The organism is Streptomyces sp. NPDC031670, assembly GCF_055580545.1.
The window spans coordinates 300,869-412,942 of sequence record NZ_JBVILC010000004.1; the positions used below are offsets into that span (position 1 = coordinate 300,869).

Annotated in this window: 101 protein-coding genes and 1 pseudogene (2 of these 102 only partly in view); 51 read left to right on the forward strand and 51 right to left on the reverse strand. The window is 73.0% G+C overall.

Annotation, left to right across the window (positions count from 1 at the left end):
- The 5 genes in view from ACZ5ID_RS10860 to ACZ5ID_RS10880 are tightly spaced (at most 14 nt apart) and all read left to right on the forward strand, a layout consistent with a single transcriptional unit that may run on beyond the window.
- On the forward strand, positions 1 to 661 hold the 3' portion of the coding sequence (locus ACZ5ID_RS10860; protein ID WP_468895812.1) for an ABC transporter substrate-binding protein. It extends 1,088 nt beyond the left edge of the window; 661 of the gene's 1,749 nt are visible here — the last part of the coding sequence; the start codon falls outside the window, past its left edge; it ends in the stop codon at positions 659 to 661.
- Positions 662 to 675: 14 nt separating this feature from the next.
- Positions 676 to 1,614, forward strand: coding sequence for an ABC transporter permease (locus tag ACZ5ID_RS10865; protein WP_468895814.1), 939 nt, complete (start codon positions 676 to 678; stop codon positions 1,612 to 1,614).
- Complete coding sequence (locus ACZ5ID_RS10870) at positions 1,611 to 2,597, forward strand: ABC transporter permease (RefSeq protein ID WP_468895817.1); 987 nt, start codon at positions 1,611 to 1,613, stop codon at positions 2,595 to 2,597. Before ACZ5ID_RS10865 ends, ACZ5ID_RS10870 begins: the two co-directional genes overlap by 4 nt.
- Positions 2,597 to 3,655, forward strand: coding sequence for an ABC transporter ATP-binding protein (locus tag ACZ5ID_RS10875; RefSeq protein WP_468895820.1), 1,059 nt, complete (start codon positions 2,597 to 2,599; stop codon positions 3,653 to 3,655). The genes ACZ5ID_RS10870 and ACZ5ID_RS10875 overlap by 1 nt, the downstream gene beginning before the upstream one ends.
- Positions 3,652 to 4,632, forward strand: a complete 981-nt coding sequence (locus ACZ5ID_RS10880) for an ABC transporter ATP-binding protein (RefSeq protein WP_468895823.1) — start codon at positions 3,652 to 3,654, stop codon at positions 4,630 to 4,632. Before ACZ5ID_RS10875 ends, ACZ5ID_RS10880 begins: the two co-directional genes overlap by 4 nt.
- A gap of 92 nt (positions 4,633 to 4,724) precedes the next feature.
- Here ACZ5ID_RS10880 and ACZ5ID_RS10885 read toward each other — a convergent pair whose 3' ends face one another.
- The gene (locus ACZ5ID_RS10885; RefSeq protein ID WP_468896180.1) at positions 4,725 to 5,369 is read right to left on the reverse strand and encodes a L,D-transpeptidase family protein; all 645 of its coding nucleotides are present in this window, start codon (positions 5,367 to 5,369) and stop codon (positions 4,725 to 4,727) included.
- Between the two features lie 493 nt (positions 5,370 to 5,862).
- Between ACZ5ID_RS10885 and ACZ5ID_RS10890 the strand changes: the two genes are divergently transcribed.
- Positions 5,863 to 6,999, forward strand: coding sequence for a Dyp-type peroxidase (locus ACZ5ID_RS10890; RefSeq protein WP_468895826.1), 1,137 nt, complete (start codon positions 5,863 to 5,865; stop codon positions 6,997 to 6,999).
- Between the two features lie 56 nt (positions 7,000 to 7,055).
- On the opposite strand, the gene ACZ5ID_RS10895 is transcribed toward ACZ5ID_RS10890, so the two are convergent.
- Together ACZ5ID_RS10895 and ACZ5ID_RS10900 are read right to left on the reverse strand one after the other, a co-directional pair.
- Entirely contained in the window at positions 7,056 to 7,694 is a 639-nt protein-coding gene (locus ACZ5ID_RS10895; protein WP_468895828.1) for an isochorismatase family protein, read from the reverse strand.
- Positions 7,695 to 7,793: 99 nt separating this feature from the next.
- Entirely contained in the window at positions 7,794 to 8,780 is a 987-nt protein-coding gene (locus ACZ5ID_RS10900; RefSeq protein ID WP_468895831.1) for a GlxA family transcriptional regulator, read from the reverse strand.
- 237 nt (positions 8,781 to 9,017) lie between these two features.
- Between ACZ5ID_RS10900 and ACZ5ID_RS10905 the strand changes: the two genes are divergently transcribed.
- Together ACZ5ID_RS10905 and ACZ5ID_RS10910 are read left to right on the forward strand one after the other, a co-directional pair.
- Positions 9,018 to 10,616 (forward strand): alpha/beta hydrolase, encoded by a 1,599-nt coding sequence (locus ACZ5ID_RS10905; protein ID WP_468895834.1) that lies wholly within the window; start codon positions 9,018 to 9,020, stop codon positions 10,614 to 10,616.
- 145 nt (positions 10,617 to 10,761) lie between these two features.
- The gene (locus ACZ5ID_RS10910; protein ID WP_468895837.1) at positions 10,762 to 11,769 is read left to right on the forward strand and encodes a serine/threonine dehydratase; all 1,008 of its coding nucleotides are present in this window, start codon (positions 10,762 to 10,764) and stop codon (positions 11,767 to 11,769) included.
- A gap of 128 nt (positions 11,770 to 11,897) precedes the next feature.
- Here the strand turns inward: ACZ5ID_RS10910 and ACZ5ID_RS10915 are convergent, their stop codons facing one another.
- The gene (locus tag ACZ5ID_RS10915; protein WP_406555915.1) at positions 11,898 to 12,233 is read right to left on the reverse strand and encodes a helix-turn-helix transcriptional regulator; all 336 of its coding nucleotides are present in this window, start codon (positions 12,231 to 12,233) and stop codon (positions 11,898 to 11,900) included.
- A gap of 138 nt (positions 12,234 to 12,371) precedes the next feature.
- On the opposite strand from ACZ5ID_RS10915, the gene ACZ5ID_RS10920 reads away from it, so the two are divergent.
- A complete protein-coding gene (locus tag ACZ5ID_RS10920) occupies positions 12,372 to 12,839 on the forward strand; it encodes an STAS domain-containing protein (RefSeq protein ID WP_468895840.1) in 468 nt (155 codons plus the stop codon).
- A 34-nt stretch (positions 12,840 to 12,873) separates the two neighbouring features.
- Here ACZ5ID_RS10920 and ACZ5ID_RS10925 read toward each other — a convergent pair whose 3' ends face one another.
- The 4 genes from ACZ5ID_RS10925 to ACZ5ID_RS10940 form a co-directional block, all read right to left on the reverse strand.
- Positions 12,874 to 13,422 (reverse strand): YciI family protein, encoded by a 549-nt coding sequence (locus tag ACZ5ID_RS10925; protein WP_468896183.1) that lies wholly within the window; start codon positions 13,420 to 13,422, stop codon positions 12,874 to 12,876.
- Positions 13,423 to 13,589: 167 nt separating this feature from the next.
- Positions 13,590 to 14,663, reverse strand: coding sequence for a M20 family metallopeptidase (locus ACZ5ID_RS10930; protein WP_468896186.1), 1,074 nt, complete (start codon positions 14,661 to 14,663; stop codon positions 13,590 to 13,592).
- A 197-nt stretch (positions 14,664 to 14,860) separates the two neighbouring features.
- Positions 14,861 to 15,691, reverse strand: a complete 831-nt coding sequence (gene nadE / locus ACZ5ID_RS10935; protein ID WP_468895843.1) for an ammonia-dependent NAD(+) synthetase — start codon at positions 15,689 to 15,691, stop codon at positions 14,861 to 14,863.
- 174 nt (positions 15,692 to 15,865) lie between these two features.
- Positions 15,866 to 16,486, reverse strand: coding sequence for an SMI1/KNR4 family protein (locus ACZ5ID_RS10940; RefSeq protein WP_468895846.1), 621 nt, complete (start codon positions 16,484 to 16,486; stop codon positions 15,866 to 15,868).
- Positions 16,487 to 16,869: 383 nt separating this feature from the next.
- Between ACZ5ID_RS10940 and ACZ5ID_RS10945 the strand changes: the two genes are divergently transcribed.
- Positions 16,870 to 18,087: a serine hydrolase domain-containing protein gene (locus tag ACZ5ID_RS10945; protein ID WP_468895849.1), complete on the forward strand. Its 1,218-nt coding sequence runs from the start codon at positions 16,870 to 16,872 to the stop codon at positions 18,085 to 18,087.
- A 71-nt stretch (positions 18,088 to 18,158) separates the two neighbouring features.
- On the opposite strand, the gene ACZ5ID_RS10950 is transcribed toward ACZ5ID_RS10945, so the two are convergent.
- The gene (locus tag ACZ5ID_RS10950) at positions 18,159 to 18,923 is read right to left on the reverse strand and encodes a MerR family transcriptional regulator (protein ID WP_468896189.1); all 765 of its coding nucleotides are present in this window, start codon (positions 18,921 to 18,923) and stop codon (positions 18,159 to 18,161) included.
- Between the two features lie 346 nt (positions 18,924 to 19,269).
- On the opposite strand from ACZ5ID_RS10950, the gene ACZ5ID_RS10955 reads away from it, so the two are divergent.
- The 4 genes and pseudogenes from ACZ5ID_RS10955 (at position 19,270) to ACZ5ID_RS10970 (ending at position 21,651) form a co-directional block, all read left to right on the forward strand.
- Positions 19,270 to 20,634 carry a cytochrome P450 gene (locus ACZ5ID_RS10955; RefSeq protein ID WP_468895852.1) on the forward strand — a complete coding sequence of 455 codons (1,365 nt, stop codon included), beginning with the start codon at positions 19,270 to 19,272 and terminating at the stop codon, positions 20,632 to 20,634.
- 22 nt (positions 20,635 to 20,656) lie between these two features.
- A pseudogene (locus ACZ5ID_RS10960) lies at positions 20,657 to 20,890 on the forward strand (hypothetical protein); the annotation flags it as partial.
- 53 nt (positions 20,891 to 20,943) lie between these two features.
- A complete protein-coding gene (locus tag ACZ5ID_RS10965; protein ID WP_468895855.1) occupies positions 20,944 to 21,486 on the forward strand; it encodes a heme-binding beta-barrel domain-containing protein in 543 nt (180 codons plus the stop codon).
- A 33-nt stretch (positions 21,487 to 21,519) separates the two neighbouring features.
- Positions 21,520 to 21,651 (forward strand): hypothetical protein, encoded by a 132-nt coding sequence (locus ACZ5ID_RS10970; RefSeq protein ID WP_468895858.1) that lies wholly within the window; start codon positions 21,520 to 21,522, stop codon positions 21,649 to 21,651.
- Between the two features lie 63 nt (positions 21,652 to 21,714).
- Here ACZ5ID_RS10970 and ACZ5ID_RS10975 read toward each other — a convergent pair whose 3' ends face one another.
- The gene (locus ACZ5ID_RS10975; protein ID WP_468895861.1) at positions 21,715 to 22,134 is read right to left on the reverse strand and encodes an ester cyclase; all 420 of its coding nucleotides are present in this window, start codon (positions 22,132 to 22,134) and stop codon (positions 21,715 to 21,717) included.
- 118 nt (positions 22,135 to 22,252) lie between these two features.
- Positions 22,253 to 22,423: a hypothetical protein gene (locus ACZ5ID_RS10980; protein ID WP_468895864.1), complete on the reverse strand. Its 171-nt coding sequence runs from the start codon at positions 22,421 to 22,423 to the stop codon at positions 22,253 to 22,255.
- Between the two features lie 511 nt (positions 22,424 to 22,934).
- Between ACZ5ID_RS10980 and ACZ5ID_RS10985 the strand changes: the two genes are divergently transcribed.
- The 3 genes from ACZ5ID_RS10985 to ACZ5ID_RS10995 are packed head-to-tail and all read left to right on the forward strand — an operon-like array spanning position 22,935 to position 26,717.
- Positions 22,935 to 24,707 (forward strand): AMP-binding protein, encoded by a 1,773-nt coding sequence (locus ACZ5ID_RS10985; RefSeq protein ID WP_468895867.1) that lies wholly within the window; start codon positions 22,935 to 22,937, stop codon positions 24,705 to 24,707.
- Positions 24,688 to 25,128 carry an acyl-CoA thioesterase gene (locus ACZ5ID_RS10990; RefSeq protein WP_468895869.1) on the forward strand — a complete coding sequence of 147 codons (441 nt, stop codon included), beginning with the start codon at positions 24,688 to 24,690 and terminating at the stop codon, positions 25,126 to 25,128. Before ACZ5ID_RS10985 ends, ACZ5ID_RS10990 begins: the two co-directional genes overlap by 20 nt.
- Positions 25,125 to 26,717: a class I adenylate-forming enzyme family protein gene (locus ACZ5ID_RS10995; RefSeq protein ID WP_468895872.1), complete on the forward strand. Its 1,593-nt coding sequence runs from the start codon at positions 25,125 to 25,127 to the stop codon at positions 26,715 to 26,717. Before ACZ5ID_RS10990 ends, ACZ5ID_RS10995 begins: the two co-directional genes overlap by 4 nt.
- Positions 26,718 to 26,796: 79 nt before the next feature.
- On the opposite strand, the gene ACZ5ID_RS11000 is transcribed toward ACZ5ID_RS10995, so the two are convergent.
- The 3 genes from ACZ5ID_RS11000 to ACZ5ID_RS11010 all read right to left on the reverse strand — a co-directional run bounded on the left by ACZ5ID_RS11000 (position 26,797) and on the right by ACZ5ID_RS11010 (position 28,194).
- Positions 26,797 to 27,636, reverse strand: coding sequence for a carboxymuconolactone decarboxylase family protein (locus ACZ5ID_RS11000; RefSeq protein WP_468895875.1), 840 nt, complete (start codon positions 27,634 to 27,636; stop codon positions 26,797 to 26,799).
- A gap of 62 nt (positions 27,637 to 27,698) precedes the next feature.
- Entirely contained in the window at positions 27,699 to 27,821 is a 123-nt protein-coding gene (locus ACZ5ID_RS11005; protein WP_468895878.1) for a hypothetical protein, read from the reverse strand.
- Positions 27,822 to 28,005: 184 nt separating this feature from the next.
- Positions 28,006 to 28,194, reverse strand: coding sequence for a DUF6381 family protein (locus ACZ5ID_RS11010; protein ID WP_406554515.1), 189 nt, complete (start codon positions 28,192 to 28,194; stop codon positions 28,006 to 28,008).
- Positions 28,195 to 28,417: 223 nt separating this feature from the next.
- Here ACZ5ID_RS11010 and ACZ5ID_RS11015 point away from each other — a divergent pair, with 223 nt between their 5' ends.
- Positions 28,418 to 28,705 (forward strand): hypothetical protein, encoded by a 288-nt coding sequence (locus ACZ5ID_RS11015; protein ID WP_468895881.1) that lies wholly within the window; start codon positions 28,418 to 28,420, stop codon positions 28,703 to 28,705.
- 28 nt (positions 28,706 to 28,733) lie between these two features.
- Here ACZ5ID_RS11015 and ACZ5ID_RS11020 read toward each other — a convergent pair whose 3' ends face one another.
- From ACZ5ID_RS11020 to ACZ5ID_RS11035, 4 genes are all read right to left on the reverse strand, one after another.
- Entirely contained in the window at positions 28,734 to 29,663 is a 930-nt protein-coding gene (locus ACZ5ID_RS11020) for an ATP-grasp domain-containing protein (RefSeq protein ID WP_468895884.1), read from the reverse strand.
- Positions 29,664 to 29,809: 146 nt separating this feature from the next.
- A complete protein-coding gene (locus ACZ5ID_RS11025) occupies positions 29,810 to 31,060 on the reverse strand; it encodes a 4-hydroxybenzoate 3-monooxygenase (protein WP_468895887.1) in 1,251 nt (416 codons plus the stop codon).
- A 125-nt stretch (positions 31,061 to 31,185) separates the two neighbouring features.
- Positions 31,186 to 31,737 carry an AAA family ATPase gene (locus tag ACZ5ID_RS11030; protein ID WP_468895889.1) on the reverse strand — a complete coding sequence of 184 codons (552 nt, stop codon included), beginning with the start codon at positions 31,735 to 31,737 and terminating at the stop codon, positions 31,186 to 31,188.
- 128 nt (positions 31,738 to 31,865) lie between these two features.
- Entirely contained in the window at positions 31,866 to 32,660 is a 795-nt protein-coding gene (locus ACZ5ID_RS11035) for an MIP/aquaporin family protein (protein WP_468895893.1), read from the reverse strand.
- 337 nt (positions 32,661 to 32,997) lie between these two features.
- Here ACZ5ID_RS11035 and ACZ5ID_RS11040 point away from each other — a divergent pair, with 337 nt between their 5' ends.
- Together ACZ5ID_RS11040 and ACZ5ID_RS11045 are read left to right on the forward strand one after the other, a co-directional pair.
- Complete coding sequence (locus tag ACZ5ID_RS11040) at positions 32,998 to 33,789, forward strand: polysaccharide lyase family 7 protein (RefSeq protein WP_468895896.1); 792 nt, start codon at positions 32,998 to 33,000, stop codon at positions 33,787 to 33,789.
- A gap of 36 nt (positions 33,790 to 33,825) precedes the next feature.
- A complete protein-coding gene (locus ACZ5ID_RS11045; RefSeq protein ID WP_468895899.1) occupies positions 33,826 to 36,162 on the forward strand; it encodes a protein kinase domain-containing protein in 2,337 nt (778 codons plus the stop codon).
- 3 nt (positions 36,163 to 36,165) lie between these two features.
- Here ACZ5ID_RS11045 and ACZ5ID_RS11050 read toward each other — a convergent pair whose 3' ends face one another.
- From ACZ5ID_RS11050 to ACZ5ID_RS11080, 7 genes are all read right to left on the reverse strand, one after another.
- On the reverse strand, positions 36,166 to 37,155 hold the full coding sequence (locus ACZ5ID_RS11050) for a TolB family protein (RefSeq protein ID WP_468895903.1): 990 nt from the start codon (positions 37,153 to 37,155) through the stop codon (positions 36,166 to 36,168).
- Positions 37,152 to 38,399, reverse strand: coding sequence for an MFS transporter (locus ACZ5ID_RS11055; RefSeq protein ID WP_468895906.1), 1,248 nt, complete (start codon positions 38,397 to 38,399; stop codon positions 37,152 to 37,154). Before ACZ5ID_RS11055 ends, ACZ5ID_RS11050 begins: the two co-directional genes overlap by 4 nt.
- Positions 38,399 to 39,748, reverse strand: coding sequence for a discoidin domain-containing protein (locus ACZ5ID_RS11060; RefSeq protein ID WP_468895909.1), 1,350 nt, complete (start codon positions 39,746 to 39,748; stop codon positions 38,399 to 38,401). The genes ACZ5ID_RS11055 and ACZ5ID_RS11060 overlap by 1 nt, the downstream gene beginning before the upstream one ends.
- A gap of 231 nt (positions 39,749 to 39,979) precedes the next feature.
- Positions 39,980 to 40,729 (reverse strand): hypothetical protein, encoded by a 750-nt coding sequence (locus ACZ5ID_RS11065; RefSeq protein WP_468895912.1) that lies wholly within the window; start codon positions 40,727 to 40,729, stop codon positions 39,980 to 39,982.
- 257 nt (positions 40,730 to 40,986) lie between these two features.
- Entirely contained in the window at positions 40,987 to 42,873 is a 1,887-nt protein-coding gene (locus tag ACZ5ID_RS11070) for an ABC transporter ATP-binding protein (RefSeq protein WP_468895914.1), read from the reverse strand.
- A gap of 73 nt (positions 42,874 to 42,946) precedes the next feature.
- Positions 42,947 to 45,385 carry an RICIN domain-containing protein gene (locus tag ACZ5ID_RS11075; RefSeq protein ID WP_468895916.1) on the reverse strand — a complete coding sequence of 813 codons (2,439 nt, stop codon included), beginning with the start codon at positions 45,383 to 45,385 and terminating at the stop codon, positions 42,947 to 42,949.
- Between the two features lie 224 nt (positions 45,386 to 45,609).
- Positions 45,610 to 46,149: a GNAT family N-acetyltransferase gene (locus ACZ5ID_RS11080; protein ID WP_468896192.1), complete on the reverse strand. Its 540-nt coding sequence runs from the start codon at positions 46,147 to 46,149 to the stop codon at positions 45,610 to 45,612.
- A 266-nt stretch (positions 46,150 to 46,415) separates the two neighbouring features.
- On the opposite strand from ACZ5ID_RS11080, the gene ACZ5ID_RS11085 reads away from it, so the two are divergent.
- From ACZ5ID_RS11085 to ACZ5ID_RS11120, 8 genes are all read left to right on the forward strand, one after another.
- On the forward strand, positions 46,416 to 47,111 hold the full coding sequence (locus tag ACZ5ID_RS11085; RefSeq protein ID WP_468895918.1) for a response regulator transcription factor: 696 nt from the start codon (positions 46,416 to 46,418) through the stop codon (positions 47,109 to 47,111).
- Positions 47,108 to 48,571, forward strand: a complete 1,464-nt coding sequence (locus tag ACZ5ID_RS11090) for a sensor histidine kinase (protein ID WP_468895920.1) — start codon at positions 47,108 to 47,110, stop codon at positions 48,569 to 48,571. Before ACZ5ID_RS11085 ends, ACZ5ID_RS11090 begins: the two co-directional genes overlap by 4 nt.
- 44 nt (positions 48,572 to 48,615) lie before the next feature.
- Complete coding sequence (locus ACZ5ID_RS11095) at positions 48,616 to 49,038, forward strand: hypothetical protein (RefSeq protein WP_468895922.1); 423 nt, start codon at positions 48,616 to 48,618, stop codon at positions 49,036 to 49,038.
- Positions 49,038 to 49,226: a hypothetical protein gene (locus ACZ5ID_RS11100; RefSeq protein WP_468895924.1), complete on the forward strand. Its 189-nt coding sequence runs from the start codon at positions 49,038 to 49,040 to the stop codon at positions 49,224 to 49,226. Before ACZ5ID_RS11095 ends, ACZ5ID_RS11100 begins: the two co-directional genes overlap by 1 nt.
- A 100-nt stretch (positions 49,227 to 49,326) precedes the next feature.
- Positions 49,327 to 50,169, forward strand: a complete 843-nt coding sequence (locus ACZ5ID_RS11105) for an alpha/beta fold hydrolase (RefSeq protein WP_468895926.1) — start codon at positions 49,327 to 49,329, stop codon at positions 50,167 to 50,169.
- Between the two features lie 338 nt (positions 50,170 to 50,507).
- Positions 50,508 to 50,771, forward strand: a complete 264-nt coding sequence (locus tag ACZ5ID_RS11110) for a hypothetical protein (RefSeq protein WP_468895929.1) — start codon at positions 50,508 to 50,510, stop codon at positions 50,769 to 50,771.
- A 149-nt stretch (positions 50,772 to 50,920) separates the two neighbouring features.
- Positions 50,921 to 51,472 (forward strand): GNAT family N-acetyltransferase, encoded by a 552-nt coding sequence (locus ACZ5ID_RS11115; protein WP_468895932.1) that lies wholly within the window; start codon positions 50,921 to 50,923, stop codon positions 51,470 to 51,472.
- 89 nt (positions 51,473 to 51,561) lie between these two features.
- The gene (locus tag ACZ5ID_RS11120) at positions 51,562 to 52,758 is read left to right on the forward strand and encodes an alcohol dehydrogenase catalytic domain-containing protein (protein WP_468895935.1); all 1,197 of its coding nucleotides are present in this window, start codon (positions 51,562 to 51,564) and stop codon (positions 52,756 to 52,758) included.
- Positions 52,759 to 52,785: 27 nt separating this feature from the next.
- Here the strand turns inward: ACZ5ID_RS11120 and ACZ5ID_RS11125 are convergent, their stop codons facing one another.
- The 5 genes from ACZ5ID_RS11125 to ACZ5ID_RS11145 form a co-directional block, all read right to left on the reverse strand.
- On the reverse strand, positions 52,786 to 53,232 hold the full coding sequence (locus ACZ5ID_RS11125) for a hypothetical protein (RefSeq protein ID WP_468895938.1): 447 nt from the start codon (positions 53,230 to 53,232) through the stop codon (positions 52,786 to 52,788).
- Positions 53,233 to 53,266: 34 nt separating this feature from the next.
- Positions 53,267 to 56,242 (reverse strand): hypothetical protein, encoded by a 2,976-nt coding sequence (locus ACZ5ID_RS11130; RefSeq protein WP_468895941.1) that lies wholly within the window; start codon positions 56,240 to 56,242, stop codon positions 53,267 to 53,269.
- A gap of 89 nt (positions 56,243 to 56,331) precedes the next feature.
- Positions 56,332 to 56,562, reverse strand: coding sequence for a hypothetical protein (locus ACZ5ID_RS11135; RefSeq protein ID WP_468895944.1), 231 nt, complete (start codon positions 56,560 to 56,562; stop codon positions 56,332 to 56,334).
- Entirely contained in the window at positions 56,555 to 57,439 is an 885-nt protein-coding gene (locus ACZ5ID_RS11140; RefSeq protein ID WP_468895947.1) for a hypothetical protein, read from the reverse strand. Before ACZ5ID_RS11140 ends, ACZ5ID_RS11135 begins: the two co-directional genes overlap by 8 nt.
- A gap of 24 nt (positions 57,440 to 57,463) precedes the next feature.
- Positions 57,464 to 59,095, reverse strand: a complete 1,632-nt coding sequence (locus ACZ5ID_RS11145; protein ID WP_468895950.1) for an amidohydrolase family protein — start codon at positions 59,093 to 59,095, stop codon at positions 57,464 to 57,466.
- Positions 59,096 to 59,239: 144 nt separating this feature from the next.
- On the opposite strand from ACZ5ID_RS11145, the gene ACZ5ID_RS11150 reads away from it, so the two are divergent.
- Positions 59,240 to 60,055, forward strand: coding sequence for a uracil-DNA glycosylase family protein (locus ACZ5ID_RS11150; protein ID WP_468895953.1), 816 nt, complete (start codon positions 59,240 to 59,242; stop codon positions 60,053 to 60,055).
- On the opposite strand, the gene ACZ5ID_RS11155 is transcribed toward ACZ5ID_RS11150, so the two are convergent.
- Positions 60,048 to 61,001 (reverse strand): pentapeptide repeat-containing protein, encoded by a 954-nt coding sequence (locus tag ACZ5ID_RS11155; RefSeq protein WP_468895956.1) that lies wholly within the window; start codon positions 60,999 to 61,001, stop codon positions 60,048 to 60,050. The two genes, ACZ5ID_RS11150 and ACZ5ID_RS11155, sit on opposite strands and share 8 nt — an antisense overlap.
- Before the next feature lie 114 nt (positions 61,002 to 61,115).
- Between ACZ5ID_RS11155 and ACZ5ID_RS11160 the strand changes: the two genes are divergently transcribed.
- Positions 61,116 to 61,463 (forward strand): VOC family protein, encoded by a 348-nt coding sequence (locus ACZ5ID_RS11160; RefSeq protein ID WP_468895959.1) that lies wholly within the window; start codon positions 61,116 to 61,118, stop codon positions 61,461 to 61,463.
- Positions 61,464 to 61,516: 53 nt separating this feature from the next.
- On the opposite strand, the gene ACZ5ID_RS11165 is transcribed toward ACZ5ID_RS11160, so the two are convergent.
- From ACZ5ID_RS11165 to ACZ5ID_RS11185, 5 genes are read right to left on the reverse strand one after another with little or no spacing between them, the layout of a single operon-like run.
- On the reverse strand, positions 61,517 to 64,051 hold the full coding sequence (locus ACZ5ID_RS11165) for an acyl-CoA reductase (RefSeq protein ID WP_468895962.1): 2,535 nt from the start codon (positions 64,049 to 64,051) through the stop codon (positions 61,517 to 61,519).
- Positions 64,048 to 65,196, reverse strand: coding sequence for a LuxE/PaaK family acyltransferase (locus ACZ5ID_RS11170; protein ID WP_468895965.1), 1,149 nt, complete (start codon positions 65,194 to 65,196; stop codon positions 64,048 to 64,050). The genes ACZ5ID_RS11165 and ACZ5ID_RS11170 overlap by 4 nt, the downstream gene beginning before the upstream one ends.
- A complete protein-coding gene (locus ACZ5ID_RS11175) occupies positions 65,193 to 66,329 on the reverse strand; it encodes a GNAT family N-acetyltransferase (RefSeq protein WP_468895967.1) in 1,137 nt (378 codons plus the stop codon). The genes ACZ5ID_RS11170 and ACZ5ID_RS11175 overlap by 4 nt, the downstream gene beginning before the upstream one ends.
- Positions 66,326 to 67,624: an MFS transporter gene (locus ACZ5ID_RS11180; protein ID WP_468895970.1), complete on the reverse strand. Its 1,299-nt coding sequence runs from the start codon at positions 67,622 to 67,624 to the stop codon at positions 66,326 to 66,328. The genes ACZ5ID_RS11175 and ACZ5ID_RS11180 overlap by 4 nt, the downstream gene beginning before the upstream one ends.
- Positions 67,621 to 68,892, reverse strand: a complete 1,272-nt coding sequence (locus ACZ5ID_RS11185; RefSeq protein ID WP_468895973.1) for a phenylacetate--CoA ligase family protein — start codon at positions 68,890 to 68,892, stop codon at positions 67,621 to 67,623. The genes ACZ5ID_RS11180 and ACZ5ID_RS11185 overlap by 4 nt, the downstream gene beginning before the upstream one ends.
- Positions 68,893 to 69,195: 303 nt before the next feature.
- Between ACZ5ID_RS11185 and ACZ5ID_RS11190 the strand changes: the two genes are divergently transcribed.
- On the forward strand, positions 69,196 to 70,140 hold the full coding sequence (locus tag ACZ5ID_RS11190; RefSeq protein WP_468895976.1) for a GlxA family transcriptional regulator: 945 nt from the start codon (positions 69,196 to 69,198) through the stop codon (positions 70,138 to 70,140).
- A 107-nt stretch (positions 70,141 to 70,247) separates the two neighbouring features.
- Here the strand turns inward: ACZ5ID_RS11190 and ACZ5ID_RS11195 are convergent, their stop codons facing one another.
- The 3 genes from ACZ5ID_RS11195 to ACZ5ID_RS11205 form a co-directional block, all read right to left on the reverse strand.
- Positions 70,248 to 70,631 carry a hypothetical protein gene (locus ACZ5ID_RS11195; RefSeq protein ID WP_468895979.1) on the reverse strand — a complete coding sequence of 128 codons (384 nt, stop codon included), beginning with the start codon at positions 70,629 to 70,631 and terminating at the stop codon, positions 70,248 to 70,250.
- A gap of 208 nt (positions 70,632 to 70,839) precedes the next feature.
- On the reverse strand, positions 70,840 to 74,661 hold the full coding sequence (locus tag ACZ5ID_RS11200) for an nSTAND1 domain-containing NTPase (protein ID WP_468895982.1): 3,822 nt from the start codon (positions 74,659 to 74,661) through the stop codon (positions 70,840 to 70,842).
- A gap of 190 nt (positions 74,662 to 74,851) precedes the next feature.
- Positions 74,852 to 75,688 (reverse strand): MurR/RpiR family transcriptional regulator, encoded by an 837-nt coding sequence (locus tag ACZ5ID_RS11205; RefSeq protein WP_468895984.1) that lies wholly within the window; start codon positions 75,686 to 75,688, stop codon positions 74,852 to 74,854.
- Between the two features lie 84 nt (positions 75,689 to 75,772).
- Here ACZ5ID_RS11205 and thrC point away from each other — a divergent pair, with 84 nt between their 5' ends.
- Both thrC and ACZ5ID_RS11215 read left to right on the forward strand, forming a co-directional pair.
- The gene (thrC, locus tag ACZ5ID_RS11210) at positions 75,773 to 76,867 is read left to right on the forward strand and encodes a threonine synthase (RefSeq protein WP_468896195.1); all 1,095 of its coding nucleotides are present in this window, start codon (positions 75,773 to 75,775) and stop codon (positions 76,865 to 76,867) included.
- A gap of 102 nt (positions 76,868 to 76,969) precedes the next feature.
- On the forward strand, positions 76,970 to 77,590 hold the full coding sequence (locus ACZ5ID_RS11215; RefSeq protein WP_468895987.1) for an L-threonylcarbamoyladenylate synthase: 621 nt from the start codon (positions 76,970 to 76,972) through the stop codon (positions 77,588 to 77,590).
- A gap of 5 nt (positions 77,591 to 77,595) precedes the next feature.
- Here ACZ5ID_RS11215 and ACZ5ID_RS11220 read toward each other — a convergent pair whose 3' ends face one another.
- Genes ACZ5ID_RS11220 through ACZ5ID_RS11230 form a run of 3 tightly spaced genes read right to left on the reverse strand, consistent with a single transcriptional unit; the run spans position 77,596 to position 80,199 of the window.
- On the reverse strand, positions 77,596 to 77,847 hold the full coding sequence (locus ACZ5ID_RS11220; protein WP_406553491.1) for a DUF6225 family protein: 252 nt from the start codon (positions 77,845 to 77,847) through the stop codon (positions 77,596 to 77,598).
- Positions 77,840 to 78,472, reverse strand: coding sequence for a superoxide dismutase family protein (locus ACZ5ID_RS11225; RefSeq protein ID WP_468895991.1), 633 nt, complete (start codon positions 78,470 to 78,472; stop codon positions 77,840 to 77,842). Before ACZ5ID_RS11225 ends, ACZ5ID_RS11220 begins: the two co-directional genes overlap by 8 nt.
- Positions 78,473 to 78,483: 11 nt before the next feature.
- Positions 78,484 to 80,199 carry a reprolysin-like metallopeptidase gene (locus ACZ5ID_RS11230; protein ID WP_468895994.1) on the reverse strand — a complete coding sequence of 572 codons (1,716 nt, stop codon included), beginning with the start codon at positions 80,197 to 80,199 and terminating at the stop codon, positions 78,484 to 78,486.
- 279 nt (positions 80,200 to 80,478) lie between these two features.
- Here ACZ5ID_RS11230 and ACZ5ID_RS11235 point away from each other — a divergent pair, with 279 nt between their 5' ends.
- The 7 genes from ACZ5ID_RS11235 (at position 80,479) to ACZ5ID_RS11265 (ending at position 88,704) form a co-directional block, all read left to right on the forward strand.
- Positions 80,479 to 80,778, forward strand: a complete 300-nt coding sequence (locus ACZ5ID_RS11235; RefSeq protein ID WP_468895996.1) for a hypothetical protein — start codon at positions 80,479 to 80,481, stop codon at positions 80,776 to 80,778.
- A gap of 61 nt (positions 80,779 to 80,839) precedes the next feature.
- A complete protein-coding gene (locus ACZ5ID_RS11240; RefSeq protein ID WP_468895999.1) occupies positions 80,840 to 82,816 on the forward strand; it encodes an outer membrane protein assembly factor BamB family protein in 1,977 nt (658 codons plus the stop codon).
- Positions 82,817 to 82,941: 125 nt separating this feature from the next.
- The gene (locus ACZ5ID_RS11245; RefSeq protein ID WP_468896002.1) at positions 82,942 to 84,690 is read left to right on the forward strand and encodes a glycosyltransferase family 2 protein; all 1,749 of its coding nucleotides are present in this window, start codon (positions 82,942 to 82,944) and stop codon (positions 84,688 to 84,690) included.
- On the forward strand, positions 84,687 to 85,805 hold the full coding sequence (locus ACZ5ID_RS11250) for a glycoside hydrolase family 26 protein (protein ID WP_468896004.1): 1,119 nt from the start codon (positions 84,687 to 84,689) through the stop codon (positions 85,803 to 85,805). The genes ACZ5ID_RS11245 and ACZ5ID_RS11250 overlap by 4 nt, the downstream gene beginning before the upstream one ends.
- A gap of 139 nt (positions 85,806 to 85,944) precedes the next feature.
- Positions 85,945 to 86,868 (forward strand): NADP-dependent oxidoreductase, encoded by a 924-nt coding sequence (locus ACZ5ID_RS11255; RefSeq protein ID WP_468896007.1) that lies wholly within the window; start codon positions 85,945 to 85,947, stop codon positions 86,866 to 86,868.
- Positions 86,869 to 86,903: 35 nt separating this feature from the next.
- Entirely contained in the window at positions 86,904 to 87,845 is a 942-nt protein-coding gene (locus ACZ5ID_RS11260) for an AraC family transcriptional regulator (protein ID WP_468896009.1), read from the forward strand.
- 205 nt (positions 87,846 to 88,050) lie between these two features.
- Positions 88,051 to 88,704, forward strand: a complete 654-nt coding sequence (locus ACZ5ID_RS11265) for a peptidylprolyl isomerase (RefSeq protein ID WP_468896012.1) — start codon at positions 88,051 to 88,053, stop codon at positions 88,702 to 88,704.
- A gap of 82 nt (positions 88,705 to 88,786) precedes the next feature.
- On the opposite strand, the gene fusA is transcribed toward ACZ5ID_RS11265, so the two are convergent.
- Positions 88,787 to 90,886: an elongation factor G gene (fusA, locus tag ACZ5ID_RS11270; RefSeq protein WP_468896015.1), complete on the reverse strand. Its 2,100-nt coding sequence runs from the start codon at positions 90,884 to 90,886 to the stop codon at positions 88,787 to 88,789.
- Positions 90,887 to 91,314: 428 nt separating this feature from the next.
- Complete coding sequence (locus tag ACZ5ID_RS11275) at positions 91,315 to 92,541, reverse strand: FUSC family protein (protein ID WP_468896018.1); 1,227 nt, start codon at positions 92,539 to 92,541, stop codon at positions 91,315 to 91,317.
- Between the two features lie 282 nt (positions 92,542 to 92,823).
- On the opposite strand from ACZ5ID_RS11275, the gene ACZ5ID_RS11280 reads away from it, so the two are divergent.
- Positions 92,824 to 93,330: a GNAT family N-acetyltransferase gene (locus tag ACZ5ID_RS11280; RefSeq protein ID WP_468896020.1), complete on the forward strand. Its 507-nt coding sequence runs from the start codon at positions 92,824 to 92,826 to the stop codon at positions 93,328 to 93,330.
- A gap of 12 nt (positions 93,331 to 93,342) precedes the next feature.
- Here ACZ5ID_RS11280 and ACZ5ID_RS11285 read toward each other — a convergent pair whose 3' ends face one another.
- Positions 93,343 to 94,143, reverse strand: coding sequence for a LysR substrate-binding domain-containing protein (locus ACZ5ID_RS11285; RefSeq protein ID WP_468896023.1), 801 nt, complete (start codon positions 94,141 to 94,143; stop codon positions 93,343 to 93,345).
- A gap of 58 nt (positions 94,144 to 94,201) precedes the next feature.
- Here ACZ5ID_RS11285 and ACZ5ID_RS11290 point away from each other — a divergent pair, with 58 nt between their 5' ends.
- Positions 94,202 to 94,606 (forward strand): DUF5997 family protein, encoded by a 405-nt coding sequence (locus ACZ5ID_RS11290; RefSeq protein WP_468896026.1) that lies wholly within the window; start codon positions 94,202 to 94,204, stop codon positions 94,604 to 94,606.
- Between the two features lie 136 nt (positions 94,607 to 94,742).
- Here the strand turns inward: ACZ5ID_RS11290 and ACZ5ID_RS11295 are convergent, their stop codons facing one another.
- On the reverse strand, positions 94,743 to 95,633 hold the full coding sequence (locus tag ACZ5ID_RS11295; RefSeq protein WP_468896029.1) for an arylamine N-acetyltransferase family protein: 891 nt from the start codon (positions 95,631 to 95,633) through the stop codon (positions 94,743 to 94,745).
- A gap of 279 nt (positions 95,634 to 95,912) precedes the next feature.
- Here ACZ5ID_RS11295 and ACZ5ID_RS11300 point away from each other — a divergent pair, with 279 nt between their 5' ends.
- Complete coding sequence (locus tag ACZ5ID_RS11300; protein WP_468896198.1) at positions 95,913 to 96,419, forward strand: mycothiol transferase; 507 nt, start codon at positions 95,913 to 95,915, stop codon at positions 96,417 to 96,419.
- A 62-nt stretch (positions 96,420 to 96,481) separates the two neighbouring features.
- Here the strand turns inward: ACZ5ID_RS11300 and ACZ5ID_RS11305 are convergent, their stop codons facing one another.
- Positions 96,482 to 96,778, reverse strand: a complete 297-nt coding sequence (locus ACZ5ID_RS11305) for a DUF4031 domain-containing protein (protein ID WP_406553824.1) — start codon at positions 96,776 to 96,778, stop codon at positions 96,482 to 96,484.
- Positions 96,779 to 97,013: 235 nt separating this feature from the next.
- Between ACZ5ID_RS11305 and ACZ5ID_RS11310 the strand changes: the two genes are divergently transcribed.
- On the forward strand, positions 97,014 to 98,375 hold the full coding sequence (locus ACZ5ID_RS11310; RefSeq protein WP_468896033.1) for an FAD-dependent oxidoreductase: 1,362 nt from the start codon (positions 97,014 to 97,016) through the stop codon (positions 98,373 to 98,375).
- An 83-nt stretch (positions 98,376 to 98,458) separates the two neighbouring features.
- On the opposite strand, the gene ACZ5ID_RS11315 is transcribed toward ACZ5ID_RS11310, so the two are convergent.
- Positions 98,459 to 101,938, reverse strand: coding sequence for a M28 family peptidase (locus ACZ5ID_RS11315; RefSeq protein WP_468896036.1), 3,480 nt, complete (start codon positions 101,936 to 101,938; stop codon positions 98,459 to 98,461).
- 157 nt (positions 101,939 to 102,095) lie between these two features.
- Here ACZ5ID_RS11315 and ACZ5ID_RS11320 point away from each other — a divergent pair, with 157 nt between their 5' ends.
- Together ACZ5ID_RS11320 and ACZ5ID_RS11325 are read left to right on the forward strand one after the other, a co-directional pair.
- Positions 102,096 to 103,082, forward strand: coding sequence for a LysR family transcriptional regulator (locus ACZ5ID_RS11320; RefSeq protein ID WP_468896039.1), 987 nt, complete (start codon positions 102,096 to 102,098; stop codon positions 103,080 to 103,082).
- A 148-nt stretch (positions 103,083 to 103,230) separates the two neighbouring features.
- The gene (locus tag ACZ5ID_RS11325) at positions 103,231 to 104,607 is read left to right on the forward strand and encodes a cytochrome P450 (RefSeq protein ID WP_468896041.1); all 1,377 of its coding nucleotides are present in this window, start codon (positions 103,231 to 103,233) and stop codon (positions 104,605 to 104,607) included.
- On the opposite strand, the gene tgmB is transcribed toward ACZ5ID_RS11325, so the two are convergent.
- Both tgmB and tgmA read right to left on the reverse strand, forming a co-directional pair.
- Positions 104,601 to 105,527: an ATP-grasp ribosomal peptide maturase gene (gene tgmB, locus ACZ5ID_RS11330; RefSeq protein ID WP_468896044.1), complete on the reverse strand. Its 927-nt coding sequence runs from the start codon at positions 105,525 to 105,527 to the stop codon at positions 104,601 to 104,603. The genes ACZ5ID_RS11325 and tgmB overlap by 7 nt on opposite strands.
- Before the next feature lie 15 nt (positions 105,528 to 105,542).
- Entirely contained in the window at positions 105,543 to 105,734 is a 192-nt protein-coding gene (gene tgmA, locus ACZ5ID_RS11335; RefSeq protein WP_406555183.1) for a putative ATP-grasp-modified RiPP, read from the reverse strand.
- 201 nt (positions 105,735 to 105,935) lie between these two features.
- Here tgmA and ACZ5ID_RS11340 point away from each other — a divergent pair, with 201 nt between their 5' ends.
- The gene (locus ACZ5ID_RS11340) at positions 105,936 to 106,361 is read left to right on the forward strand and encodes a hypothetical protein (RefSeq protein ID WP_468896048.1); all 426 of its coding nucleotides are present in this window, start codon (positions 105,936 to 105,938) and stop codon (positions 106,359 to 106,361) included.
- A gap of 68 nt (positions 106,362 to 106,429) precedes the next feature.
- On the opposite strand, the gene ACZ5ID_RS11345 is transcribed toward ACZ5ID_RS11340, so the two are convergent.
- Positions 106,430 to 107,365 (reverse strand): DUF389 domain-containing protein, encoded by a 936-nt coding sequence (locus ACZ5ID_RS11345; RefSeq protein ID WP_468896051.1) that lies wholly within the window; start codon positions 107,363 to 107,365, stop codon positions 106,430 to 106,432.
- A 441-nt stretch (positions 107,366 to 107,806) separates the two neighbouring features.
- Between ACZ5ID_RS11345 and ACZ5ID_RS11350 the strand changes: the two genes are divergently transcribed.
- The 4 genes from ACZ5ID_RS11350 to ACZ5ID_RS11365 form a co-directional block, all read left to right on the forward strand.
- Positions 107,807 to 108,763, forward strand: a complete 957-nt coding sequence (locus ACZ5ID_RS11350) for a hypothetical protein (protein ID WP_468896054.1) — start codon at positions 107,807 to 107,809, stop codon at positions 108,761 to 108,763.
- A gap of 167 nt (positions 108,764 to 108,930) precedes the next feature.
- Positions 108,931 to 110,382 carry an amino acid permease gene (locus tag ACZ5ID_RS11355; protein WP_468896201.1) on the forward strand — a complete coding sequence of 484 codons (1,452 nt, stop codon included), beginning with the start codon at positions 108,931 to 108,933 and terminating at the stop codon, positions 110,380 to 110,382.
- A 365-nt stretch (positions 110,383 to 110,747) separates the two neighbouring features.
- Positions 110,748 to 111,800, forward strand: a complete 1,053-nt coding sequence (locus ACZ5ID_RS11360; protein ID WP_468896057.1) for an SIS domain-containing protein — start codon at positions 110,748 to 110,750, stop codon at positions 111,798 to 111,800.
- A 55-nt stretch (positions 111,801 to 111,855) separates the two neighbouring features.
- Positions 111,856 to 112,074: the beginning of an alpha/beta hydrolase gene (locus ACZ5ID_RS11365; RefSeq protein WP_468896060.1), read on the forward strand. 1,341 nt of this gene lie beyond the right edge of the window; the window shows 219 of its 1,560 coding nt (coding positions 1–219); the start codon lies at positions 111,856 to 111,858; its stop codon lies off the right edge, out of view.

Below are 112,074 nucleotides of genomic sequence, written 5' to 3' on the forward strand. Positions count from 1 at the left end.
AGGCCCCGCCTTCAACGACCCCTCCACCGCGTACATGCCCGCCTCCCTCTTCGGCGGCAAGCAGCCCGACACCGCGAAGGTGCCCGTGGCCGGTGACGTGGCGAAGGCCAAGGAGCTTCTGAAGGAGGCGGGCAAGCCGGACGGCTTCAGCACCAAGATGACCGTCTCCACCGGTGACAAGGGGCGCGGCGAGGCCATCCAGCAGGCGCTCGGCAAGGCCGGGATCAAGGTCACCATCGAGACCGTCGACCCGTCCGCGTTCTACGCGACCATCGGTGACACCAAGAACCGGACCGACATCGTCTACACGGGCTGGTGTCCCGACTACCCCTCGGGCTCCACGTTCCTGCCCTTCGTCTTCGACGGCCGCTACATCAAGGAGAAGGGCAACTCCGGCAACCACTCGCTCTTCCGCGACGACGCGACCATGAAGAGGATGGACGAGATCTCCGCCATGACGGACGCCAAGCAGGCCAACGCCGCCTGGCAGCAGCTCGACGGCGAGATCCTCGCCAAGGCCCCGGCCGTCCCCGTCCTGGTGCGCCGCTGGCCGCTGGTGCTCGGCACCAACATCGCGGGCGCCTACGGCCAGACCTCCTTCGGCGGTCAGCTCGACTACGCCACGGTCGGCCTCAAGGACCCCTCGAAGAGCCAGGGCTGAGGACCCGTCCGACCATGACCACGACCACGACCCTCGTACCCGAGGCCGCTCCGGCCGGCCACGGCCCCTGGCAGCTGGCCCGCGCGGAACTGCGCCGCCGTATCTCCGTCAAGATCTCCCTCGCCGTCGTCGCGCTCTTCGTCGTCATGGCAGCCGCCGCCCCGCTGCTGAGCAGGCTGGGCGGCTGGTCGCCCGAGGAGTTCGACAAGACGGCCATCGACCCCTACCTAGGCGGCCAGCCGCTCGGAACCCTCGGCGGGATCTCCGCCGACCACTGGCTGGGCGTGGAGCCCGTCACCGGCCGCGACCTGTTCGCCCGGGTGGTGCACGGCGCCCAGGTCTCCCTGCTGATCGCCTTCACCGCGACCGCGATCGTCGTCGTCGCGGGCACGGCCGCCGGGATCGCGGCCGGTTACTTCGGCGGGCGCACCGACACGGTCCTCAGCAGGCTCATGGACCTGACCATGTCCTTTCCCTCCCTCATCTTCATGATCGCGATGATGTCGGTGGCCAAGGACGTCAACCGCATCGTCCTGATGACCGCGGTGATCGGGCTGTTCGGCTGGCCCGGCATCGCCCGCGTCGTCCGCGGCCAGACCCTCTCGCTCAAGCACCGCGAGTACGTCGACGCGGCGCAGGTCAACGGAGCGGGCCCCTGGCGGATCCTCACCCGCGACATCCTGCCGGGCGTCGCGGGGCCCGTCATCGCGTACACCACCCTCATCATCCCGGGCATGATCGCCACCGAGGCGGCCCTGAGCTACCTCGGTGTCGGCGTCCGCCCGCCCACGCCGTCCTGGGGCCAGATGATCGCCGAGAGCGTCGCCTTCTACGACACGGACCCCATGTACTTCGTCATCCCGAGCACCTGCCTCTTCCTCACGGTGCTCGCCTTCACCCTGCTCGGCGACGCGCTGCGCGACATCCTCGACCCGAGGGGAAGCCGCTCATGATCTTCTACATCGGCCGCCGGCTCCTCGGGGTGAGCGGTGTCCTGATCGCGATCGCCGCCGTCACCTTCACCATCTTCTACGTCCTGCCCTCCGACCCGGCCGCCGCGGCCTGCGGCAAGTCGTGCAGCGTCGAGCGCCTGGCCGCGATCCGCGCCCACATGGGGCTGGACCAGCCGCTGTGGCAGCAGTTCTGGCACTTCGCCTCCGGTATCTTCACCGGCCGCACCATGGGCAGCGGCCAGTACGCGCTGCACTGCGACTTCCCCTGCCTGGGCTACTCGTACGAGAACAGCGAGTCGGTGTGGGGCCTGCTGATGGACCGGCTCCCCGTCTCCGCCTCCCTGGCGCTCGGCGCGGCCGTCCTGTGGCTGGTGCTCGGGCTGACCGCCGGGGTGACCGCGGCCCTGCGCAAGGACACCCTGACGGACAAGGTCCTGATGGTCGGCGCGGTCGCCGCCGCCTCGCTGCCCGTCTACTTCACCTCGATCATGCTGATCTACGGCCTGATCAGGACCGCGGGCCTGCTGCCCTACCCGCAGTACGTGGCGTTCGGCTCGGACCCCCTGCACTGGGCCTCCAACCTGCTGCTGCCATGGCTGGCGCTGGCCGTGCTGTACGCGGCCATGTACGCGCGCCAGAGCCGCAGTTCGATGATCGAGACCATGGCGGAGCCGTACATCCGCACCGCCCGCGCCAAGGGCCTGCCCCGCCGCACGGTCGTCGTCAAGCACGGTCTGCGGGCGGGCATGACCCCGATCCTGACCATCTTCGGGATGGACCTGGGCGGCCTGCTGGCCGGCGCGGTCATCACCGAGTCCATCTTCGGGCTGCCCGGCATCGGACGGCTCTTCTACGGCGCCCTGTCCAGCGGCGACCAGCCCGTCATCCTCGGCGTCACCCTGCTCGCCGCCGCCTTCATCGTCGTCGCCAACCTGGCCGTCGACCTGCTCTACGCCGTCGTCGACCCGCGAGTGAGGTACTGATGGACGCGACCCGCCCCACCGCGCCCGCGCCGACCGCTCACCCCGCCCCGCCCCCGGACGCGGACGAGCCCCTGCTGTCCGTACGGAACCTGAGCGTGACCTTCCCGACACAGCGCGGCCCCGTACGGGCCGTCGACTCGCTCGACTTCGACGTCCACCGGGGCCGCACCCTCGGCATCGTGGGCGAGTCCGGCTCGGGGAAGTCCGTCACCTCCATGGCGGTCCTGGGACTGCACACCGGCGCCCGGGTCACCGGCTCCATCGCGCTCGCCGGCCGCGAGCTGGTGGGCCTGACGGAACGCGAGCTGAACGGGCTGCGCGGGCGACGGATGGCGATGATCTTCCAGGACCCGCTCTCCAGCCTCCACCCCTACTACACGGTCGGTGAGCAGATAGCCGAACACCACCGCGTCCACTTCCGCTCCGGCCGCGCGGCGGCCCGCAGACGGGCCGTGGAGATGCTCGCCGAAGTCGGCATCCCGGAGCCCGGGCGCCGGGCGGGCGAGTACCCGCACCAGTTCTCCGGCGGTATGCGCCAGCGCGTGATGATCGCGATGGCGCTGGCCTGCGAGCCCGAGCTGCTGATCGCGGACGAGCCGACCACCGCGCTCGACGTCACCGTGCAGGCCCAGATCCTGGAACTGATCGCCCGGATTCAGCAGGAGCACGGACTCGCCGTCGTCATGATCACCCACGATCTGGGGGTGGTCGCGCGCGTCGCCCACGAGGTCCTGGTGATGTACGGCGGCCGGGCCGTCGAACAGGCCCCGGTGGACACCCTCTTCGCCGCCCCGGCCCACCCCTACACCCGCGGTCTGCTCGACTCCCTGCCCCGCCTCGACGACCCCGACGACGCCCCGCTGAGGGCCATCCCCGGCAGCCCGCCGTCGCTGCTCACCCCGGCTCCCGGGTGTGCCTTCGCACCCCGCTGCGCCCGGGCCGCGTCCGCCGCGGCGAGCGAGCGGCTGCGCTGCGAGACCGAGGCGCCCCTGCTGTCCGGGCCCGCCGGCCACGCGTCCGCCTGCCACCTCCCGACGTACGAAGGCGCTCCTTCATGACCACAGCCACCCCGCCCCTGCTGTCCGTACGGGACATGACCAAGGTCTACCCGGCCCGGCGGCGCCGCTCGGCCCCCGTACGGGCGGTCGACGGCATCAGCTTCGACGTGGCGCCCGGTGAGACGCTCGGCCTGGTCGGCGAGTCCGGCTGCGGCAAGTCCACCACCGGCCGCACGATCGTGCGTCTGCTCGAACCCTCCAGCGGCTCGATCTCCTACGACGGCCAGGACATCAGCCATCTCTCGCAGCGGGAGCTCAAACCGTTGCGCCGCGAGATCCAGATGGTCTTCCAGGACCCGCACTCCTCGCTCAACCCGCGCCAGACCGTCGCGCGGATCATCTCCGATCCCCTGCTGGTTCAGGGGAGTCCGGCGGCGGACGCGCGGCGGCGGGCCGCCGAACTGATGGAGCTGGTCGGGCTCATCCCCGAGCAGATCGACCGCTTCCCGCACGAGTTCTCCGGCGGCCAGGCCCAGCGCATCGGCATCGCCCGCGCCCTGGCCACCGGGCCGCGCCTCGTCATCGCGGACGAGCCGGTCTCCGCCCTGGACGTCTCCGTGCAGGCCCAGATCGTCAACCTGATGGAGCGTCTGCAACGCGAACTCGGCCTCGCCTACCTCTTCATCGCCCACGACCTGTCGGTCGTCAAACGGGTCTGCGACCGGGTCGCCGTGATGTACCTGGGCCGGATCGTCGAGATCGGTGCGAAGGAGCGGGTCTACACGGCCCCGGCCCACCCCTACACGCGCGCCCTGCTCTCCGCGGTGCCGCTCCCCGACCCGGCCGCAGAGCGTGCCCGCGAACGCATCACGCTCCTGGGCGACCCACCGAGCCCGGCCGCTCCCCCGCCGGGCTGCTCCTTCCATCCCCGGTGCCCCAAGGCGCGGGACCGGTGCCGCGGTGAGGCGCCGGTGCTGCGGATCGCCGCGCCGGGCGAGGCGCGCCAGGTCGCCTGCCACTTCCCCGAGGCGGCCTGACGGGGGCGTGGTCCCGCGCACCGACGCGCTCCGGGCCGATGGGCCTGACCGGCCCGGAGCGGGTCACCGTTCACGAGGCCGGCGGCGGTCCCTCATGTCGCGGGTTTGCGGCCCCAGATGAAGACGGGGTCGCCGATGGCGGTGGTGTTCCACAGCAGCTCGGCGTCGCGCAGCCGCAGGTTGATGCAGCCCGCCGAGCCACCGCCGTTGAAGAGGTCGCCGTAGACACCGTGGAAGGCCTGTCCACCGGAGAAGTACTGGGCGTAGGGCATCGGCGCGTTGTCGTACAGCTCGGAGTGGTCGTCGATGCGGCGCTCGGTGATCTCGTGCCAGCCGTTGCGGGTCTGCTGGCCCCAGCGCCCGGTGCGGACGGCGACCGCCGGATAGACGACCTTTCCGGCCCGCTGCACCCACAGGAGCTGGCGCGCGAGGTCCACGCAGACGAGCCGCTCCTGCCGCTGGGGGCAGTTCCCGCTCTTGTTGGGGGCGCGGCGTTCTTCGATGACCAGGGTGGTGCGGTAGGTGGCGAGATTCGCGTACCCGTCGGCGGGGACGATGCCGTTGCGGTACTGGAAGGCCCGGATCGCCACGCAGTCGGCCTCGGACTGCCGTCCGTCGGCGGGCAGGCCCAGATACCGCTCCAGCTCCCACTGGTACGGGCCGGTGTCCGCGGTGCACGCGGGATCGGGAGCGGGGGGCACCGCGGTGGCGGAGGCGGCCGGGGCGCTCACCCCCATCACCAGGGCGGCGAGGGCGCCGACGAGTATCGGCACACGCGGGCGGCGGCGTAGGGACCTCGTCACGGCGGCTCCTGCTGGCTGCAGCGACGGCATCGGGCACCGCCGCCCTCGCCGCCATTCGAGCACGACGGGCCCGCCACCACCGCCGCGGACGAGCCATCCGGGTGCCCCGCCACCACGACGGCCACGCCCGGGGGCCCCACCCGGCCGGATCACGACCGCCCCACGCCCCCGGCCGGTGGTGTGTCGACCGGATGGCGGGGCCCACGGTCCGCCGGGCGCTGCGCCCCCTCGGCCCGGCGCGGCACCGGGCCTCTCGGGCAGGGCCACGGCCGCCCGCACGGGCGCGGAGGGCGCCTGCGACAACCGGCCGGGGAGACGAGAAACGACTGGGAACACGGCGCCAGGTGTATCGTGCGGAACGCCGCGTATGCGAACTACACCCCTTATATAACTACTTGTGCCGGTGAGGGCGGGAAAGGGGGACGGAATGAAGAGCGAGCCTGACCGTGCCGGTCGCGCGGGCGACGACACGGCACGGGTGCCGCGTGGAGCCGGGCCGGCCCGGCGCGGACTGGTCGGTGGACTGGCCGCCCTCGGTACGGCCAGCGCCCTGGCCGCCTGTCTGCGCTCCCGTACCCCCGCGCCCACCTCGTCGTCCGGCCCCGGCCGGCAGCCAGGTGTGACGGACCGACAGCCGCCCCGGGCGCTGCTGCTGTCGTACGACCTGAGCCACCGTACCCACGGTCCGGCGGGCCGGGAGGCCGTGCGCCGGATGTTCGCCGCCTGGACGCCCGTACTCACCGCACGCGACGGCCCGACCGTGACGGTCGGACTGGGCCCCGCCCTCTTCCGCCGCCTGGGGGTGCGGGCCCCTGAGGCGCTTCGCGACCTGCCCGCCTTCGCGGGTGACCGGCTGCGCCCCGAGGCCGGGGGCGGCCAGGTGTTCCTGCAGATCTGCGCGGCCACCCCCACCGCCTGCACCGACCTGGCGCGGCGGCTGGAGCAGGCCGTGCCGGGCGTACTGCGTCCGCGCTGGCGCCAGGCGGGCTTCCTGCCCGCCGCGCCACCCGGGGAGACCCCGCGCAATCTGCTGGGCTTCAAGGACGGCACCGCCAATCCGACCCCGAAGCAGGCCGAACGGTGGGTGTGGCTCGGGCCCGGCCCGCACCACAACGCCACCTATCTGGTGGTGCGCCGGATCCGTCTCGCCACGGCCGAGTTCGGCTCGCTGCCCGTCGAGCGCCAGGAGCGCGTCATGGGCCGCCGCAAGCCGCACGGCGGCCCCCTCCAGGGCGGCCCCGAACACGCCGAGCCCGACCTCCTCGCCAAGACTCCGCAGGGCGGTTACCTGCTCCCCGCCGACGCCCACGTCCGGCTCGCCCAGCCCCGGTTCGACGGCGGCGCCCGGATACTGCGCCGCGGCTACTCCTACGACAACACCCCCGACGACCAGGGCCTGCTGTTCCTCGCGTACATGAGGGACCCCGGCCTCTTCACCCGCGTCCAGCGCCGTCTCGCGGGCCATGACGCGCTGGGCCCGTTCATCGAGCACTACGGCTCCGCGGTGTTCTTCGTCCCTCCGGCGGCGGGACCGGGTGGGCCGTTGGGGAGCGGAGTGCTGTAGGCGGGCGGGGGCCCGCGGGTCGGTGCCCGCGTGCCGCCTCCACCCGCCCGGCCGGGTCAGGCGGGAAGGGCCTCGACCGTGGGCACCACCGTGCCGAACAGGTCCGTGATGGTGGTCAGGGCCGCCGCTCGCAGGGTGGCGGCGGGCAGGAGCGTGCCGTCGGGGGCGGTGAGCGGGCGGGTCGCGGTGGTGTCGGCGACGACCGTGGGGCGATAGCCGAGGTTGAAGGCGCCCTGGGCCGTGCAGTGGACGCACATGTGCGTCATGAACCCGGCCAGGATCAGGTCCCTGCCGCTGCCGGGCGCGGCGCCCAGGCCGGTCAGGGTCTTCACCAGGTCCGTGGCGTGGAAGGCGTCGGGGAACTGCTTGACCACGACCGGCTCGCCGTCCGCCGGCGCCACCTCCTCGCTGATGGCGCCTGTGTGGGCACGGATGTCGTACGGGGTGTTCTCGCCGCCGTCGTTGACGATGTGGACGACGGGTGTGCCTGCCGCGCGGGCGCGTGCCAGGAGGCGCGCACCGGCCGCGACGGCCTCCTCCGCCCCGTCGAGCGCCATGACGCCGGTCCGGTAGGTGTTCTGGAAGTCGATCATGATGAGGACGGACTCGCTCAGCCGAGGAGGCCTGCTGTCCAGGCCGACCACCTCGCGCAGGGGCGTGGAGGGACGGTTCGTCTCGGGCTTGTTCGTGTTCATCGGATGCCTTTCCGGCGTGCAGGGGCATGGCGAAGCGAGCCGTGTCGCGCTCGCCGCGTCGGGTGTGAGGGAAGGGATGGGGGGCGCCCCCGGGGGCCGTCAGGTGGCGCGGAAGCGGCGGCGGTATGCCGCGGGTGTGGTCGCCAACTGCCGTCGGAACGCCCGGTGCAGCGTTTCGGCCGAGCCGAGCCCGGCCGCGGTCGCGATCTGGCCGAGGGGGCGGTCGGTGGTCTCCAGCAGCCGCCGGGCCGCTTCCACGCGCGCGGCCTCGACGTACGCGGCGGGACCGGCGCCCGTCTCCTGGGTGAAGACCCGCGCGAAATGGCGTTCGCTCAGACACATCCGCGCCGCCAGGGCCGAGACGGAGAGGTCCCCGTCGAGGTGCTCGGCGATCCACAGCCGCAGCTCGTCGATGTCACGGCGGGAGGCGGCGGGCCGGCTGAGCGGGACGGAGAACTGGCTCTGGCCGCCCTGCCGTTTGAGGAACATCACCAGTTGTCGGGCAACCGCGAGCGCCACGTCCTCGCCCAGGTCCTCGGCCACCAGGGCCAGCGCGAGGTCCAGGCAGGCGCTGATCCCGGCGCCCGTCCACAGCCGCCCGCGGTCGGTACGGACGAAGATCGGATCGGGGTCGACGGTGACCGCGGGATGGTCCGCGGCCAGCTGGGCGGCGGTCGACCAGTGGGTGGTCGCGGTCCGCCCGTCCAGCAGCCCGGCCGCCGCCAGCACATGCGCGCCCACGCACACCGAGGCCACTCGGCGGGCGTGCGCGGCCGTTTCCTTCACCCACGCCACGACGTCCGGGTCGATCCGTGCGGTGGGCCCGTCGTCGGTCATGTCGACCGCGCCGGGCACCAGCAGGGTGTCCACCTCCCCGCCGACCTCCGCGAAGCCCAGATCGGCCACCAGCCGCACCCCGGCCGAGGTCCGCACCTCGCCCGCGACCGGCCCCGCGAGCCGGACCCGGTAGTCGGCGCGGCCCCGGGTCTCCCGGTTGGCCAGGGCGAACACCTCGGCCGGGCCGGTGACGTCGAGCAGGTCGACATCGGGGAAGACCGCGATGACGACGCGGTGGGTGAGGGGCATGCGTCCATCCTCGTGGCCCCCTCCGATGGCCGCAATGACGATCCCCTGTCACATCCGGACACCCGGAGGGCTGGCCGGGACGGACCCGCCGACGGCATCCGCCATGACGACCGCGCCGTCGGCCATCGAATCACGGTTGCGTAACGAGTCATTCTCCTGTGTGACATGTGCAATGGCACATGTCACATGCTTTCCCTGACCGTCGCGCCACCCCGGCGCGCCGACTGAGGAGGGCACATGCGAAGACCACTGGCACTGCTGGCCGTCGCGGTCTCGACCGTCCTACTGGGCAGCGCGGTGCCGGTCGCCGCCGCCCCCGACGCCCACGAGAGCGCCGTGGACCGGATCGCCTGGACATCCTGCGGTGACACCGCGACCCCGGCGCTCCAGTGCGCCATGCTCGAAGTCCCGCTGGACTACGCCCATCCGGACGGGCGGAAGATCAAGATCAAGCTCAACCGGCTGCCCGCCACGGCCCCCAGGGCCCAGCAGCAGGGCCCGATCCTGCTGAACCCCGGCGGTCCCGGTGACAGCGGTCTGTGGATGCCCGCCTACATCACCGGCCAGATCCCGGCCGACGTCGCCTCCACGTACGACTGGATCGGCTTCGACCCCCGGGGCACCAACGGCAGCGAGCCCCATGTCGTCTGCGACGCCCACTACTTCGACGGCGAGCGGCCCGACTACCAGCTCGGGCACGGCACCGAGAAGGCCTGGCTCGCCCGGGCGGCGACCTACGCCGCCGACTGCGCGGCGGACTGGAGCTGGATCACGCCGCACATGACGACGGTGGACAGTGCGCGGGACATGGACCGCATCCGTACCGCCCTGGGCGCCAAGAAGATCAACTTCTACGGTGGCTCCTGGGGCACCTCGCTGGGCTCCACCTACGGCCAGCTGTTCCCCTCCCATGTGCGGCGCATGGTCCTGGACAGCATCGTCGGCCCCACCATCTCCTGGTACGACCACAACATCCTTCAGGACAAGGAGCACGAGCGGCGCTTCCGCGCCTTCGCGGAGTGGACCGCCAAGGCCGACGCCGTGTACCACCTCGGCACCGACGCGGACGCGGTGACCAAGAAGTACTACGCCATGGAGGACGCGCTGCGCACCGCCCCGGTGTCCGCCGCGCCCGCCCCCGGCAGAATCGGTCCGGCCGAGTTCGAGGACACCTTCTACGGCGGCGGCTACAACTTCCTGCGCTGGCCCCGGATGGCCACGGTCCTCTCGGGCTATCTCACCCGGCACGACACCCGGCCGCTCACCATCGCCTACAACCGGTACGCCGCCCCCGGCGCCGATGACGGGGCCTTCCCCAACTACAACGCCACGCAGTGCACGGAGAGCAACTGGCCCCGCGACTGGGAGTTCTGGAAGAAGGACCAGGCGAAGGTCAACGCGGTCGCGCCGTTCTACACGTACAACAACATGTGGTACAACGCCGCGTGTATGTTCTGGCCCCACCAAGGTGGCCCGGGCCGACTGAAGATCACCGGCAAGGGTCTTCCGCCGGTGCTGCTCTTCCAGGCCACCGAGGACGCGGCCACCCCGTACCCCGGCGCGGTCGCGATGCACAAGGCGCTGCCCGGCTCCAAGCTGGTCGTCCAGAACGGCGGCAGCTTCCACGAGGTCCTCTTCCACGGCAACGCCTGTCTGGACGACACCTTCGTCGCCTATCTGCGTGACGGAACGCTGCCCGCCGGCAAGGGGTTCGTCGCCAAGACGTGCGCCCCGGAGGCGGACCCGGCACCGGTGTACGTCGAGCCCACCCTCAGCGCGAAGGCGTCCGCGGGGCTCTCCGCCACGGACCGCGAGACCGTCCACGGGCGCTTCTGACCGCCCCGCGCTCGGTTGGTCGCGTGCTCCCGGCAGGGCTGCGGGAGCACGCGACCGGCCGGCCGGCCGCAGGAGGGATCATGGAGGCCCGACCGTCCGGTGCGACGCCCGGCCGGACGCCCCTCTCCGCCCTGGGAGCCCCGATATGCACCAGCTCACGTACGGCGAGATCAAGGCCGCCGCCGACCGTATCGCCGGACGCGTCCGTCCTGTCGCCCTCGCCCCCGCCGACCCCGGGGAGTTCCCCGGCGACCCGGCGGAGGCATCCTGCCAGGGGTGGCTGGCGCTGGAGTTCATGCAGCACACCGGCTCGTTCAAGGCACGGGGCGCGCAGAACTTCCTCCAGGCCCACCGCGAGGCCGGGACCCTGCCCGCCGCGGGCGTGACGATCGCCTCCGGTGGCAACGCGGGGCTGGCCTGCGCGTGGGCCGCGCGGCAGCAGGGCGTGACCGCCACCGTCTTCCTGCCCGCCACCGCGCCGGCCGTGAAGATCGCCCGGCTGCGCGGCTTCGGCGCCGAGGTCCGGCTGGTGGGCACCGAGTACGCGGACGCGCTGGCCGCCTGCGAGGACTTCGCCGCCACGACCGGGGCGCTGGCCTCGCACGCCTACGACCACCCGCTCATCGCCGCCGGGGCCGGCACCGTACTGGAGGAGATCGTCCGGCAGGTCCCGGGCCTGGACACCGTGGTGGTCGCGGTCGGCGGCGGGGGGCTGCTCGCGGGCGTCGCCACCGCCGCCCACCACCACGGCGTACGCGTGGTGGCGGTCGAGCCGGAGAACTGCCGCGCGCTGAACGCCGCGATCGGCGCCGGCCGCCCGGTCGACGTCACGGTCGACTCGGTCGCCGCCGACGCCCTCGGCGCACGCCGGGCCTCGGCGATGGCCCTGCACGCCGCCCGGCAGGGGGAGGTGCGCTCGGTCCTGGTGCCCGACAGCGCGATCGTGCGCGCCCGCCGCGCCCTGTGGGAGCACCGCCGTATCGCCGTCGAGCACGCCGCCGCCACCGCGCTCGCGGCCCTCCCATCGGGGGCGCACCCGCAGGTGGCCGGTGGCGGATACCGTCCCGCCCCGGGCGAGAAGGTGGCCGTCGTCCTGTGCGGGGCCAACACCGACCCCGGCGACCTCACCACCGTCCAGCCCGACCAGGCCTGATCACCGGGCCGCCCCGGAGAACCGCCGAGCGGCGGCCCGGTCGCCCCACCTCTCCTCCTCCGGCGCGAAGGTGCCGTACTCGTCCCCCAACGCAGCGGCTGGGCGCTGTCACACGTGCCCGGCGTCGCTCACAGACGCTGAGGCTGCTGCCCGCGCTGTTCGTCGTGCCGGGCCAGGACTCCGAGCAGGGTCGCCACGGTCAGTCCGGCCTCGGCCTCGGCCGGGTGGCGCAGCGGGACACCCGGTTCGATGCGGTAGGTGTTGGAGCGGCCCTGCCGGGTGTGGGAGAGATACCCGGCCTCCTCCAGGTCGGAGATGATGCGCTGGACGGCGCGCTCGGTGAGCCGGCAGTGCGCGGCGATGTCACGTATGCGCGCGGACGGGTTGTCGGCGATCGCGGCGAGCACGCGGGCGTGGTTCGTCAGGAACGTCCACCCCGCGTGCGGTTCAGGTACGGCACCCATCCCGCCATGATAGGACTCTCCTTTCACGCATTCAAATAGACGAAATACTTTTCGTGTATAGCTTGACGTATCAGCACTGGAAGCGGAACCTGTAGGGACCCGAGCAGGGCACCGGCGGATGCCTGGGGAGCCAATGCCATGTCAAAGCAAGCGATACCCGCACAGAACCACAGCGGGCGCGCCCTCTACACAGCCCCGGCCTACGCGCCGAGCGGCCGGCCACTGCCGCGCCTGGAGATCGAGGTCGTACCGGCCGGCGACCGCCAGCTGGTCACCGTCGCCGGTGAGGTCGACATCGACGCCGACGGGCTGCTGCACGGCACCCTGTGCGCCGCCCTGGAGCGCGCGCGCCGCGGTGTCGAGCTCGACCTGAGCAGGGTCGACTTCTGCGACTGCTCCGGCCTCAACATCCTGCTGCGCATCCGCCAACAGGCCCTGAGGGACGGCAAGACACTGCGCGTGCACGCCCTGAGCCCCGTCGTTCACCGCCTGCTGACGGTCACCCGCACGCTCGCCCTGCTCACCCCGCCGCCTGATCCGGAAGCCCCCGCCCCTGGCCCGAGGGCCGCCCCGCAGCACCACGGCGGCCGGAACCGATCCGCCTGACCCGCCGGGCGCGCGTGGCGGCCCCCCGCCCCCGCTACCGCCGTCCCCCGAACTCCCAGTCGTGGACCTCGATGGAGTCGTACCGGTCGGACGTCAGCACCGCACGGGCGGTCTCCGAGTCCGGGGCCCGCACCAGCGCCACCGTGCCCACCCAGGTCGCGCCGTCGTCGGACAGCAGCGGCCCGTACGCGATCAGGTCGTCCCGGTCGGCCGGGACGACCAGATCGGCGGGCTCCCCCGCGCCGAGCCCGAGGACGAGGTACCGGTCGGCGCCTTCCCGGCCGCCCGGGAACTCCCACATGGTGCGTCCCAGCAGATTGCGCCACCGGCGCAGCAACACGTCCCGGTAGGCGCCGGCCTGGTAGCCGGGTTCGTCGAAGGCGAACGCGCGAGCCGCGGCCGGGTCCGGCAGGTCGACGATGTGCACACTGCCGCTGGGCGTCTCACCGTCCGCGGCGAACGTCGGCCCTCGGGCGATCAGCTCCTTGTCGTACCCGTCCATGTAGGACCAGTGGGCTTCCAGCAGTTCGGCGCGCAGCTTGAGGGAGCCGGGCCGGTCGCGGTGGTAGCAGAAGAACTCCATATGCACGGAGTCTTCCCTAACGGCTCCGCGCCTCAAAGTGCTTTCGCCGGGGCCCGGTGCCTCCGGGGCGCGGCGGGCCGCCGAGCCGGACACGGACTCCCCTGGGGAATGGCCGCGTTGGACGTGGAGTTCGACCTTGCGTCTACCGTCTCGGTCCGACCCCTCCGCTACCCCTCCCGCCACCCGTTCCGTATCGCCGTCACGAGTCCGGTCACCAGCCGCGCCCGCTCGGCCAGCGCGTCGACCACGACGTACTCGTGGTCGGCGTGGGCGCCGCCCCCGACCGCCCCCAGGCCGTCGAGCGTCGGCACTCCGAGTGCGGCCGTGAGGTTGCCGTCGCTTCCACCGCCGACCGCCACCCCCTCCAGACCGGGCGCCAACTCCTTGGCCAGCGCGAAGAGTTCGGCCGAGGCCGACTCGGGCATGGGGGGACGGCCGATCGCCCCCTCCACCGCGATCCGCGCCCCGCCGAGACGCGGGACCAGCGCCGCGAAGGCCGCTTCGACGCGGTGCTTCTCCTCGGCCGACTCCACCCGGACGTCGACGACGACAGTCGCCCCGGCGGGGACGACGTTGTCCTGGGTCCCGGCGGACGCGACGGTCGGAGTGACCGTGGTGCCGAGCTCCGGGCGGGCGAGCGCCGCGATGTCCAGCACCTGGTGTGCCGCTTCGACCAGGGCGTTGACCCCGGCCTCGGGCTCCAGTCCGGCGTGCGAGGCCCGGCCCGTGACCGAGACGCGGAACGTGCCGCAGCCCTTGCGGCCGGTCTTCAGTCCGCCACCGTCGGCGGCGCCCTCGAAGACGAGTACGGCGCCGCATGCCAGGGCCCGTTCCTCGATCAGCGCCCGGGAGGAGCCGGAGCCCACCTCCTCGTCGGAGGTGACCAGGATCTCGACGCCCGACAGGTCGTCGAGCGCAGCCAGACCGTGGACGGCCAGCACCAGACCGCCGAGCATGTCGAAGACACCGGGCCCGGTCGCGCGCCCGTCCTCGACCCGGAACGGGCGTCGTTCGAGCGTCCCGAGGGGAAACACGGTGTCGTGGTGACCGAGGATCAGGACACGGGGGTCGCCCCCGCCAGACCAGTGGACATGCGGCCCGGCCACGCTCTCGACGAGTACGGCCCGCCCGCCGAGCCGCCTCTCGATGACGGCCGCGACCGTGGCGGCCGAGGCCGTCAGGGCGCCGGTATCACGTGAGGGAGACTCGACTTCGACGAGTGTCCGAAGGTCCTCGATCATCGCGTCGGCACACACCGCGACGCTTCTGTGGCTGGTCACACCGTCAGCGTACTGGGTACGCGTCCATCGGCCCCCGGTGCTCCCGGGCCGTCGCCCCGGCCCTCCCCCGGCGCCGCCCGCACCCGGGTGCGGGACGCGCGCAGGGCCCCGGGCACGCCCTCAAGGGGCTCCCGGGGCCGGGCTGTTGCGCGGAGTCGCTACGGGGCGACGGGCAGCTGCCGCTTGTGCTCGGTGAGGCGGTAGCGGCGCACGATCGTGTCGAAGGCACGCTGGTCCACCGGCTTGCCCTCCAGGAAGTCGTCGATGTCGTCGTAGGTGACACCGAGCGCGTCCTCGTCGGCCTTGCCGGGGGCGAGGGTCTCCAGGTCGGCCGTGGGGACCTTCCACACCAGTTCGGCGGGCGCGCCCAGCGCGTCCGCGACCGCGCGCACCCGGCGCTTGGTCAGACCGGTCAGCGGCACCAGGTCGGCGGCGCCGTCGCCGTACTTGGTGAAGAAGCCGGAGACCGCCTCGGCGGCGTGGTCCGTGCCGACGACCAGGCCGTTGTGCGCACCGGCCACCGCGTACTGGGCGATCATGCGCTGGCGTGCCTTGATGTTGCCGAGGACGAAGTCCTGGTGGTGGTCGTCGCGGAAGGTCACGTCGGCGGCGACCGCCGCCTCCAGCGCGGCGTCGCTGGCCGGCCTGATGTCCACGGTCAGGACCTGGTCGGGCTGGATGAAGGAGAGGGCGAGCTGCGCGTCGTGCTCGTCGGCCTGGACGCCGTACGGCAGACGCATCGCGTAGAAACGCGCCTCGTGCCCGGCGGCGCGGGCCCGCTCGACGGCGAGCTGGCACAGCCGCCCGGTGGTGGTGGAGTCGACACCGCCGCTGATGCCGAGCACGAGGGAGCGCAGTCCGGTCGAGGTCAGCCGCTCGGTGAGGAAGGCCACCCGCCGCTCGATCTCCCGCTCGGCCTCGAAGGTCTCGGCGACCTGGAGCTCCCGGGCGATCTCCTGCTGCAGGGCGATGGACGCCGGCTCACTCACGTCTGCTCCTCGTTTCCGGTCAACGGTGTGCTGTCCGGACCACCCTACCCAGCGGGATGTGGGGGCGCGGGACGGGACCGGGGCGGCCGGGAGGAGGGACTCCCGCCCCAGGTCACGGCCCTCGCGCCGCCGCCCGCCCCTGCCCCGCGCCACAGGGTGTCTCCGGTGCCCGGGTCAGCGGCCGAGGGATGCGGAGCCGGAGGCCGCCCCTTCCAGGGTTGTGAGGAACTCCTCGTACATGTCCTCCATGAAGTGCTTGAACGACCCGTGCCGCTCGGGAGGGGCACCGCGCCGGCCCGTATACGTATGGACGGCCCACTCACCGCGCTCGTCCACGTCGTCCGGGTCCAGCAGCACGTCCACCGTGGCGGGCTCCGCCGCCAGCTGGAGGCAGCGGCTCCACAGCCCGGCCACCCCGGCCTCCGACTCGTCCGCACCCGCACCCGCGCCCCGGGAATCCAGCCAGGCCCTTCCCCGGCCGTGCGGATCCGCGCACCAGTCGATCTCCTCGGTTCCGGCCAACAGGTACACGGAGTTCCCCGCGTGCCGCCAGCCGTCGCTGACCTGGAGGAAGGAGCGCAGCGAGGGCGGCAGCGGGCACCCTAACCGCTCCTCCAGCGCGATGAGGCGCTTGTCGTCGGCGGGCTCGAAGCCCAGCCAGCGCGCCTCCCGGGCTTCCCGGTCCCCACCCCTCGGCGCGTCCTCCGGCTCGTCCTTCGCATCCTGTCCCTCGGCCCGCTCGGCCCACTCGGCGCTCCAACGCTCAAGGAAGGGCCGCCATTCGAATCGCATCATGCCCCGATGGTGACACCCACCACTGACAACGCCCCGGGCCCGGCGCGCGTACCGGTTTCCCCTCGCCCCGGGGCCGCACCCCGTCACGCGCCGACGCGCCGCCGGCTGCTCCGCGCCGCGCCGGGATACCTAAGGGGGCGTCAACGCACCGGCCACGCACAGGAGTTGGGCGGGAATCGCTGTGGGAATGCCCCGTCCGGGTGGTCGTGCTCATCAGGACGGATGAGTTTCCCGTGACCGGTGTCGCCCTCCGGACCGTATGAGGGCCGATCGGGTGGATCACAGCCATTCACCCGGATCACCCGCCCGACCAACGCGGACGGGAGCCACTCGTCGCGGACGATCTGCTCGGCAGACGAACCGAAGATCAGAGAGGCCCGACCATGAGAAGACCCTCCCCGTCCCGCCGGTCGAAGGCGGCCCTCGGGCTCGCCGCGGCGGCGCTCACGCTCGGGGGACTGCTGCCGGCGGCGTTCGCCCCGGCCCAGGCCGCCCCGCCCGCCCCCGCCCGGGGCGGCGGAGACGACCATCTGTACCCCCGCCACGAACTGGACCCGCGACTGCGGGCCAGGATCGACAAGGCCGTGCGGGACGTCATGAAGAAGGCGGGCATCCCGGGGGTCCAGGTCGGTCTGTGGATGCCCGGCAAGGGCAGCTACGTCCGCGCGTTCGGCGTCGCCGACAAGCACACCCGCGCGCCCATGACCGACGACATGCGGATCCGCATCGGCAGCGAGACCAAGACGTTCACCGCCACGGCGGTCCTCGAACTCGTCGACGACGGCCGTGTCCGCCTCGACGACCCGATCTCCAAGTACGTCAAGGGCGTCCCCAACGGCCACCGCATCCGTCTGCGCGATCTGCTGGACATGCGCAGCGGTCTGTTCCCGTACACCGCGGACGACACCTTCGTCCACGACTTCCTCAGCAACCCCCAGCACGTCTTCACCCCGAGGGAGCTGCTGGCCTACGGGTTCAAGCACCCCAACGTGTTCGCGCCGGGCGCCAAGTTCCAGTACTCCAACAGCAACTACATCCTGCTCGGACTGGTGATCGAGAAGGTGACCGGCAGGAGCGTACGGGACGTCATCGAGCACCGGGTCCTGCGGCCCGGCCACCTCGACGACACCCTCTTCCCGAAGGGGGCGGAGTTCCCCCGCCCGCACGCCCACGGCTACACCGACCAGACACTCACCGGAAAGATCGCGGACAGCACCCACTGGAACCCGAGCTGGGCCTGGTCGGCCGGGGCGATGATCTCCGACCTGCACGACCTCAAGCACTGGGCCAGGGAGCTCGCCACCGGCACCCTGCTCTCGCCCGCCACCCAGGCCGAGCGCCTCAAGGTGCTCCCCACCGGCACCCCGGGCGCGGGCTACGGGCTCGGCATCGTCAACGTCAACGGCTGGACCGGTCACAACGGCTCGCTGCCCGGGTACGAGAGCCTGACCGTCTACCTGCCGGAGCAGAAGGCGACGCTGGTGGCGCTGCTCAACACGGACATCCTCTACCAGGGCCAGGAGCCGAGCACGGTCCTCGGCTCGGCGATCACGAAGATCGTCACACCGAAGCACATCTGGGGCCTGTCGCCGCAGCGGTAGTCGGTGTGCGTGGGGTGGTCCGTGCGCGCACGGACCACCCACCGGGTACGGCCCCCCTCGGCGCCGGCGGATCAGCCGAGCCGGGTGTCGGCGTAGACGACCATCGCGTCGCGCTGGTAGACCGCGAGCCCGTCGGCGATCCTGTCGAAGTTCTCCCGGAACCGCGGGTCGTCGACGTAGGTCTGGCCGAGCCCCTTGTAGGCGGCGGCGTTCGGCGTCCAGAAGCGGCAGACGCCCTGGTAGTGGAGGTGCGTTTCGGCCTGCACCGCGGGGTCGGTGACCGGGGTCCCGGCCACCATGAACTCCGCGAAGCGGATCATCTGGGCCGTCACCTCGCGCTGCCAGTGCTCGGTGTCGTCGGGGGTCATCGTCTCGACGGCCTGCCGGGACTGCTCCCAGGCCTCCGGCCACTTCTCCCGCACCTCCGCCTCGGTCTCGGTGTCGGTGGCCTCGAAGCCCTCGAACAGGTTCTCCGGGCGGTTGATCTTCGCCATGGTGGTGTCCTCGTTCTCCTCCAGTTCGGCGATGGTGCGGCCGACCGTACGGGCGAGCGTCGCCAGCCGGTCGCGCTCCGCGAGCAGCCGGCGGTGGTGCTCGCGGAGCACCGCCACCCGGTCGACCTGGCTGTCCAGGACGGCCTGGATCTCGCGCAGCCCCAGGCCCAGCTCCCGCATGAGCAGGATCTGCTGGAGCCGCAGCAGGTCGGCCTCCTCGTAGTGGCGGTGGCCGTTGGAGCCGATCCACGCGGGCGGCAGCAGGCCGATCTCGTCGTAGTGCCGCAACGTCCGGGACGTCACCCCGGACATCCGGGCCACGTCCGCGATCGACCAGGGCATGGCCGTGCCTCCCATCGCCGGGCCGGTCTTTCCGGCCACACCGAGGACACTAGAAGTTGACGTTGCGGCAACCGCAAGCCGGAACGTGGGGGCTGAAACTACTACATTCCCGCCACCGCTCCCCGGCGCCCCGGGACGGCCCCACCGCCGGACGTCGACGAGGACGCGTCACGGTTCCTCCTGTGCCACGTACGCCACCTACGGGCAAGGGGGTTGCTGTCCGTCCCCGCCGCGCCCTCGCGGGCTGCTTCGCGCCGGGTTCCCGTCCATGGGCGCGGGGAGGATAGTCGGAAGCCGACGGCCTGCCGCGCACCGGGCCCGGCAGGCCCCCATGGAGGTGTCCGCTGTGACCACCACCCCCTCACCGGCGCGCGCCGGCGTGGCTCCCGGCGGTCTGCCGCTGCTCGGCCACGCCTGGCAACTCCACGCCCGCCCCTTGGAGTTCCTCTCCTCGCTGCCGGCCCACGGGGACCTCGTGCGGATCGGGATGGGGCCCTGGCCCGCCTATGTCGTCTGCCGCCCGGACGCGGCGCACCAGATGCTCACCGACTCGCGGACCTTCGACAAGGGCGGCCCGTTCTTCGACAAGGCGCGGGTGCTGTTCGGCAGCAGTCTGCCCATGGCCGGCTGGCGCGAACACCGGTGGCAGCGGCGCCAGATGCAGCCCGCCTTCCAGCCCGGCCGTATCGAGGGGTACGCGGAGGTGATGGGCGAGGAGGTGGACCGTATGACCACCGCCTGGCGGCCCGGTCAGCGGCTGGACGTCACCGCCGCGCTGACCACCCTGACCCTGCGCATCGTCACCCGCAGCGTGCTGGCCGCGGAGGCGGAGGACTCGGCGGTCGCCGAGGTGCTGGAGAGCCTGCACACCGTCATCGACGGCATCTACCAGAGGGTGATGCTGCCGCTCGGGCCGCTCTACCGGCTGCCCACCCGGAACAACCGGCGCTACCGCCGGGCCTGCCGTCGGCTGCACCGCGCCATCGACGAGATCATCGCCGTCCGCCGGGCGGCGCCCGGCGAGCACGACCTGGTGTCGATGCTGCTGAGGGCCCACGACGACGACACGGGCGAGCCCATGCCCGAGACGGACATCCGCGACCAGCTGATGGTGATGATCGGTGCGGGTTTCGAGACCACCGCCAACACCCTGGCCTTCGCCCTGTGGTTGATCAGCCAGGACGCGAAGGTACGGGAGCAGGTGCACGCGGAGGTGGACGCCACCCTGGCGGGGCGCACCGCCGCACCCGCGGATCTCGACGGGCTGGCGTACACGCAGCGCGTCATCCACGAGGTGATGCGCATGTATCCGGCGGGGTGGTTCTTCACCCGTGTCACCACGACCGACACCACCCTCGCCGGGCACCCCCTGCCCAAGGGCACCGCGCTCCTCTACAGCGCCTACCTCCTGCACCACCGGCCCGACCTGTTCCCGGACCCGGAGCGTTTCGACCCCGACCGCTGGGCGCCCGGTGAGGCCGAGGCGCTTCCCCGGGGCGCGCATGTGCCCTTCGGCGGCGGCAACCGCAAGTGCATCGGCGACCAGTTCGCGCTCACCGAGATGACGTTGGCGCTGGCCACGGTGTGCAGCCGCTGGGAGCTGACGCCCGACCCCGGGGCGACCCTGCGCGTACAGGTGCGCGGCACGCTGGGACCGGGACCGCTCGACATGACCTGCGCACCCCGCAGCGCCCCGCCCGGTTCGGCCTGAGCGGACAGGGGTCCTACCGCCCTCCGCGATGCGCCTGTGCACCGCGACGGGCTTCGTGGGCGTGCCGGCGGGGGCCGTGCCGACCGGGGCTGAGCGACGGGCTCCCGTGCGGGGCCGAGATCATCGGGCGCTCCTTCCGCGAGGACCTGTGCCCGGGGCGGCGCAGGCGGTGGAGGACCGCACACCCCCCCTCGGCAGGACCACCACCCGCCGATGTCGGGGCGCTGAGTACGTCACCCGGGGGTACCCGTTCTAGGCTTCACCCACCCGGTGCCGGCCCGGCCGCCGCCCCCGACCCCAGGAGTGCCCGTGTTCGACCCTTTGCTGGACAACCCCTACCCCGACAGCGGGCGCATCGACGACGTACCCGCACCGCATGTGCTGCTGGGGCCGGTGCTGGGCTTCATCGGCACCTGGCACGGCCGGGGCCAGGGGGCGTACCCGACCATCGAGGGGGAGTTCTCCTACGCGCAGGAAGTCGTCTTCACCCACGACGGGCGCCCCTTCCTGCGGTACGAGGCACGGGCCTGGCTGCTCGGGGTCGACGACGCGCCGCTGCGCCCCTCGGCGCGGGAGAGCGGCTGGTGGCGGCTCCAGGCCGACGGGCGGGTGGAGGCGCTGATCACCCAGCCCACCGGTATCGCGGAGCTCGCGGTCGGCCACGCGGGGGAGAACACGGTCGACCTCTCCGCCGACCAGGTGGCCCTCACCCCGACCGCCAAGGAGGTGAGAGCGACCCGTCGCCGGTACACCCTCACCGGCGACGACACGCTCACCTTCGTCCACGACCTCGCGGCGGTCGGACAGCCGCTCCAGCACCACCTCTCGGCGCGCCTGCGCCGCACGGCATAGCCCTCCCCGGCCGTCCGCTCATAAGCTGGCCGCATGGACAGGGATCCGCACGACGCCGCCGAATGGCCCCAGGGACGCGACCCGCACCGCCGGAGGATCGGCGTGCTCGGCTGGGCCCTGCTGCTCCTGCTGCTGCTCACGCTGTTCCTTTTCGGGCCGCACTGACGCCCCGCCGAAACGCGCGCGATGCCGCGCCGGGGCGGTACGCCCGGCGCGGCTCCGAAGACGTCAGACCTGCGGCCAGTCCCAGCCGAGCTGGAGGAAGAACCCGAGGCGGTCGCTGACCGCGCGGATCTCCGTGATCTTCCCTTCGACCAGGGTGAAGATCCAGATGGCCTCGACGTCGAAGCCACGGCCGGTCGGCTCGGGCATCCGCGGGTGCGTCCCGCCGTGCACACCGCGCTGGGTGACCCGGGCGACCACCCGGTCCCCCTCGCCGATCAGTTCGTCGACCTGGACGGTGAGCGGATCGAACGCGGCGAGCTGCTGCCGCAGCCCCTCGAAGGCCGCGCCCGGCTCGTCGGCCTCACCGTGGATGATCTTGTTGTGGTCCACGACGTCGTGCGCCATGAACCGGGGCAGGTCCTCCAGCCGGCGGTCGCTGACCGCCTCGAAGAAGCCCCGCACTGCCTTCTTGTTGTCGTCCACCACAGCTGGTCCCCCGAGTGATCGTTTATCGGCGGAGACGAGAGTAGACGTACGACCAGTTCCCCCGTCAACTCCACCGACAGGGGAACCGGCAACTCCACTTGCGTCTCGACAACGGTCAGTTGTGGCCGAACTTCCGTGACTGCTTGTGGGAGGCCTCCGGCGGGACCGGACGCATCGCCTCCCTCGCCGCAGGCGACCTCGTCGGCTCCTTGGTCTCCGCCGTCGCGGCGCGCTCGTGACCGCCGGTGCGGGCGCCACGGTTCTGTCGGGTCTGCTTCTTGCCCACGACACCGCCTCCCTCAAGGGACCTCGAAGGCTGAACCCCACCAGGGTCGCACATACGTACGAAGATCGCATTCCGGGCGGACCGTGGCAAACCATCGAGGCGTGGAGGTCTCTCCGGCCGGCCGGCGAAAGATCACTTCCATGCCCGGGCTGTAGGCTCCGGACCCTTCCCGGCCAGTGGGGTGCGACGGTCAACTACTCCTCGTCCGCAGCCATTTCGGCCACCCACCCCTCCCCAAGGCCTCACGCTCCGCGTCATTGCGCAATCCCTAAACTGCGGGATTACCCCCCACGAAGAAGCCCCCTAGCGTGGCGGGGACGGCACTCGCCCCCTCCCCTCCGACCACCTGCCCCCCACTCCCCCGAAGCGGCACCTCCAGGCCACGGGGGACGGTACGCGCGGTGCGCGCACGATCAGGCCACCACCGTGCACGCATCGTCAACGCATTTCCCCGCCGTCGCCCGTTCAATGAGGCGTCAGCCGACCGGAAGTCACCCTGAAGGGCAGGCAGTTGAGTACCCCATCTCCCTTTCCCGCCCCACCACCGTCCGCGTCCACCTCCCCGCCTCCCGCGCCACGGGAGCCCGGCACCGGACACCTCGACACCTTCGTCCAGGACCACTTACCTCCGCCCTTCCTCCAGCCGGACACCCTGCTCGATCTGCCCACCCTGTGTTTCCCGCCCCGGCTGAACTGCGCGACCGAGCTCCTCGACGGCCCCTCCGGGGCGCCCGGCCGCGCCGGCCGTCTCGCGGTGCTGTCACCGGACGGGGTGCGCTGGACCTACGCCGAACTTCTCGCCACCGTCTCCCGCATCGCCCATGTGCTCACCGAGGACATGGGCCTGGTGCCCGGCAACCGGGTGCTGCTGCGGGGCGCCAACACCCCGATGCTGGTGGCGATCTGGCTCGCCGTGGTGCGCGCCGGCGGGGTGGTGGTGGCCACGATGCCGCTGCTGCGCGCCAAGGAGCTCGCGTACGTCATCGACAAGGCACGCATCACGCACGCCCTGTGCGAGTCCGCCCTCGCCGCCGAGCTGGCGGCGGCGCGCACGGACGGGAGCGGGCCGCGGACGATGCACTACGGCAGCGCGCGGGACGACAGCGGACAGGGTGCGGAAACCGGCCTCGAACAGGCCATGGCCGGGCACTCCGACCGGTTCGCCCCCGCCGACACCGCCGCCACCGATCCCTGCCTGATCGCCTTCACCTCCGGCACCACGGGGATGCCGAAGGCGACCGTGCACTCCCACCGCGACGTGATGGCGGTGTGCCGTTCCTTTCCCCAGCACGTACTGCGGGCCACCGGCGACGACCGGTTCATCGGCACCCCCTCCCTCGCGTTCACGTACGGCCTCGGCGCCCTGCTGCTCTTCCCCCTGCACATCGGCGCCTCCGTCGTACTGCTCGACCGCGCCTCGCCGCGTCATCTGGCGCGCGCGATAGACGAGTTCCGCGCCACCGTCTGCTTCAGCGGTCCGACGGCGTACCGGGCGATGTGCGTGGACCCGGCCCCGTACGGGCTGGCCTCGCTGCGCGAGTGCGTATCGGCGGGCGAGCCGCTGCCGCCCGTCACCCGCAAGATGTGGAAGCAGCGCACCGGCCATGACCTGATCGACGGGCTGGGCTCCACCGAGATGCTGCACATCTTCATCGCGATGCGCGGCGACGAGGCCGCGACCCGGCCCGGCGCGCTGGGACGGCCGGTGCCCGGCTACCTCGCCGCGGTCGTCGACGACGCCGGGCGCCCGCTGCCGTACGGCGAGGTCGGCGCACTGGCCGTCAAGGGGCCCACGGGCTGCCGCTATCTGGACGACGCACGCCAGGCGGACTACGTACGCAACGGCTGGAACCTCACCGGTGACGCCTGCTGGGCCGACAAGGACGGCTATCTCCACTACCACGCCCGCCTCGACGACATGATCGTGTCGGCCGGGTACAACATCTCGCCCGTCGAGGTCGAAGCCACCCTGCTGGCCCATCCGGCCGTCCGGGAGTGCGCGGCGGTCGCCGCGCCCGACGACGAGCGCGGCGCGGTGGTACAGGCCCATGTCGTGCCGGCCGAGGGTCACACCCCCTCGCCCGAACTCGTCCTGGAACTCCAGCGGTTCGCGAAGGCCGAGATGGCGCCCTACAAGTATCCGCGCCTCATCACGTTCTGCGCCGAACTCCCCCGGGCCGGCACCGGCAAGATCCAGCGTTTCCGTCTGCGCGGCTCCGCCGACGGCGGCTTGGCCCCGTCGGCAGAGCCGGAAGGAGCCCACGGTGACCCCGCCTCCGCCTGACACCGGTCCGACCGGCTTCACCCAGCGCAAGCGTGTCTTCTTCCACCACTGCGATCCGGCGGGAATCGTCTTCTACCCGCAGTATCTGCTGCTCATCAACGAAGTGCTCCAGGACTGGTTCGAGACGGGGCTGGAGGTCGGCTACGCGGGGCTGTTCGCCGAGCGACGGATCGGCATACCCACCGTCCGTCTCGAATGCGACTTCCTCGCCCCGAGCCGGCTCGGCGACGCGCTGGACATCACGCTCACTGTCGAACGCATCGGAAAGTCGTCGTTCGAGCTGCGCTACGAGTGCGCCGGGTCGCCGGGCCGGGACGTGCGGGCCCGCGTCCGCGCGGTGCTGGTGACCACCTCGCTCGAAGGGCACGGCCCGATCCCCATTCCCCAGGACATCCGCACCGCGATGGAGCGATACACATGACGACCGACCGCATGGACTCCGCCGCCGACCTCATCGGCCTGATCGAGACCGACGGACTCGGCGCCGGCAACTTCTTCCGGCTGGCGGCTGCCGCGAGCGAGACGGCCGAGACGGTGATCGAGCTCGATCAGCCCTATCGCGCCCCCACCGGGGTCAGCCACGACAGACTCACCCTGTCGGCGCTCGACGAGCTCACCGACCGGGTGGCCGCCGGGTACCACGCCGACGGCATCCGCCCCAAGGACCCGGTGGCGGTCTACGTCACCGAGAGCGTGCGCTACCTCGTGCACTACATCGCACTGACGAAGATCGGCGCCATTCCGGTGTTCGTGAACAGTTCGCTCCCCTCGGAGACCGCGGCGCGGTTCGTCGAGCACGTCGGGGCGGCGGCCGTGGTCACCGACCCCGAGCGGCTCGCCGGGGACCGGTTGCCGATCGCGTACTACACCGAGGAGCCCTACGGCCCGGGCGCCTTCAAGCTCTTCACCCACGAGGACGACGACCCGGTGCTGATCGCCCACACCTCGGGGACCACCGGCATCCCCAAGGCCGTCCAGTTCAACCACAAGGGGTTCTTCTTCGGCGTCCGGCAGCAGATCCGGGCCGACCTCGGCACCCGCATCCTCTCGGCGCTGCCGCAGAGCCACGCGTCCGCGATCTCGGTGCTGATGTCGGCGGTCGCCCGGCGTGCCACCACGCTGCTCGCGACCCGCCGCGGTCCCGAGGAGATCGCCCGCGCCATCCAGGAGTTCCGCCCGCACCTGGTGGCGGGCTTCCCGAAGACCTTCGTCGACCTGTGCCGCGTCGATCTGGACGCCTACGACCTGTCCTCGGTCTCACGGTGGATGTCCACCGGCGACGCCAACCACGAACGGCACATACGCAAGCTGGTGGCGCGCGGCAACCACGTCGACCGGGAGGGGAACCCGCGGGACGGTTCGCTCTTCATCGACAACTTCGGCTCGTCCGAGTTCGGCTTCGCCATGTTCCGTACGGTGCACACGCCCACCAGCGACCGCTACCAGCGGTGCATCGGCCGTCCGTTCGCCTGGGTGGAGGTCGAGATCTTCGACGCGGACGACGAGCCCGTGGCGGACGGGACGGTGGGCCGCCTCGCCCTCAAGTCGCCCACGATCACGGGCGGTTACTGGAACAACAGCTTACTCAGCGAGAAGAACCGGATCCAGGGCTACTGGCTCACCGGCGATCTCGCCTACCGCGGCGAGGACGGCCTCTACTACCACGTCGACCGGACCACGGACCGGATCAGCACCGCGCGAGGCGTCCTCTACAGCGCCCAGACCGAGGAGCTGATACTGCGTCACTTCCCCGACCTGGTGGACTGCTCGGTCGTCGGCGTCGACAGCGGTGACGGCGACGACCGCCAGGTGCCCGTGCTCAGCATCGACGTGCCGTCCTCCGAGGAGGAGCTCGCGGACCTGCGGTCACGGGTCAACGCCCTGCTCGCGGAGCGCGGCTGGCCGCTGGTGGAGAAGGTCCTCGTCAAGGGCGCCGAGGAGCACGTGGGCGTCACGGGGAAGGCGCTGAAGCGCAGTATGCGCGTGGCTTTCGCGGACACCGAGGGCTGACGGCCCCGCCGGGCTTCTCCTCCGGCGAAGCCGCTGACCCTGCCCCGCTCACGGGCGGGCCTCCCCGTGGGGGGCGGGGTCAGCGGTCCCGCTCGGCGAACACCTCGCGGGCGCCGGCGATGGCGTTCAGCGCGGCGGGGAACCCGGCGTATCCGGCCATCTGCGTGATGACCTCGACGACCTCCTCGCGGGTACCACCGACGTTGAGGAAGCCGTGGACGTGCACCCGCAGCTGCGGGGCGGCGGTGCCCAGGCCCGTGCACATGGCGATGGTGGCCAGCTCACGGGACTTGAGGTCGAGGCCGGGGCGGGAGTAGACGTCGCCGAACGCGAACTCGATGATGTAGCGCCCGAGGTCCGGGGCGATGTCCTGGAGGGAGGCGACGACAGCCTCCCCCGCGTGCCCGTCGACCTCGGCGAGCTTGGCGAGTCCCCGCTCGTACCGCCGCTCGCTCTCGCCCGTGGCGACCGGCTGGTGGGCGAGGCCGGGCCGGTCACGGAAGGCCTCCCGCGCCACCGCGATGCCGTTGAGCGCCGCGGGCACCCCCGCGTACACGGCGGTGTGGATGAGCACCTCCACCACCTCGGCCGGGGTGACGCCCACGTTCAGTGCGCCGTCGATGTGGAAGCGCAGCTGGGGGGCGGCGTTGCCCATGGCGCACAGCGCGGCGACGGTGGCGAGCTCGCGCTGCTTCAGGGTGAGCCGGTCGTTCGCCAGGAGCTCCCCGTATCCGAAGGAGACGATCATCCGGCCGAGGTCGGGGGCGATGTCCGCGAGGCTGTCGAGCACATCGGCCCGCTCGTGTCCGCTGACCTTCCGCAGCAGCGCGAGACCGCGCTCGTAGCGCTCGTCGGCGGAGCCGACGGCAGCGGCGGAAGGGGCGTGGGAGGCGGTTTCGGAGTTCTGTGCGCTGTTCATGTGCACGAAACTAGAGCTTGGAGCGCACTCCAACGCAAGCGGCCCCCCTCGGCACGGGAAAATCACCGCGGCCCGGCCGTGGTGCGCCGGGGAGGCGCCGGGTCGAGCCGGACGAGCAGGCGGACCTCGTCGCCCGGCTCGGTGTCGACCGCACCCGACATCTGGCGGTCCTCGACTGCCGCCACGGGGATCCGGGAACAGGGCCGGCCGTCCCCGGGAAGCCGGAAGCCGGCCGGTGACACCGTGCTCCCGCGTCGTTGCGGGGGTGTCACCGGCCGGCCCGGTCACGCGGTCACGCGGTCACGCGGTCACGCGGTCACGCGGGGAGTTCACGCGTCTGGTGCACGCGAGGGTTCCCACGCGGAGGCGTCACATGGGGTCGATGCCCCCACTGCCCATCTCGCTCGTCTGCCTGCTCTCCTCCTGCAGTCGACGCGCCTTCTCCTTCAGCCGGTCACGCTCGGCCGGGTCGCTGGCGCGCTCGGCGGCCTGCTCCAGCTGCTCCGCCTTCTGGCGCATCTGCCGGGCCCGGCCGCCGGTCTCGTCTGCAATGCTCATGATCACTCCTGGTTCTGGGGGGGGAGCGGACGCCACCAGAGAATCAGCGTCGCGCGCAGCACGCATCCGGAACGGTCACACACCGTCATCACCGCAGGACACACCACTCGTCCGGCCTCGCGCGGGATGCCCGGCGGAGACGGGCGTGCTGTGCTGGCCGCGAGTGCGAGCCGCCATCGTGGCGGCGGCGAGGGACCGCAACCCGTTTCGCGGAGGAGAGCCCATGGCGATTTTGATGCAGGTCGAGCTGCCGGGTGTGACGACGGACCAGTACGACGCCCTCCACGCCAAGCTCCGGGATCTGCCCGGCAACCCCTTCGAAGGGTGTCTGGCCCACATCTGCGTCCAGACGGGTGGGGGGTTGCAGATCACCGACCTGTGGGAGTCCGAGGAGGCCATGCGGAAGTTCATGTCGATCGTGACCCCGCTCGCGGCCGAGACCGGCCTGCCCCAGGGCCCGGAGCCGAAGGTCTCGCGGGTGCACAACCACCAGGTGGCGGCCGGGGCGTAGGGCGGCGGCGGGCGGTTTGACCGTCCCGTCACAGCATGGCCAGGTGCGCCTCCACATACGGAACCGCCACCGACTCCGCCGGGTGGGCCGCACCGAGCATCGGGTGGACGTTGACTTCGAACACCGCGCCGCCGTTCTCGACGGCGAGGTCGACGCCGCCGAAGCGCAGCCCCACGGCCTTGGTGGCGGCGACCGCCAGCTCGCACAGGTCGACGGGCAGTTCGTCCACCGGCATCGGGGTGCAGGCCGCGCCCTGGGCCTCGTTGCAGGGCGCGTCGGGACGGGCCTGGACGTGTTCGCACGCCTGCACCGCGCGTCCGTCGAGCACGGAGACGCGGAACTGGTGGCGCTGCCCGGTGGCGTCGAAGTTGCGGGCGTCCCGCGAGATCAGCCAGTCCTGCCCGGTGTCGGCGAAGTGGGCCAGCGCCTGGAAGAGCTGCTCGAACGTGGTGATGTGCCGGACGTCGTCCCCGCAGGTGCCCAGGGCGGGCCGGGCCCAGACGTCCCGCCCCAGCCGGTCGAACGCCGCGGCGGCTGCGTCCACGCTCGGCCGCGTCAGGGTGACGGTCTCCATGTGCGGAATGCCGTGCAGGGCGAACCGGGCCGTCGTGAGGTTCTTGTCGGTGGCCGCCCGCCACGCGTCGGCGTCCGTCCCCAGGGAGACCGTTCCGTGGCGTCTCATCAGCCGCTGGAACGGCTCGAAGCGGCGGCGTTCGGGCGGCTGGACCTCGTAGACGAGCAGGACCGAGGGAGTGACCACGAGGTCCTCGGACGGCACCTCCAGGCGTACGGCGCGGTCCACCACCCGCGCCCGGCCGGATCCGCCGGTCAGGAAGTGCCGCGCGTCGACCAGGACCGCTGGCCGTCCCGTCAGGAACTCGACCGCGGTGGCCAGGGCGGCGCGGCTGCCCTCCGTCGAGCTGTGGTCGGTCATGAGAACGATCTCGCGGTCACTCATCCGGGCTTGGTCCCCTCGCCCCCCTCGCTCCCGGCCGGGACGCGGTGTGCGGCCGGTGCGAAGGATGAAGAACCTGCTGCAGTACGCGGACAGAAGTGCCCCCCGAATGTACGGAAGGGCTCGCCCGGGCCACAGTAGGCTTTCCGTCAACCTGGGAGCGGCCCGGCGGCCGTCCTCACCCCGCCCGGTCCCGGCCTGCCGAGCGGCCGGCGTTCGCTCCACCCCGTGTACGCCTCCGCCAGATAGGCGGAGCCGGCCGCGGAGCCGACCACCGAGGCCAGTTCGCCGAGCTGGCGCCGTACGTCGAAGTCGGTGGCGCCGGGGGCGCGGTGCAGCATCGTCGTCATCCAGTACGAGAAGTGCTGGGCGCGCCAGACGCGGTGCAGGGCGCGCGGCCCGTAGGCGTCGAGGGCGGTACGGTCGTGCTTGGTCAGCGCCCTCTCCACGGCTTCGGCGAGCAGCCGCACGTCGGCCAGCGCCAGGTTGAGGCCCTTGGCGCCGGTGGGCGGGACGGTGTGGGCGGCGTCGCCGGCCAGAAGCATGTTGCCGTAGCGCATGGGCTCGCACACGAAGCTGCGGAAGCGCAGGACCGAGCGGTCGGTGACCGGGCCCTCCTTGAGGGTGAAGCCGTCCGCGCCGCGCACCCGTTCCTGGAGTTCGGCCCAGATCCGGTCGTCCGTCCAGACCGCCGGGTCCTCGTCGGGGTCGCACTGGAAGTACATGCGCTGCACGGATTCCGTACGCCGGCTGATGAGGGCGAAGCCGCGTTCGGAGTGGGTGTAGACCAGTTCCGGGGCGCTGGGCGGGGCGTCGACGAGGATGCCGAACCAGGCGTAGGGGTATTCGCGGAAGAAGTGGGTGCGCTCCGCCTCGGGTACGGCGGTGCGGCACACCCCGCGCGAGCCGTCGGCGCCGACCAGGACGTCGCAGCGGATCTCCCGCGCCACCCCGTCGGCATCGGTGAACAGGATGCCCGGGTGTTCGGAGGTGAGGTCGACGACCTCGGTGCCCCGGACGCCGAAGCGTACGTCTCCCCCGTCGCGTTCGCGGGCGTCGGCGAGGTCGGTGAACACATCGGTCTGCGGGTAGAGCCACACGCTCTCCCCCACCAGGGCCTGGAAGTCCACGCGGTGGTTCTCGCCGCCGAAGCGCAGCTCGATGCCGTCGTGCGGGCGGCCGTCGCGGCGCACCCGGTTGGACACCCCGGAGTCGGTCAGCAGCCGGACGTTGTCGGCCTCCAGGATGCCCGCGCGGCTGGTGCCCTCGATCTCGGCCCGGGTGCGGTGGTCCACCACCACCGAGTCGATTCCGGCGCGGGACAGCAGGTGCGCGAGCATGAGTCCGGCCGGGCCCGCGCCGACTATGCCGACCGCGGTCCGGGTGAGGGATTCCGCCATGACCCGTCCTTTCGTGTCGAGGGGAAGCGGGGAGGGAAGGGGTGCCGTCGGCGTAAAGGCGGTCCGGCTGCCGGACGGCCGGGGCCGTCCCCGTCCGCCGTTCCGCCCGGACGGCGGCGCGCCGTTCAGCCCTTGGCCAGGATGGCGTCGACCGTCTCCTCCAGTGTCTGCTCGGAGCTGTCGAACCACCGTCCCTCACCGCCGAGTTCGGCGCGCAGCGCCGCGTCCAGGAACGACCAGTCGTCCGCCAGCACCTTGTCCCGTTCGGCGACCCGGCGCGAGACGACCTCGGCCGCCGGAGCCAGGACGGTCAGCCGCAGCGGAAGACCCTTCAACTGCTCCAGGTAGAAGTCCAGATGGGCCCGCCGGACCACCACGTCGTCGATCACCGGAACGACACCCGCGGCGTGGAGACTGCGCGCCAGCGCCGACGCGTTACGGGCCCTCAGCAGCAGTTGGCGGTCCGCCTCGGGGTCCTTCCGAGGCGAGGGTGGACGCCCGCCCGCGACGATGAGGTCCTGGAGACGGTCGCCCTCGATGTGCGCGCCGAGGGGGAAGCGGCGGGCGAGCGCCGCCGACACCGAACTCTTGCCGGACCCCGGGATGCCGATGACGAGAAACACGTCGGAGGCGGGTTCCCTGTCGACGGTTCGGTCCTGGAAAAAGGTTTCCGGCATGCTCTCTCCGCTCCTCTGCCGCGATATCCGGCCTACGGCCCGTACGACGGTCCGCATGGTACGCAGGCCGTCGGTCGACGCACGGAGAATTTCTCCCCGGGGCGGGGGGCCTCGTAGCTGCCGGTCCGTCAACCACGCCCGTGCGTAATGGGTTTGGCGCGTGCCAGCACGTACCCCCGATGGGCCAGAGCACCCAGGGCGGCCCCCAGCAGCGGCGCCGTGAGGTAGGCCCACAGGGCGGTGGTGGTGCCCGAGACGGCCGCGGGGCCGAGCTGGCGGGCCGGGTTGGCCGACCCGCCGCTCACCGGGCCGAGCAGCGCGATGATCAGGCCGACCACCAGCCCCACGGCGTACGGCATGGGCCGGGCGAGCCCGGGGTGGGCGACGAAGAAGCCGATCAGCAGGGCCACCGCCGTGAAGCTCGCCGCTTCCAGGACGAAGACGGCCAGGGAGGAGCGGCCGGGGGCCGGGCGGGCCAGTCCGTCGCTGAGAGCGGCCGACTGGAGCACCGGCCCCCACACCAGCCGGGCCAGCGCGGTCCCGGCCAGCCCTCCGGCCAACTGCCCTACCGCGTAAGGAAACACCGCGCGCGCCGGGAACACGCGCATCAGCCACAAGGTCACACTCACGGCCGGGTTCAGGTGGGCGCCCGAACGGCGGCCCGGCGGGCTGGTGATCAGCCCCACCAGCAGCACGGCGACCAGCGCCCCGACCACGCCCAGCGCGAGGCGCAGATCCGCGATGAAGACCGGTGAGCCGGGATCGAGCAGCCACCGCACCGTCGTGACCACCACGAACATCATGACCGCGGTGAGCGCACACTCCACCGCGGCGCCCCGCCACGGCTGGCCTCCCGGTTCGTACCGTGACCCGCCCGCCGCCACGGCCGGGGCCTCCCCCGCCCCCACTCCCCCGTCGGACACCGATCCGTCCCCCCTCATGCCGGCCGACCACCCCCACCGCCCCGGCGGGCGGTCGGGAACACGCGCAGGGTAGGGCCACCGGCCCGTCGGAAGGCACCGAAGCCGCCAACCGGCCGCGAAATGACCGGGAACACCACCTTGCGTCGGGGCGGGGAAGGCCGTTGGGCGTTCCGGCGGGAGGAACTTCCCGTCGTTTCCCAGCCATTGACGCGGCCATCCCGGAGCTCTACGGTTCTCCGAGTTCACGTCACCACACAAGGTTCATCCATATGAACCTGCGGCTCGAATCCGCGCCCCGAACCGAGCATCTGTCCCCCCACACGACAGGACGCCCCCCATGCGCATCCGCTCCCTGCTCATATACGTGACCGCCGCAACCGCCGCCGGTGGTCTCGCCCTGCTCGCGCCCAGCGCCTCGGCCACCACCACCGGCGCTCTCGCCGACCCGTCGGTCGCGCCGGGCGGCAACTTCGACCTCTCCGTGTGGCAGCTCCAGGAGCCGGTCGGCTCGCCCGGCGCGCCGACCACGATCCCGTCGTCCCGGCTCCAGGGGGCCAACGGCTTCCAGGACGCGTACTTCCACACCGACACCCGCGACGGCGCGATGACGTTCTGGGCGCCGGAGAAGGGCGTCACCACCCCCAACTCGAACTACGCCCGCTCCGAGCTGCGCGAGACGAACCGCGACGGCAGCGCCGCCAACTGGCCGCTGAGCGGCACCCACCGGCTCGACGCGACCCTGCGCGTGGTCTCCGTGACGTCGAACGTCTGCGTGGGCCAGATCCACCTCGGCACCGGCGGCTCGTCCACCAAGCCGCTGCTGGAGCTGTACTACCGGTCCAGTGGCGACATCGTCCTCGGTACCGAGAACTCCCCGTCGGGTGGCCAGACCCCGCACACGGTGGGGCACGTGGCGGTCGGCAAGACGTGGAGCTACACGATCGGCGTGTCGGGCGGCCACACGATCGACCTCACCGTCAACGGCACGACGACCCACTACGCCATCCCGTCGTCGTTCAACGGCTACAAGCAGTACTTCAAGGCCGGTTCGTACAACCAGTCGTCCTCCGACAGCACCACCAGGGGCGCCCGCGTCGGCTTCTACAAACTCACGGTCTCCCACGGCTGAGCACGCGCGGCCTCCCCGCTTCGCTATGTTGTCCTGGTGCGGCGGATCGGGGAGTTCACCCTGGAACGGCGGCTGGGCGCCGGCGGGATGGGCGTGGTGTACCTCGCGTGCAGCCCGACCGGGCGCCAGGTCGCACTGAAGGTGATCCGGCCCGAGTACGCCGACGATCCGCACTTCAGGGCCCGCTTCCGCCGCGAGGTGGCGGCGGCCCGCAAGGTCAGCGGCGCGTTCACCGCTTCGGTGGTGGACGCGGCCCCCGACGGCGACCCGCCCTGGCTTGCCACCCAGTACGTACCGGCCGAGTCACTGGCCGCGCGGGTGGGCTCGGGCGGTCCACTGCCGGTGGCCGACATCGCCCGGCTGGCGGGCCAGCTGGCCGAGGCGCTGCGCGACATCCACCGTCAGGGGATCGTGCACCGGGACCTGAAGCCCGGCAACGTCCTGCTCGCCGAGGACGGCGCCCGCGTGATCGACTTCGGGATCGCCAAGGCGGTGTCGGAGAGCCGCGCGCTGACCCGCACCGGCGCGATGGTCGGCACCCCGGCGTTCATGGCGCCCGAGCAGCTGTGCGGGCCGTACCGCGTCTCCTGCGCCACCGATGTGTTCGCGCTGGGTTCCGTGCTGGCGTTCGCGGCAATCGGCCGCAGTCCGTTCGAGGACGCCGAGGCGGCGGGCGCGGAGCCGATCGCCGCCGCGTTCGCCGTGGTGCACGAGCAGCCCGATCTCACCGGTGTGCCCCGCTCGTTGCACGCCCTCCTCATGCGCTGCCTGGACAAGGACCCCGGTCGGCGGCCCCTTCTGGACGAGGTGCTGCGCCTGGCCACCCGGGCCGGGGAGGCCCGACACACCGTCGATCCCTCGCGCCCGGCGCGCGGCCGGTGGCGCGGTGCGGCGCCGGCCACCCTCGCCCTGCTCGCCGCCCTGCTGACCGGGGCCGACGCCCCGCCCTTCGCCGTGCTGTCCGGCGGCCACGGCTGCGCCACCGGTCAGCGCGCCATCGGCGAGGGCGCGAAGCGCACCTGTGTCGGTCTGCTCACCGGCACGTTCGCCCGGCCGGGGCCGGCGCGCTCCTCCGACAGCGACCTGACGCCGGTCCTGAAGCTGATCCGGGCCGAGAACCGCCGGGTCGTCGAGGCCTCCACCGGGCGGGGCGCCCGGCCGTACGCCTCCGTCGTCTATCTGACGCCCATCACCGCCGAGTACGACGGAACCAGCATGATGGCGAGCGTCCGGCACGACCTGGAGGGCGCCTATCTCGCGCAGCGCGGGGCCAACCGGGAACCCGGCGCCGGGCCGGGGATCAGGGTGCTGGTCGCCCAGACCGGCGGCAGCTCCGAGCAGCGCGCGTACACGGTGGGGCAGGTGCTCCGGCGCCGACGGGCCGAGCACATCGTGGCCGCCGTCGGCCTCGGCGGCAGCACTGCCTCCAGCCAGGACATGGTCGGGGAGCTGACCGCCGCGGGGCTGCCCGCGTTCGGCTCGGTGCTCACCGCCGACTCCTGGGCGGGGACGCCCGGTCTGCTCCGGGTCGCGCCCGCCAACGCCGACCAGGCCGCCGCCGCCGTACGGTTCCTTTCGACGGGGGACAGCGCCCGTGCCCGGCTCCTGCTCGTCGAGGACGTCGCGGCGGGCGACCAGTACACCAGCACGCTGGCCACGCAGTTCCGCGCCCGGATGCCCGCGGGCCGGCCGGCGGGCGCCCTGCTGTTCGACTCCGCGGCGCCCGGCACCGCCGACACCTTCCGCCGCCAGAGCGGCGAGCTGTGTGCCGCCCGGCCGGACGTCGTCTACTTCGCGGGGCGCGGCACCTCACTGCCCGCGTTCCTCACCGCGCTCGCCGAACGGCCCTGCCGGGACCGTCCGTTGACCGTCTTCTCCGGCGACGACACCACCCAGGTGGTGCGCACGGACGGCTTCGGCCCGCGGGAGCTGGCCGCGGCGCTGCGCACCGGCCGGATCGACCTCGTGTACACCGGGCTCGCGCACCCCGGGGCGTGGGACGTGGCGCCGCGCGCGTTCGCCCCGCGGGCCGTGGCCCCTTTCCGCGACGGCACGTTCGCCGCCGCGTTCCCCGGCTCGGGGCTCGACGACGGGCGGGCCATCATGATGTACGACACGGTGCTGCTCGCCACCAGGGCGCTGCGCACGACCCCGGCGGTGTCCGACCCGACGGCCACCGACGTCCACCGGACGCTCGCCGCGCTGCGCGGGGGCGCGGCGGTGGCGGGCGCCAGCGGCTGGATCTCCGTCGACGGCGACGGCGGGCCCCGGGACAAGGCCATCCCGGTCATCCGCATCGAGCCGGGCGGTCGCACCAGCACGATCGCCGTCACCTCCGCCGACGGCACCCCGTACGTCCCCGCCCGGCCGTGACGCTCACCGGACGGCCACCGGGGAGGAGCCGCCGGCCGCCAGCAGCCGGGGCCGGCCGGTGCCGTCCGCCGGGACGGACCAGATGTCACTGGCGCGCCCACCGCGTCCCGGCAGCGCGTAGCCCACGGTCGTGCCGTCCAGCCACGCGGCCTGGTCGTCGACGCTGTGCGGCTCGGCCAGCGGGTGTTCGCGCATGCTCGCCAGATCGAGGACGTACAGCCGCCACGGCGCCCGGGGGTCGCGGGAGACCTTCTTCTTGAAGGCCAGGCGGGTCCCGTCCGGTGACAGCGAGGGACATTCGGCGTTCTCCCGCAGCGCCTTCGCCGACCAGTGGCGCAGGTCGCCCTCGACGAGCCGGGTACGGCCCCGGCTGGAGACGGTGGCGTAGAAGCGGTTGTCGTCGCGCGCGAAGGTGACGCCCCAGTAGTTGACGTCCGGCGCGTGGTAGCGGGCGCCGTCGACGGTCAGCGGGATGTCCTCGATGGACTTGATCAGGTAACCGGTGCGCAGGTCCAGGATGGAGGTCCGGGTGGAGAATCCGGAGGCGGCGTACGAGTCGCCGACGGCGAACGCGGTCCAGGACAGCAACTGCCCCGAGGCGGAGACACGGGCCCGGCTGGGGATGCCGGGCACGGTCAGCCGCCGCACCTCCCGCAGCCGGCGGTCCAGCACGAGCGCCTGGGTACGGGCGGGCAGGCCCGGCAGTTTGCGCAGGCACAGGGCGCGTTCGCCCGCCGCGTAGAAGCGCTCGCAGGACGGGCCGCCGCTGACGCGCTCCGCCCCTTCGCCCGCCAGCCGCGCGACCCGTCCGGTGGCCGTATCGCGGAAGTACAGACCGGGCACGTCGAGCCCGAACGAACCGTCGGCCTCGGCCTGTTGGGCGGGGCGGTCGCGGTGCCGGGCGTGCAGGACGTACCCGAGGGAGCCGCCCGCCAGCAGGAGCACGGCGACGACGACCAGGGCGAGCCGCAGACGGCGGTGGACGGGCCTCACGAAGCCTCCGGGGCGGGTACGGGAGCGGGAGCGGGAGCGGGCAGGACGCGCCAGGCGGCCAGGAGCGCGGCGGCGAGCACCGACCCCGCCAGCCACAGCGCGGGCCGCTGCCCCCACAGGGTCCAGGCGGCCCCGAAACCGGCCGCGCCCAGGAGCCGGGCGAGCGCTTGACCGGTCTGGAGCACCGCGAGGCCACCCGCACGGCCGCGTACGGGCAGCAGGGGCCCGGCGAGGGCCATCAGCACCCCGTCCGTGGCGGCGTAGAAGACGCCGAGGAGGGCGAGTACGGCGACGGCGGTCGGCCAGGCGAGCGGGGCGAGCAGCAGGGCGTACGCGCCGAGCAGGGCCGCGTGCCCGAGCAGGAACGGCAGCCGCCGCCCGGTCCGGTCGGCGATCCGGCCCACCGGGACGGCGAGCAGCAGATAGCCCGCGGCCGGGCCGAGGGGCAGCAGTGGGAACAGGGCGGTCGGCAGGTCGAGGCCGCGCTGGAGCAGCAGGTAGACGAAGGAGTCCCCGATGGTGGCGGCGCCGAGCAGGGCGGTCGCGTACAGCACCCGGCGGAAGACCGGGTCGCGCAGTGCCGTGCGGGGGCGGGCGGTCACGGGGGCGGGCGCCGTACGGGAGGCGCCGGGGACGTGGACGGCGAGCAGGAGCACGCCCAGCAGTCCGGTGCAGAAGCTGACGACGAACACCGCGTCGTAGGCGTCGGTGGCCGCCTGGAGCACGGCGAAGGCGGCGAGGGGCCCGAGGAGCGCGCCCGTGGTGTCCATGGCGCGGTGCACGCCGAAGGAGCGGCCGAGCGTCTGCGGCGGGCCGCTGAGGGAGATGAGGGCGTCGCGCGGGGCGGTGCGGATGCCCTTGCCGAGCCGGTCGGCGGCGAGGGCCGCGGCGATGCCGGCGGTGGCGCCGCCGGCGAGGAGCAGCCCGAGCCGGGAGAGCGCGGAGAGCAGATAGCCGGCGCCGGCCACCCGCTTGTGCCGGCCGCCGCGGTCGGCGAGCCGCCCGCCGAGCAGCCGTACGAGCGCGGTGGCGCCGTTGAACATGCCGTCGAGGAAGCCGAACTGGAGCGGGGAGAGGCCGAGGCCGAGGACCAGGTAGAGCGGCAGCACCGCCGTGACCATCTCGGAGGAGACATCGGTGACGAGGCTGACCGCGCCGAGCGCGAGGACGGTGCCGGGGACGCGCCGCCCGGCACCCGAGGTGCTGGGCGGCGCGTCCGGACGGCCGGTGGTGGCCAGGTACATCAGTGGCAGCCGTACTTCGGGCTGGTGTCCTTGACCTGCCCGTCGGTGCCGACGTAGGTCCACCCGTAGCCGGAGTCGGTGAACTCCAGCTTCAGCACGCCGTACTGGCCGCTGATCCGCTTCTGGCTGTTGGGCTGGACCTGCTCGATCGGGTACGGCTCGGCGCCGCCCATACCGCCCACGATCTCCACGATGCCGTCGGCGGTCGCCCTGCCGTCGGGGTCCTGCGGCGCGAACCGCTCGTAGTGGTGGTCGTGTCCGTTGAGGACGAGGTCGGCCCTGGCCCCGTAGAGGAGCTTCCAGACGGGCTTGGAGACCGGGTCGTTGCCGTGGCCGCCGGACGAGTACAGGGGGTGGTGCCAGTAGGCCGCGACGCACTGCTTGCTGTTGGCGGCGAGGTCGGCCTTGAGCCAGTTGATCTGCGCGGACTGGTCGAAGGAGTTGGAGTCGAGGGCGATGAAGTGCCAGTTGCCTTCGTCGAAGCTGTAGTAGCTCTTGCCCTGCGGGTAGGCGATGCTGCCGAAGTACGCCTTGTAGCCGGCCAGCGACCCCGCCGGGTCGTATGTCTCGTGGTTGCCCGGGATGGGATGGGTCTTGGCCTTGAAGGCCCCCCAGGTCTTGTCGTAGTAGGCGCGGTAGTCGGCTATGCGGGCGTCGTCGTACTGGTTGTCGCCCATCGTCAGGTAGAACTTCGGGTCGATCCGCTGGGCGAGGGCGGCGGTCCTGGGGTGGGCGCAGCCGCTGTCGGAGGCGGTGCACTGGGCGGCTATGTCACCGGCCGCGACCACGGTGAAGGCCCCGCCGGGCGGCGGGCCGCCGTCGACGGTGCCGTACACCTCGGCCTCGTAGAGCGAGTAGCCGTACGAGGTGGCGCGTGCGGTGCCGTAGACGCGCAGGTATCTGCCCTTGCCGGACAGCGCGGTCAAGTCGTCGGTGCCGCCGTTGCCCGCCTTCTCCTCGACGAGCGGGGTCCAGGACGCGCCGTCCTGGGACACCTCGACGCGGTAGGCCTTGGCGTAGGCGGCCTCCCAGCTGAGTCTGACCCGGCTGACGGTGGCGGTGGCGCCGAGGTCGACGCGGATCCACTGCGGGTCCTTGCCCTCGGCGCTGGCCCAGCGGGTGGCGCTGTCGCCGTCGAAGGCGTTGGCGGCGGCGAGGGAGGAGGTCTCGGTGGAGGAGGCGGTGGCGGGCTTCCCGCGCGAGATGAGGGGGTCGGCGGCGGCTCCGGCCCGTCCGGGCCAGGCGAGCAGCAGACCTCCGAGGAGGACGAGCACGGCGGCGAGGACGAGCGGGAGGGTGAGGGTCCTGCCCCCTGGGAGGCGGAGTGGGGGTGGGGTGTTCAGGCGCATACCTGGACTCCGTGGGTGGGTGACGGCGAGAGCTGGACACCGTTGCGCGGCCCCGCCCCCCGGCCTCTTCGGCAGGGGGCGGCGCCACGGCAGCCGGGTCAGAGCTCTCGCTGAGCGCGTCATACCCACGGGGGACGGGCACCGCGCCAAGCCACCGCCGGGGAGCGTAGCGGATCGGAAGGTTTCCTACCAGTAGTGCGGCAGGGACTGCGCGATGGCCTCTGGAGCAGGTCAGCGGTGGATACGGAGGAGCAGCTCACTGAGGGGCGCGGTCGCGGCTTCGTGCAGGGCGTTCTCCCAGTAGGAGCGGTTGAAGACACGTGCCCGCTCCAGGGCCTCCTGCCACGGTTTCGAGGCGCGGGGTTCGGGGGCCCTGGCGTCGAAGTCCTTGATCGTGTCGTAGGCCGTCCTGCACGGTCCGGACACGGCCTGTTCGGTCTGCTGAAGCACAAGTGCGAGATCGGGAAGCGTTTGACCCTCGCGAGCCCGGCTCCACGCGTCGCTCGCCCCCTGGGCACACGCCACGATGTTGGTCTGGAGGTTGATCCGGTTCTCGATCTTGTCGAGCCCCGCCGCACGCGCCCTCTTGATGCCGTACGAGACGATGCCGTCGGCCAGCTTGCTCGCCGCGTTGATCCGGATGTTCGCCACCGAGACCGTGAACCGGCTCTGCCCGCGGTAGTTGAGGACGACCGACTCGCCCGGCAGAACGACCGTCTCGCCGGGCGCCACGAAGTCCTGCGCGGCCTGCCTGGCGCTGTCGGCGGCCCACTGGGTGAGAGTGGGACTCGCGGACGTGGAGTCGACATCGCCGTTCTGACTGCGGATCAGCAGCACGGCGTCATCCCGTGACGTATTGGTGAACACGGAACAGGTGGGCTGATAAGGGCTCGCGCCGCGCTCGGTGTACCGGCCCTCGTACCCCGCCACGACGGGCAGTTCGTATGTGGTCGCGCAGCTCGTGGCCGCTGCCGCGGCCATACCCGATGCCACCGCCGGCAGTGGCAGACCGAGGGCCGTGGCCCCGACTACGAGGATTCTCAGTGCGGCACGCATGGCGGCCTCCGGGTGCCCGAGAGGCGGCCCCCGAGGGGACACCTTCAGTCTGCGCCCCGTCGAGCCTTGGTGCGAGCCGTCGGGGCCTCGCCGGATTTCGCCGGCAGGCGGGACCGGCCGGGCCGCCCGCGGGTGGAGACGGGCCGACCGGCCCCGGGCCGTTCGCGGTGGAGCGGGCCGAGTCAGCCCAGCTCGGCGTGCGTACCCCCCGGGCGGGCGAACTGGGTGCGGTAGAGCTCCTGGTAGCGGCCCTCGCGGGCGAGCAGTTCGTCGTGGGTGCCGCGTTCCACGATGCGGCCGTCCTCCACCACGAGGATGAGGTCGGCGGACCGGATCGTGGAGAGGCGGTGGGCGATCACGACCGCGGTGCGGCCCTCCAGGGCCTCGCCGAGTGCCTCCTGCACGGCCGCTTCGGAGGTGTTGTCGAGGTGGGCGGTGGCCTCGTCGAGGATGACGACGCGCTGGCGGGCGAGGAGCAGCCGGGCGATCGTCAGGCGCTGGCGCTCGCCGCCGGAGAGCCGGTAGCCGCGTTCGCCGACGACGGTGTCGAGCCCGTCGGGCAGGGAGGCGACCAGGCCGTCCAGGCGGGCCCGGCGCAGGGCGTCCCAGAGGTCCTCCTCGGCCGCGTCCGGGCGGGCGAGCAGCAGGTTGGCGCGGACCGACTCGTGGAAGAGGTGGCCGTCCTGGGTGACCATGCCGATGGTGTCGCGGATCGAGTCGGCGCTCAGGTCCCGGACGTCCACGCCGCCGAGGCGTACCGCCCCGGAGTCGGTGTCGTACAGCCGCGGCAGGAGTTGGGCGACCGTCGACTTGCCGGCGCCGGAGGAGCCCACCAGGGCGACCATCTGGCCGGGCTCGGCGCGGAAGGAGATGCCGCGCAGCACCTCGGCGCCCCCTCGGGTGTCGAGGCTCGCGACCTCTTCGAGGGAGGCGAGCGAGACCTTGTCGGCGGAGGGGTAGCCGAACCGCACGTCGTCGAACTCGACGGAGACCGGCCCGTCGGGCACCTTCTCGGCCTGCGGCTTCTCCGCGATGAGGGGCTTGAGGTCCAGGATCTCGAAGACCCGCTCGAAGCTGACGAGCGCGCTCATGACCTCCACCCGGGCCCCGGCGAGCGCGGTGAGCGGGGCGTACAGACGGGTGAGGAGCAGGGCGAGGGAGACGACCGCGCCCGCTTCGAGCTCGCCGTGCAGGGCGTAGTAGCCGCCGAGTCCGTAGACCAGGGCGAGCGCGAGGGCGGAGACGAGGGTGAGGGCGGTGATGAAGGCGGACTGCGCCATCGCCGTACGGACACCGATGTCACGGACCCGGCCGGCGCGGGCGGCGAACTCGGCGGACTCGTCGGCGGGCCGCCCGAAGAGCTTGACCAGGGTCGCGCCGGGCGCCGAGAACCGTTCGGTCATCCGGGTGCCCATGGCGGCGTTGTGCTCGGCGGCCTCGCGCTGGAGCCGGGCCATGCGGGTGCCCATGCGGCGCGCGGGCAGGACGAAGACGGGCAGCAGGACCAGCGCGAGCAGGGTGATCTGCCAGGAGATGCCGAGCATCACGGCGAGGGTGAGCAGCAGCGTCACCAGGTTGCTGACCACACCGGAGAGGGTGTTGCTGAAGGCGCGCTGGGCGCCGATGACGTCGTTGTTGAGGCGGCTGACCAGGGCGCCGGTGCGGGTGCGGGTGAAGAAGGCGACCGGCATGCGCTGGACGTGGTCGAAGACGGCCGTGCGCAGGTCCAGGATGAGGCCTTCGCCGAGCGTCGCGGACAGCCATCGGCCGACCACGCCCAGGGCCGCCTCGGCGAGCGCGATCACGGCGATCAGCAGGGCCAGCCGGGTGACGGTCCCCGTCTCCTCGCCGCCGACGATCGCGTTGACGACGCGCCCGGCGAGGAGCGGGGTGGCCACCGCCAGGAGCGCCGTGGCGATGCTGAGCACGAGGAACAGGGCGATACGGCGGCGGTGGGGCCGCGCGAACACAGCGATGCGTCGCAGGGTGGCGCGGTTGAACGGTCGTCGTTCCTGCTGCGCGGTGATGACGTTGTGGAGCTGTGTCCACGCGGTGGTTTCCATACTCATACGAGGAACGTACGACCTCTAGTTAAGTCGAGGTCAAGTGTTCCCCAAATCGGCCCGCCGCCGGGCCCGCCGGTCAGCCCACCTTGACCAGCCTCCAGCACTGGTTGGCGGCCCCGTTCGCGGGCCATTGGATCACCTGGGCGCCCAGGACGAGGGAGCCGCCGCTCACGTCCGCGAGATGGCCGTCGAGGCGGGACTCCAGGGTGTGGCAGCCGCCGTTCCCGGGGGTGACGCGCCACTGCTGGTTGGGTCCGCCGTTGGCGGTCCACAGGTTGAGCTGGGCTCCCGGCACCACGCTCCGGTCGGGCACGTCGAGGCGTTTGCCGCTGGCCACGCCGGTGACGGTGTAGTAGCCGTCGCCCGTCGAGGCGAGCCGCCACTGCTGGTTGGTCCCCCCGTTGCCCGACCACTGGATGACCGGGGTGCCGTCGGCGGTGCCCTGCCCGGAGGCGTCCAGGAGCTGGCCGCTGTTGGCGTTGACGAGCTGGTACGTGCCGTCGAGCGGCGCCGTCGTACCGGGCGTGATGCTCAGGTCGGCGAACTGGGCGCCGTAGTAGCCCGCGGTGCCCAGACCGATCTGACCGGCACCGTAGCCGCTGTCGGTGACGGTGGCGAGGGTGGCCGTGTCGAGCTTGGCGGTGATGGTGGCGCCCTGGAAGGTGAGGGCCAGGGTGTGCCAGGTCTTCAGACCGGGCGCCGTGACCGTGCCGCTCGCCAGGGTGGTGGCGGACCAGGCGGTGTCGGTGCGCAGCAGCGACCAGGCGCCGGTGTCCGCGACGCGCAGGTGGTAGGCGTTGAGGCCGTTGTTGTTGCGGCCCTGGGTGCCGACCCGGCCGAGCAGTTCGACCGCTCCCGGCTGTTCCAGCAGCGCGTCCGTACGGACGGTGTAGTCGGTCCAGTTCACATCGCCCAGCAGGGCGTAGGGCTGGGGCCTGGACTCGTTCGTCCAGCGGATGGGGGTGGTGGGGGCCTGCTGGCGCAGACAGCGGCCGGTGCGCCCGCCCGCGCAGGGCGCGGTCTCGAAGGCGCCGTTCATCGACGCGAGGTACCGCGCCTCCTGTCCGGTGGCGGTCCCGGCGAGCGTGTCCGCGTACGGCAGGGAGAGCGGGGCGCGCTGCGGCGCGGCGGCCGTGCCCGCGCCCTGCCCGGTCGTGGTGGTGACGGTGTAGAGGTGGCCGGGCCGGAGCGTGAGCCGGTAGGTGCCCGAGGTGGCGGTGAGGTCGGGCTCGGGCACCAGATGGGCGGTGGCGCCGTTGGTGGAGAAGTCGGTGGACCACACGTGCAGGGCGCCGCCGGGCAGCCCGCCGGACACCTTCAGCGTCACGGTCTGCTCCGCGGACGCGTCCATCGTCTCGAACACGGTGGACCAGGCGGACCTGCCCGGCGCGGCGTAGCTGACGTAGCTGCCGTTGGAGCGGTTGCCGCCGAGGTAGCCGGAGGCGGTGTCGAGGTACTGCCAGCCCGGCGCGGTGAACTGGGTGGTCTGCGCGGTCGCCCAGGCACTGCGGTCCACGCTGTACGCCCCCGACCAGGGCTGGTTGGCCGTCACCAGGCCCATGCTGTTGAACGAGAGGTTGGGGTAGAGCGCGGCCACCACCGGCCAGTTGATGAAGGCGGTCATCCGGGCGTCCAGATAGCCGCGGTTGATGGCACGGGCCATCGGCACCGCGCCGGTGGCCGCGTCCTCGGAGCCGTTCTCGCTCGCCCAGAGCTGTTTGCCGGTGGCCAGCGCGTCCGGGGTGGTCGAGCAGCTGGTCATGGCGGACATGTAGCCGCACGGATAGTGGGCGCCCACGATGTCCACGGCGTCGTTGAGCGCGCTGTCGCCGCGCATGGCGGTGGCGATCTGCCAGCCGTCGTCGGCGCCGACGACCTTGGTGGCGTACCCCTGGGCGGCGAGGGTGGCGTGCAGGTTCTTGTACCAGGCGGCGTTGAAGCCGCGCTCGTTCCAGCCGCCGAGGTAGTCGATGGTGAGGTGGTGCTGCTTGGCGCAGCCGAGCCAGGCCACCAGGTAGTCGATCATGTCCTGGGACCAGAAGCTGCCGTTGCCCACCCAGCCGGGCGCGCCCCAGGAGAGTGCCGCGAGTCTGATGCCGGGGTTGCGGGCCTTGGCCTGCTCCATCAGCCACCACTCGTACCCGTTGGAGCAGTTGACGCTGCCCCGGGTGTGCTCGATGGAGGACTCGGCGCCGTCGGTCGAGTTGGTGTCGCCGCCGACCTCGACCTTGAGGATCTGCAGGGCGGCCCCGTAACCGGGCTTGAAGAGGTAGTCGAGGATCTGGCCGCGCTGCGGCTCGGGGTAGTCGAGCAGCAGCCGTGTGTTGCCGCCGCCTCCGCTGATCGCCCCGACGCCGTCGAAGACCCGGCCGGGGGAGGCTCCGTCGACGGTGATGTCGGTGTTGGCGGCGGCGGCCCGGGGAGCGGCGCGTGCCGCGCCGGCCGCCTGCGGAACGGTGGTGAGTGACAGACAGAGCAGCAGGACCGCGAGCAGGGCGCGGGGAAGGGATCTCATCGTGGTGCGACCCTCTCTGGCAGGGAAACAACTACATGCACGCACATTTTCGATCACAAGCAAACTCAACTGAGCAGCAGCAAACACTAGGAAGACCGGCGAGGGGCGTCAAGGGGCCCGGTCCGCTGGGGTGTTGTGGGTTCCTGTGGGGTGGCTCCGAAAGCGCGGGCACACGAAAGGGCCCGCCGGTCGGCGGGCCCCAGGGACTTCACGGCGCGGCCCGTTCAGGCCTCGGGGTCGCGCAGACCCACGCAGTCCAGGGCCCAGAAGGTGTCCGAGTAGACGAGGGTGCCCGTCATCCACGGCTCGTGCGCGGACAGCCGGGCCACCTGGAAGGCGGGGTCGGGGATGCGCAGGGACGGCGGGCGGAAGCCGAGCGGGCTCGCCGCCTCGAAGCCGCGCGTGCGGTAGTACACCGGCGACCCCTCCAGGAACACCAGCGGCACTCCCCGCTCGTCCGCCGCCGCGAGCGCGTGCTCGATCAGGCGGGCGCCGATGCCCCGGCGCTGGACGTCGGGGTGTACGCCGAGCGGTGAGAGCGTCATGACGTCCACGAGGCGGCGCGGAGCGTCCAGCCGTGCCGCGCTCAGCATCACGTGCCCGACCACCCGCCCGCCGAGGGCCGCGACGAAGGAGCTCGGTGCCAGCGGCGCCGGGGCCGTGCGCAGCGCCTCCACGAGGGCGGGCACGGGTCCGGGCCCGAACGCGCGCGCGTGCACCTCACGCACCAACTCGTGCTCCGCGTCCGTCTCCTGACGGATCACCAGCTCGCCGTCGGGGGCCGTACCCCCGGCAGCCGAAATGGCGGAGCCCTGCTGCTGATCATGTGATGTCATGGCCGCGAGCGTAGGCCGCGGCACGTCCGGTACGCACGGCATTTTGAGCCCGTAGGACGGACCGGGGCGCGCGCGGCGCCCCCCTGCCCGCTCGGCAGCAGCCGCGCCACCCGCCCGGGCGTCCACAGGCAGGCGTCGTACCCTGGCCCCCGCCGCCGCGCGAGGGGCGGTCGCGTGGAGTGAGGGTGAGGCGGATGAGCGGTCCGAGCCGTCCCGGGGACGTCCTGGTGGTCGACGACGACGATGCCGTACGCCGCTCGCTGGAGCGGGGCCTGCGGCTCAGCGGCTTCCGGGTGCGCACCGCCGACGGGGGACGCGCCGCGCTCGCCGCCGTCGCCCAGGCGCCCCCCGATGTCCTGGTACTCGACGTGTCCATGCCCGGCATGAACGGCATCGAGGTGTGCACGGCCCTGCGCGGCGCCGGTCACGACCTCCCCGTGCTGATGCTGTCGGCGCTCGACGAGACCGCCGACCGCATCGCCGGACTCCAGGCGGGCGGCGACGACTACCTGGTCAAACCGTTCGCGCTCCAGGAACTGGTGCTGCGGCTGCACGCGCTGCTGCGCCGGCGCCCGCCCGCGGACCACGACATGGTCCGCGCCTGCGGTCTCGTCATCGACCCCGCGGCCCGTACCGCACACCGCGACGGCCACCTCCTCGACCTCACCCGGCGCGAGTACGAACTCCTCGAAGTCCTCGCCCGCAACACCGGCCTGGTCCTCACCCGCGACCAGCTGCTGGAGCGGGTCTGGGGGTACGACGTCGACGTACGCACCGACGCGGTCGACACCTTCGTCAGCTATCTGCGCCGCAAACTGGAGGCGGACGGCGCCCCCCGTCTCGTCCACACCGTGCGCGGCGTGGGTTTCGTCCTGCGGGAGCGGCCGTGAGACTGTCCACCCGGATCGCCCTCGCGGTGGGGGTGGTCGTCCCGGTCCTCGTCCTGGCCTGCGGCTGGCTGCTGCTGACCCTCGTCGCCCGCGATCTGCACCGCGCGGAGGACAGCCATCTGCGGACCCGGGCCACCGCGCTCTCGCACGACGCCCGCACGCTGCTGCGGGCCGCCGCCAAGGACCAGCCCACCGCCGAGGAGAACCGCCGGCGCCGGCTCCTCACCTCCGCGCTCGACGTGGGCGTACGGCTGACCGGCCCCGACGGCACGTTCAGCGGCGGCCCGCAGCCCGACGCGTCCGTCCCGCTGCCGCACACCGTGAAGGTGCCGGTGACCGTGCGCGGCGCGGGGCGCGGCTGGCGTGCCTACGCACTGCCGGTGCGGGGGCCGCAGGTGTCCGGCACGCTGTGGGTGTTCGCGCCCGACACCGCCGGCCGGGACCAGCTCGGCGTCGTCCGCAGACGGACGGTGACCACCGCGCTGCTCGCCGCCCCGCTCTCCGCGCTCCTGGCGTGGGCCGTCGCCGGCGGAGCGACCCGCCCGCTGCGCCGGCTGCGCAGCAGCGCGGCGGGCCTCGATCCCCGTACGAGCGCGGCCCGGCTGGAGCACCGGCCGACCCGGGTCACCGAGGTCGACGATCTGGCCGCCACCCTCCAGACCGTCCTCGCCCGCTACGACGAACAGGCCGCCCGCACCGCGCAGGCGCTGGACACCGCCCGCTCCTTCTCCTCGGCCGCCTCACACGAGCTGCGCAATCCGCTGATGAGCATGGGCACCAACCTCGATGTCCTGGCCCTTCCCGGACTGCCCGAGGCGGAGCGCGCCACGGTCGTCGAGGACCTGCGGGCCGATCACGCGCGGCTGCTCGCCCTGCTGGTCGCGCTGCGGGAGCTGGGCCGCGGTGACCTCGTGGAGCCGGACGCGTTCCGGGTGCTGGACCTGGCGGAGCCGGCGGACGCGGCGGTGGCCGAGGCCAGGCGGCGGGCACCGGACGCCCGGATCACCCTGGCCGCGGAGCCCGCCCCGGTGCACTGCTGGGAGCCCGGGATCCGGATCCTGCTCGACAACCTCCTCGGCAACGCGCTCGCCCACGGCAGGGACGCGCGGGGCCGGGCCGACATCGCGGTGACGGTCCGCAGCGACGACGGGCAGGTGGTGGTCACCGTGGACGACCGCGGCCCGGGCATCGATCCCGCAGCCCGCCGGGAGGTGTTCCGCCGCTTCCACCGGGGCCCCGGCAGCACCGGCTCCGGGCTCGGCCTCACCCTGGCCGCCCAGCAGGCCGCGCTGCACGGCGGGACCGTCGAGCTCGGCGAGGGGCCGGGCCGGCAAGGGACCCGCTGTACGGTACGGCTGCCCACGGCCGCCCCGTCGCAGGGCGGGGCGCTGCCGTACAGGCGGGACTGGCTCACCCTCACGGCTGCCCGGTCACAGAGTTTCCACAAAGACCCTTCCTAGCCTCCGGTCGTCCGAACCGATCCTGTGACCAGGAGGCAGCTCCCATGAACACACCCTTCCCGCCCCGCCGCCGGATGGCCGTCGCCGCGCTGGCCGCGACCGCCGTCCTCACCGTCACCGCCCCCAGCGCCTTCGCCGACTCCACCCCCTCCAAGGCGCCGCGCACCACGGCCGAGGCGCCCACGACCGACGGAGCCAAGGGCCTCTGCAAGCGCGCCCCCAAGGTCGCGGCGCGCCTCGACCGCGCCCTCGCCCGGCTCAACGGCGGTGCGACCACCGTGGGTTCGGTGGCCCGGCTGCAACAGCGGGTGGACAACGCCAAGAAGGAGGGCCACACCGCCGTCGAGACGTACCTCAACGACAAACTCACCCACCGAAAGGGGATGGTGACGACGCTTCAGCAGCGGCAGAAGGACCTCAAGGACGTGGCCGCCTGGTGCGCGGCCAACGGCAACGGAACCAAGTGATGCGGCTGCGCACCCTCCCGCACGCGCTGGCGGCCACGGCCCTGACCGTCGCGCTCGCCGCGGCCTGCTCCCCCTCCCACACCGCCTCCGACTCCCCCTCGGGCAAGGAGCGGCAGATGGAGCGGAAGGTCGGCGCGGCGGAGTCGGCGGCGGCGGAGGCCGACGCGGACGCCCGGGGCGACAAGTAGGGCCCGGGAGGAGGTCCGGGCACACCGTGCGCCTCGACGGCCCGCCGCCGGCGGATCAATGCGGTTGCCCGGCCTCCGCGTCCCTGAGAAGGTCGCGGCCATGCCTTCCACCTTCTCCGCGTACGACGGAACCGAACTCGCCTACCACGTCCACGGGGACGGACCGCCGCTGATCTGTCTGCCCGGCGGCCCCATGCAGGCCTCCGCCTACCTGGGGGACCTCGGTGGCCTCTCCGCGCACCGGCGGCTGATCGTCCTGGACCTCCGGGGCACCGGCGAGTCGCCGATTCCCCGGGACGCCGCCTCGTACCGCTGCGACCGGCTCGTCGACGACGTCGAGGCGCTGCGCGAACACCTGGGCCTGGACCGCGTGGACCTGCTCGCGCACTCGGCCGGGACGAATCTGGCCATGCGGTACGCGGAGCGTCATCCGGAGCGCCTGGGCAGGCTCGCCCTCATCACGCCGAGCGTCAGCGCGGTGGGCATCACGGTCACGGGCGAGACCCGGCGCGAGACGGCGCTGCTGCGCCGGGGAGAGCCGTGGTTCCCGGAGGCTTTCGCGGCTCTGGAGGCGATCTTCGCGGGGCAGGCGACGGACGACGCCTGGCAGGCCGTCGCCCCCTTCTGGTACGGCCGCTGGGACGCGACGGCCCGGGCGCACCGGGCCGCGGAGGACGGGCAGAAGAACGGCGCGGCGGCGGCGGCCTTCGGCGGCGAGGGCGCGTTCGACCCCCCGGCCACGCGGTCGGCTCTCGCGGAGCTCGACGCGCCCGTCCTGGTGCTGGCCGGGGAGGTCGACCTCAACTCGCCGCCCCCCGCGATGAGCGAGCTGGCCGATGTCTTCGCGCACGCCGAGCTGGTCGTCCAGAAGGGAGCCGGGCACTTCCCGTGGCTCGACGACGCCGAACGGTTCGTGGCGAGCGTGGACGCGTTCCTCGGCTGATCCGCCGAGCCTTCGGGGCGGGTCGTCGGTGCCCGCTCCGCTGCCGGCGGAGCGGGCACCGGGTGCCGGGGACGCAGTGGGAGGGGAGCCCTGCGTCCCGGCACGCGCGCGGCCGTACCGACGGACCGGCGTGGCCGCTTCGAGGCCCTGCCGTCAGCATCGCAGGCCCGGCGCGCACGCCACCAGTGAACCCCCGGCCAGAATCGCCCCGCCAAGGGCGTGCAAAGGGGCGGAGAACGCTCTCGTGTACGCCCCTCGCGGCATGCTCGCGGGCAACGATTTGATCGCGAAACGGGACGTACGCATTCCCGTGGCCGCGTCGCGCCGTTGAACCGGGCATGGACAGGGACGCTGTACACGGCCCGGAGACCTCGCACCGGGCCGAACTGACCGGGGCCTACTGGCTGTCCACGCCGGCCCGCCCCGGATTCGACTGCGAATGGTGCACCCGGCTGCGCGAGGCGGACCGGGGGCCCTCGGAGCACACCGGCCCCGGCGCGGGGTGGGAGGGCGGCCCCATGAGCCCGGCCCGGGCGGCCATGATGAGCCTGGCCCTGGTGACCATCGTGCTCGCGATGGCGATGACCGCGGCGCACCTCTAGCGGGCACGGGCGGAGGCGGGGCGTGCGGCACCTTCCGGTGCCGTCCCGTGCCTCCGGTGCCGTCCGGTGCCTTGGGGCGCCGTCCGGTGCCGTCCCGCGCCCGGAAATGCGTTTGCCGGTCCGAGTGGGCACGGATAGCGTCGCCGCCCGTGACCCCGACACCCGCCACCTCCCCGACCCTGCGTACCGAACGGCTGCTCCTGGAGCGGTACACCCCCGCGGACGAGGAGGACTTCGTCGCGCTCTTCCAGGACACACGGGTGTCCCGGTGGATGGGCGACGGGCCCGCCTCCGAGGCCGAGGACCGGGCCCTGTTCGGACGGGTCTTCACCCGGGTCTACCCGGAGGAACGGTTCGACGTGTGGGCCGTGCGCCGGGAGGGGCGGCTGGTGGGCCACGCCGAGATCAAGTGGACCGAGCAGGTCGGCGGACACGAGATCATCTACGCGCTCGCCCCCGGGGCATGGGGCCAGGGCCTCGGTCTGGAGCTGGCGCGGGCCGTCGTCTCGTACGGGTTCGACACCCTCGGACTGACCGAGGTGCACGCCACCGTGGCCGAACCGAACAAGGCGTCCCTGGTCCTCCTCGACCGCCTCGGCTTCGCGCACGTCCGCGACATCACCGAGGAGGACGGCAGCACGACCCGCGTGCTGACCTGCGCTCGAAGGACCGCGACCGCTCGGGCGGCAGATTTGGCGTGAACCCGTCGACTCCGCCCGGTTGCCCCCGGCGGGGCGCGGGTACCCGGCCGGTCCCGCTGCGCGGGCAGACGACTGGGAGGGGACCGCCGATGAGGGCTGTGACGTGGCAGGGCAAGCGGAACGTCCGGGTGGAGAGCGTGCCGGACCCGGTGATCCAGGAACGAACCGACGCGATCGTGCGCGTCACCTCGACGGCACTGAGCGACTTCGATCTCCGTCTGTACGAGCGGCACGAGACGCTCGCCCCGTTCATGAAGCCGGGCGACATCCTCGGCCACGAGGCCATCGGGACGGTCGAGGAGACCGGACCGGACGTCACGGAGGTGAAGCCCGGCGACCGGGTGGTCGTGCCGTTCCACATCGCCTGCGGGCACTGCTGGATGTGCTCGGCCGGCCTGCCCGGACAGTGCCGGGCGACCCACGACCCGGACCACGACACCGGGGCGGCGCTGATCGGCCACGCCGGGCGGTACGGCTCGGTGCCGGGGGCGCAGGCGGAGTGTCTGCGTGTACCCCACGCCCGGTTCGGGCTCGTCCCGGTGCCCGACGGTCCGCCGGACGACCGTTTCCTCTACCTCTCCGACCTGCTGCCGAGCGCCTGGCAGGCGGTGCGGTACGCGGACATACCGGCCGCCGGGACCGTCGCCGTGCTCGGCCTCGGCCCGCTCGGCGACATGGCCTGCCGGATCGCCCTCCAGCGCGGCGCCTCGCACGCCATCGGCGTCGACGTGGTGCCCGAGCGGCTGGCGCGGGCGCGCAAGCGGGGTGTGGAGGTGTTCGACCCGGGCGGCTACGAGAGCCAGGAGGACCTGGTGGCCGCGATCGGCACCCACACCTTCGGCCGGGGGCCCGACTCGGTGGTGCTCGCCGTCGGCACCGAGGCCCACGACGGACTCCTCGCCCGGCTCGCCGAGGTCCAGGGGATGCCCGGACCACGGGACGGGAACGCGCCGCACCCCTCAGCCGACGCCGGCCGGCTGTCCGCCCTGTGCCTCGCCCTCGCCCTGGTCCGCCGCGGCGGTACGGTCTCCCTCGCCGGCGACTACGGCGGGACGGCCGATCCGCTGCCGCTGATGACCCTCGCCGAGAAGCACATCCAACTGCGCGCGGGCCGGACCAACATCCACCGCTGGACCGAGGACATCAGGTCGTTCCTCGCCGACGACGACCCGCTCGGCGTGGACGACTTCGCCACCCACCGCCTGCCGCTGGAGCGGGCACCGCTCGCGTACGACATCTTCGACCGCGGCGCCGACGGCGCCGTCAAGATCCTTATGCGGCCCTGACCGTACCGTGCCCGGCGCGGCAGCGGATCACCGGAAGAACCAGCCCGGGGTCGCGCCGTACTCCTGCGGGACGTAGTCGCACGCGCCGGCCGTGAACCCCTTCGCCGCCCGGTGCGCGGCCAGTGCCTCGCCGTGGGCGTCGACCCCGTCGGCCGCGACCAGGAGGGCGACGACGACCACCAGCCACACCACGGGGAGCACCGGATGCGAGAGGCGCCGGGACTGCGTCGTGATGCCGCCCGCCACCGCGGCCACCGCTGCCGCCAGGACCAGTCCCAGCGCCGTGAGGGTCAGCCGGTCGAGGGCCGGTGAGGCGTGGCACAGCAGGTACTCGTGAGCCGGTACGAGCCGTGGAACGCGCTCGACGAGGGCCGCGGCGCTCAGCAACGCGCCCGCGCCCACCACGTGTTCCGCCCTCGGCCCGCGCCACGCGCTGTCGCGTCGTCCGCCCCGTCCGGCCGTGCCCGCCTGCATCGCTCCCCCGTCCCCCGAACCGCTCTGCCTTCCCTCAGGACGCTTCCATCCCGTCCAGCAGTTCCTGCACCCGCTCCCCCAGACAGCGCCCGAGGGTCTGGTACGCGTCGAACTGCTGGTGGTCGAACCACTGGTCGCTGGTGCTGTCGTGCGGGAAGACCGGGTGGGCCGCGGCGTACGAGAGAAGTTCGTACGGCAGGTCCTTCGTCAGGGTGGTGCGGGCCACGATCAGGGTGCCGCGGCGGTCCCGTCGGCCGTCGATGTCCAGGTCCTCGGGGTAGGTGATCTCACCGGTGACCACCGACGTACGCGACAGCCGGGCGTTGAGTTCGGAGAGGACACCGGGCGGCGGGAGCGGGTCGCTGCCGCCGGGGACCAGCCCGGTGGGCTCGTGCAGCGTGATGGAGATGCCGAGCTCCTCGCGGGCGAGCGCGATCGCCTGGGCGAGGGTGGCGGCGAAGGGCGGGATGTCGCCACTCGCGTCGATGCACACCGCCGTGCGCACGCCCTGCCGCAGCAGTTCGACGAGACCGAGGTTCTCGTAGTGGCCGCCGTCGGTGACCAGCAGCAGCCGGTCGTCCATCGGGTAGCGGCCGAACACCTCGCGCAGCAGATACGGCAGCCGCCGGATCAGTGGCGCCGGGGGCGAGGGCCAGCGCCGCGCGTTCCACTGCTCCGCCAGCGCCCCGGGGTTGGGCAGCCAGGTGCCCAGACGGGCGTTGGAGAGGGCGAACAGCGTCTGGAAGGCCCGCGCCTGGGACCCCATGGCGGAGGCGAAGGCCGCACCCGAGACCGCCACGGCCGACTGGACGGTCAGGTCCCGGGCGATGTGCCGCTTGGAGCGCCGCTCCAGGCAGGCGGTGCAGGCGTAGCCGACATCGGGGCCGCCCACGTAGTCGTGGGAGAGCGTGTAGGAGACCGCCCTGCGGCCGGGCGGTGTGCGGTCGTTCCCGGAGAGGTTCGCCGCACCGGCGAAGATGACCTGCGGGAAGGCCTCCTTGCGTGCCCCGTACACACTCAGCGCGGTGGTCTCGGTGGCGAAGTCGTACGGCCGGGCCACCTGCGTACCGTCCGTCCCGGCCAGGATCTCCCGGCGTACGGCGAACGCGGAGGCCAGTCGGCGGCGGTAGAAGGGGTGCAGGCTCATCCATGTCTGGTCCAGGAGCGAGCCGATGAACAGCAGCACGGCCGGGACACAGATCTGCAGCCACAGCGGCCAGGCCCAGCCGGTGGCGGTGGCCCAGCCGAGAATGAGCAGGAAGGCGGCCGTGAGCACCGCCAGCACGACCCAGACCGCCAGGTACTGCAGCAGACCGTTGGGGACGGCCCGGCTCAGGCCCGAGCGTCCCCGCACGACGTCCATCACCTTGGACAGGCCCGTGCGCACGGTCTGGCGCCGCCGCCACAACGTGCCCACCAGCGCGGCTGCGTAGGTGACCAGCACGGTCAGGCCCGCGCCGACCGCGGCGTCGGGGCGGCTGACCTGGTGCCGGGTCAGGAGGTGCACCGCCGACCAGGCGAGCAGCGGGAGCACGAAGACCACGACGGCCAGGGCCAGCGTCACGACCACGAAGGCCTGGAAGGCCCGGGCCGGCCAGCGCGCCAACTGGCCGGCGCGGTCCCAGACGTACGTCCCCAGCCACAGCAGCCACAGCCCGGCGGTGGCTACCGCCGCGTACGCCACGGTCCACACCGCCGGGTCGCGGAACGAGGGGCGCGGCGGTGTGGTGGTGCAGTCGGCGCAGAAACGCAGGCCCGGGTGGGCGAGACGGCCCAGATCGGTCACCGGTACGGCGTGGTACGCCCAGCTGAGCACCAGCCCGATGGTGGCGGTCGCGGCGGCCAGCAGCAGCAGGGACGCGAGCAGACCGCGCAGCAGCACCCCGAGGGCGACCATCCACTGCCCGGTGCCGTCGGCGAGGTACTTGGAGTGCCGCCGCAGATGGTCCTCCTCGGGCGAGCCGGGCGCGAATACCTCCTCGGACGTGAGGTTGCCGTTGAGGGCGAGTTGCAGCGCGCCGACCGTGTAGCCGCCGCCGGAGACGCAGACCAGGTACCGGGCCCGCCGCAGCGGCCGGCGCAGGGCCTGGAGGGCTCCGAGGGTGACGGCGGCCGAGCGGATACCGCCCCCGGAGACACAGAAGCCCAGCTCCGCGTGGTCCCGGCCGGGGGCCGTGGTGCTGTGGTAGCGCCAGTGCGCCGAGGCGACACCGGGCTCGGTGTGCGGATGGGCGACACCCGTAGGCCAGAACCGTCCGTCCGCCTCCACCACGGGCCAGGGCGGGACCAGGTCGGGAGTGGAGGGGGCGTGGTCGTGATGGGGCGAGGGCGGCGCCGGTGGCGGGGCGGGCGCCTCGTGGTCCGCACCGGCCTCCTCGTTCCGGTCGCCGACAGCCCGGTCGTCATCGTCAACGGCCCGGTCGTCGAGGGTCCCGTGCCGTGCGGGCGCCGGGCGTCCGAGCATGCCTCTGCCCGCGCGCGTGACCGTGGTGGCCCACACCACCGCGCCGACGACCGTGGCGGACCCGAGCAGCAGCCATCTGACGGTCTCCAGCGCCGTCGCCGTCGCGAACGGCCAGTCACGGGCGCCGCCGTGCGCCCGCAGCGCGCCGACGAGCAGACCGTTCTCCACGAGGCCGAACACCGCTCCGGTGAACGTGGCGATCAGCGCCCAGTGGGCGACCTGCCGGCCGCGCAGCCCGGCGTACGCGTGGTGCCCGATCTGGAAGACGAGCAGCAGCGTCGCGGCGCCGCAGGCGACCCAGACCATATGGGCCACCAGCGCGTCCCGGAAGGCGGCGGCGTGCCCGTCGTACACCCGCCCGGCCGCCGTGGCCGAACCGGCGAGCTGGAGCCGGACGAGGTCGACGTCCGGGGCGCGCCACAGGAAGTAGGCGGCGCCGAGGGCGGCCGGGACGAGCGCGGCCCAGGCCCGCAGGAAGCCCTGCCGGGCGGTGACGGGCCGGGCGGGGCGGATCGCGGTGGGCAGCGGCGGCGAGGAGTGAGGCATCGGCTCACCTCATGGGGTCGGTGGTCATGCGTACCGTCGTGGTGGTCCACCGTCCCCCTGCCGGTGCGCCACGGGACCGTACGCGCGGGTCAGTCCGGAGGTTCCTCCGGTTCCACGTCGTCGGCCGGCGCCTTGTCGTCGCCGGGGGCGGGCTTCTCGGCGCGGCGGTCGTCCAGTTCGCGCATACGGCGGTGCAGGGCCTCGCGCAGGCTCTCCTCGCCGGACGCGGACGGCTCCGGCCCAGTCCCGGGCTCGGGAGTCACGGCGTCGTCCTCGGGCTCCTCCTGCGGGCCGGAGGGGCCGGTGCGCGGGCTACCCATGGTCGTGCTTGCCGCCGCCCTGCCAGGTCCCCTCGGTGACCTGACCGGCCTTCAGCTCGTCGATCTGGGAGCGCCACAGGTCGGCGCGGGAGGCGGTCGTCCTCTTGACGGCGGCGGTCAGGGTCCGGGCGGCGCTGAAGCGGTCGGACTGCGGGCCGCTCGCGGCGATCCGCGCGTTCGTCCTCGTGTGCGCGTCGATGGCGGAACGCAGACTTCCGGCGTGTGCGGTCAGCTTGCCCAGGTTGCGGAAGACGGGGCCCTTGGTGTCGAACCAGATCTGCTGCCACCAGTGGTCGGTGACCGGCTCGCGCCAGCTCAGATAGCCGCCTTCGAGGATCTTGCGCGGGCCGTCGAGCTTGCCGGTGAAGCTGTAGCGCACACCGGGCGCGGTGACGGGGTCGTAGAAGTTCGGGGTGAAGAAGTCCGACACGAGGAAGCCGTTGATGGTGTAGCCGTTCTCGGGTGCCTCCGAGGGGTCGGCGACCTCGACGAGGAACTCCACCACGCCCTGGTCCTTCTTCGGGGACTGTCCGGCCACCAGGCGGTTGCCCCAGGGGTCGCCGAGCATCTCCAGCATCTCGTGGCTGGCGGTCAGCGACCAGCTGTCGCTGTACTGGATCAGGGAGAACGGCTGGCCGTTCTTGTCCATGTGGACACCGGCCGCGCCGGGTTCGCCGATGTCGTCGCGGATGATCATCGGCCAGTAGCCGACGGGCACGTCGTGGAGGCTGTCGAAGGCGTCCACGGACGCCGGGATCTGCCACAGCGGCGCGAAGTCCCGGATGGCCTGCTTCTGCAGGGCGGCGGCCACCCGGGTGAGCTGGGACGAGGTGATCTGGTCGGTCTCGGATACCAGGGCTAGCTGGGTGACCAGCATGGGGGCTCCTTGTCTACGGAAGGGTCAGGTCAGCAGGCGGGACAGCGCCCCGGCGTAGTCGGCGGGCAGGTTCCCCTCGTCGGCCAGGGTGGCGAGGAAGGCGGGGTCGCCGGACGCGGTCAGGGCGTCCAGCGCCACCGGTTCCAGCTCGGCCGGTGCGGCGGTGAGCGCGCCGATGCCGGGCCCGGTCGGGTGCGCCTCGCCGCTCGCGCTCAGCAGCGGCAGTCGCGGGCGCAGTTCGGCGCCGGTCGGCTCGATCTCGTCCAGGGCGAGCCGCCAGCGCACACCGCCGCCGGGGGACGCCGTGAGCGGTGGGACGGGGGCGGCGGCGAGCGCCGGGAGGTCGGCCAGTGCGCCGGTCAGCCGCTCGGTGGCCTCCCCCAGACTCAGCCCGGCCACGATGGTGTCCGCCGTGCCGTCGTCCAGACGCAGTACGTGGTCGGCCGGCATTCCGGGTACCGGCTCCAGGCTCTCCCCCGGGGCGAGGGCGCGCATGAGCGGCCCGGCCCCGTAACGGGCGACGCCGTCCACGGCCACCAGCCGGATGTCCTTGTCGCGGGCGTCGACGAGGGAGGTGTACGGGTCGCCGTCCGTGCCGGCGACGACGACGAGGTCAGCGCGCATCCCCGCGCCGAGCGACCCGAGGGCCGCCTCCCAGCGCAGGATGCGGGCCGCGTCCCGGGTGACCATGGCGACCAGCTCCCGGTCGTTGAAGACGGATCCGGCGGCGGTGGACGCCAGCCGGGCCGCCTTGAGCTCGCCGAGCAGCCCCTTGCTGCCCGACACCGACCAGTCCGAGCCGAGGCCCATCAGCACGCCGGCCTGTTTGGCGGCGGCGATGTCGGCGGTCTTGCCGTACAGCAGGAGGTTGGAGAGCGGCGACCACACCATGGAGCCGCCGTGATCGGCCAGGACGGTGAAGTCGTCGGCGCTCAGGCCGGTGCAGTGGATGCCCACCAGGTTCTCGGTGATGGCCCACTTGCCGGGCTGGAACTGCAGGGCTTGGAAGTGGGCCCGGGCGGCCTCGTCGGTGCCTTCGGCCAGGTGCAGCAGGAGCCGGTGCGGCTGCTGGAGCCGGGCCAGGAACTTCTCGGCGTCCTTCGCCTCCACGTCGGCGATGCGCGAGGCGGCCTCGGGCAGGTCGGGCGTGTCCGTCTGTTCGACGTTGCGGACGATGCCGCGGTACATCCGGCGGGCGCCCGCGTTGCTGAACAGGGCGATGCCCTGGCTGGTGGTGGTGCCGTTGACGAGGGCCTTCGCCTCCACGTACCGCACGACGGCGGGCATCAGGCGGGGGTCCTGGCCGAGCACCTTCATCGGGCCGGTGACCAGCGTGCGGTAGGCCGGGTTGCCGCTGCCGCCCCACTGCGCGCGGTTGCCGTACCGCTTGGGCACCTGCCACAGCGGCAGCACGTCGTACGGCAGGTGGTTGTGGAGTTCGATCAGCCCCGGGTAGACCGAGCCCCGGGTGTCGAGCGGGGTCACGCCCGCGAAGCCGGGCGGCGCCGGGGCGCCGGCCGGCAGCACCGCCTCGACGAGGGCGCCGGCCACATAGAGGACACCGTCGTCGAGCACGGTGTCCGAGGCGTCGAGAGTGACGATCCGGCCGCGCAGGGCGAACCGGCCGGTATCCGGGACGTCTGCTCCGGGCGACATACGGGCCTCCCTTCTCGTCCTCCCGAGGAGGTAAGGATGAACACCGCATATCGGATGAACATCACTTAATAGACACCATGCCGTAATGTCATTCTCTGATCACCTTCTGTCATGACTGATCGCCCGCATGGAGTAGGAGTCCGAATGCAGCCCTTCGACCCCGGCTACGCGCAGGAGCCGTACGCCGCGCTCGTGCGCGACTACCCCGGCCCCGAGGTCTATCCGGCCACCGACTTCCGCGTGGAGTGGGGCCCGGTCTTCCACCGCGGGCGGCTCGACGGCACGGCCCGTGTGCTGGTCGTCGGACAGGACCCGGCGGCCCACGAGGCGATCACGCGCCGCATCCTCGTCGGCACCGCCGGCCGCCGCTTCCAGGGTTTCCTGGCCAAACTCGGCCTCGACACCGGCTATGTGATGGTCAATACGTTCCTGTACAGCGTGTACGGGCAGCACGGCGGCAACGCGCACGCCCGGGACGAGCACATCGCGGCGTACCGGCACCGCTGGCTGGACGCGATCGTCGCCCACCAGCCCATCGAGGCCGTGATCGCCCTGGGCGGCCTCGCGGACACCGCGTTCCAGACCTGGCGCGAGACCGCTTCAGGCGCCGCGTACACCGGCGCGTACCAGCACATCCTCCATCCCACCTATCCCGACAGCGCGGCGGGCTCCGGGACCGACCCCGCGGTGGCCATGGCGAAGCTGCTGACGAACTGGAACGGCGCGCTCGACGCCCTGCACGGCACGGTCACGCCCGACACCGCCCGCCCGCTCGTCCCCTACGGCACCACCCTGACCCCGGCGGACCTCGCCACCATCCCCTCGGCGGACCTCCCGGCGGGGCTGCCGGCCTGGATGCGCTCGGACGAGCCGTGGGCCGCCCGCCAGGGGGCGACCCCGGCGGAGAAGCGTGCCACGATCACCGTCCAGATCCCGGCGGACCAACGCCCCTTCAGCTGACCGCCGTCGGCGGTCCGCCCGCACCGCGCCGCACTGCGCGCGGAGTGCTCGCCCACGCCTCGGGCAGCTTCGTCCCGGTGTCCACGACGGCCACGCCCAGTTGCTCCGGCGTCAGACCGACCGCCCCCGACAGGTCCGCGTCCCGGAGCCGGGTGCCCGTGAAATTCGCCTGGCTCAGACTGGCGCCGCGCAGGTCGGTGCCTCTCAGGACAGCGCCCTCCAGATGGGCCCGGTCGAGCCACGCGCCCGCGAGGAAGGTGTCCCTCAGCCAGGCGTCCTCCAGGTGTGCGCCGATCAGGTCGGCCTTCTCCAGATGGGCGCCGCCGAGGCGGACGCGGTCCAGCCGCACGTCCCGGAGGTCCGCTCCGCGCAGATCCGTACGCCGCAGGTCGATACGGAACGGCTCGTCCCGGGGCGGACGTCTGCCCAGGACCGTCAGGGCCGCCTGCACGGACTCCTCCGGCGGCGTCTCGGTGGCCGGCACCCCCTCGGACGCCACCGTCACCTGGTCACGGACGAACGCGGCCAGGACCTCGACCACCGTGAGGTGGTCCTTGGCGGAGTCCCGCATGATCCGCTCCAGCGCGTAGATACCGCCGAGCCGCTCGACCGTGCGCTCCGAGGCGAGGAGCTTGATGGCCTCCACATAGCGGCCGGTGACCTGGCCGTCGCGGGCGATCTCGGCCTGCTCGCGGTCGCGTTCGCGGGTGTGGCCGAGCGTACGGTCGGTGTAGTAGAGGCCGGCCCCGGCGACCGCGCCCGCGCCGAGGGCGACCAGCGTGGTGCGGAAGCCCGTGATCACCACGCCGTCGGCGGGCTGGAGGTCCCGGTGGCGCAGCCGGCCGCCGTCGAGCCACCAGGGGCCCTGCCACAGCAGCAGGGCGTAGCCGACGAAGCCGACGGCCAGCAGCGCGAGGACCAGCGCGCGCCTCCGGCTCCGTCTCATACGCGGGAGCATGTCCCCGCCGGGGTCGCCGTATGCCTTGGCGGGCATGCCCGGTGGGGTCTCTGGTAGTTCTGGGAACGACCGAGACCTGTCCGTGCCCATCTGGAGGCCGCCATGGCCGTTCGCCGCGTAGTGCCCAACATCCATGCGCGGAACCCGCCCCGGAGCCGGGAGTTCTACGGCCTGCTGGGGTTCGAGGAGGTGATGAACCACGGCTGGATCATGACCCTCGCCTCCCCGTCCGTCCCCACGGCGCAGGTCAGCCTGATGTCCGAGGACAGGACCGCGCCGGTGGTGCCCGATCTGAGCGTCGAGGTGGACGACGTGGACGCGGCGTACGCGGCGGTACGGGCGAGCGGCGCGGAGATCGTGCATCCGCTCCAGGACGAGGAGTGGGGCGTGCGCCGGTTCTTCGTACGCGACCCCGACGGCCGGGTGGTCAACGTACTGGCACACCGCTGACGGGAGCCGGGCCGGCCCGGGCGTATGTGCCCGGGCCGGCAGGGGCGTGACGGTCAGCCCCGCAGGTCCACCACGGCGCGCAGTTTGCCGCTGGTGGGGCTGCGGTCCAGCTTCGCGCCGTCGACCGCCTCGACCAACAGGTCGAGCAGTCGCTCGGTGACGGCCGAGCGCAGCTCGGGATAGTCGGCGAGGAAGGCCTCGCGCAGCCGCTCCGGGTCGGCGGCGCCCGCGCGTTCCACGCGGACGGTGAGCCGTTCGCGGGTGTCCTGACGGGTGAGGACGGTCTGGAGTTCACCGCTGTAGCCGGCGCGCTCCTGCGCGATGACCGCGAAGCGGCGGTGGTTGAGGAAGTACGTGGCCACCCGCATCACGTCCCCGGTCCTGCCGCGCAGCTCGAAACGGGGCGCGTGGCTGCCGCACGGGCAGCGGCCCTCGACCGCGCGGCCGAGGTCGCCGATCACATACCGCCCCAGGTGCTGGCCGCGCCGGGCGTGTGTGGTGAAGACCAGCCGGCCGGTCTCCCCCGGGGCCACCGGGCGGTCGGCTTCGAGGTCGAGTATTTCCATGGTGTGCAGATCGGCGTGCAGGTGGTGGACGCCGCCGGTGCTCCGGGCGCACTGGTAGCCGAGCGGGCCGAGGTCGGTGCTGCCGTAGGTGATGGACCGTACGACCTCGATGCCGAAGGAGTCGCGCAGGGTGCGCTGCTGGGCGTCGGTGAAGTGCTCGCCGCCGTAGAACACCTTGCGGATGCCGCCGTAGGCGCGCAGCGCGTCCGCCTCCTCGTGGAGCAGTTGCCACAGATAGGAGGGCATACCGAAGAGCGTGTCCGCCCGGTGGTCGATCAGCGCCTGGGCGGTGGCGCGGTGGTCCGGGCCGGCCGCGAGCGGCAGTTGGACCCCGCCCAGGCGCTCCAGGATGGAGAAGAAGCTGATGAAGCTGCCGTACATACCGCCGCAGTAGAAGAGGTTGGCGGTGCGGTCCGCCATCGGGTCGTAGCCCGCGGCGAGCAGACCGCGGGCGGCGGCGTGCATCTGGGTGTCGTAGTCGTCGTAGCTGAACAGTGAGAGCGCGGGGGCGCCGGTGCTGCCGCCGCTGCGGAAGTACAGCTCGGCGTCGGCCCTGGAAACCTGCCGGTTGAGCTCCTGGACCTCGTCCTTGCCGGTCAGCGGGCCGCTCGGGGACGGCAGCAGGACCGGCCGGGCCAGGTCGTCCAGGCAGGCGGTGGTGGCGAACCGGGCGTCGGCCTGGACCGCGACGCGGCGGCTGTAGCGCTGGAGGGCGTACACCCCGTCGTGCGGCTCTCCCGAGTAGCCCGCGAGCATGGCGCCGAGCGGGGTGACACGGGTGACGCCCGCGGCGAAGGCGGCGCGGGCGAGTTCGGCAGTGTCGGTGGGGCTCGCCGCGATGCCGACGGTCTGGAGGTAGCGGCGCATCGGGCGCAGGGTGCCGATCAGCTTCTTGCGCGGCAGCGGCTTGACCCAGACGCTGCGGTGCAGCGGCGAGGCGGTGAGGGCCGGCCGGGTGTCGGCCATGACCCGCCAGGAGCCGTCGGGGGCGGCGAACACCCGGGTGAGACCGAGGTGTTCCTCCAGGCGGGCGACGAGCTCGGTGGTGGTCAGCTCGGCCTGCTCGGCGATGTCGGGCTCCTCCACGGCGGCGGGCCGGGCGGCCAGGACCTCCGCGAGGCGCTCGGCGAAGGCGAAGACGTCCCGCTCGTCCTCGGTGTCGAGGTAGACCACCTGGGGGCTGGAGCAGGCCTGCTGCTCGTGGAGGCAGACATCGTCCGCCAGCGCCTCCAGCGCCGCCCGCTCGCCCCAGGCGTCCCGGGTGAGGTAGGCGAAGGAGATGCGGTGGCCCCACTCCACCAGCCGGCAGCCGGGCGGCACATGGGCGGTGACCCCTTCGACGGCGCTCTCGCCGCCCCAGACGGCGACGGCGTCGGCGGGCGCGCACATCAGTGCCAGCCACTCCTGCCGGGAGGAGGAGAAGCGCAGCACGATGACGCGGGCGGCGAGGGCGCCGGTGGTGTCGAGCGCGGCGAGCTCGGCCAGCAGGTGCTGGGTGAGCAGGGTGTCGCCGCCGCTGGTCTTGAGGATGTTGACGTTTCCGGCGAGCAGTCCCTCGACGATGCTGAGCGGGGCGACGGTGGCGGCGTTGCCCGGCGCGATGTGGGCGACCAGGCCGACCGGCGCCCAGGCCTCGTACACCGTCTCGCGGGCGTCGGGCCGGTTCAGCCGTCCCGGGGCGGTGCCGCCGAGTTCGCGGCGCAGCTTGCGGGTGAGCTCGGTGCGGCCGAGGCAGGTGGCGAGTTCGTCGAGGAGGGACTCCTCGCCCTCGGCCAGATGCGGCGCGAGCCGGTCGCGTACCGGGTGCGCCGGGTCGCGCAGGGCCGTGGCGAGGGCGTCGCAGGCGGCGAGCACCGTCTCGGTCTCCAGCGGGCTCGCCAGGGCCTCCTCGACGACGGCGGGCAGGGTGGCCAGGCGCCGCCCGGCCTCCTCGTCGCCGATGAACGCGCCCTGCCAGTAGTGGTGTTGGTCCGTCCGGTCCATGGTCCCGGTCTCCGTCTCCGTCTGCGTCCGCGCGGTCACGACATGCCCTTCATCAGTTCGGCGGCGGCCACCGCGCAGCTCTTGTTGCGGCTCACTCCGGCGCGTCCGTGGACGGTGAACCAGTCGGTCTCCAGGTCGCACCCGCACTCCGAGCCGGGGTGCAGCGAGGCCAGGTCGCCCATGACGACGCTCTGCGCCGGTACGGAGGTGATGTACGGGGAGACGAGGTGCAGATAGCCGCTCTCGCCGTACGGCAGCGGCTCCAGGGTGGCGGTGGAGAGGATGGCGACGCGCGACCAGACGGGGGCGTGCAGCCGGTGGTGGTCGCACTCGATGTACGGGACGCAGTGCTCGACGGAGCCGAACGTGTCGCGGATGCGGTCGCCGGGGATGCCGAGCTGTTCGGTGACGCGGGCGTACAGCTCGTCCTTGCCGATGCGCCGGTCGGCGTGGCCCTTCCAGCCGCCGCCGAGGACGACGAGGGAGCCCTCGGGCAGCCGCAGCGGCGGCAGGCCCATCGCGCGCATCCGCTCCAGGGTGAAGTAGAGGAAGGCGGGGAAGCCCAGGATGCGCACGGGGGCGTCGTCCTGCTCGAAGCGGCGCAGCGCGGCCACGCAGCCGAAGGGGTCGAACTCGTGCCCGTCACCGGTGTCGCGCAGCGCGTACTCGACCTTGCGGGCGGGTGCGAAGTCGCAGAGGTAGTTGTCGGTGAAGGCCGTGCCGAGGTTGAGGGCGGGGGCCGGCTCGTAGCTGTACAGGAGGTAGTTGACCTCCGTCTCCGGGGTGATCCAGCCGTTGCGCTCGAAGATGCGGGCGACCATGCGCTGGGCCGAGCGGATGGTCCAGCGGTCGAAGAACATCTGCGACTTCTGGCCGGTGGTGCCGGAGGAGGTCAGATGCAGGTCGACGTCCTCGCGCGGGATGGACAGCACTTCGTGGCGCTTGAAGAAGGTGGCGTGCACCAGCGGGGCCCGGTACGGGTGCGCGGGCGGCGTCGCCTCGTACAGCGAGCGGAAGAACGGGGAGCGCTCGGCGTGCCAGGCGTTGGTCTCCGCCATGGCCGCGGCGAACAGTTCGTCCACGGCCGGCCCGACGGCGTACGGGTCGGTCAGGTCGCACAGCTCCTGCACATGCGGCAGGAGCGCGGGGTCGGGGACGCCGACCGGGGCGAGATGGGGGTTCATGAGGCAACCTCTAGGGTGGGCAGGTAGGTCGACGCCCAGGCCGACACATAGCAGTCCAGATAGGGCTGGAGGGGCGGCTCGACGACGACGCCGCGGAAGTCGATCTGCTCGGTGGTGCGCGAGAGCACCACGTAGTCGTGGAAGCCGTCGCCGTCCGCGCGCATCGCCGGGTAGAGCGCGCCCGCGACGAAGCCCTGGGCGAGGAACGCGGCGAGCGCCTGGTGGTGCGCGAGCGGCACCAGCGCCTCCACATAGCCCGCCCCGGCCCGGGTCAGGGTCCGGGTCACGGGTTCGAGGTGGGCGGCAGCGGCGGCGGGGTCGGGGTGGGCGGTCAGGAGCGAGCAGTAGCCGCCGGTGCGGTTGAAGTAGGCGTAGACCTCGAACCGGCCGTCCTCGGGGGTGAGGAGCACATTGGGCGTGTGCAGCGGGTAGAACCATCCGGCGGTGCCGGGGAAGCGCTCGCGGAAGCGGCGGCGTACGAAGGCGGGGGCCTCGATCATCTCCAGCCGTTCGGTGTCACCGCGCTCCGGCGCCGGGAGCGGGCCGGTGGGGCGGACGTCGGCGTAGCTGACGCCGAGACAGCCCTCCACGGCGTTCAGGAGCGGCAGCAGGGGCGCGGGCACCTCGGTGACCGGTACGCGGCGCTCCAGCACCCCGGCCGAGTGACGCGCGTAGAGCGCGAGGCTCTCCCGGCTGCTGAGATCCACCGCGTTGGGCAGGACGCCGAGGGGGCGGAACCCGTTGCGGGCGACGACGCGCTGGGGTCCCGCGCTGACGGTGCGGACGGTGGCGTACACCGAGTCCAGGCGTCCGCTGTCCAGCATCCGGGCGCACAGCGCCTCGGTGAGCAGCGCGGCCAGGCCGCCGGAGCGGTGCTCGGGGTGGACGGCGAGGCCTTCGAGGCGGCCGATCCGGCTGCCCGGTTCGCCGTGGATGGCGGCCGACGCGGCGAGCGCGCCGGTCGCGGGGCAACGGGCCACCAGCCACAGGGAGTCGGGGTCCTGGATGAGCCGGGCCATCTCGGCGGGGTCGGTGCCGAGTCCGGCCGGGTAGTGGGGGCCGTAGACGGCGTAGTAGAGCTGGCGGAGCTCGGCGATGTCGGCGCCGGTGGCCGCCGTGACGAGGGCGTTCACCGCTCGCTCCCGACGGTCTCGGGGGCGCGGTCGGCGGCCTCGCTCGGACCCGGGCCGTCGGCGGGCCCGTCGGGCGAGCCCAGCAGGACCAGCGCCACCGCGGCGGGCAGCAGGCCGGCGGCCTGGACCAGGCACAGGGTCCGCGCGGACAGATGGTCCCCGGCCAGGCCGAACAGCAGCGAGGCCACCGGGAAGGAGGCTCCCAGGACCGCCTGCATCACCGCGAAGAAGCCGGGCTTGTCGGCGGCGGGCACCAGCCGCTGGAACAGGGCCACGAAGCGGACCCCGATCACCCCGACGCACCAGCCGGCCACGACCAGGCTCCCGGCGAAGACCAGCCGCCCGGCGAACAGGCCCGGCAGCGCCAGGGCGCCCGCCATCAGCGCCAGACAGCAGGCGCCGGTGACGGTGGGCCGCCCCGGCACCCGGGCGCCGGTGAACGAGCCGATCAGCGTGCCGCACCCCAGGGACGCCTCCAGGAGGGCCACGGTGGAGCCGCCGTCACCGAGGACGGTACGGGTGTAGAGCGGGATGACGACGAAGACGGCCGTGGTGAAGAGGTTGGCGGCGGTGAAGCAGACCAGGATGCGGCGTACGTACGGGAGTCCGCCGAGGATGGCGCGGAGCGTACGCCGCTCGGACGCCCCGGCCGGATCGGTCCCCTCGTCCAAGCCGGGCGCGGTACGGAAGCGCACGCCCGCGACCAGCAGCGCGGCGGCGAGATAGGCGGCCCCGCAGCCCGCTCCGAGCCCGGCCACGCCCGCCCGGTCGACGGTCACGGCGCCGAGCAGCGCCCCGCCGAGGCCGGCCAGGGACTGGGTGGACAGTTCGAAGCCGGTGGCCGTCTCGATGTCCTCGTCGTCGACGAGTTCGGGCACCGAGGTGGTCAGACAGGGGTCGAAGAAGGCCTGGCAGGTGGCCAGGGCCAGGGTGGCGGCGTAGACCGCGGGCAGCGGAAGGCCGCTCGTCCACGCCCATACGGCGAGCGCGGCGGCGACGGCTCCGGCCACCGCGGCGGCCGTGCGCAGCACCGAGCGGTGGGCGGTGCGGGCGACGACCCGCGCCACCACCGGGGCGAGCGCCACGGCGGGCAGGGTGCTGACGGCCATGAACAGGCCCGAGGCGAGGCCGCGTCCGCCGTCGACGGCGTAGGCGACCAGCCACCAGGAGACGCCGACCTGGAACATGCGGACCGCCGCCTGGGTCAGGACCTGGCTCAGCCACACGGCGCCGAAGGCGCGGTTGCGCAGGACGAGCGGCCTGCGGCGGCCCCCGTCCACGAGGGGGGTGCTCATGTCGTGGGCCTCTCGTCCAGGACGCGGACGAGCTTGCCCGTGCGCGGGTTGACGGTGAGGTCGCGGTGGCGTGCCCACTCGACGCGGAGCGGGTGCACGAATCCGGTGCGCACACTGTCCGGGTACAGCGGCCGGGAGCTCTCCAGCTCGGTGACGACGGCCTTGGTGAGCACGTCGAGCGCGGCCGGGTCGTCGTCGCCGGGGGCGGTGGCGAGGCGCAGCACCAGTCCGTCGCGGCCCTCCCAGCGGCGTACGACCAGTTGCATGCCGGCGATGCGGCCGTCGGTGTCGGCCCGGGCGACGGCGTCCTGGGCGTCCTGCGCGTACAGGGACACGGGCCCCACCCGCACGCCTTCCTCGGCGCGGCCCAGGATGCGGAAGTGGCCGGGGCCGGTGCCGGTCCACTCGGCGCGGTCGCCCGCCGGGTAGCGGATGACGGGCATGAGGCGGCGGAAGAGGCTGGTCACCACGGCCCGGCCGGGGCGCCCGGGCTCGGTGATGGGCTCGCCGGTGGTGTCGTCGAGGATCTCGACGATCGAGTGTGGGGTGAAGGCGCGGTGCACCCGGGGGTCGGGGCCGGGCACGGGGCGGCCGAGCAGCCCCGCGTCGACGCTCGCGTAACCCACCGAGCGGATGGCCGCGTTGGGGAACGCGGCGGCCAGCAGCCGCCGCTGGTCGGCGAAGAGGGCCTCGCCGCCGAAGAGGACCAGCTCCACCGCGTCCAGGCGCAGATCCGCCGCGAGGAGGTGCTCGGCGAGGCGGCACAGTGTGGTGGTGGTGCCCGTCAGGACCTGCGCCGCGAAGTCGCGCAGGGTCGCCACCGTCGACTCCAGCGGCGCGGCGCCGCCGATGGGCAGCCGTACGTTGTCGACGGGGGCGTGGGCCAGCGAGTCGAGGAGGAACAGGAAGCTGGCGTAGAGCTCGCCCGCGTAGAAGAGGTCCGCGACGCGGTGGCCGGGGCGCAGACCGGTGTCCACCAGGCCCTGGCCGAAGACGGTCACGAAGGTGCGCCACTCGTCACGGGTGTAGACCGAGAACTTGGGGGCGCCGGTGGTGCCGCCGGTCTTGTAGACGGTCGCCTCGCTGAGGGGTCCGGTCAGGACGCGGTTGCCGTCGAGGGTGTTGGCCGCCCAGAACGTCTCCTGGTCCACGACCGGCAGATCGGTGAGACGGTCGGCGTCCGGCGGCAGGGACGCGTAAAGCTCTTGGTAGTAGGGCGAGTTGTGACGGGCGAACCGGATGAGGTCCGAAAGCTGCTGGGCGGACATGCGGCCTTTGCCTAGGTGTACGGATGAGGGCGGGAATCACCGCGGCATGGCGCGACCAGGTGCTCGCCGCCTGCGGGATCGATCGGCGTACAGGGGATTTCCCCGTGCCCCTGACGCCTCGAAGCGCGCCGAGAACTGACGCGCGGTCATGATGATGGGACATCCGCGCGCGAATCGCAAAGTTGGCCGCACATCCATCGGTATTCCTGGCCGAAAACAATGATTCCTTCGGGAAAAAGCGGTTGATCATGCAACGATCGAAGGCGTTCGGGCGCTATCTGGGTACTCTTCTAAGGTGGAGGGATGCACACCGTGGCCGTCCTCGCCCTCGACGGGGTCATCCCCTTCGACCTGTCCACACCCATCGACGTCTTCCAGCGCACCCTGCTGCCCGACGGCCGCTCCGCCTACCGCGTCCGGGTGTGCTCACCGGCCGAGGAGGTCGACGCCGGGGCGTTCACCCTGCGGGCCCCCTGGCGGCTCGACGCGCTGGCCGGGGCGGACACGGTGGTGGTGGCCGGCTGCGCCGAACCCCTGGCTCCCGTCCCGGACGAAGTCCTGGACGCCCTGCGGGAGGTGGCCGCACGCGGCACCCGGATCGCCTCCATCTGCACCGGCGCCTTCGTCCTCGCCGCCGCCGGACTCCTCGACGGCCGGCGGGCCACCACGCACTGGGCCGCCGCCGCGCAGCTCGCCGAGCGCCATCCCGAGGTCGACGTCGACCCGGCCGTGCTCTACGTCGACGACGGGCAGGTGCTCACCTCCGCGGGCGCCGCCGCCGGTCTCGATCTGTGCCTGCACATGGTCCGCCGCGATCTGGGCTCCGCGGTGGCGGCCGACGTGGCGCGGCTGTCGGTGATGCCGCTGGAACGCGAGGGCGGCCAGGCGCAGTTCATCGTCCCCGAGCATCCGCCCGCCCCGCGCGGCTCGACGATGGAGCCGCTGCTGATCTGGATGGAGGAGAACGCGGGCGAGGAGCTCACCCTCGACGACCTCGCCGCGCGCGCCGGGATGAGCCCACGCACCCTGCACCGGCGCTTTCGCGAGCAGACCGGGACCTCCCCGCTGCGCTGGCTGCATCTGGCGCGCATCCGCCGGGCCCAGCACCTCCTGGAGACCACGGCCCACCCCGTCGACCGGATCGCCCGCCAGGTCGGCTTCGGCTCCCCCACCGCTTTCCGGGACCGTTTCAAACGCCTCATCGGCACCAGCCCGCACGCCTACCGGCGCAGCTTCCAGCGGGTCTGACCGCCGTCCCACCGGCCCGGCCGGGCGGGCGGAACCGCCCCCAACGCCCCGCAGCCGCCCGCCGGGGAGAGTCGGCGGGCGGCTGCGGTGTCATCCGCGGCGGGCGGTCAGCACTGACGCAGACCGTAGGCCGGGTCCTGGCCGGTGTTCACGTCCACGGCGGGCACATTGCCCCAGGCGCCGTTGTCGAGCTGCGTCCAGTACCAGATGTCGTTCTGTCCCTGGTGCGGGTCGCCGTGGCCCCAGCACTGGAACCAGCTGAAGGTGCCGTTCAGCTGCCCGCGGGTCGCCGAGCGGTACGAGCGGTCCGCGTACCCCTTCGCGCCCGCCTTGTTGCCGCAGTACAGCCGCCCGTCCGAGCGCACCCCGCACTCGGCGGCCGGCTTGGCGGCCCTGGCGGGGGCGGCGGCCACGGCCGGAGCCGCGGCGGTGAGTCCGGCCGCCAGGACGGTGGCGGACGCCATCAGGGCGAGCTTGTGACGTACGTTCATGGTGTGCGTGCTCCTTGTGTGCGTCGTCGGTGCTGCGCGTGTCCCGCGCCACGTGGAGCGACTCTCGGGAGAGAGGGGGGTGGCGTCCGCCGCCGGGCGGGACGGTTCGAGCCTGGCCGCCGCCGGGCGCCGCTGTCGAGGAGGCGGCCGTCGCCTGCGCCCACGTGAAACGGGAAACACCCCGGGAAACAGCGCGCCCCGGCCGCCGTCAGCCGGCCGGTCCGCACACGGGTCGGTACGGCAGCCCGGGCAGCAGCCGGGCCCAGTCGCGCGGACCGGGGCCGCCGAGGAGCCGGCAGACCTGGGCCTCGCGCGCCCGCACGTCGGTGGTCCACAGCCGGACCGTGCCGTCGTTGCTGCTGCTCGCCAGGGTCCGCGGCCGGCCGGGGGCACCGGGCGCGAAGACCACACCCCACACGGCGCCCGAGTGACCGCTCAGGGTGGCGATCAGCCGTCCCGGACCGGGCTGCCACAGCCGTACGGTCCGGTCGCCGCCGCTGCTCGCGAGGACGGCTCCGTCCGGGCTGAAGGCCACCGCTCGCACCGGCCCGCTGTGCCCGGTGAGCGAGCGCAGGGCGGTGGCCCGCCGGACGTCCCACAGCCGGACCGTGCCGTCGTTGCCACCGTCGGCCAGGGTGCGGCCGTCGGGCGAGAAGGCCACTCCGCGCACGGAGCCGGTGTGGCCGCGCAGGACCCTGCCCGCCGTGTGCCCCACCGGGTCCCACAGCCGTACCGTCAGGTCGTCGCTGCCCGTGGCGAGGGTGCGCCCGTCCGGGCTGAAGGCGAGCGCGTTGACGAAGTCCTCGTGCCCGCGCAGGACCGCCCGCGGCGCCCCGTCGGCGGCGCGCCACAGGCGTACCGTACGGTCGGCGCTCCCCGACGCCAGTGTGCGCCCGTCCGGGGAGAAGGCGACGGCGAACACCGAACCGGCGTGGCCGGTCAGCGTGGTGCGGAGCCGGCGCCGGGCCACGTCCCAGAGGCGGACCGTGCGGTCGGCGCCCGCGGAGGCCAGCAGGCGGCCGTCGGGCGAGAAGGCGACGGCGAACACCGAACCGTCGTGCCCGGTGAGCGGCGGGAGCGGGCGGTGTCGGGCCACCTCCCACAGCCGTACCGTGTGGTCGGCCGCCGCCGAGGCCAGCAGCCGTCCGTCCGGTGAGAAGGCCGACTGCCACGCCTCGGTGAACGGCCGGGCGACCAGGGCCGGTCCGGCCGGGTTCCACAGCACCACCGACTGGTCGAAACCACCGCTCGCCAGGCGCCCGTCGGGGCCCGCCGCGAGGGACAGCACATAGTCGGTGTGGCCCGAGAGCACCGCCGCGACGCGGCGGTTCACCGGGTCCCACAGCCGGACCGTGCCGTCTCCGCCCGCGCTGGCGAGGGTGTCCCCGGCGCGGCTGAAGACGACCGCGTTCACATCGTCTCCGTGCCCGGTGAGGACCGCGCGCGCCGTGCCGTCGGCGGTGTCCCACAGCCGTACGGTGCGATCGGCGCTGCCGGACGCCAGGGTGCGGCCGTCCGGGGCGAAGGCCAGTCCGAGCACCTGGTCGGTGTGGCCGGTGAGGACGGCGCCCGCGCTCCCCCCGGCCGTCTCCCACAGCCGGACCGTGCGGTCGGCGCCCGCCGAGGCGACCGTGCGTCCGTCGGGGGCGTAGGCGACCGCCATCACCGCGTCGCCGTGCCCGGTGAGCACCGCGCGCGCCGTGCCGTCGGCGGTGTCCCACAGCCGTACCGTACGGTCGACTCCGCCCGAGACGAGCGCGCGTCCGTCCGGCGCGAAGGCGACCGAGCGCACGGCCCCCCGGTGGCCGGTGAGGATCGCGGTCATCCGGTGCGCGGGCATGTCCCACAGACGGACCGAGCCGTCCGTACCCGCCGTCGCCAGCCGGTGGCCGTCGGGCGCGAACGCCACGGCGGTGACGGGACCGTCGTACCCGGTGAGCGTGGCAGTCAGCCGGTGGCGGACGGTGTCCCAGATCCGTACGGTGGCGTCCGCCCCGGCCGAGGCGAGCAGCCGCCCGTCCGGGCTGAACGCCACGCCGTCGACCGCCCCTTGATGACCCGTCAGGCGCCCGTCGAAGTACTGGGCCTGGGTGCTGAGCAGGGCGCCGCGCGACTCGGGGGTGGAGGCGGTCCGGTAGGCGGCGGCGGCCAGCAGCATGGACGCCTCCGGGCGGCCCTCGGCGAGCGCCTCGGACCGTACCGCCATGGCCTGCGACTGGGCGGTGCGCCGCTCCCGGTACGCGTCGGAGCGCTGGCCGAAGGCGACGGCGCCCGCCGCGACGGCCACGGCGAGCAGGGCGGCGAGCGCGCCGAGCAGGGTGCGGCGGACCCGGACGTGGCGACGGGCCGCCCGCCTGCCGCGCTCCTCCTCGGCGAGGCACGCCGCCACGAAGGCGGCCTCCCGCTCCCCCAGCCGGTCCCCGCCCCCGGGCCGCCGGTCCCAGTCGCGGACCGCGTCGAGCCGCGCGCCCCGGTAGAGCAGCCCTGGGTCGTGCCCGGTGCGCGCCCACTCCACGGCGGTGTCCGCGAGCTGCTGGCGCTGTACCAGGGCGGCGCGGTCGCTCTCGATCCAGCCGCGCAGCCGGGGCCAGGCGTGCAGCAGCGCCTCGTGGGTGATCTCCACGCTCTGGGCGCCCGCGGTGACCAGGCGCGCGTGTACGAAGGCGTCGAGGGCGCGGGCGGCGGCCTCCGGGTCCGCCGACTGGCCGGGGATCAGGGCGCGTTCGAGCGGGCGGCGGGTCTGGGCGGCGGAGCCCTCGCCGATCCGCACCAGCCGGACGAGCAGTTGGCGTGCCATCCGCTGCTCCGCCGGGTCGAGACGGCTGAACACGGACTCGGCGGTGCGGGCCACGGCGCCGTGGATGCCGCCGGTCGTCTCGTACCCCGCGACCGTCATGACCCGGCCCGAGCGCTGCTGCCAGGTCGCCAGCAGGGCGTGGCCGAGCAGGGGCAGCGAGCCCGGTGAGGCGGCCGGGCCGGAGCGCAGGTCCCGCAGCAGCAGCTCCGCCAGACCCGGCTCCAGGGCGAGGCCGGCCCGTTCGGTGGGGCCGGTGACGGCGGCGCGCAGCTCGGCGTCGGACATGGGCGCGAGGGCGAAGAGGCCGTGGGTGAACGCCTCGGCGAGTTCGGGGTGGTCGAGGCAGTTTCCGAAGAAGTCGGCGCGCACCCCGAGGACGACGGCCGCCTCGACCGGTCGCGCGGCGCCGGGGGTGCGCGTTCCGGTGCCGCAGGCCAGGGTGTGCAGGACGCCGACGAAGGCGCGGCGCTCGCCCTCGTCGGCGCAGAGGGTGAAGAGCTCCTCGAACTGGTCGACCACGAGCACGAGTCCGGGCCGCCCCCGGGCCTCACGGACCGCGTCCAGCAGGGCGTGCGGCCGTGCGGCCAGCGCCTCGGGGGTGAGGCCGCCGCCCGCGCGGCCGAGCCGGTCCGCGGTGCGGCGCACCAGTTCCTTCAGCGGGTGCGCGGTCGGCGTGCAGACCACGGCGGGCCAGGCGGCGGACCCGGCGACCGGGAGCGCGCCGCGCCGCAGTGCGGGCAGCAGTCCGGCCTGGAGCAGCGAGGACTTCCCCGCGCCCGAGGGCGCGACCACGGCGAGGGGGCCGTGGCCCATGCGCTCGGCGAGCCGTCCGACCAGCTCGGCCGTGGCGGCGTCCCGGCCGAAGAACCACTCGGTGTGCTGGGGCCCGTAGGCGGCGAGTCCCCGGAAGGGGCAGGGCCCCGGCTCCGGGCCCGTCTCGCCCGAGCGGGCCGCGGGGACGCCGGGGGCGGTGGCGGGCCCGGCGGGAGTCCTCGCGGCGGGCGGCGGGTCGGGGACCAGCCGGGTGAGGTCCCCGCCCGCGTCCAGGACGGCGTCGCAGCGCCGGGCGACATCGGGTGTCGGGGGCTTGCCACCGTTCTCGATCTTGCTGAGGTAGCCCTTGCTGTAGTGGACCGAGCGGGCGAGCTCGGTGAGGGACATCCCGCGCAGGCTCCTGAGCCGCCGCAGCTCGGCGGCGAACTCACCGGCGGCCCTCTCGTCGTTCGTCGGCACGAGCCGTTCCTTTCCGTGACCGACGGGACGTAAGCCTCGAAAGGGGGACGGTTACCGGGCACGCCCCCGGGTCGCACGGAATGGCGGATTCCGGAATTCCGGGCGGCAGCGCGGCCATGGCGGCGGACAGCGGGCCGTGGCCCCCGGCCGGGCGCGGGAGCCGTACCGCCGGGTCCGCGCGCGGCCCGGGTCAGTCCTGGCCGAGTTCGGCCGTCAAGGTGTCGAGGCTCTCCAGGCGCCCGGCCGACCCGGTGAGCAGCGGAACGGTCGCGACCAGGATCAGCTCGGTCACCGCGATCTCATGGGTGAGCGGAGCGATGGGCCCCGCCGCGTCGCGCGGCAGCCGCAGCAGCACCTCGGCCTGCGCGGCCAGCGGGGACTCCCAGGCATCGGTGACCAGCACGAGCCGCGTCCCGCGCGCCCGCGCCGCGTGGACGAACCGGGCGGTGGTGTCGCTGTAGCGGCGGAAGTCGTACGCGACGACCAGATCGCCGGGGCCGAGATCGAGCAGCACCCGGGCGCGCTCGGCCGCCCCGTCCGGGACCCGGCGCACGCCCGGGCGCAGACTGGCCAGCTGGCGGACCAGGTAGTCGGCGGCGAGTTCGCTGAGGGGGCCGCCCATCCCCCACACCCCGCGCGCCTGGGAGAGCAGCGCGGCGATCCGGGCGAGCAGGGGCTCTCCGGCCGCGGCGACCGTGGCGTCGAGGCCGGCCCGCAGCTGCTCGGCCGCGCGGCGCGGGCCGTCCGGGGCGGTGGCCACGAACTCGCGCAGCCGGGAGCGGTCGTGCTCACGGCCCTCGGCCCGTACCGCGGCCTGGAACTCGGCGAAGCCGGACCAGCCGAGCCGGGCGAAGAGGCGGGAGGCGGTCGGCGGACTGACCTGCGCCCGGTCCGCGAGGGAGCGCAGCGAGCCCAGGGCGGCGAACGGATAGTCGTCGAGCAGGACGCGCACGATGGCCTGCTCCCCGCGCGGCAGCTCCGGATAGACCGCCCCGAGCCGGGCCGTCACCTCGTCGTCGTTCGCCATGCCACTCCCCCGCCGCCTTCGCCGATGAAGAAACGATTGTTACGTAACCAGTGATTCTCTCGGGTTAGAGTAACGTTCGTGACTATAGACGAGCGCCCCTCCGCAAGCACCTCCGTACGGACCCGCCCCTGGCGCGGTCTCATCGACGGCTACCGCGCCTGGCTGCCCGTCACGGACACCACACCCGTGATCTCGCTCCACGAGGGCAACACACCGCTCGTCCCGGCCGTCCATCTGTCGGCGCTCACCGGCTGCGACGTCTGGCTGAAGGTGGAGGGCGCCAACCCCACCGGTTCCTTCAAGGACCGGGGCATGACGGTCGCGGTCAGCAAGGCCGTGGAGGCCGGCGCGCGCACGGTGGTGTGCGCCTCGACCGGCAACACCAGCGCATCGGCCGCCGCGTACGCGGCCCGCGCGGGCATCGCCGCCGCCGTCCTGGTCCCGCGCGGCCACATCGCGCTCGGCAAGCTCGCGCAGGCGGTCCGCTACGGCGCCGAGATCGTCGAGGTGACCGGTTCCTTCGACGACTGTCTGCGCATCGCCCGCGAACTGGCCGAGCACCACCCGGTCGCGCTGGTGAACTCGGTCAACGACCACCGTCTGGCGGGCCAGCAGACCGTCGCCTTCGAGGTCGTGGACGCGCTGGGCGACGCGCCGGACATCCACTGCCTGCCGGTCGGCAACGCGGGGAACATCACGGCCGCCTGGCGGGGGTACGAGGCGTACGCCACCGCCGGTCCCGCCACCCGCACACCCCGGTTGTGGGGCTTCCAGGCGGCGGGCGCGGCGCCCCTGGTCCACGGCGAGGTGGTGGCCGAGCCGGAGACGGTGGCCACCGCGATCCGTATCGGCAACCCCGCCTCGTGGACCGGCGCGATCGCGGCGCGCGACAGCTCCGGGGGCCTGATCGGCGCCGTCACCGACGAGCAGATCCTCGACGCGTACCGCCTCGTCGCCCGCCACGAGGGCGTCTTCGTCGAGCCCGCCTCGGCGGCCGGCATCGCGGGCCTGCTCGCCGAACACCGCGCGGGCCGCCTCGACGCCGGGCAGCGCGTGGTGGTCACCGTCACCGGCAACGGCCTCAAGGACCCGGACGCCTCGATGCGCGGCGGCTACGAGTCCACCACGTCCTCGGCCCGCACGGCGGACGTGGCCCGGGCCCTGCGCCTGGCTTCCTGACGCCCCGGCCGGACAGGACGCGGCGGCGGCGCTCCCGGCACCACCCCGACGGGTGAACGGGCACCCCCGGGACTGCCGGGGAGCGGCCCGTAGACTCGGCGGATGGCCAAGTACTTCGATGTCCACCCCGACAATCCGCAGCGCCGCACCATCAGCAGCGTGACCGACAGCATCCGCTCCGGCGCGCTCGTGGCGTACCCGACGGACTCCTGCTACGCCCTGGGGTGCCAGCTCGGCAACCGCGACGGCCTCGACCGGATCCGGGCGATCCGCCGGCTCGACGACCGGCACCACTTCACCCTGGTGTGCCAGACGTTCGCGCAGCTCGGCCAGTTCGTACAGATCGACAACGACGTGTTCCGGGCCATCAAGTCGGCGACGCCGGGCAGTTACACCTTCATCCTGCCCGCGACCAGGGAGGTGCCGCGCCAGCTGCTGCACCCCAAGAAGAAGACCGTCGGGGTGCGCATCCCGGACCACACCGTCACCCAGGCACTCCTCGCCGACCTGGGCGAGCCGCTGCTCTCCAGCACTCTGCTCCTGCCCGACGAGGACGAGCCGATGACGCAGGGCTGGGAGATCAAGGAGCGCCTCGACCACGTGGTGGACGCCGTGATCGACTCGGGCGACTGCGGCACCGACCCGACCACCGTCATCGACTTCTCCGACGGAGAGGCCACCATCGTCCGCCGCGGGGCGGGCGACACCTCGCGCTTCGAGTAGCCGGATCAGTCCAGGTCGAAGTGGTACTGGCCGGCCTTGAAGTCCGCGAAGAGGGTGTACTCCACCCCGGCGTGCGCGTCGTCGTCCTTCTCGACGGGCTCCAGGTTGACCAGCGCGTACTCGCTGTACCCGTCGAAGTCGCCCGGTCCGTCCGCGACACCGACGTGGATCGGGGTGTCGTCCGGCAGCCCCTGGAGGGCCTCGCGCAGACGCGCCGCGGTCCACACCCGGGGGTTGTGCTCAAAGGTGTCAGTCATGGAGCGAGGCTAGCGGCGCGGGCGGGCCGGGCCGCGTCACCGCGCCGAAAACGGGCGCGAAGCGCACGTTGACACAGGCCAGCCGCGCGCCCGCGGTCCCCGCGTGCCCGGGGTCGGTGGCCGTGGCCGTCTCGTGGAGCACCAGCGAGTTGGCCTCGCCCGGCCGGATGCGCCAGGCGACCTGCGCGGTGGACTTCCCGTCACCGCGGGCGTCGGTGGTCAGGTCGAGCCACACCTCGTTGCGCGGGTTGGCGTACGCCGGGTCGGTGGACGGCTGGACCGGGTCGGGCTGGTTCTGGTAGCGCGGGCCCGAGTCCTCGGGGCTGGTGCCGCACGCCATCCGGTGCACATGGGCACCGTAGGTGTGGTTGGGCAGGGCGCCCTTGAGGCTCAGTTCGAAGCGGCTGGTGGTGTCGGCCGCGGACTCACCGACGGCGACCATGGTGCCCACCGGCACCCAGGCGGGCGCGTAGGTCACCGCGCGGTGCGCCGAAGAGTCCGTGGCGGCGGCGAACGCGGTGACCAGCCCCACCGACACGTTTTCGGCGACCGCGGGCTGGGCGGCGACGGAGAGGCTGAGCGCGGCGGCGGCCGAGGCGGCGCCGAGAGTGTGCCGGAGGTGCATGGGGGGTCCGTTCAGTCGGTGGGGGTGGAGTCGGGGAGCGCGCTCGGCGCGCCGGTCGCCGCCGCGGGGACGAGGGACGCCGCGGGCGCGGTCGTAGTCGCCGCCGGGACGAACCGGGCCGTCACATAGTGGTCGCCGTCCATCGTGACGGTGAGTTCGCCCGCCCGGGTGGGCTGCGGCCTGCCGTCCACGGTCCATTGGTCGAGCCGGTAGCCCGCCTTGGGCACGGCGGCCACGGTGACCTGGTCGCCCTTGTCGAAGAGGCCGGTCGCGGCCACCGTGACGGTGCCGTGCCCGGGGTCGTCCGGGGCGGCGGTGAGCGCGTACCGGGCCGTCGGGGCCTTGGGGGCGGGCGGTGTGCGGTAGTTGGCGAGGACCGGGCCGGTGAGGTTCATGACCCGGACGCAGTCGGCGGGCCGGGGCTGCCCCAGCGGCACACCCCTGGGCGTGTCCCCGTACGTCTGACGGGGGTTGGAGAACCACAGCTTCGTCTCGCACCTGGCCGCGTCCGCGCACGCCAGGGTGTACCCCATGATGTCCGTCCAGGTGCGGTCGGCGGGCAGATGGCCGTGGTTGTCGGGGTAGTACGGGTTGAGGTTGACGGGCCGGTAGCGGGGGTCGGCGCGGTCCACCGGGTCGGTCACGTAGTCGTGGTTGAGGCCGAAGTTGTGCCCGATCTCGTGCGCGAGGTGGTAGGTGCCGAGGGTGTCGGCCTGCTGGGCGCCGAAGGCCTCGCCCGCGCTGCCGGACGAGGCGGCGGCGCCGGGGACGATCTTCGGCAGGGCGGGGGTGTTGGCCGTTCCCGCGGTGTAGACGGCGCCGGGCCGGGGGGTGAACTGGGTGAGCACGTGCAGCAGGTCCGCGCCCCTGTCGTCCCGCTGCTTGCGCGCGTCGGTGGCGAACGCGCCCGCGTAGCGCGGGTTCTCGGGGTCCGACAGGGCGTAGGTGATGCCCTCGGCGTCGCTGTCGTCGCCCTCCCACGCCTTGGTGGTGAAGGTGCCCAGCAGATTGAGCCGGGCGGTGACGGTGCTCTCGGAGTAGGCGGCGTTGGTGCCCGCGACCGCGGCCTTCACCTTCAGGTCGAGCGCCTCCACCCCGCCCTTGGTGCTGCTCACGGTGTGCGGGGTGTAGCCGATGAGCAGATCGATGACCGGGGCGGTGACCGCGACTCGCGGCCCGGTCCCCGCCTGCCGGGCCGGCGGGGCGGGGGGCACGGACGCGGGGCGCACGGGCCGGGTGCCCCGGGGGGGTTCGATCCGTACGATGTCGTCGTGCCGGGGTGACGTCCCCGCGTAGGTCAGCTCGCGCACGGTGGAGGCGCCCGCCCGGTCGGCGTCGAGCACATACCGCCTGCTGCCCAGATGCACTTCTCCGGCCACCCTCGGCGGGCCCTGGCCGCACGCGCCGTCGATGGCGAGGGCCACGGGCCGGTCGGGGTGGCCGGTGAGGTGGCCGGTCCACAGCACGGTCCCCTGCCCGTCGCGGGTGATGCGCGAGGCCACCGCCTCCATCCCCGCCTCGTCGAAGAAGCGGAAGGTGCGGCGGTCGGGCGCGGCGCCCCGACGGGTGCCGCAGACGGAACGGAAGGCCCCGTCGGCCCACTCCACCCGGCTCGTGCGGACCGCCCCGGACGGCGGGCCCTCGGCGGCGGCCGTCATGGCCGGCAGGGCCGGCGCGAGGACCGCGACCGCGAGCGCGCCACGGAGCAGACGTCGGGGAGAGGGCACGGGTTCTCCTGGGAAGGTGTCGACGGGCTACAGCCCCAGGCTCGCGTCCGCCCGGCGCCGTGGCGCGCCGACAGCCGCTGGACGGGTGGCGACCGGGGCCGACGGATGCGCCGGGGCGGCCGTCCGGGTGACGCCCGGTCGAGGGGGCGTGGCGGTCGCCGTACGCGCTCCCGTACGCTGCCGCGCGCCTTCAGGAGGTGTGTCCGAAAACGGACCCCGGCGACGAGAATTGGCCCGCCCCGCCCACGAGGGCGGGCGGGACGAGGAGAGAGGTGGACGATGGCCGTCGTCCTGTCGCTGAGCTGGGCCGGGGTCAGCCCCGAGCAGTACGACGCGGTCCGTGAGGCCGTGGGCTGGGAGGAGCGGGTGCCCGACGGCGCCTGTCTGCATGTGGCGTGGTTCGAGACGGGCACCCTGCGCGTCACCGATGTCTGGGAGTCCCCGGAGGACTTCGAACGGTTCTTCGCCGAACGGCTCGCGCCCGCCGTCGAGAAGGTGGGCATCACCGGTCAGCCGGATACCCAACTGCTCCCGCTGCACCGCCGGTTCGTGGCTCCGGGGGTCGGCGGCGCCGCCTGAGCGGCGCTACGCTGTGCGACGAGCGACGTGGTGACGTCCAGGATGCGACCCGGGGGGCGCCTTGGAGCCGTTGGAGTCCGACGACCCGACCGCCGTGGGGCCGTACCGGCTGGTCGCCCGGCTGGGCAGCGGCGGCATGGGCCGGGTCTACCTCGGGTACTCCCCCGGTGGCCGGCAGGTCGCGATCAAGGTCATCCGGCCCGAGTACGTACAGGAACCGGCCTTCCGGCAGCGGTTCGCCCGTGAGGTCATCGCCTCCCGTGCCGTGAGCGGCTTCTTCACGGCCGGGGTGGTCGACGCCGACCCCGAGGGGCCCCGGCCGTGGCTGGCCACGGCCTACATCCCGGGCCCCTCCCTCCAGCGGGCGGTGGGGCGGAGCGGTCCGTTCCCCGAGCGTTCGGTCAGGGCGCTCGGGGCCGCGCTGGTGGAGGCGCTCACCGCGATCCACGGCGCCTCCCTCATCCACCGCGACCTCAAGCCCGCCAACGTGCTGCTCGCCCAGGACGGGCCACGCGTGATCGACTTCGGGATCTCCCGGCTCTGCGAGCACAGCGGTCTCACCCTGACCGGGACCACGATCGGTTCGCCGGGCTATATGTCGCCCGAGCAGATCCAGGGGCTGCCGGTCGAGCCGTCGACCGACGTGTTCTCGCTGGGGTCGGTGCTGGCCTACGCGGCGACGGGGACCAGCCCGTTCGGGGAGGCGTCCGTGCCCGCGCTCCTCTACCGGGTGGTGAACGAGGAGCCCGATCTCCAGGCGGTGCCCACGGGGTTGCGCGACCTGGTCGGCCGGTGCCTGGCGAAGAAGGCGGCCGACCGCCCGGAGCTGCCCGCGCTGCTGCACGCCCTCACCGGCGGGCGTCCGCCGGGGGAACTGCTCGCGCCGGGCTGGCTGCCGGAGCCCTGGCAGGGCGAGGACACCGCGCCGATGCTCCCCGACACGCCCACCCCGGCGTTCGGACCGCCCCGCCCCGCGCCCCCGCCCGGCCCGCCGGTGGGCCGGCGGCGGGTGCTGTACTCGGCCGTCGGCGTCCTGGCGGCCGGTGGCGCCGCGGCGGCCGGCTGGGCGCTGTCCCAGGGCGGCGGTTCCCCCGGGGCGGGGTCGACGCGCTGGCGCTTCGCGACCACGGGCACCGTCCTGTCGTATCCGAGAGTGGCGGGCGACCTGGTCTACGCCGCGAGCAACGACGGCACCCTGTACGCCCTCGACACGGCCGACGGGCGGCGCGGTTGGGCGTACACCACCGGAGGCGCCATCGGTTCCGCGCCCGCCGTGCTGGGCGGCGGCGTCTATCTCGGCGGCGACGACCGCGTCCTGTACGCCTTCGACGCGCGCTCGGGGGCGATCCGCTGGCGGTACACCACCCGGGGCATCGTCCACACCCCCGTGGTGACCGGCGGTGTGGCCTATGTCGGCAGCGCCGACCACCGGCTCCACGCCGTGGACGTGGCGTCCGGTGAGCGCCGCTGGGCCTTCACCGCGGGCAACGACACGCACTCGCCCGCCGTGGCGGGCGAGTCGGTGTACGTGGGCAGCAGCGACACCAGCCTGTACGCGGTCGACGCGGCCACCGGCGAGAAGCGGTGGGCCTTCACCACCCGCGGCGCCGTCTCCGGCGTCCCGGCCGTCGAAGGCGGCCTGGTCCACTTCGGCAGCACCGACGGCGGCCTGTACACGGTCGACGCGGGCCGTGGACAGCAGGTCTGGCGCTTCCAGGGGGCCTCGGTGGGCGCCGGCCCCGCGGTCGCGCGCGGGCTGGTGTACGTGGGAGGCGGCAAGCGGTTGTACGCGCTGGAGGCCGCCACCGGCAGGACCCGCTGGACGTTCCCGGCGGCCGGTGATGTGCACGCCCCGGCGGTGGCGGGGGCCGTGGTGTGCGTGGGCAGCGACGACAGCAGGCTGTACGCGCTCGACGCGGCGACGGGCCGGCAGCTCTGGAGCCATCTCGCCCCCGCTCCGGTGCACGCCCCGACGATCACCGAGGACACAGTGTACTTCGGCTGCGACGACAGCGCGCTCTACGCCGTGCGCCTCTGACGCGCGCCCGAACACCCGACCGCGCCGAGGGGCGGGAACCGGACACCGGCCGGCGATTGTCCTACTCACCGCAAGTAGCGGCCTGTTCACACCACTGTGATGGTGTCGGTCAGCAAGGGGGGGACATGTCCGGATACGCATCCCGGCTGGTCGCACGCGCCGAGAGGAGGGCCTGCCGCAACGCGCGGGCCGTCACGGCGTACCGGAGCGCGGCCCGGGGCTGCGGCCCGCTGGCCAACCCCCGCCGGGCGGTGGCGTACCTCTCCGTCCTGCGCACGGGTGACCGGATCTCGCTCACGGCGCTGGTCACCGCGACCGCGCTCGCCGACCTCGCCTTCATCGGCTGGCTGCTGCTGCCCGAGCATGTGCCGGGCCCGGGTGTGACGGGGCTGGGCGGCTGCGGGCTGTGTCTGGCCCGGGTCGGGTTCTGCCTGGTCGTCGCGGTCGAGGCGATCAAGGTCGTGCAGGCGGTGGCGATCTGGGTGTTCGCCTTCCGGGCGCGCGACCCCATCCCGATGACCCCGCCGGCCAAGCTGCGGGTCGCGCTGCTGACGACGATCGTGCCCGCCAAGGAGCCGCTCGCCGTCGTCCAGCGCACCCTGCGCGCGATGCTGGAGGTGGAGCGCTGGGACTGCGCGGTGGATGTGTGGATCCTGGACGAGGGCGACGACCCGGCGGTCCGGCAGATGGGCGCGCGTCTGGGCGTCCACCACTTCAGCCGCAGGAACCGCCCCGAGTACAACCGGCCCTCGGGCCCGTTCCGCGCCCGCACCAAGTCCGGGAACCACAACGCGTGGCGCGCCGAGCACGAGGACCGGTACGACGTGGTGGCGCAGATGGACCCCGACCATGTGCCGCTGCCGTGCTTCCTGGAGCGGACCCTCGGCTACTTCCACGACCCCGACACCGCGTTCGTGGTCGCCCCCCAGGTGTACGGCAACGCGTACGACAACTGGGTCGCCCACGGCGCCTCCGTGCAGCAGTACCTGTTCAGCAGCATCGTCGAGCGGGGCGCCAACGGCCTGGACGCCCCCCTGCTGATCGGCACCAACCACCTCTACCGGGTGACCGCCTGGCGGCAGATCGGCGGCTACCAGGACTCGATCATCGAGGACCATCTGACGAGCATGCGCGTCCACGGCACGACCAATCCCGCCACCGGCAACGGCTGGAAGGGCGTCTACACCCCGGACGTGGTGGCCGTGGGCGAGGGGCCCACGACCTGGACCGACTACTTCAACCAGCAGAAGCGCTGGGCGTACGGCATCTGGGAGATCAAGCTCAACCCCCGCCTGCGGCGCGGCATCCGCCTGCGGGCCCGCCAGCGTCTGCTGTACGACCTGGTGCAGTTCTATTACCCGAGCATCGCCGTGAACCTGGCGCTCGGCACCCTCGCCACCGCCCTGTACATGCTGCTCGGGGTCTCCTCCATCCAACTGCCGGGCCTGCCCTGGTTCCTGCTCTGGTCGGCGGGCATGGCCGGGTCGTTCGCGCTGTGGCTGTGGCTGCGCCGGTTCCACCTCGCCGAGCACGAGCGGCGCGAGATCGGCACGGCGGGAATCCTGCTGACCCTGTTCGCCGGGCCGGTGTACATCGCCGCCGCGGTCAACGCCCTGCTGCGCCGCCCGCTCGCGTACGTCGTCACCGCCAAGGGCGAGCTGCGCAGCTCGGAGTCACCGCGCACGTTCCGGCTGCATCTGCTGTGGGCGCTGGTGGCCGCAGGGCTGCTGGCGGTCAGTTTCACGCACCACCACGACTACACCGGTATGCGGATCTGGACGCTGCTGTGTCTGGCGGCCGGTTCGGCGCCGCCGCTCCTCGCCCTGGCCGACGGCCTCTCCGCACGGCTGCGCACGGCGAGGGCCGACCGGTGAGGGTCACGGCGCCGAGGGTGCTCGTGCTGCTCTGTGCCGTCGCCCTGTGCTGGTACACCTTCCAAGTGGCGCCGGACGTCGCGGACCGGGGCCGTCGCGCGGCGGCGGCCCGTGCCGACGCCGTGCTGCCCCCGACCACCCGGCTGCCCGGCGCCGAGGCGACCCGCCACCCCGCAACCCCCGCCCCGGCTCCCTTCCCCGCCCCCGGAAAGACGTTCCTCGGCGTCTTCACCTCCCAGGGCACCCATGACTTCACGGAGGCCGCCGACTTCGCCCGCCGGACCGGGCACCGCCCGCAGGTCTTCGAGTTCTCGGCGGACTGGGCACACGACCGCTTCGACGCGGCGGCCCTGGACCGGGTGGCGGAACGGGGCATGCTGCCGATGGTCGCCTGGGAGCCGTGGGACCACCGCGAGGAGGCGGCGGAGCCCCGGCTGCGCGGCGAGCAGCCCGCGTACCGTCTGTCGCGGATCGTCGACGGCGACTTCGACGCGTACGTACGCTCCTGGGCGCGCGGGATCGCCTCGCTGGGCTACCCCGTGGCCATCCGTCTCGCCCACGAGATGAACGGCTACTGGTACCCGTGGTGCGAGCAGTCCAACGCCAACAGCCGCGGCGAGTACGTCGAGGCGTGGCGCCACGTCCACCGGATCTTCGACGCGGCGGGCGCGCACAACGCGGTGTGGGTGTGGAGCCCCAACATCAGTTACACCAACTCCACCCCGCTGGCCCGGCTCTACCCCGGCGACGCCTATGTGGACTGGGTGGGCCTGTCCGGGTACTACGGCACCGTGGGCAAGGAGAACTACCAGTCCTTCGAGGCCCTGTTCACCCCGTCCCTGAAGGAACTGCGCCGCTTCACCCGCAAGCCGCTGGTCGTCACCGAGGTGGGCGCCACCGACGCGGCCGGGCGCAAGGCCGAGTGGATCACCGGTATGTTCCGCGCCCTGCCCCGCCACCGCGATGTCATCGGCGTCATCTGGTACCAGGCGGTGAAGGAGATCGACTGGCGGGTGGGCACCTCCCCCGCGTCCTCGGCCGCGTTCGCCGCGGGTGCCTCGGCAGCCCGGTACCAGCAGCGCTGGGAGCCGGGCAGCGCGCCCCGGCTGCGCTGAACCGGCCGGTCCCCACCGGAAGCGCCGGGCGGCGAGACGCTGGGACATGTACGTGAGACGGAAGGCCATTCTGCGGCTCGTTCGATCTCCCTAGGGTTGAGGACATCAGCCAAGAGAACACCACTCAGGGAGAGTTACCGTGCGCGCAGTCATCCAGAAGTCCGTCGGCGGCCCCGAGGTCCTGGAGGTCGTCGAGACCGACCGGCCCGTGCCGGGAGCCGGTGAGATCCTCGTCAAGGTCCACGCCCTGGCGATCAACCCCGTGGACGTGGCCGTCAGGGCCGGTTCCTTCCCGCTGCTCGGGGAGCCCCCGTTCTCGGTGGGCTGGGACGTCTCCGGTGTGGTCGAGGAGGTCGGCCCCGGCGCCCGGTTCGCGGTGGGCGACGAGGTGTACGGGATGCCGCTCTTCCCGCGCGCGGCGGGCGGATACGCCGAGTACGTCGCCGTGCCCGCCGACCACATGGCCCTCAAGCCCGCCTCCCTGGACCATGTGCACGCCGCCGCCATACCGCTCGCGGCCCTCACCGCCTGGCAGGGGCTGGTGCGCGAGGCAGGCGTCAAGGCCGGCGACCGGGTGCTGGTCCAGCGCGCGGCCGGCGGTGTCGGGCACTTCGCGGTGCAGATCGCGAAGGCGCGCGGCGCCCGGGTGACCGCCCTGGCCAGCGCGGCCCGCCACGACTTCGTGCGCGGCCTCGGGGCCGACGAGGTCATCGACTACCGCACCACCGACTTCACCGAGGCCGTCGAGAAGGTCGACATCCTCCTCGACTCCACGGCTCAGTCCGACCTCTCCGTCACCGCGGTGCGCCCCGGCGGTGTACTGATCAGCATCCTGGAGCACCACGACGCGGAGGTGGCCGCGCGCGTCGAGGCGGCCGGACGGCGTTTCGCGGGTGTGTCGGTCGAGCCGGACCGGGCGGCGCTGGAGGCGATCGCCGAGCTGGTGGACGCGGGCCTGATCCGTCCGTACGTCGAGGAGACCTTCCCGCTGGCGGAGGTCGCCAAGGCACACGAACTGGTCGGCTCGGGGCAGGTCCAGGGCAAGATTGTCCTGACGGTCTGACAGCGGAGGGCCGGGGAGAAGAGGGGCGGGACCGTATGGACATCCTGACCGAGGCGCTGGCCTCGATGCGCACGGGACACCCGGCGTCCGTGCGGACCAACGGCCGCGCCCCCTGGGGCCTGCGGCTGCCCCCGGTGGCGGGCGCGGGATTCCATGTGGTGCTGTACGGGACGTGCTGGCTGGTCCCGCTGGAGGACGCGCCACCGCACCTGGAGCCGATACCGCTGAACCCGGGGGACGTGGTCTTCCTGCGGGACGGGCGCGGCCACATCCTCGCCGACCATCCCTCGACGGTGGCCGAGGAGGCCAGGGCCGAGCAGTGCGACCAGGGCTCGCCCATCGGGTCGGTCACGGTCGGCGGCGAGGGGCCCGAGACGAGTCTGCTGTGCGGCAACTACCACCTCGACCAGGGCCGCCCGCACCCGCTGGTGCACCAGCTGCCCGAGGTGATCCATCTGGAGACCCGGCACGGCCGCCACCCCGAACTGAGCGCCGCCGTCCAGCTCCTGGGCTCGGAACTGGAGAACCCGCGCGTCGGCTCGGACGGCATCGTGCCGACCCTGATCGACTCCCTGCTCCTCTACATCCTGCGCGCCTGGCTGGACGACCAGCCGGCCACCACCGCGCGGGGGTGGGCGGCTGCCCTGGGCGACCCTGCCGTGGCGCCCGCCCTGGCGGCGATCCACGACGACCCGTCGGCGGCGTGGACGGTGGAGACGCTGGCCGAGCGGGCCGGGCTCTCCCGGGCCGCGTTCGCCCGGCGGTTCGCCACGCTGGTGGGCGAGCCCCCGATGGCGTATCTGACGCGCTGGCGCATGACGACGGCCGCGCGGCTGCTGCGCGAGAGCGACGCCCCCCTCACCTCGGTCGCGGCGCGCACCGGTTACGGCTCGGAGTTCGCCTTCGCCAAGGCCTTCAAGCGGGAGTACGGCCTCGCGCCCGGCGGCTACCGCCGCCAGGCCAGGGCGGCGGCCTGATCCGGCCGACGCGCCCTCGGCCCGCGTGCTTTCGCCGGGCCGGCCCCGGTGGTGGACACCTCGTCCGGGGTCAGCCGCGCGCGGGACCGCCCCGGGGGCCGGTCCCGCGCATGGCGCGTGCCACAGCGGGCAGGATGAGGCGGCCATGACACACCCATGGCCCTGGCACACCCCGTCCGGTGTCGATCCGAAAGGGACCGCTTCCGTGCTCCGTAAGCCGTACGCCCTGCTCGCCGCTGCCGCCCTGTTACCGCTCGGCGCCGCGACGCAGGCCGCAGCCGCCTCCCCCACCGCGCCCACGACCTGCGCCTACACACCGGCCGTGCCCGCGGACAACTTCAAGGGGATACCGGTCTTCGACCCGGTGAAGGCCGCCAAGCCGTACAGCGCCACCCTCCGCACCGGCCAGGGCGCCATCACCTTCCGGGCGCTCACGGACAAAGCCCCGTGCACCACGTACTCCTTCAAGTTCCTCGCCCAGCGCGACTACTTCGACCGCTCGCACTGCCACCGGCTCACTACGGCCCGGATCTATGTGCTCCAGTGCGGCGACCCGACCGGTACCGGGAGCGGCGGCCCGGGCTACTCCTTCCCCGACGAGAACCTCACCGGCGCCACCTATCCGGCCGGTACGGTCGCGATGGCCAACGCCGGGCCGAACACCAACGGCAGCCAGTTCTTCTTCGTCTGGAAGGACACCAAACTCTCCCCGGCCTACACGCCGTTCGGGAAGGTCACGGCCGGACTCGACGTGTTGCAGAAGATCGCCGCGGGCGGCGAGGACGACCAGAATGGGCCCGGTGACGGGTTCCCGACGCTGCCGGTGAACATCAAGCGCGTACAGATCAAGAACAGGTAGCTCCGGGTCGAGCCGACATGCCGGTATGGTCCCGCCCCCCGGTAGGGGCGGGACCATCGCGCGGCTCAGCGGGTCTCAGCGGTCAGCGGGTCAGCAAGGTGTCCGTCACCCCGGCCGGGACGCGGGCGTACCCGGCCGGCCGCGTGGTGAAGGTGCCCCGGCCCTGGGTGCGACCGCGCAGCCGGGACGCGTAGCCGAACAGCTCGGCCAGCGGCACCGTCGCGGTGACCACCGCGGTGCCCGCCCGGGCGAGGGATCCACCGACCCGGCCGCGCCGGGCCGCCAGATCACCGAGGACCGCGCCGACCGCGCTGTCCGGCACCGTGACGGTGACCTCGATGACCGGTTCCAGGAGCGCCATCGTGCTCGCCCGCAGGGCCTCCCGGAGCGCCAGCCGCCCCGCCGCGCGGAACGCCATCTCCGAGGAGTCCTTGGAGTGGGTGGCGCCGTCGGCCAGCGTGACCCGCAGCCCGGTGACCGGATGGCCGCCGAGAGGTCCACCGGCCAGCGCGTCCCGGCACCCGGCCTCGACCGCGCGGACGTACTCCTGAGGCACCCGCCCGCCCGTGACGGCCGAACGGAACACGAAGCCCTCCCCTGCGCCGCCGGTGGCTCCGGCGGTCGACTCCAGCGGCTCCACGTCGAGGACGACATGGGCGAACTGTCCTGCTCCTCCCTCCTGTTTGACATGCCGGTACAGCAGGCCGGTCACCCCTCGGACGACCGTCTCGCGGTAGGCGACCTGCGGCGCCCCGACGCCGAGCTCCAGGCCGTGGGCGCGGCGGATCTTCTCCACCGCGACCTCCAGATGCAGCTCGCCCATCCCCGACAGCACCGTCTGCCCGGTCTCCGGATCGGTCCGTACGGCCAGCGAGGGGTCCTCCTCGACGAGTTGGGCGAGCGCGGTGGCCAGCTTGTCCGTGTCGAGGCTCCTGCGCGCCTCGACCGCCACCGACACCACGGGCGCGGCGACGGACGGCGGCTCGAAGACCAGCGGGGCGCCCGGGGCGCACAGAGTGGCACCCGCGCGCGCCGACTTGGGGCCGACCAGGGCGACGATGTCCCCGGCCGACGCCCGGTAGACCTCGGTGTTCCGGTCCGCCTGTACGCGCAGGACGCGCCCCACGCGCTCGGTGCGCCCGGCCGTGGCGTCCAGCACGGTGTCCCCCTTCCCGATGGTCCCCGCGTACACCCGCACATAGGTGAGGCGGCCGGTGGCGGTCGCCGTCACCTTGAAGACCAGCCCGGCGAAGGGCGCGGCCGGGTCGGCGGCCCGCTCCAGCACCTCCCCGTCCAGGGTGCCCCGTACGGCAGGCACGTCCAGCGGGGACGGCAGATAGGCCACCACGGCGTCGAGCAGCGGCTCGATCCCCCGGTTGCGGTACGCCGAGCCGCACAGCACCACGACGCCCTCGCCCCCGCGCGTGAGGTCGCGCAGAGCCGCCGCCAGGGTGTCGTCCCGCAGTGCCGCCCCGGCGCAGAACTCCTCCAGGGCGACGGGGTGGAGCTCCGCCACGGTCTCCTCCAGCAGCCGACGGCGGCGCAGCGCCTGCGCGCGCAGCTCGTCGGGGACCGGGAGTTCCCGGTACGCCCCACCGCCCGCGGCCCACACGAGCGCGCGCATCCGTACCAGGTCGACCACGCCCGTGAAGCCGTCCTCCTTGCCGATGGGCAGCTGGACGACGAGCGGGACGGTGTGCAGCCGGTCCCGGATCGACGCGACCGCCGTGTCCAGGTCCGCGCCCGCACGGTCCAGCTTGTTCACGAACGCGATCCGGGGCACTCGGTACCGGTCGGCCTGCCGCCACACCGACTCGCTCTGCGGCTCGACGCCCGCGACCGCGTCGAACACGGCGACGGCGCCGTCCAGCACGCGCAGCGAGCGCTCCACCTCGTCGGAGAAGTCGACGTGGCCGGGTGTGTCGATGAGGTTGATCCGGTGGCCGTCCCAATCGCAGCTCACGGCCGCGGCGAAGATGGTGATGCCGCGGTCGCGCTCCTGCGGGTCGAAGTCGGTGACGGTGGTGCCGTCGTGAACCTCGCCGCGTTTGTGGGTGGCGCCGGTGGCGTACAGGAAGCGTTCGGTGACGGTGGTCTTGCCGGCGTCGACGTGGGCGAGGATGCCCAGGTTGCGGACGGCGGTCAGGGAACGGGTGGAGTGGGGGCGGAGGTTGGTGCGCACGGCCCGGGGCCTTTCGGTGCGAGGTGTTTTCGGGCAGCGCGATTCCCGGACGAGACGCGGGGGTCCGCAGGCGGGCGAGAATCCCTGATGCGGCCCTGGGGGCGGCAGGGAGGGATCCGGCCCATGACCGGACCGCCGCGCGGGGCGTGCCCCGCGGGCGGTGGTCGGGAGTTCGTCGCGGGCAGCCGGTGACGGCCGCGCAGCCGTCACCGGGAGGAGATGGACACCAGGATCACGTCGTACCGCGACGGGGAAACGACGACAGCGGTGTACGCACGCATGCCGCGCTCCCCTCAACCGGTAGGTGTACGGCCCGTAGTGGCCGCCGCGGTGCGAGTGTAGGAGTCCGGCAGGGGCGTCGGCACGGGATTATCTGCCGGGCGGTGGCGGCGGGTCCTTGACCGCCACCCGCCACCGGAGGGCACGCGCTAGACGCCGCCGTCGGCACGCCGTGAATCGCGCACGCGCAGGCCGCGTTGGAGCCGGCCGAGGAAGCGGTAGCGCTCACGGCGCTCGCGGGAGTGGCGGTCGAGCTCCTCCACCAGACGCTGGGAGCGCTTCTCCACGTCGAGTTCGTCCAGGATCCGGTCCACCTCCGCCAGCAGCGCGCCGTGCAGCTGCCACTGCCTGGGGTCGCGCCGGACCTGGGCGAGCAGCAGCACGGCGACCCGGTCGCGGCTGGCGCGGGCCGCCGCCAGCTCGTCGGCGAAGCGGTTCTCTGCCTCCTCGGCGTTCGCCCGGACCTGCGTGGTGATCAGTACGGCGAAGCTCTCCACGGCCTGGGCCATGTGCTCGAAGACGTCCCGCAGGGCGATCCCGGTCTCGGGTTCGAAGAGGTGTTCCTCGGTACGTTCCTTGGCGAGGTCGGTGACGGACCGGCACACCACCCGCAGCACCACCGCGCAGATCTCCAGCGTGTCCAGTCCGGTGCGCAGCACGATCCGCGACAGCAGCCCTTCCTTGACCCGGGGGTTGAACCGGAGGCTGTCCTCGGCCTGCCGCAGCGAGGCGTCGACCTGCACGATGTCGTGGTCGAGCCTGCGGGCCTCGTGGAGCCGGGCCGCCGCCCGCGCGACCGGGGTGTGTCCGCCCACCTCCTCCGCGAGGTCGATCAGGAGCCGCTTCATCCGCGCCGCCAGCTCCTCGATGGCCTCGCCGGCCGACTCCACCCACACCGGTGGCACGAACAGCACGTTGAAGAGCATGCCGACGCCCGCGCCGATGAGTGTCTCCAGGACGCGGTCCCACGCGGTCGCCGACACCCGGGTCACCCCGAGCACCAGCATCGCGCTGATGGCGACTTCCGGGACGAACTCCCCGGCCTTGACGAAGCGTCCGATCACCAGCGCCGCCAGGATGATGAGCCCGAGGCTCCACCAGGTCAGCCCCACCAGCGCGCTGAACCCGATGGCGAGCAGGACGCCCGCGATCACGGAGTTCACCCGTCGCACTCCGGTGATCAGCGTGGTGTAGAGGGTGACCTGGACGACGAGCAGGGCCGTCAGCGGGGCGGTGAGCGGCGCGGGCTCACTGCTGAGCTGAAGCGCCACGACGTACGAGATGACGGCGGCGGCCGTGGAGCGCAGGGCCTGTACCACTGCGGGTTCCCGGCGGCGGCGGGCCAGATGGATGAGGGGATCAGTGAACTCAAGCACCTCCCGCACCTTCCCTCTCAGTGGTTTCCATTCCACTGATGTCCGGTGATCCGCCGCTTCCACGGGATGGTGACCCGAATCACCCGACCAGCCGGTCCGCTCCGGCGCCCGGCCAGGACGGCGTACGGCGCGCTCCCGCGGTTCCCACCGGGTGGCAAACTCCCCTGGCGGGCCGGGCAGCCGTCGCGCCCGTCCGGTGGCGGCGAACGCCCCCACCCGGCGGGCCGGCCGGGGCCGGAAAAACGATCGCCGCCGCGGAACCGGATGCGTAGCATGCCGGCCATGCCCCGACTCCAGCTTCTGCGTCCCGGTCACGCCCCGGCCCTGCTCGCGTTCGAGTCGGAGAACCGCGCCTACCTCGCCGCGTCCGTACCCGACCGGGGCGACGACTACTTCGCCCACTTCGCCGCACGTCACGAGCAGTTGCTCGCCGAACAGGCCACGGGGCTGTGCTTCTTCCATCTGCTGGTGGAGAGCGACGGCGAGGTGCTGGGGCGGGTCAACCTCGTGGACGTGGCGGACGGCCGGGCCGAACTGGGCTACCGCGTCGGCGAACGCGCCGCCGGGCGGGGACTGGCCACGGCGGGCGTGCGCGAGGTCTGCGCCCTGGCGGCCACCGAGTACGGCCTGACCGGGCTGCGCGCCAGGACCACCCTCGACAACACCGCCTCGCGGGCCGTCCTGGCCCGCACCGGATTCACCCCCTGCGGCGAGGTCGAGCTGAGCGGCCGGCCGGGCCTGCGCTACGAGCGGAGCCTGGCGGACGAGGTGGTCCGGCATCGGGGGTGAGCCCCGGGGCGCCTAGGAGCGGCGGCCGGGCTTGCCGCGCTTGGCGCCGCCCTTCGAGCCACCCTTGGTAGCGCCCTTGGCGCCGCCCGATCCGGCGCCGGTCCGCGTGTTCTTGCCGGCCGGCTTGCCCGCGGCGGGCTTGCGCCGGGCGGCGGCGGCGTCGGGGCGCTTGGCCTTCGGCTCGGCCTTGGCCGGTGTCTGGGCGCGGCCCCGGGAGCTGTTGACGGTCCGGCCGCGGACGATCCCGATGAAGTCCTCCACCAGGTCGGTGGTCCGCTCCTCGGGCCACGACAGGGCGACACGCGACTCCGGGGTGCCGGTCACCGGCCGGTAGGTGAGGTCCTTGCGGTGGTGCAGCCGGGCCAGCGACTGCGGGACGACGAGCAGGCCGATGCCCGCCGCCACCAGCTCGACGGCGTCGGCCGTCGTGGCGGGGCGTTCGAAGGCGGGCTGCCCCGGCGGGCGCTCCCAGTCGAGGGTGTCGTCGAGGGGGTGCAGCACGATCTCGTCGGCCAGGTCCTCGGCGGACACCTCGTCCACCGCCGCCACCACATGGTCCTTCGGGACCACGACGACGGTCGTCTCCGCGTACAGCGGGATGGCGCTGAGGTCGGTCCGGTCGACCGGCAGGCGTACGAAACCGGCGTCGGCCTCACCGCCGCGCAGCACGTCGAACGCCTCGGCGGCGGAGACCGCGACCAGGGTCAGCGGGATGTCGGGCCGCCGCTCGTTCCAGATCCGCACCCACTTGGTGGGTGTCACGCCCGGGACGTACGCGAGCCGGAACGAGGGGGATGCTTCCGAGCCTGTCACTCCGCCAGGTTACCGGTGATGGTCGGAGGTGGCGCACACGCTCGATACCCTTGACCCCATGACGTCGCACCAGACCACCCAGACCATGAAGCCCGCGACCGCGGCGAAGAAGCTGGGTGTGTACCTCGAGGCCACCCCCGCAGAGTTCCAGGAGGGTGTCGTCTCGCGCTCCGAGCTGAACGCGCTCCAGGCCGACCCGCCCCAGTGGCTCCAGGAGCTTCGCCGCACCGGCCCGCACCCCCGGCCGGTGGTCGCGGCGAAGCTGGGCGTCTCCATCGCGGGCCTGGCCCGCGGTGGGGTCACGGAGGCGCTCACCACCGAGCAGATCGACGCCCTCAAGCAGGAGAACCCGGAGTGGCTGCAGAAGGAGCGCGCCACCCAGGCCGAGGTGCGCAAGGAGGCGGTGCGCATCAAGGAGAAGAACGCGCAGCGCGCCGAGGAGTCCGGGGACAAGCGTTCCTGAGCCCGCTCACGGACGGCGCCGCCCCGGCCCGGGCTCCGGAGCCGGGGCCTGAGGGCGCTGCCGGTGATGTGCCGGTGATCTTCGCCACGGCGGGGGTCACCGGCTTTCGCGTCTGCGCGGACCGGGCCGGCAGGGGTCAGGCGGTGGCGAGGCCCCGGTCGGCCCCCGCCTGGCGGGCCGCCGCCGTGCCCTGCTCCAGATGTGCGAGTTCCTCCGCCTCCACCGTGATCCCGAACTCGTCCGTGAGGACGCGGCCCAGCTCGGCCGGCTCGATCGTGCGCTCGGTGACGGAGCCGTCGGGGCGAAACGTCCTCCAGGTGGCCGCGTCCAGCTGGTGAAGGCGGGCGGCACCGAACTTCTGGGCGAACAGGCGCGCCGTGAAGGGCGAGCGGCTGTGCGTGCTGACGTAGTGGCTGCCCACCGCGTAGTCGATCGGGTACTGCGGGGTGAGGGTGAAGGTGTGCCGGGCGGTCCAGCCGTCCTGGCCGTACTGGTCCAGCCACCACTGGTCGAGGCCGAGCGGGCCCGCCGCCCGCCGCATCCGGAACCTCCATCCGTCGAGATCCACCTCGACCCCGTCGGCGATCTCGACGGGCGCGAGCGGCCCGCTGCCGAAGCCCACGTCGCACAGCCACAGCCGGTCGTCGTCGGCCGGCCGCACCCCGGTGAGGGCGTGGGTGGCCGGGAGGATCTTGTCGCTGCCGAGGGTGACGCGCCCGATGAGGGCGGTGAAATCGAAGCCCAGGCGTTCCAGCGCACTGGCGAAGAGCACGACGTGCTCGTAGCAGTAACCACCCCGGCCGCCCCGCACAAGTCTGGCCTGGACCGTCTCCAGGTCGAGCGCGACCGGCTTGCCGAGCACCGCGTTGACGTTCTCGAACGGGATCGAGGTGACATGCGCCCGCTGGAGCCCGCGCAGCACCTCAAGCGTCGGCGCCCGCTCCCCCGCGTACCCGATACGGGCCAGATAGGCGTCCAGGTCCAACCGGTCCCCGGACCAGCCGCGTCCGTTCGCTGCCTCTGTCATGGCTCACCCTCTCCGGACCCCGCGCCGGTCCGTCCGTACGCCGTCGGGTCACACCTCGTCCGCCTCACGACGATCAACCGTCACGACGCCGACCCTATGCCCGCCCGCCGGGACGAAACCTCTGCTCAAAGACGGTTCCGGCCCGGCCATTTGGTCCCAGGACCTGAGGTCCCTGCCATCCGGCCCGGGGATGAGCCCGCTCCCGGGCGCGCGAACCGGCCCGTGCGCTTCCCCGTGCGCGGGGACCCGGCAGGGCCTAGGTTGGCAAGCGTGACCACGGTGACCAGTTCCGATCTCCTTCTCGACGCGTTCGGCCGCATCCGCGAGACCGTCGAGGCTGCCGTCGAAGGCCTCAGCGACGAGGAGTTGGCGTTCCGTATCGACGGCTCGGCCAACTCCCCCGCCTGGCTGGTCTGGCATCTGACCAGAATCCAGGACGACCACATCGCGGATGCCGCCGGACTCGAACAGGTGTGGACCGGGCAGGGGTGGGCGCGGCGGTTCGGGCTGCCGCTGGCCGACTCGGACACCGGATACGGCCACACCTCCACCGAGGTCGCCTCGGTCACCGCCTCCGCCGAGCAGCTGACCGGCTACCACGAAGCCGTCCACGCGCAGACCGCCGCCTGGCTGGCGGGGCTCGACGGCAAGGCGCTCGCCAGGGTCGTCGACACCTCGTGGGACCCGCCGGTGACGCTGGCGGTGCGGCTGGTCAGCGTCGTCTCGGACAGCCTCCAGCACGCCGGCCAGGCCGCTTTCGTACGGGGCGTGCTGTCCCGCCGGTGATCACACGTCGGACGGGAGCCGCACGGTCGGCACCGCCCCCGTGAACGGGTTCGCGCGGCGGTTCAGACCCGGACGCGGTCCCTTCGGCTGATCATCAGGTTGCCCATGAACCGCCGGTCCACCTCCCGGGCCCCCAGCCGTACGGCCTGGGCGCGGGTGGGTGGGGTGATGTCGTAGTGCCATCGGTGGTCGCCCGGTCCCTTGCGCTGGTACCAGGCGCGGCGCATGCCGAGGGCCGCCGCGAAGGCGTGCAGCTCCTCCTCGGTGTCGGCGGTCATATGGCACCAGTGCGCGGACGGCAGACCTCGTCGTCGCGCGAGAGCGCCGTAGTCCTTCACGTCGTCCACGTAGACGGTCAAGGGGGCAACCTCCCACTCCTGCTGAGGCTTTGTATTCTCCCTTGCCCCGCGCGAACTCCCGGACACCTCACCGGAACGACCGATTCGCGCCGTTCGCTCCCGCCCATCACCCTCACTTTGATTTGTCATAAGGTTGGCTTATGAGCCCATAAGCAGGGGGCGGGTACCGGGTTAGGCTTGCCTAAGCTTAGGCTGTCCGACGAGCCATTTCGTTGTCGGTCGAAGGGAAACAGTCATGCCCCGCCCCCTGCGGACAGCCATCGTGGGCGCAGGTCCCGCCGGGATCTACGCCGCGGACGCGCTGCTGAAGTCCCCGGCCGCCGCCGACCCCGGTGTCTCGATCGACCTCTTCGAGAAGATGCCCGCGCCCTTCGGTCTGATCCGCTACGGCGTCGCCCCCGACCACCCGCGCATCAAGGGCATCGTCACCGCCCTGCACCAGGTGCTCGACAAGCCGCAGATCCGGCTGTTCGGCAATGTGGACTATCCCGGCGACATCAGCCTCGACGAGCTCCACGAGTTCTACGACGCGGTGATCTTCTCGACGGGCGCCGACGCCGACCGCGCCCTGGACATCCCCGGCATCGAGCTCGACGGCTCGTACGGCGCCGCCGACTTCGTGTCCTGGTACGACGGACACCCGGACGTACCGCGCACCTGGCCGCTGCACGCGGAGAAGGTCGCGGTGCTCGGCGTCGGCAACGTCGCCCTGGACGTGGCCCGAATCCTCGCCAAGACCGCCGACGAACTGCTGCCCACGGAGATCCCGCCGAACGTCCACGAGGGTCTGGGGGCCAACCGGGCGCGCGAGATCCACGTCTTCGGCCGCCGCGGCCCCGCCCAGGCGAAGTTCAGCCCGATGGAGCTGCGGGAACTGGACCACTCCCCCACCATCGAGGTCATCGTCGACCCCGAGGACATCGACTACGACGAGGGCTCCATCGCCACCCGCCGCTCCAACAAGCAGGCGGACATGGTCGCCAAGACCCTGGAGAACTGGGCGATCCGCGACGTCGGCGAGCGCCCGCACAAGCTCTTCCTGCACTTCTTCGAGTCGCCCACCGAGATCCTCGGCGAGGACGGCCGCGTCGTCGCTCTGCGCACCGAGCGCACCCGGCTCGACGGCACCGGCAACGTGGTGGGCACCGGCGAGTTCCACGACTGGGACGTCCAGAGCGTGTACCGGGCCGTGGGCTACCTCTCCGACGAGCTGCCGAAGCTCCCGTGGGACGTGGAGTCGGGCACGGTCCCCAACGAGGGCGGCCGGGTCGTGGAGGCCGGGCAGCACCTCGCTTCCACCTATGTCACCGGCTGGATCCGGCGCGGCCCGGTCGGCCTGATCGGTCACACCAAGGGCGACGCCAACGAGACCGTCGCCAACCTCCTGGACGATCACGCCCACGGGCGGCTGCGCACCCCCGCCACGCCCGAGCCCGAGGCGGTCGACGCCTTCCTCGCCGAGCGCGGGGTCCGCTGGACGACGTGGGAGGGCTGGCACCGGCTCGACGCCGCCGAGAAGGCGCTGGGCGAACCGCAGGGCCGCGAGCGCGTCAAGATCGTCGAGCGCGAGGACATGCTGAGGGCCAGCGGCGCCTGACCGCCGGCCCCCATGTGAGGAGCGTCGGCCCCCGCCGGGGAGAGGCGGGGGCCGACGCCGTTCGCGCGGTGCTCAGGCGGCCGTCAGCTCACCTGGAGGGTGATGTCGTCCACGACGTACGAGGTCTGCAGGGCCTGGTCCTCCACGCCGTTGAACTTCAGCGTGACGGTCTGCCCGGCGAACGCCGACAGGTCGTAGGACTTCTGGTCGTACCCGGAGTTCGCGTCGAGGTTGGAGAAGGTGGCCAGGGTCTGGCCACCGACCGAGACGGTGAAGGTGTCGTACGCGACGTTCTCGTTCTCGTCCGTGTCGATGTGCTGGAAGAACGAGAGCCGGTAGCTGGAGCAGCCGGACGGGATGCTCAGCGACTGCGAGACGCTGTCGGTGCGGGCCGAGCCCCAGCCGTTCAGCCACGCCATGTAGGAGCCGCCGTGCGGCGTCTCGCCGGCCTGGTTGGTGATGACGCCCGAGGTGGCCGTCCACGGGCTGGAGCCGTTCTCGAAGTCGCCGTTGACGACGAGCTGACGGGCGGTGCACCCGCCCCCGCCGCCGACGGTCAGCGTGTAGGTGGTGCTGTGGCCGACCGTGCCGGAACCGGTGACCGTCAGGGTGTACGTGCCCGGTGCGGTGCCCGCGCCGACCCGCACGGTCAGCGTCGAGGACTTGCCGGACTGCACCGAGGCCGGGTCGAGGGTCGCGGTCACGCCGCTGGGCGCGCCCGAGACCGACAGGGCGACCGTCTGCGGGTCACCGCTGACGGTGGTGGTGTTCACGGTCGCGGTGGTGCTGCCGCCGGGGTTGGCGGTTCCGGAGGGCGGGTCGACGGCGAGGGAGAAGTCCTGCGCCGGGGTGGCCCCGCCGACGGCCTGCTTCCAGATCGCGTACGCCACACCGTCGGCGCTGCGGTCCAGGACCGTGGCGTTGATGTTGCTCGGGGTGTCGCAGGCGCTGTGGTAGCAGGAGTCGTAGGCGGCGTTGGCCGTGCCGCCCCACTTGGCCGCCTGCGCCGAGGTCTTGCGGTCACTCGCGCCGGCCGCGTATCCCGAGGTGGCGATGCCGGCGGCCTGGAAGGAGGCGTCGTCACTGCGGCCCTGGCCCTCGACGTTCTCCTCGGGGGCGAGGTTGAGCGAGGTCCAGTACGCCTTGAGCGGGGCCGCCGTGGCGGAGTTGACGTTGTTGATGAAGTAGCCGCCGTTGGGCGAGCCGACCATGTCGAAGTTGTAGTACGCCTTGATGGCCGCGCGGTCGGTGGTGCTCAGCCGGTTGACGTAGAACTCGGAGCCGTTGAGGCCCTGCTCCTCGTCGGTCCACCAGGCGAAGCGCACGTGCTTGGTCATGGTGGGGTTCTTCTGGGCCAGGACCAGCGCGTTCTCCAGGAGGGTCGCGGAGCCCGAGCCGTTGTCGTTGATGCCGGGGCCGGCCGACACGCTGTCGAGGTGTGCCCCGAGCATGAGGACCTGGTCGGCGGGGCCGCCGGGCCAGTCGGCGATCAGGTTGTTCGACGGGTAGGTGCAGGTGGTGCAGTTCTGCTCGGTCACGGTGTATCCGGCGGCCTGCAGCTTGCCCTTGATATAGGCCACCGACTGGGTGTACCCGCCGCTGCCCGCACGGCGGTTGCCGCCGTTCTGGGTGGCGATGGTGCCCAGTTGTGACAGGTGTGCCCGGACGTTGGCCACGTCGATGTCGGGCGCGTCGGTGCCGGGCGGGGTGCCACCGACGTTGAGCGCGTAGTCGACGGTGTGGGAGAGCGCGGTGCCCTGGCCCTTGACGGTGACGGTGGAGGGGCCGGGGGCGGCGTTGGTGGACGCGGAGAGCGTGAGCACCGAGGACTGGCCGGACTGCACGGTGGCCGGGTTGAACGACGCGGTCACGCCGGACGGCAGGCCGGAGGCGGTGAGCGTCACCGACTGGGCCGAGCCCGTGGTGACGCTGGTGGTCACCGTGGTGGTGACGGAGCCGCCCTGCTGGACGGTGCCGGACGCCGGGTTCAGGGCGAGGGAGAAGTCGCTCTGGCCACTGGGCTGGCAGGTCGGGTCACCGCTCTGCGCGGGCACGCTGATGGCGTCCCAGGCCGCCTTCGTCCGGTTGAAGAGGTTGCAGGTGGTGTCCAGCGACTTGGCCGAACTCAGCGTCGCCGTACGGTACTTCTTGTACGACATGCTGCTGGTCTTCAGGAGCATGCCACCGTAGAAGATCTTGCCGGCGTTCTGGACGCCGACCCCGGTCACGGTGCTCTGGTTGCAGGTGGGGCTGTTGGGCTTGCCGCCGCCGGGGCTGCTGCCCTCGGCCAGCAGATAGAACCAGTGGTTGAGGGGGCCCGCGGCGGCGTGCACCTCGGTGCCGGGTATCGCGGAGCTGTAGCAGGCCGGGTCGTTGTTGACGGCCGGCGGGTTGTACATGTTCCGGATCGGGCCCCGACCCTGGAGATTGATCATCTCGCCGACCGTGTAGTCCGGGGTGTCGTAGGGGGCGGGCTCGTTGACGTACGCCTCGGTGAGCGCGCCGAAGATGTCACCGGTGCCCTCACCGAGCCCGGCCTCCTGGCCGCCGGTGCCGCCGGGGGTGTTGCTGTCGATGGCGTGCCCGTACTCGTGGGCCACCACGTCGATCCCGGCTATCCACTCGTTGGCGCTGTTGTGGCCGATGGTGACCGAGCTGCCGTCCCAGTACGCGTTGAGGTCACCGAGGCCGACCTTGCCGGGGAAGCTGCGGCCGTTGCCGCTGACGCCGTTGCGGCCGAGCCACTGGCCCAGCATGTCCCACTGCTTCTGCGCGGCGAACATCAGGTCCGCGCAGCCGGTCTCCTTGCTGGTGGGGTTGCCGGTGCCCCAGGAGTCGGAGGACTTGGTGAACACGGTGCCCGTGCTGTAGTCGGCGCAGCTCAGGCCCGGCCGGTTGGGGTCGCGCAGCGAGTAGCTGCCGCCCGAGCCGGTGGTGTCGATGGTGAGCGGACTGGGGCCGTTCCACTTGCTGTTGGCGGTGCCCGCCTCGACGTCGTCGTGGGTGCCGAGGACCTTGCCGGTGCGCGCGTCCACGAAGACGTGCAGTCTGCTGGGTGCGGCCTTGGTGCGTCCGGCGAGCACGGTCTCCCAGGCCAGCGCGGGCCTGCCGTCCGCCAGCCGTACGACGAGCCGGCTCCGCACCACCTTGTCGACCTTCGCGAGCCTGGCGCGCGAGGTGGCCTCGGCCGCCTTGGCGGTGACCGAGGCGGTGGTCGCCACGTCGATCCGTACGGAGGAGGCGGACTGCACCGCGCGGATGTCGCCGTCGCCGTCCGCGAGCACCACCGCGTCGCCGCCGACGACCGGCAGCCCCCGGTAGCTGCGCTCGTAGGCGACGGAGTAGAGGTTCTTCACCCAGGGGGTGACCATGCGCCGTTCGTACTGCTCCTGCGGGGAGTTGACCAGGGTGTCGAGCCCGCTGCGGACCGCCTGGTCGGCGGCGGCGACGGCACGCGAGAGGGGGCTGGGCCGTTGGTCGGGCCCGGACTGCGTATGAGGTGCGGCCGATGCCGTACCGGCCAAAGCGCCGGTCAGGCCCGTGGTCAGGGTCAGTGCTGCCACGGCGGCCGTCAATCTGAAGGGGCGCAACGTCCACTCCGATCGTGGGGGGCCTGTTCTCCGCGCAGTATGGGCGTGGACATGGCAAACGTGGTACATACCAGTCGGGCATACGACGCGGGTTATGGTGCGCCACCGGGCCGCTGCGTACGCTCGGAAGATGCAGCTGGAGTTGAGGCACTTACAGGCCGTCTGCCAGATCGCGGAAGCGGGCAGTCTGGGCCGGGCCGCTCGCCGGCTCGGGGTCTCCCAGCCCTCGCTCTCCGCCCAACTGCGGCGTATCGAGCGGGTCACCGGAGGCGATCTCTTCGTCCGCAGCCGCCACGGCACGGAGCCCACCCCACTGGGCCGGTTCGTGCTGGCCAGGGCGCGCCGGGTGCTCAGCGAGATGGACGCGCTCGGCACCCGGGCCCGCGCGGTCGCCGCCGACGCCCCGCTGCGCCTCGGCTGCATCCTGCTGGTCCTGCTCGACGGCCTCCTGGAGCAGACCGACCTCTCGCTCTCCGGCCAGGAGATCACCGTGGACCTGGAGCACTCGGTGACCGCCCTGACCCGCATGCTCGGCGCCGGCCGCTACGACGCCATCGTGTACGGGGAGGTGAACGACCACGAAGTCCCGCTCCCCGAAGGGGTCCTGGCCAGGACGCTCATCCCCGAGGAGCCGTTCTCCATCCGGCTGGCGGCCCGCCACCGGCTGGCCGACCGGGAGCACATCGAACTGGCCGAGCTGGCCGACGAGTCGTGGATGACCCTGGTGGAGGACGACGACGGCGGGCCGGAGGCGTTCGCCGAGGCGTGCGCGCGGGCCGGGTTCGCGCCCCGGCTGCGGTTCCGGATAGCGGACCGTCAGATGCAGTACGCCCTGATCGCCGGGGGACGTGCCGTCGCCCTGAGCCAGCCCACCGCGCCCCGGGTGGAGGGCACCGTGATGCGCCCCCTCGCCGGCGCCCCGCTCACCGGACGCATCCGGCTGGCCTGGAACCGCTCAACCGTCCCGCCCCGGCAGGCCGAGCTGCTCTACCGCGCGGCCGTGTGCGCGTATCTGGCCAACGTCGACAACAACGCGTTCCACCGCCTGTGGTGGGACAACCATCCCGAGCTGCATCCCCCGTCCGGGAGAGCGGAGCTCCAGGCCTCCGACGTCTGAGCTCCCGGCGGGCGGTACGGGGAGCGCCTGCCCCGCGGGCCCGCCGTATCCGGACCGGCTTGACGTATCCGGACCGGCTTGACGTATCCGGCACATGGGCAGAAAAGCACTAATGTTGAGCCCTCACCGGCCCACCCCGGGAGTCCCCGTGTCCCTCTCCGCACCCCCGCTCCACCCGGTCCGCGGCCCCCGGGGCCTGCCCCGGCCGCTCGGCAACATGTTCGCGTTCGGCAGGGACCCCCTGGGCTTCCTCACCGGCCTGCGCGACGGCTTCGGGGACGCGGTGACCTGGTCGCTCGGCCCCCGGCGCGGACTGTTCGTCTCCCACCCCCAGCACATCATGGAGTTGCTGGCGGGCCGTGAGCACACGTACGACATCCTCGACATCGGCTGGGCGTTCAAACAGATCATCGGGCAGAGCGTCCTGCTCAGCAGGGGCGCCGACTGGCGCCGCAAGCGCTCGCTGGTGCAGCCGACCGTACGGCCGCGCCAGGTCCGCGCCTACGCGGGGACGATGGTGGAGTGCGCGGGCGCGGCGGCCGGCTGCTGGCGCGAGGGCGAGCGGATCGACGTACGCGAGCAGATGGCGCTCATCACCCAGCGGGTGGTGCTGCGCACCCTGTTCGGCAACGACCTCGGGGAGCAGACCGCGGCGCTCGGCGACGCGATGAACGTGGCGGAGCGGGCGGTCGGGGCGGAGCTGCGCGGCATCGGCCTGTTCCTGCCCGCCTGGGTGCGCACCCCGTCCCGCCGGTCCCTGCTTGGCGCCGTAGCCACCATCGACGCGGAGGTCCACCGGCTCATCCGGGCCCGGCTGAGCGCCCCCGACGGCATCGACGAGCGCGAGGACCTGCTCAGCAGGCTGCTCGCGGCGCGCGACGGGCAGGGCCGGCCGCTGTCGCCGAAGGAGGTGCGCGACGAGGCCGTCACCCTCTGGGCCGCCGGACACGAGACCACCTCCACGGCGCTCACCTGGACGGTGCATCTGCTCGCCCGCTCGCCGCGGGTCCGCGCCCGCCTCGAAGCCGAGCTGGACGAGGTGCTGGCGGGACGCCCGCCCATCATCGACGACTACGACCGGCTGGTGTGGACCCGGCAGATCGTCAAGGAGGCGCTGCGGCTGTACCCGCCGGTATGGCTCATCCCCGCGGTCGCCCGTCCGGGTGCCACGCTCGGCGGTACGCGCGTCGCGCCCGGGACGATCGTCTGGTGCAGCCCGTGGACCACGCACCGCGATCCGCGCTGGTTCCCGCGCCCCGACGCGTTCCGCCCCGAGCGGTGGGACGACGACGCGCCGGAGGCGGTGCCGGACCACGCCTGGTATCCGTTCGGCGGTGGTCAGCGGACCTGTCTGGGCGCGCGCTTCGCCCAGGTCGAGGCCGCCCTCGTGCTGGCCACCCTCGCCCAGCGGTGCCGCCTCGACCTGCCGGACGCCGAGGTGGCACCCCGCGCGGCACTGCTGCTCCAGCCCGCCGTGCCGCTGCTGGCGACGGTGCGGGGCCGCGCCGCTGCCCCGGTTCACTGAGCCCGGGCCAGCCAGGTGGCGACCTCCGCCGCTATCGGCTGGCCCGTGTCGAGCTCGACGAAGCCGAACTGGCCGCCCTGGTTGCACTCCAGGAACCACCAGACCCCGTCGGTGTCCTCGGCGAAGTCGAACGCCGCGTAGGCCAGCCCGGTGCGCTGGGTGTACGCGTGGACGGCCTCCGCGATGCGGCCGGGCACCCCGACGGGCTCCCAGCCACGGCCGCCGTCGTCGTAGCGGCCGTCCACCTGCCCGGGCTCGCACACCTTGCGGGCGCCGAAGAGCGCCGCCCCCACACACGTCAGCCGGATGTCCGCCTTCTTGGGGACGAAGCGCTGGAGCAGTACCGGCCCCGCCCGGACGCTGGAGAAGTCCGCGTCGGGCCCGATCAGCGTCGTCGGCAGGGCCATCAGCGGCTCGTCCGGTGGCGGCCCGGCGGCGCTCTTGACCACCACGTCCCGGTACTCCTGCGCGAACTGCCGGGCCACCCGGGGGACCGTCGTGACGACGGTGGGCGGCACGGCGAACCCGCTGGCGTGGGCGACCCGCAGCTGCCAGGGTTTGTGCCGGGCCGTCTCGGCGTCGCGCGGATGGTTCATCCAGCGCGCCGCCGCCGAGTACAGCATGCCGAACAGCGCCTGCCGCGTCTCGGCGGTCAGCCACTGGGAGGGCTCCGGGGCGTGGGCGGCCGGCTGCCCCGGCCGGCGCACCCAGACGGAGCGCAGCCCCGACATGCTCACCAGGAACCCGTCGACCGACAGGTGCCCGCTGAAGTCCCCGTGGGCGTACTCGGCCGAGAGCACCGCTCTGCCCGGCACATCGGCGGGGTCGAGGCGCACCAGGGGAACGCCGCGTTCGTGCAGATGGGTCACCACCATGTCGGTGGTGACGTCCTGTTCGCACGTGAGGATGAGAACCGTCATCCGGCTGCCGGGCCGTCAGTCGTCGAAGTGGGTCTGGGAACCGGCGGTGGAGGCGGTGGTACCGCTCGCTCTGAGCACCGCGCGGTCGGCCACGGCGGGGCGCCCGTCGGGGAGCACGTTCAACTGCCGCGAGGCGTCGAAGCGGTAGGCGACGGTCCGCTCCTCCGGCTCCTGCGGCACCGTGTAGCGCAAGGTGAACGGCCTCATGGGGAACCTCCTGCTGCGACGTCACACCGATCCTGTGCTCACCTGTACGGAGTGCCCCCGTAAGGGATTCATCACGTACCGCCACACCGGCGTGAAGCAGGTCACACGCCTGGCAGTCGGGTGAAGGCAGGTTTCGCCACCGTTCGTAACGGTGATCGCTCAGGACGTCACGATCTGCCTCCGACCCCCACAGGAGCACACATGCGTTTGCGTACCACCCTCACCGCGGGCGTCCTCGCCGTCGGCGTCGTCCTCGGCGGCGCGACGACCGCGCTGGCCCACGGCGACGACGACCACGGCCGCCACCACGGCTACGGCTACGGCTACAGCCGCGACGACGACCGACGTCACGACTACGGCCGTGACGACGACCGCCGCCATGACTACGGCCACGGCCGCGACGACGACCGCCGTCACGACTACGGCCACGGCTACGGCCGCGACGACAACCGCCACCACGGTTACACCCGCAAGGACGACCGTGAGCACGGGCGCGACCACAGCTCCGAGGGCGGCAGGAAGGGCGCCTGCCACATGGAGGCCGACACCAACGCCAGCCGTGGCACCCACTACCAGTCCGACTGCGGCTGGGCGAGCTGGCACAGCGCCAGCCACCAGGGCTACTGACCGTAGCGGTCGTGTGTGGCGCGGTGCGTGGGGTCCGCCCCCGCCCCGCGCCACGCGGCTTCCACCGCTCAGCGCGCGGGCTGACGGCGCCGGCTCGCCAGGAGCGTCTTCTGGGTGAGCAGGGTGAGGGTGCCCGCGAGGACGATCCCGCCCAGGTTGGCGAGGAGCTGCTCGGTCGAGCCCCAGGTCTGGGCGTACTCCCGGTAGCTGAACGCCATGGCGGCGTTGGCCGCCGCGGGGACGGTGGTCACCGAGATGGCCACCCCGATGAGCGCGCCGGACTTGGCCGAGGTGAGCGAGAGCGTGCCCGCGACACCGGCCAGGAAGGCGACGACGAAGGACATCCAGTCGGGCTTCCAGATGAAGGCGGTGTTCGGACGGACCGCCTCCAGCATGCCCTTGTCGAAGAGCCCCATCTGGTCCAGGAGCCAGCCGAACCCGGCCGTCAGCAGCATGGCGGCGGCGAAGCCCGCCACCAGTGCCCACAGTGACCGCCATACGAGGCCCGGCGCGCGCTGCACCAGCGCCGTGGAGATACCGGCCAGGGGCCCGAACTCGGGGCCGACCGCCATGGCGCCTACGATGAGAATGGCGTTGTCGAGCATCACACCGCACGCCGCGAGCATCGTGGCGATCGCCAGGAACGCCACATAGGTGACCGTGAGCGTCGACTCCTCGTGCGTCACGTCGGTGAGCTGTTCCCACAGCACCGCGTCCACGCCCTCGCCCGGGGCCTCCGCCTCGGCCTTCTCGGCGCGCTTGGACAGCGAGAGGTCGATGTTCTCGACGGCGATCGCGCCGGACCGGTCGAGCCCGAGCGCGCGCAGCCGCGCGAGGAGTCCGTCCCCGGCCTCGCGGGCGACGTCGCACAGCACCAGGTCGCCCACGGGGTTGCGTGAGGCACCCGGCACGACGGCCAGATGGGCGGTGCCCACCGTCGCCTCCAGGGTCCGCACCACCTCGTCGGTGAGGTCGGCGGGCACATTCAGACGCAGATGCAGCAACAGCCCTACTCCAGATCGGTTCCTCGAAGCCGGCCGGACCCGGCTTCCGGCCCCATGACCAGGGGCTCCTTGGACGGCAAGGGTGGCACGGTCCGCGCCGCCGCGTCACGCACGCCACCGGCCGGGACGGAACGACCACCTCATGAAATCCGGCCACGGCCGAAAAGGCGTCACCGCCGGGGGAATTGGCCGTACCCACACCCCCTACCGGTGTCAAGCCAAAAGCCCGGCCTCGGCACCAGTCGGGCCCAACCGCATTTGCCCGGCCCATAAATGACAAGGAACCAGATATTCCGGGCGACGAGTTTCGATACGACTTAATGATGAGTAAGGTGTGGCTCGCTGTCAGTGAGCCTGCGTAGGGGTGACGTCCCCTGGCCGAATTCGCCATGGCCGGAATGCGCATGCGAGTGGCGTCGTCTTCGGGATGGAGAGGGGATCGTGACTGCGGGCTCGTTCGAGGGACAGTACGTGTGGCATCCGGCCGCCGACGATCGTGAGTTGGCCCAGGCCTGCACCGACGTGCGGGCCGGCCGGTATCTGAGCGCGCACAACGTCCTCAAGGACGCGCGCACCGACTTCGAGGTGCGCGCCCACCGCTCGCTGGTGCTCGCCTCCGAGGCCGCCGACTCCGACCTCGCCGAGCGGTGGCTCGCCGAGGAGCCGAGCGCCGAGGCGGCGCTGCTGGCGGCGCGGGTCGCGATGGTACGGGCGTTACGCATGGCCGACGCACGGGACGGCCGGGCCGGCGCACTGGTGCGCATCGCCACGGCCGCCTGCGGACGCGCCGCGAAGCTGCTGCCGCAGGACCCCACCCCCTGGGTCGCCCAGCTCGCCCTCGCCCGCTTCGAGCGCTCCCACGACCCGGCCCCCAAAGGCCTGTTGACCGCGCCCCCGGGGCCCTGGCAGCTCTTCTCGCACATCCTGCGGCTCGACCCCTGGAACCGCGAGGCCCACCACCGGTTCCTGGCCTTCTTCTTCACCCGTCACGGCGGCTCCGCCAGCGCCCGCTGGGACGTCGCCTCCTTCCTCAGCCACCGCGCCCCGCTCACCTCCCCGCTGCGACTGCTGCCCCTGGTCGCGCTCGTCGAGGACTACGACCCGTCCGCCCTGCTCGCGGACAGCACCTGGATCCAGCCGCAGTGGACGGCGACGGCGCTGGGCATCTACCAGAACTGGTTCCCCCGGACGGCGGCCTACCGCTTCACCCCCGTCCTGGACCTGGCGTATCTGGCACACGCGCTGTACATGGCCAAACGCGAGTTCGAGGCCCGGGAGGTGCTCACGGCCATGGGGCCCTACGCCTCCCGGATGCCCTGGAGCGCCTTCGGCGACCCCGAGGAACGGCTGACCCGGGCCCGGCGGGCCTGCGGGCTGCCGACTCCCGGCCCGGCCTGACCCGCCCGCACCACCGCACGGCCCAGCGGCACCCGTACGACACGCGTCCTGTCCACCCCCACCAGGAAAGGCTGCCCCCAGTGTCCGAGCGCACGTCCCCGCTCCGCGCGAAAGCCCCTCGCCGTGAACCGCCCGTCGCCCTCGACGACGACGCGACACTGCACGCGATGGGCTACCCGCGGAAACTCACCCGCAGATTCCACGCGTTCGACAATTTCGCCATATCTTTTACGATCATCAACATCATCTCCGGCATATTCTCCGCCTTCGGATTCGGAATGGGCGCCGGCGGGCCGCGCATCCTCGTCTTCGGCTGGATCGGTGTGTCGCTGATGGTGCTGTTCGTCGGCGCGGCGATGGGCGAGATCGCCTCCGCCTACCCGACCAGCGGCGCCCTGTACTTCTCCGCGGGCAAGCTCGCCAAGCGGCACCGCGGCGCCTGGTCCTGGTACACCGGATGGCTGAACTTCGTCGGCCAGGTGGGCGGCACCGCCGCCACCAACTACGCCGCCGCCACCTTCATCCAGGCCTTCGTCTCGATGCAGTGGTCCTCCTACCACCCCACGCCCCAGCAGACCGTCGGCATCGCCGCGGTGATCCTGGTGGTGCAGGCACTGGCCAACACGTACACGGTGCAGCTGGTGGCCGTGGTGAACCGGATCTCCGTGTGGTGGCTGCTGGTCGGGATGGTGGTGATCGTGGCCGCCCTCACCTTCAAGCCCTCGCACCACCAGTCCGCCTCGTTCGCCAACCACTTCGTCAACACCACCGGCTTCAGCAGCGGTCTGTACGCCGCGATGCTGGGCCTGCTGGTGACCAGTTGGACGTTCACCGGCTTCGACGGCAGCTTCCACATGTCCGAGGAGACCGTGAAGGCCACGGTCAACACCCCCAAGGGCATCATGCGCGCGATCATCTACTCGGCGCTGGCCGGGCTGGTCCTGATGCTCGCGCTGGTCTACGCGATCCGCGACTACGCGGGCGAGGCGAGCTCCGCCGCCCCGCCGGTGCAGATCCTCATCGACGCGCTCGGCATGGGGACCGCCAAGCTGCTGCTGCTGATCGTGATCGGCGCGATGCTCTTCTGCGGCCTCGCCAACATGACCAGCAACACCCGCCAGATCTTCGCCTTCTCGCGCGACGGGGCGATGCCCGGTTCACGCTGGTGGCATTCGGTGTCGCTGCGCACCCGCACCCCCGTCAAGGCGGTCTGGCTGGCCGCGGCGTGCTCGCTGGTACTGATCATCCCCGGCTGGTGGTCGCACACCGCCTTCACCGCCATCGTCAGCGTCAACGTCGTCGGCCTCTACCTCGCCTACGGTGTGCCCATCTTCCTGCGGCTGCGGCTGAACGACTTCCAGCCCGGCCCGTGGAACCTGGGCCGCTGGGGCAAGCCCGTGGCGGCGGTCGCGGTGGCCTGGATCGTGCTCAGCAGCGTGCTGTTCATGCTGCCGCAGACCTCGCCGATCACCACCGACTCGTTCAACTACGCCCCGATCGCGCTGGGCGCGGTGCTCTTCATCGCCACCCTGTGGTGGTTCGCCACCGCCCGCCACCGCTTCCAGGGCCCGGTCAGCTACGGCAGCCCCGACGAGGTGGCCGCGATGGACCTCATCTGACACCGGCCGTCCGCGCCTGACCTCCCGGGCCGTCCCCCGCCTCTTCGGAGCGGGGGACGGCCCGCGTACGTGCGCGGGTACCCGGATCCGTCCCGCGCATCCGGCCCGGGCGCGGCCGGGCGGACGGCCCCGGCGCCGGGCCCCCGACACGTCCCGGCACGTCCCCGACGCGTCCCCGGTGCGGGTGAGACGCCTGCGGTCACGGTGGACACGTCCGCCACCGTGCGCTCCCCGGGCGCCATTCCCCCGGTCGGCACTTCGCAGGATGATCCTGCCTTCAACGTCCTACCTGCCCGGTTCGTCCGCCTTCTGTCCCCCGCACCGCGCCCCGCCCGCTCACCGGGGGGCGCACGAAAGGACTCGTCATGCCCGGAACGCGAATCACCTTCCTCGACGGCCAGGCCGGCCAGCCGCAGGCACTGGAGCGCGTGACCGCCGAGGTGCGGCGGCAGTTGGCCGGGCCGGCCGGCGACCGGCTGCGCGCCACCGGGCGCCCGCTCCTCGCCGGGATCGGCGCCTCGTACGCGGCGCTCGCCCTGCCGGTCGAGGTGCTGCGCGGCCACGGCGTACCCGCCCAGCGGGTACTGGCCAGTGAGATCGAGGAGGGGCTCGGTGGCTTCGACACCGACCTGCTCATCGGTGTGTCGCAGAGCGGTCGCACCTCGGAGACGATCGCCGCCTTCCGGACCGCCCACGGCGTGCCCACCCTGGCGGTCCTCAACGTCACCCCCTCCCCCCTCGGCGCCCTCGCCGGGCTCACCGTCGACCTCGGCAACGAGCCCGACTCCTGCGCCTCGACGGTCGGCTTCACCGGTACGGTCATCGCGCTCGACCTGATCGCGGGGGTGATCGCGGGCCGCGCGGGGGACTCCTGGGACGGCGTCCCCGAGCAGGCCGAGGCCGTACGGACGCGGGCCGCCCGCACCATCGCCCCGCTGCTGGCCCGGGCCGCGCGGTGCGTCGCCGTCGACTGCGTCGGCTCCGGCGCCTCCCGGGCCACCGCGGAGGAGGCGGCGCTGCTGCTGCGCGAGGTGCCCCGGATGCCGGCCGCGGCCTCGGTCACCCGCAACTACCTGCACGGCGAGATGGAGTCGGCGGGCAACACCCTGCACCTCGTCTTCGGCTGCGGCCGTGAGGTCGCCCTCGCCCGCTCCCTCTCGGCCGCGGGCCATCTGACCCTGCTGGTGACCACCGCCCGGGTCGAGGGGTCCGAGAACCTCGCGGTCGTCCGGCTGCCCGACACCGCGCCCGGCGCCCGGGTCGTCCTGGAGACGGTCGTGGCGCAGGAGCTGGTGGCCGCGCTCGGCGACGAGCGGAACGTGCCCATGGAGTCGATCGTCTTCATCAACGACGACACCAAGGAGGGCGGAGTCGTCGTCGCGGACTTCGCGCACGGCTCTCCCGTCGCCGCCCTCTGACGGAGTTTCCGCTTCGGCCGGCAGAGCGCTGAAACATCCGGCTACCCTCAGTGACATGAGGATGACGTACGGCGCCCGCCCGCGCGTCCGGCTCGGGGCGGTCACGGCCGTGGCCGCCCTCCTGTCGTTCACGGCCGCGCCGCCGTCCGCCGCCCAGCCTCCCGGGCCGCGCTGGCACAGCTGTGTTCAGGACGCCCAGGACACCGCCGGCCGGGAGCTGGAGAAGGCGGGCGCCCGGTGTGCGGAGGTGACGGTTCCGCTGGACCACACCCGT

Bases quoted from the DNA above. Each gene is read 5' to 3' on its own strand.
- ACZ5ID_RS10940 (WP_468895846.1), bottom strand. From the start codon at position 16,486: ATGATGCGATTCGAATGGCGGCCCTTCCTTGAGCGTTGGAGCGCCGAG.
- ACZ5ID_RS11160 (WP_468895959.1), top strand. From the start codon at position 61,116: ATGGCCGTTCGCCGCGTAGTGCCCAACATCCATGCGCGGAACCCGCCC.
- tgmA (WP_406555183.1), bottom strand. From the start codon at position 105,734: ATGAGGCCGTTCACCTTGCGCTACACGGTGCCGCAGGAGCCGGAGGAG.
- ACZ5ID_RS11120 (WP_468895935.1), top strand. From the start codon at position 51,562: ATGAGGGCTGTGACGTGGCAGGGCAAGCGGAACGTCCGGGTGGAGAGC.
- ACZ5ID_RS11220 (WP_406553491.1), bottom strand. From the start codon at position 77,847: ATGACTGACACCTTTGAGCACAACCCCCGGGTGTGGACCGCGGCGCGT.
- ACZ5ID_RS11225 (WP_468895991.1), bottom strand. From the start codon at position 78,472: ATGCACCTCCGGCACACTCTCGGCGCCGCCTCGGCCGCCGCCGCGCTC.
- ACZ5ID_RS11150 (WP_468895953.1), top strand. From the start codon at position 59,240: ATGCAGCCCTTCGACCCCGGCTACGCGCAGGAGCCGTACGCCGCGCTC.
- ACZ5ID_RS10915 (WP_406555915.1), bottom strand. From the start codon at position 12,233: ATGGGTGCCGTACCTGAACCGCACGCGGGGTGGACGTTCCTGACGAAC.
- ACZ5ID_RS11235 (WP_468895996.1), top strand. From the start codon at position 80,479: ATGGCCGTCGTCCTGTCGCTGAGCTGGGCCGGGGTCAGCCCCGAGCAG.
- ACZ5ID_RS11130 (WP_468895941.1), bottom strand. From the start codon at position 56,242: ATGCCTCACTCCTCGCCGCCGCTGCCCACCGCGATCCGCCCCGCCCGG.
- ACZ5ID_RS11095 (WP_468895922.1), top strand. From the start codon at position 48,616: ATGAACACACCCTTCCCGCCCCGCCGCCGGATGGCCGTCGCCGCGCTG.
- tgmB (WP_468896044.1), bottom strand. From the start codon at position 105,527: ATGACGGTTCTCATCCTCACGTGCGAACAGGACGTCACCACCGACATG.
- ACZ5ID_RS10875 (WP_468895820.1), top strand. From the start codon at position 2,597: ATGGACGCGACCCGCCCCACCGCGCCCGCGCCGACCGCTCACCCCGCC.
- ACZ5ID_RS10870 (WP_468895817.1), top strand. From the start codon at position 1,611: ATGATCTTCTACATCGGCCGCCGGCTCCTCGGGGTGAGCGGTGTCCTG.
- ACZ5ID_RS11065 (WP_468895912.1), bottom strand. From the start codon at position 40,729: ATGGCCGCGGCAGCGGCCACGAGCTGCGCGACCACATACGAACTGCCC.
- ACZ5ID_RS11025 (WP_468895887.1), bottom strand. From the start codon at position 31,060: ATGGCGGAATCCCTCACCCGGACCGCGGTCGGCATAGTCGGCGCGGGC.
- ACZ5ID_RS11280 (WP_468896020.1), top strand. From the start codon at position 92,824: ATGCCCCGACTCCAGCTTCTGCGTCCCGGTCACGCCCCGGCCCTGCTC.
- ACZ5ID_RS11355 (WP_468896201.1), top strand. From the start codon at position 108,931: ATGGGCTACCCGCGGAAACTCACCCGCAGATTCCACGCGTTCGACAAT.
- ACZ5ID_RS10885 (WP_468896180.1), bottom strand. From the start codon at position 5,369: ATGGGGGTGAGCGCCCCGGCCGCCTCCGCCACCGCGGTGCCCCCCGCT.
- ACZ5ID_RS10865 (WP_468895814.1), top strand. From the start codon at position 676: ATGACCACGACCACGACCCTCGTACCCGAGGCCGCTCCGGCCGGCCAC.
- ACZ5ID_RS11000 (WP_468895875.1), bottom strand. From the start codon at position 27,636: ATGAACAGCGCACAGAACTCCGAAACCGCCTCCCACGCCCCTTCCGCC.
- ACZ5ID_RS11185 (WP_468895973.1), bottom strand. From the start codon at position 68,892: ATGTCCGCCCAGCAGCTTTCGGACCTCATCCGGTTCGCCCGTCACAAC.
- ACZ5ID_RS10950 (WP_468896189.1), bottom strand. From the start codon at position 18,923: ATGCCCTGGTCGATCGCGGACGTGGCCCGGATGTCCGGGGTGACGTCC.
- ACZ5ID_RS11100 (WP_468895924.1), top strand. From the start codon at position 49,038: ATGCGGCTGCGCACCCTCCCGCACGCGCTGGCGGCCACGGCCCTGACC.
- ACZ5ID_RS11260 (WP_468896009.1), top strand. From the start codon at position 86,904: ATGGACATCCTGACCGAGGCGCTGGCCTCGATGCGCACGGGACACCCG.
- ACZ5ID_RS10925 (WP_468896183.1), bottom strand. From the start codon at position 13,422: ATGGAGTTCTTCTGCTACCACCGCGACCGGCCCGGCTCCCTCAAGCTG.
- ACZ5ID_RS11105 (WP_468895926.1), top strand. From the start codon at position 49,327: ATGCCTTCCACCTTCTCCGCGTACGACGGAACCGAACTCGCCTACCAC.
- ACZ5ID_RS11030 (WP_468895889.1), bottom strand. From the start codon at position 31,737: ATGCCGGAAACCTTTTTCCAGGACCGAACCGTCGACAGGGAACCCGCC.
- ACZ5ID_RS11110 (WP_468895929.1), top strand. From the start codon at position 50,508: ATGGACAGGGACGCTGTACACGGCCCGGAGACCTCGCACCGGGCCGAA.
- ACZ5ID_RS10920 (WP_468895840.1), top strand. From the start codon at position 12,372: ATGTCAAAGCAAGCGATACCCGCACAGAACCACAGCGGGCGCGCCCTC.
- ACZ5ID_RS11070 (WP_468895914.1), bottom strand. From the start codon at position 42,873: ATGAGTATGGAAACCACCGCGTGGACACAGCTCCACAACGTCATCACC.
- ACZ5ID_RS11060 (WP_468895909.1), bottom strand. From the start codon at position 39,748: ATGCGCCTGAACACCCCACCCCCACTCCGCCTCCCAGGGGGCAGGACC.
- ACZ5ID_RS10995 (WP_468895872.1), top strand. From the start codon at position 25,125: ATGACGACCGACCGCATGGACTCCGCCGCCGACCTCATCGGCCTGATC.
- ACZ5ID_RS11125 (WP_468895938.1), bottom strand. From the start codon at position 53,232: ATGCAGGCGGGCACGGCCGGACGGGGCGGACGACGCGACAGCGCGTGG.
- ACZ5ID_RS10900 (WP_468895831.1), bottom strand. From the start codon at position 8,780: ATGCCCCTCACCCACCGCGTCGTCATCGCGGTCTTCCCCGATGTCGAC.
- ACZ5ID_RS11155 (WP_468895956.1), bottom strand. From the start codon at position 61,001: ATGAGACGGAGCCGGAGGCGCGCGCTGGTCCTCGCGCTGCTGGCCGTC.
- ACZ5ID_RS11190 (WP_468895976.1), top strand. From the start codon at position 69,196: ATGCACACCGTGGCCGTCCTCGCCCTCGACGGGGTCATCCCCTTCGAC.
- ACZ5ID_RS11085 (WP_468895918.1), top strand. From the start codon at position 46,416: ATGAGCGGTCCGAGCCGTCCCGGGGACGTCCTGGTGGTCGACGACGAC.
- ACZ5ID_RS11295 (WP_468896029.1), bottom strand. From the start codon at position 95,633: ATGACAGAGGCAGCGAACGGACGCGGCTGGTCCGGGGACCGGTTGGAC.
- ACZ5ID_RS11040 (WP_468895896.1), top strand. From the start codon at position 32,998: ATGCGCATCCGCTCCCTGCTCATATACGTGACCGCCGCAACCGCCGCC.
- ACZ5ID_RS10905 (WP_468895834.1), top strand. From the start codon at position 9,018: ATGCGAAGACCACTGGCACTGCTGGCCGTCGCGGTCTCGACCGTCCTA.
- ACZ5ID_RS11340 (WP_468896048.1), top strand. From the start codon at position 105,936: ATGCGTTTGCGTACCACCCTCACCGCGGGCGTCCTCGCCGTCGGCGTC.
- ACZ5ID_RS10970 (WP_468895858.1), top strand. From the start codon at position 21,520: ATGGACAGGGATCCGCACGACGCCGCCGAATGGCCCCAGGGACGCGAC.
- ACZ5ID_RS10880 (WP_468895823.1), top strand. From the start codon at position 3,652: ATGACCACAGCCACCCCGCCCCTGCTGTCCGTACGGGACATGACCAAG.
- ACZ5ID_RS11180 (WP_468895970.1), bottom strand. From the start codon at position 67,624: ATGAGCACCCCCCTCGTGGACGGGGGCCGCCGCAGGCCGCTCGTCCTG.
- ACZ5ID_RS10930 (WP_468896186.1), bottom strand. From the start codon at position 14,663: ATGATCGAGGACCTTCGGACACTCGTCGAAGTCGAGTCTCCCTCACGT.
- ACZ5ID_RS11010 (WP_406554515.1), bottom strand. From the start codon at position 28,194: ATGAGCATTGCAGACGAGACCGGCGGCCGGGCCCGGCAGATGCGCCAG.
- ACZ5ID_RS11015 (WP_468895881.1), top strand. From the start codon at position 28,418: ATGGCGATTTTGATGCAGGTCGAGCTGCCGGGTGTGACGACGGACCAG.
- ACZ5ID_RS10945 (WP_468895849.1), top strand. From the start codon at position 16,870: ATGAGAAGACCCTCCCCGTCCCGCCGGTCGAAGGCGGCCCTCGGGCTC.
- ACZ5ID_RS11170 (WP_468895965.1), bottom strand. From the start codon at position 65,196: ATGAACCCCCATCTCGCCCCGGTCGGCGTCCCCGACCCCGCGCTCCTG.
- ACZ5ID_RS11020 (WP_468895884.1), bottom strand. From the start codon at position 29,663: ATGAGTGACCGCGAGATCGTTCTCATGACCGACCACAGCTCGACGGAG.
- ACZ5ID_RS11055 (WP_468895906.1), bottom strand. From the start codon at position 38,399: ATGTACCTGGCCACCACCGGCCGTCCGGACGCGCCGCCCAGCACCTCG.
- ACZ5ID_RS11135 (WP_468895944.1), bottom strand. From the start codon at position 56,562: ATGGGTAGCCCGCGCACCGGCCCCTCCGGCCCGCAGGAGGAGCCCGAG.
- ACZ5ID_RS10895 (WP_468895828.1), bottom strand. From the start codon at position 7,694: ATGAACACGAACAAGCCCGAGACGAACCGTCCCTCCACGCCCCTGCGC.
- ACZ5ID_RS11140 (WP_468895947.1), bottom strand. From the start codon at position 57,439: ATGCTGGTCACCCAGCTAGCCCTGGTATCCGAGACCGACCAGATCACC.
- ACZ5ID_RS11245 (WP_468896002.1), top strand. From the start codon at position 82,942: ATGTCCGGATACGCATCCCGGCTGGTCGCACGCGCCGAGAGGAGGGCC.
- ACZ5ID_RS11075 (WP_468895916.1), bottom strand. From the start codon at position 45,385: ATGAGATCCCTTCCCCGCGCCCTGCTCGCGGTCCTGCTGCTCTGTCTG.
- ACZ5ID_RS10890 (WP_468895826.1), top strand. From the start codon at position 5,863: ATGAAGAGCGAGCCTGACCGTGCCGGTCGCGCGGGCGACGACACGGCA.
- ACZ5ID_RS11195 (WP_468895979.1), bottom strand. From the start codon at position 70,631: ATGAACGTACGTCACAAGCTCGCCCTGATGGCGTCCGCCACCGTCCTG.
- ACZ5ID_RS11205 (WP_468895984.1), bottom strand. From the start codon at position 75,688: ATGGCGAACGACGACGAGGTGACGGCCCGGCTCGGGGCGGTCTATCCG.
- ACZ5ID_RS11310 (WP_468896033.1), top strand. From the start codon at position 97,014: ATGCCCCGCCCCCTGCGGACAGCCATCGTGGGCGCAGGTCCCGCCGGG.
- ACZ5ID_RS10910 (WP_468895837.1), top strand. From the start codon at position 10,762: ATGCACCAGCTCACGTACGGCGAGATCAAGGCCGCCGCCGACCGTATC.
- ACZ5ID_RS11290 (WP_468896026.1), top strand. From the start codon at position 94,202: ATGACGTCGCACCAGACCACCCAGACCATGAAGCCCGCGACCGCGGCG.
- ACZ5ID_RS11215 (WP_468895987.1), top strand. From the start codon at position 76,970: ATGGCCAAGTACTTCGATGTCCACCCCGACAATCCGCAGCGCCGCACC.
- ACZ5ID_RS11320 (WP_468896039.1), top strand. From the start codon at position 102,096: ATGCAGCTGGAGTTGAGGCACTTACAGGCCGTCTGCCAGATCGCGGAA.
- ACZ5ID_RS11145 (WP_468895950.1), bottom strand. From the start codon at position 59,095: ATGTCGCCCGGAGCAGACGTCCCGGATACCGGCCGGTTCGCCCTGCGC.
- ACZ5ID_RS11360 (WP_468896057.1), top strand. From the start codon at position 110,748: ATGCCCGGAACGCGAATCACCTTCCTCGACGGCCAGGCCGGCCAGCCG.